This window comes from Cellulomonas sp. RIT-PI-Y, from assembly GCF_025642745.1.
Taxonomy (GTDB): Bacteria; Actinomycetota; Actinomycetes; order Actinomycetales; family Cellulomonadaceae; genus Cellulomonas.
This window is the reverse complement of record NZ_JANZKP010000001.1, coordinates 56256-168978: the sequence shown is the minus strand read 5'-3', so window position 1 is coordinate 168978 and position 112723 is coordinate 56256. Positions and strand designations below refer to the sequence as shown.

The 112723-nt window shown below is 72.9% G+C and carries 104 protein-coding genes, 3 tRNA genes, 1 pseudogene and 1 riboswitch (2 of these 109 only partly in view); of the genes and pseudogenes, 69 read left to right on the top strand and 39 right to left on the bottom strand.

The window, feature by feature from the left end:
- A protein-coding gene (locus tag OGL89_RS00800) for a response regulator transcription factor (RefSeq protein WP_276581769.1) crosses the window boundary here: on the bottom strand, positions 1–533 show its 5' portion. It extends 202 nt beyond the left edge of the window; 533 of the gene's 735 nt are visible here — the first part of the coding sequence; it begins with the start codon at positions 531–533; its stop codon lies beyond the left edge, outside the window.
- 65 nt (positions 534–598) lie between these two features.
- Positions 599–979 carry a VOC family protein gene (locus tag OGL89_RS00795; RefSeq protein WP_263117903.1) on the bottom strand — a complete coding sequence of 127 codons (381 nt, stop codon included), beginning with the start codon at positions 977–979 and terminating at the stop codon, positions 599–601.
- Positions 980–1138: 159 nt separating this feature from the next.
- Here OGL89_RS00795 and OGL89_RS00790 point away from each other — a divergent pair, with 159 nt between their 5' ends.
- The 3 genes from OGL89_RS00790 to OGL89_RS00780 are packed head-to-tail and all read left to right on the top strand — an operon-like array spanning position 1139 to position 5928.
- Positions 1139–2095: a phosphatase PAP2 family protein gene (locus OGL89_RS00790; protein WP_263117902.1), complete on the top strand. Its 957-nt coding sequence runs from the start codon at positions 1139–1141 to the stop codon at positions 2093–2095.
- A 40-nt stretch (positions 2096–2135) separates the two neighbouring features.
- Positions 2136–4865 (top strand): type I DNA topoisomerase, encoded by a 2730-nt coding sequence (topA, locus tag OGL89_RS00785; RefSeq protein WP_263117901.1) that lies wholly within the window; start codon positions 2136–2138, stop codon positions 4863–4865.
- Positions 4866–4905: 40 nt separating this feature from the next.
- Entirely contained in the window at positions 4906–5928 is a 1023-nt protein-coding gene (locus tag OGL89_RS00780; protein ID WP_263117899.1) for a LacI family DNA-binding transcriptional regulator, read from the top strand.
- A 149-nt stretch (positions 5929–6077) separates the two neighbouring features.
- Here OGL89_RS00780 and fucO read toward each other — a convergent pair whose 3' ends face one another.
- Complete coding sequence (gene fucO, locus OGL89_RS00775) at positions 6078–7232, bottom strand: lactaldehyde reductase (protein WP_263117898.1); 1155 nt, start codon at positions 7230–7232, stop codon at positions 6078–6080.
- A 215-nt stretch (positions 7233–7447) separates the two neighbouring features.
- Between fucO and OGL89_RS00770 the strand changes: the two genes are divergently transcribed.
- From OGL89_RS00770 to kduI, 9 genes are all read left to right on the top strand, one after another.
- The gene (locus OGL89_RS00770) at positions 7448–8815 is read left to right on the top strand and encodes an MFS transporter (protein ID WP_263117897.1); all 1368 of its coding nucleotides are present in this window, start codon (positions 7448–7450) and stop codon (positions 8813–8815) included.
- A 71-nt stretch (positions 8816–8886) separates the two neighbouring features.
- Positions 8887–9228 carry an L-rhamnose mutarotase gene (locus tag OGL89_RS00765; RefSeq protein ID WP_263117896.1) on the top strand — a complete coding sequence of 114 codons (342 nt, stop codon included), beginning with the start codon at positions 8887–8889 and terminating at the stop codon, positions 9226–9228.
- 34 nt (positions 9229–9262) lie between these two features.
- Entirely contained in the window at positions 9263–10426 is a 1164-nt protein-coding gene (gene rhaI, locus OGL89_RS00760) for an L-rhamnose isomerase (RefSeq protein ID WP_263117894.1), read from the top strand.
- Between the two features lie 4 nt (positions 10427–10430).
- Positions 10431–11972: a rhamnulokinase family protein gene (locus OGL89_RS00755; protein WP_263117892.1), complete on the top strand. Its 1542-nt coding sequence runs from the start codon at positions 10431–10433 to the stop codon at positions 11970–11972.
- Positions 11972–12802, top strand: a complete 831-nt coding sequence (locus OGL89_RS00750) for a class II aldolase/adducin family protein (RefSeq protein WP_263117891.1) — start codon at positions 11972–11974, stop codon at positions 12800–12802. The genes OGL89_RS00755 and OGL89_RS00750 overlap by 1 nt, the downstream gene beginning before the upstream one ends.
- 11 nt (positions 12803–12813) lie before the next feature.
- Entirely contained in the window at positions 12814–13968 is a 1155-nt protein-coding gene (locus OGL89_RS00745) for a glycoside hydrolase family 88 protein (protein WP_263117888.1), read from the top strand.
- 13 nt (positions 13969–13981) lie between these two features.
- The gene (locus tag OGL89_RS00740; RefSeq protein WP_263117886.1) at positions 13982–14833 is read left to right on the top strand and encodes a fumarylacetoacetate hydrolase family protein; all 852 of its coding nucleotides are present in this window, start codon (positions 13982–13984) and stop codon (positions 14831–14833) included.
- 15 nt (positions 14834–14848) lie between these two features.
- A complete protein-coding gene (gene kduD, locus OGL89_RS00735) occupies positions 14849–15613 on the top strand; it encodes a 2-dehydro-3-deoxy-D-gluconate 5-dehydrogenase KduD (protein ID WP_276581768.1) in 765 nt (254 codons plus the stop codon).
- 32 nt (positions 15614–15645) lie between these two features.
- The gene (gene kduI / locus OGL89_RS00730; protein ID WP_263117885.1) at positions 15646–16464 is read left to right on the top strand and encodes a 5-dehydro-4-deoxy-D-glucuronate isomerase; all 819 of its coding nucleotides are present in this window, start codon (positions 15646–15648) and stop codon (positions 16462–16464) included.
- 110 nt (positions 16465–16574) lie between these two features.
- Here the strand turns inward: kduI and OGL89_RS00725 are convergent, their stop codons facing one another.
- Both OGL89_RS00725 and OGL89_RS00720 read right to left on the bottom strand, forming a co-directional pair.
- Positions 16575–17936 (bottom strand): alpha-amylase family protein, encoded by a 1362-nt coding sequence (locus OGL89_RS00725; RefSeq protein ID WP_263117884.1) that lies wholly within the window; start codon positions 17934–17936, stop codon positions 16575–16577.
- A gap of 54 nt (positions 17937–17990) precedes the next feature.
- Positions 17991–19148, bottom strand: coding sequence for a glycerol dehydrogenase (locus tag OGL89_RS00720; protein WP_263117962.1), 1158 nt, complete (start codon positions 19146–19148; stop codon positions 17991–17993).
- A 189-nt stretch (positions 19149–19337) separates the two neighbouring features.
- Between OGL89_RS00720 and OGL89_RS00715 the strand changes: the two genes are divergently transcribed.
- Together OGL89_RS00715 and OGL89_RS00710 are read left to right on the top strand one after the other, a co-directional pair.
- On the top strand, positions 19338–20342 hold the full coding sequence (locus tag OGL89_RS00715; protein ID WP_263117882.1) for a Gfo/Idh/MocA family oxidoreductase: 1005 nt from the start codon (positions 19338–19340) through the stop codon (positions 20340–20342).
- A 65-nt stretch (positions 20343–20407) separates the two neighbouring features.
- Entirely contained in the window at positions 20408–21586 is a 1179-nt protein-coding gene (locus OGL89_RS00710) for an alanine racemase (RefSeq protein ID WP_263117881.1), read from the top strand.
- Between the two features lie 18 nt (positions 21587–21604).
- Here the strand turns inward: OGL89_RS00710 and OGL89_RS00705 are convergent, their stop codons facing one another.
- Together OGL89_RS00705 and OGL89_RS00700 are read right to left on the bottom strand one after the other, a co-directional pair.
- Complete coding sequence (locus OGL89_RS00705; RefSeq protein WP_263117880.1) at positions 21605–23251, bottom strand: beta-N-acetylhexosaminidase; 1647 nt, start codon at positions 23249–23251, stop codon at positions 21605–21607.
- Position 23252: 1 nt separating this feature from the next.
- Entirely contained in the window at positions 23253–24056 is an 804-nt protein-coding gene (locus OGL89_RS00700; RefSeq protein ID WP_263117878.1) for an IclR family transcriptional regulator, read from the bottom strand.
- 286 nt (positions 24057–24342) lie between these two features.
- On the opposite strand from OGL89_RS00700, the gene tmk reads away from it, so the two are divergent.
- The 5 genes from tmk (at position 24343) to OGL89_RS17070 (ending at position 29256) form a co-directional block, all read left to right on the top strand.
- Positions 24343–25002: a dTMP kinase gene (tmk, locus tag OGL89_RS00695; protein ID WP_263117876.1), complete on the top strand. Its 660-nt coding sequence runs from the start codon at positions 24343–24345 to the stop codon at positions 25000–25002.
- Entirely contained in the window at positions 24999–26138 is a 1140-nt protein-coding gene (locus tag OGL89_RS00690) for a DNA polymerase III subunit delta' (protein ID WP_263117875.1), read from the top strand. The genes tmk and OGL89_RS00690 overlap by 4 nt, the downstream gene beginning before the upstream one ends.
- A gap of 21 nt (positions 26139–26159) precedes the next feature.
- Positions 26160–27695 (top strand): alpha/beta hydrolase, encoded by a 1536-nt coding sequence (locus OGL89_RS00685; RefSeq protein ID WP_263117874.1) that lies wholly within the window; start codon positions 26160–26162, stop codon positions 27693–27695.
- A gap of 59 nt (positions 27696–27754) precedes the next feature.
- Positions 27755–27827, top strand: a tRNA-Thr gene (locus tag OGL89_RS00680).
- Between the two features lie 220 nt (positions 27828–28047).
- Positions 28048–29256 (top strand): NlpC/P60 family protein, encoded by a 1209-nt coding sequence (locus OGL89_RS17070; RefSeq protein WP_263117873.1) that lies wholly within the window; start codon positions 28048–28050, stop codon positions 29254–29256.
- Between the two features lie 295 nt (positions 29257–29551).
- Here OGL89_RS17070 and OGL89_RS00670 read toward each other — a convergent pair whose 3' ends face one another.
- Positions 29552–30238: a M15 family metallopeptidase gene (locus OGL89_RS00670; protein WP_263117872.1), complete on the bottom strand. Its 687-nt coding sequence runs from the start codon at positions 30236–30238 to the stop codon at positions 29552–29554.
- Between the two features lie 341 nt (positions 30239–30579).
- Between OGL89_RS00670 and OGL89_RS17065 the strand changes: the two genes are divergently transcribed.
- The 3 genes from OGL89_RS17065 to OGL89_RS00655 are packed head-to-tail and all read left to right on the top strand — an operon-like array spanning position 30580 to position 32530.
- A complete protein-coding gene (locus OGL89_RS17065) occupies positions 30580–31557 on the top strand; it encodes an Ltp family lipoprotein (protein WP_263117871.1) in 978 nt (325 codons plus the stop codon).
- Positions 31558–31590: 33 nt separating this feature from the next.
- Positions 31591–32127, top strand: coding sequence for a hypothetical protein (locus OGL89_RS00660; protein WP_263117870.1), 537 nt, complete (start codon positions 31591–31593; stop codon positions 32125–32127).
- A 13-nt stretch (positions 32128–32140) separates the two neighbouring features.
- Positions 32141–32530 carry a VOC family protein gene (locus OGL89_RS00655; protein ID WP_263117868.1) on the top strand — a complete coding sequence of 130 codons (390 nt, stop codon included), beginning with the start codon at positions 32141–32143 and terminating at the stop codon, positions 32528–32530.
- 28 nt (positions 32531–32558) lie between these two features.
- Here OGL89_RS00655 and OGL89_RS00650 read toward each other — a convergent pair whose 3' ends face one another.
- The 4 genes from OGL89_RS00650 to OGL89_RS00635 all read right to left on the bottom strand — a co-directional run bounded on the left by OGL89_RS00650 (position 32559) and on the right by OGL89_RS00635 (position 39736).
- The gene (locus OGL89_RS00650; RefSeq protein WP_263117867.1) at positions 32559–34070 is read right to left on the bottom strand and encodes an alpha/beta hydrolase; all 1512 of its coding nucleotides are present in this window, start codon (positions 34068–34070) and stop codon (positions 32559–32561) included.
- Between the two features lie 101 nt (positions 34071–34171).
- Positions 34172–37528, bottom strand: coding sequence for an SbcC/MukB-like Walker B domain-containing protein (locus tag OGL89_RS00645; protein ID WP_263117866.1), 3357 nt, complete (start codon positions 37526–37528; stop codon positions 34172–34174).
- The gene (locus tag OGL89_RS00640) at positions 37525–38259 is read right to left on the bottom strand and encodes a DUF4194 domain-containing protein (protein ID WP_263117865.1); all 735 of its coding nucleotides are present in this window, start codon (positions 38257–38259) and stop codon (positions 37525–37527) included. Before OGL89_RS00640 ends, OGL89_RS00645 begins: the two co-directional genes overlap by 4 nt.
- Entirely contained in the window at positions 38252–39736 is a 1485-nt protein-coding gene (locus tag OGL89_RS00635; RefSeq protein ID WP_263117864.1) for a DUF3375 domain-containing protein, read from the bottom strand. Before OGL89_RS00635 ends, OGL89_RS00640 begins: the two co-directional genes overlap by 8 nt.
- 50 nt (positions 39737–39786) lie before the next feature.
- Between OGL89_RS00635 and OGL89_RS00630 the strand changes: the two genes are divergently transcribed.
- Together OGL89_RS00630 and OGL89_RS00625 are read left to right on the top strand one after the other, a co-directional pair.
- On the top strand, positions 39787–40083 hold the full coding sequence (locus OGL89_RS00630) for a hypothetical protein (RefSeq protein ID WP_263117863.1): 297 nt from the start codon (positions 39787–39789) through the stop codon (positions 40081–40083).
- A gap of 49 nt (positions 40084–40132) precedes the next feature.
- Positions 40133–40966: a sulfurtransferase gene (locus OGL89_RS00625; protein ID WP_263117862.1), complete on the top strand. Its 834-nt coding sequence runs from the start codon at positions 40133–40135 to the stop codon at positions 40964–40966.
- A 75-nt stretch (positions 40967–41041) separates the two neighbouring features.
- Here OGL89_RS00625 and OGL89_RS00620 read toward each other — a convergent pair whose 3' ends face one another.
- The 4 genes from OGL89_RS00620 to OGL89_RS00605 form a co-directional block, all read right to left on the bottom strand.
- Complete coding sequence (locus OGL89_RS00620; RefSeq protein ID WP_263117860.1) at positions 41042–41449, bottom strand: hypothetical protein; 408 nt, start codon at positions 41447–41449, stop codon at positions 41042–41044.
- The gene (locus OGL89_RS00615; RefSeq protein WP_263117859.1) at positions 41446–41826 is read right to left on the bottom strand and encodes a hypothetical protein; all 381 of its coding nucleotides are present in this window, start codon (positions 41824–41826) and stop codon (positions 41446–41448) included. Before OGL89_RS00615 ends, OGL89_RS00620 begins: the two co-directional genes overlap by 4 nt.
- Positions 41827–42368: 542 nt before the next feature.
- Positions 42369–42569: a hypothetical protein gene (locus OGL89_RS00610; protein ID WP_263117858.1), complete on the bottom strand. Its 201-nt coding sequence runs from the start codon at positions 42567–42569 to the stop codon at positions 42369–42371.
- 56 nt (positions 42570–42625) lie between these two features.
- A complete protein-coding gene (locus OGL89_RS00605; RefSeq protein WP_263117856.1) occupies positions 42626–43693 on the bottom strand; it encodes a DNA polymerase domain-containing protein in 1068 nt (355 codons plus the stop codon).
- Between the two features lie 183 nt (positions 43694–43876).
- On the opposite strand from OGL89_RS00605, the gene OGL89_RS00600 reads away from it, so the two are divergent.
- The gene (locus OGL89_RS00600; RefSeq protein ID WP_263117854.1) at positions 43877–44473 is read left to right on the top strand and encodes a lytic polysaccharide monooxygenase; all 597 of its coding nucleotides are present in this window, start codon (positions 43877–43879) and stop codon (positions 44471–44473) included.
- Between the two features lie 4 nt (positions 44474–44477).
- Here OGL89_RS00600 and nrdI read toward each other — a convergent pair whose 3' ends face one another.
- Both nrdI and tkt read right to left on the bottom strand, forming a co-directional pair.
- Complete coding sequence (nrdI, locus tag OGL89_RS00595; protein ID WP_263117853.1) at positions 44478–44912, bottom strand: class Ib ribonucleoside-diphosphate reductase assembly flavoprotein NrdI; 435 nt, start codon at positions 44910–44912, stop codon at positions 44478–44480.
- A gap of 103 nt (positions 44913–45015) precedes the next feature.
- Positions 45016–47181, bottom strand: coding sequence for a transketolase (gene tkt, locus OGL89_RS00590; protein ID WP_263117852.1), 2166 nt, complete (start codon positions 47179–47181; stop codon positions 45016–45018).
- A gap of 213 nt (positions 47182–47394) precedes the next feature.
- Between tkt and OGL89_RS00585 the strand changes: the two genes are divergently transcribed.
- Positions 47395–50070 (top strand): phosphoenolpyruvate carboxylase, encoded by a 2676-nt coding sequence (locus OGL89_RS00585; protein WP_263117851.1) that lies wholly within the window; start codon positions 47395–47397, stop codon positions 50068–50070.
- 88 nt (positions 50071–50158) lie between these two features.
- On the opposite strand, the gene OGL89_RS00580 is transcribed toward OGL89_RS00585, so the two are convergent.
- Positions 50159–51364 carry a cobalamin-independent methionine synthase II family protein gene (locus tag OGL89_RS00580; RefSeq protein ID WP_263117850.1) on the bottom strand — a complete coding sequence of 402 codons (1206 nt, stop codon included), beginning with the start codon at positions 51362–51364 and terminating at the stop codon, positions 50159–50161.
- A 71-nt stretch (positions 51365–51435) separates the two neighbouring features.
- Positions 51436–52095 carry an alpha/beta fold hydrolase gene (locus OGL89_RS00575; protein ID WP_263117849.1) on the bottom strand — a complete coding sequence of 220 codons (660 nt, stop codon included), beginning with the start codon at positions 52093–52095 and terminating at the stop codon, positions 51436–51438.
- A gap of 220 nt (positions 52096–52315) precedes the next feature.
- Here OGL89_RS00575 and OGL89_RS00570 point away from each other — a divergent pair, with 220 nt between their 5' ends.
- Positions 52316–52570, top strand: coding sequence for a PspC domain-containing protein (locus OGL89_RS00570; protein WP_263117848.1), 255 nt, complete (start codon positions 52316–52318; stop codon positions 52568–52570).
- A 7-nt stretch (positions 52571–52577) separates the two neighbouring features.
- On the opposite strand, the gene OGL89_RS00565 is transcribed toward OGL89_RS00570, so the two are convergent.
- Positions 52578–52829 (bottom strand): hypothetical protein, encoded by a 252-nt coding sequence (locus OGL89_RS00565; RefSeq protein WP_263117847.1) that lies wholly within the window; start codon positions 52827–52829, stop codon positions 52578–52580.
- A 121-nt stretch (positions 52830–52950) separates the two neighbouring features.
- Between OGL89_RS00565 and OGL89_RS00560 the strand changes: the two genes are divergently transcribed.
- The gene (locus tag OGL89_RS00560; protein ID WP_263117845.1) at positions 52951–53397 is read left to right on the top strand and encodes an ATP-binding protein; all 447 of its coding nucleotides are present in this window, start codon (positions 52951–52953) and stop codon (positions 53395–53397) included.
- Between the two features lie 10 nt (positions 53398–53407).
- Here the strand turns inward: OGL89_RS00560 and OGL89_RS00555 are convergent, their stop codons facing one another.
- Positions 53408–54172, bottom strand: a complete 765-nt coding sequence (locus OGL89_RS00555; RefSeq protein ID WP_263117844.1) for an endonuclease/exonuclease/phosphatase family protein — start codon at positions 54170–54172, stop codon at positions 53408–53410.
- A 57-nt stretch (positions 54173–54229) separates the two neighbouring features.
- Between OGL89_RS00555 and OGL89_RS00550 the strand changes: the two genes are divergently transcribed.
- From OGL89_RS00550 to OGL89_RS00520, 7 genes are all read left to right on the top strand, one after another.
- Positions 54230–54901, top strand: a complete 672-nt coding sequence (locus tag OGL89_RS00550; RefSeq protein WP_263117842.1) for a nucleotidyltransferase family protein — start codon at positions 54230–54232, stop codon at positions 54899–54901.
- Between the two features lie 97 nt (positions 54902–54998).
- The gene (locus OGL89_RS00545) at positions 54999–55511 is read left to right on the top strand and encodes a sigma-70 family RNA polymerase sigma factor (RefSeq protein ID WP_346770646.1); all 513 of its coding nucleotides are present in this window, start codon (positions 54999–55001) and stop codon (positions 55509–55511) included.
- 84 nt (positions 55512–55595) lie between these two features.
- Complete coding sequence (locus tag OGL89_RS00540) at positions 55596–56915, top strand: hypothetical protein (RefSeq protein ID WP_263117841.1); 1320 nt, start codon at positions 55596–55598, stop codon at positions 56913–56915.
- 58 nt (positions 56916–56973) lie between these two features.
- Positions 56974–57450 carry a hypothetical protein gene (locus OGL89_RS00535; RefSeq protein ID WP_263117840.1) on the top strand — a complete coding sequence of 159 codons (477 nt, stop codon included), beginning with the start codon at positions 56974–56976 and terminating at the stop codon, positions 57448–57450.
- Between the two features lie 108 nt (positions 57451–57558).
- Entirely contained in the window at positions 57559–59151 is a 1593-nt protein-coding gene (locus OGL89_RS00530) for a methyl-accepting chemotaxis protein (protein WP_263117839.1), read from the top strand.
- 153 nt (positions 59152–59304) lie between these two features.
- Positions 59305–60399 carry a multiple monosaccharide ABC transporter substrate-binding protein gene (gene chvE / locus OGL89_RS00525; RefSeq protein WP_263117838.1) on the top strand — a complete coding sequence of 365 codons (1095 nt, stop codon included), beginning with the start codon at positions 59305–59307 and terminating at the stop codon, positions 60397–60399.
- Positions 60399–61994: a methyl-accepting chemotaxis protein gene (locus tag OGL89_RS00520; RefSeq protein WP_263117837.1), complete on the top strand. Its 1596-nt coding sequence runs from the start codon at positions 60399–60401 to the stop codon at positions 61992–61994. Before chvE ends, OGL89_RS00520 begins: the two co-directional genes overlap by 1 nt.
- A gap of 59 nt (positions 61995–62053) precedes the next feature.
- Here the strand turns inward: OGL89_RS00520 and OGL89_RS00515 are convergent, their stop codons facing one another.
- Positions 62054–63238 (bottom strand): C2 family cysteine protease, encoded by a 1185-nt coding sequence (locus OGL89_RS00515; protein ID WP_263117836.1) that lies wholly within the window; start codon positions 63236–63238, stop codon positions 62054–62056.
- Between the two features lie 183 nt (positions 63239–63421).
- On the opposite strand from OGL89_RS00515, the gene OGL89_RS00510 reads away from it, so the two are divergent.
- The 12 genes from OGL89_RS00510 (at position 63422) to OGL89_RS00455 (ending at position 75082) form a co-directional block, all read left to right on the top strand.
- On the top strand, positions 63422–64564 hold the full coding sequence (locus tag OGL89_RS00510; protein WP_276581795.1) for a chemotaxis response regulator protein-glutamate methylesterase: 1143 nt from the start codon (positions 63422–63424) through the stop codon (positions 64562–64564).
- Positions 64561–65487 carry a protein-glutamate O-methyltransferase CheR gene (locus tag OGL89_RS00505; protein WP_263117834.1) on the top strand — a complete coding sequence of 309 codons (927 nt, stop codon included), beginning with the start codon at positions 64561–64563 and terminating at the stop codon, positions 65485–65487. Before OGL89_RS00510 ends, OGL89_RS00505 begins: the two co-directional genes overlap by 4 nt.
- A complete protein-coding gene (locus OGL89_RS00500; protein ID WP_263117833.1) occupies positions 65484–65867 on the top strand; it encodes a response regulator in 384 nt (127 codons plus the stop codon). Before OGL89_RS00505 ends, OGL89_RS00500 begins: the two co-directional genes overlap by 4 nt.
- Positions 65864–66313, top strand: coding sequence for a chemotaxis protein CheX (locus tag OGL89_RS00495; RefSeq protein ID WP_263117832.1), 450 nt, complete (start codon positions 65864–65866; stop codon positions 66311–66313). Before OGL89_RS00500 ends, OGL89_RS00495 begins: the two co-directional genes overlap by 4 nt.
- 48 nt (positions 66314–66361) lie before the next feature.
- Positions 66362–66724 carry a response regulator gene (locus tag OGL89_RS00490; RefSeq protein WP_263117831.1) on the top strand — a complete coding sequence of 121 codons (363 nt, stop codon included), beginning with the start codon at positions 66362–66364 and terminating at the stop codon, positions 66722–66724.
- Positions 66725–66775: 51 nt separating this feature from the next.
- Entirely contained in the window at positions 66776–67264 is a 489-nt protein-coding gene (locus OGL89_RS00485) for a hypothetical protein (RefSeq protein WP_263117830.1), read from the top strand.
- A 338-nt stretch (positions 67265–67602) separates the two neighbouring features.
- The gene (locus OGL89_RS00480; RefSeq protein ID WP_263117829.1) at positions 67603–69081 is read left to right on the top strand and encodes an NCS2 family permease; all 1479 of its coding nucleotides are present in this window, start codon (positions 67603–67605) and stop codon (positions 69079–69081) included.
- Between the two features lie 52 nt (positions 69082–69133).
- Positions 69134–70459 carry a UDP-glucose/GDP-mannose dehydrogenase family protein gene (locus tag OGL89_RS00475; RefSeq protein ID WP_263117828.1) on the top strand — a complete coding sequence of 442 codons (1326 nt, stop codon included), beginning with the start codon at positions 69134–69136 and terminating at the stop codon, positions 70457–70459.
- 102 nt (positions 70460–70561) lie between these two features.
- Positions 70562–71008, top strand: a complete 447-nt coding sequence (locus OGL89_RS00470) for a MarR family transcriptional regulator (protein WP_263117827.1) — start codon at positions 70562–70564, stop codon at positions 71006–71008.
- Positions 71009–71015: 7 nt separating this feature from the next.
- The gene (locus tag OGL89_RS00465) at positions 71016–72326 is read left to right on the top strand and encodes an MFS transporter (protein WP_263117826.1); all 1311 of its coding nucleotides are present in this window, start codon (positions 71016–71018) and stop codon (positions 72324–72326) included.
- A gap of 63 nt (positions 72327–72389) precedes the next feature.
- On the top strand, positions 72390–74138 hold the full coding sequence (locus OGL89_RS00460; protein WP_263117825.1) for a DUF4012 domain-containing protein: 1749 nt from the start codon (positions 72390–72392) through the stop codon (positions 74136–74138).
- Between the two features lie 125 nt (positions 74139–74263).
- Positions 74264–75082, top strand: coding sequence for a peptidase (locus OGL89_RS00455; protein WP_263117823.1), 819 nt, complete (start codon positions 74264–74266; stop codon positions 75080–75082).
- A gap of 3 nt (positions 75083–75085) precedes the next feature.
- Here the strand turns inward: OGL89_RS00455 and serC are convergent, their stop codons facing one another.
- Entirely contained in the window at positions 75086–76222 is a 1137-nt protein-coding gene (gene serC / locus OGL89_RS00450; protein WP_263117822.1) for a phosphoserine transaminase, read from the bottom strand.
- A gap of 96 nt (positions 76223–76318) precedes the next feature.
- Between serC and OGL89_RS00445 the strand changes: the two genes are divergently transcribed.
- The 4 genes from OGL89_RS00445 (at position 76319) to OGL89_RS00430 (ending at position 79919) form a co-directional block, all read left to right on the top strand.
- The gene (locus OGL89_RS00445) at positions 76319–77017 is read left to right on the top strand and encodes a metal-dependent transcriptional regulator (protein ID WP_263117821.1); all 699 of its coding nucleotides are present in this window, start codon (positions 76319–76321) and stop codon (positions 77015–77017) included.
- A gap of 187 nt (positions 77018–77204) precedes the next feature.
- Positions 77205–77397: riboswitch (cyclic di-AMP (ydaO/yuaA leader) on the top strand.
- Positions 77398–77399: 2 nt separating this feature from the next.
- A complete protein-coding gene (locus OGL89_RS00440; protein ID WP_263117820.1) occupies positions 77400–78161 on the top strand; it encodes a C40 family peptidase in 762 nt (253 codons plus the stop codon).
- Positions 78162–78336: 175 nt separating this feature from the next.
- The gene (locus tag OGL89_RS00435; protein ID WP_263117818.1) at positions 78337–78843 is read left to right on the top strand and encodes an HNH endonuclease; all 507 of its coding nucleotides are present in this window, start codon (positions 78337–78339) and stop codon (positions 78841–78843) included.
- A 113-nt stretch (positions 78844–78956) separates the two neighbouring features.
- Positions 78957–79919: a universal stress protein gene (locus OGL89_RS00430; RefSeq protein ID WP_263117817.1), complete on the top strand. Its 963-nt coding sequence runs from the start codon at positions 78957–78959 to the stop codon at positions 79917–79919.
- Between the two features lie 48 nt (positions 79920–79967).
- Here the strand turns inward: OGL89_RS00430 and OGL89_RS00425 are convergent, their stop codons facing one another.
- Positions 79968–80432: an Lrp/AsnC family transcriptional regulator gene (locus OGL89_RS00425; RefSeq protein ID WP_263117816.1), complete on the bottom strand. Its 465-nt coding sequence runs from the start codon at positions 80430–80432 to the stop codon at positions 79968–79970.
- Between the two features lie 145 nt (positions 80433–80577).
- Here OGL89_RS00425 and OGL89_RS00420 point away from each other — a divergent pair, with 145 nt between their 5' ends.
- A complete protein-coding gene (locus OGL89_RS00420) occupies positions 80578–81585 on the top strand; it encodes a hypothetical protein (RefSeq protein ID WP_263117815.1) in 1008 nt (335 codons plus the stop codon).
- Positions 81586–81658: 73 nt separating this feature from the next.
- Here the strand turns inward: OGL89_RS00420 and rocD are convergent, their stop codons facing one another.
- The 3 genes from rocD to OGL89_RS00405 all read right to left on the bottom strand — a co-directional run bounded on the left by rocD (position 81659) and on the right by OGL89_RS00405 (position 84354).
- Positions 81659–82849: an ornithine--oxo-acid transaminase gene (gene rocD / locus OGL89_RS00415; RefSeq protein ID WP_263117814.1), complete on the bottom strand. Its 1191-nt coding sequence runs from the start codon at positions 82847–82849 to the stop codon at positions 81659–81661.
- Positions 82846–83673, bottom strand: a complete 828-nt coding sequence (gene ddaH, locus OGL89_RS00410) for a dimethylargininase (protein WP_263117813.1) — start codon at positions 83671–83673, stop codon at positions 82846–82848. Before ddaH ends, rocD begins: the two co-directional genes overlap by 4 nt.
- Before the next feature lie 132 nt (positions 83674–83805).
- Positions 83806–84354: a hypothetical protein gene (locus tag OGL89_RS00405; protein WP_263117812.1), complete on the bottom strand. Its 549-nt coding sequence runs from the start codon at positions 84352–84354 to the stop codon at positions 83806–83808.
- Between the two features lie 103 nt (positions 84355–84457).
- Between OGL89_RS00405 and OGL89_RS00400 the strand changes: the two genes are divergently transcribed.
- Entirely contained in the window at positions 84458–85444 is a 987-nt protein-coding gene (locus OGL89_RS00400; protein WP_263117811.1) for an aldo/keto reductase, read from the top strand.
- Between the two features lie 3 nt (positions 85445–85447).
- Here the strand turns inward: OGL89_RS00400 and OGL89_RS00395 are convergent, their stop codons facing one another.
- Positions 85448–86152 carry a hypothetical protein gene (locus OGL89_RS00395; RefSeq protein WP_263117810.1) on the bottom strand — a complete coding sequence of 235 codons (705 nt, stop codon included), beginning with the start codon at positions 86150–86152 and terminating at the stop codon, positions 85448–85450.
- A complete protein-coding gene (locus OGL89_RS00390) occupies positions 86149–86595 on the bottom strand; it encodes an OsmC family protein (RefSeq protein WP_263117809.1) in 447 nt (148 codons plus the stop codon). The genes OGL89_RS00395 and OGL89_RS00390 overlap by 4 nt, the downstream gene beginning before the upstream one ends.
- A 100-nt stretch (positions 86596–86695) precedes the next feature.
- On the opposite strand from OGL89_RS00390, the gene OGL89_RS00385 reads away from it, so the two are divergent.
- The 5 genes from OGL89_RS00385 (at position 86696) to OGL89_RS17060 (ending at position 96124) form a co-directional block, all read left to right on the top strand.
- Complete coding sequence (locus OGL89_RS00385; RefSeq protein WP_263117807.1) at positions 86696–87901, top strand: EAL domain-containing protein; 1206 nt, start codon at positions 86696–86698, stop codon at positions 87899–87901.
- 165 nt (positions 87902–88066) lie between these two features.
- Positions 88067–88480, top strand: a complete 414-nt coding sequence (locus OGL89_RS00380; RefSeq protein WP_263117806.1) for an alpha/beta hydrolase — start codon at positions 88067–88069, stop codon at positions 88478–88480.
- Positions 88481–88605: 125 nt separating this feature from the next.
- A tRNA-Arg gene (locus tag OGL89_RS00375) sits at positions 88606–88678 on the top strand.
- A 143-nt stretch (positions 88679–88821) separates the two neighbouring features.
- Positions 88822–90975, top strand: a complete 2154-nt coding sequence (locus tag OGL89_RS00370) for a DEAD/DEAH box helicase (protein ID WP_263117805.1) — start codon at positions 88822–88824, stop codon at positions 90973–90975.
- A gap of 523 nt (positions 90976–91498) precedes the next feature.
- Positions 91499–96124: a hypothetical protein gene (locus OGL89_RS17060; protein ID WP_263117804.1), complete on the top strand. Its 4626-nt coding sequence runs from the start codon at positions 91499–91501 to the stop codon at positions 96122–96124.
- Between the two features lie 18 nt (positions 96125–96142).
- On the opposite strand, the gene OGL89_RS00360 is transcribed toward OGL89_RS17060, so the two are convergent.
- The 3 genes from OGL89_RS00360 to OGL89_RS00350 are packed head-to-tail and all read right to left on the bottom strand — an operon-like array spanning position 96143 to position 97640.
- Positions 96143–96340 (bottom strand): hypothetical protein, encoded by a 198-nt coding sequence (locus tag OGL89_RS00360; RefSeq protein ID WP_263117803.1) that lies wholly within the window; start codon positions 96338–96340, stop codon positions 96143–96145.
- 50 nt (positions 96341–96390) lie between these two features.
- A complete protein-coding gene (mscL, locus tag OGL89_RS00355) occupies positions 96391–96930 on the bottom strand; it encodes a large conductance mechanosensitive channel protein MscL (RefSeq protein ID WP_263117801.1) in 540 nt (179 codons plus the stop codon).
- A 38-nt stretch (positions 96931–96968) separates the two neighbouring features.
- Positions 96969–97640: an SAF domain-containing protein gene (locus OGL89_RS00350; RefSeq protein ID WP_263117800.1), complete on the bottom strand. Its 672-nt coding sequence runs from the start codon at positions 97638–97640 to the stop codon at positions 96969–96971.
- A gap of 81 nt (positions 97641–97721) precedes the next feature.
- Here OGL89_RS00350 and OGL89_RS17055 point away from each other — a divergent pair, with 81 nt between their 5' ends.
- Entirely contained in the window at positions 97722–97979 is a 258-nt protein-coding gene (locus OGL89_RS17055; protein WP_346770648.1) for a hypothetical protein, read from the top strand.
- A gap of 14 nt (positions 97980–97993) precedes the next feature.
- On the opposite strand, the pseudogene OGL89_RS17050 reads toward OGL89_RS17055, so the two are convergent.
- Both OGL89_RS17050 and OGL89_RS00340 read right to left on the bottom strand, forming a co-directional pair.
- Positions 97994–98134: pseudogene (locus tag OGL89_RS17050) on the bottom strand (FmdB family zinc ribbon protein); the annotation flags it as partial.
- 96 nt (positions 98135–98230) lie between these two features.
- Positions 98231–98869, bottom strand: coding sequence for a 5-formyltetrahydrofolate cyclo-ligase (locus tag OGL89_RS00340; protein WP_263117798.1), 639 nt, complete (start codon positions 98867–98869; stop codon positions 98231–98233).
- Between the two features lie 65 nt (positions 98870–98934).
- Between OGL89_RS00340 and galU the strand changes: the two genes are divergently transcribed.
- From galU to OGL89_RS00295, 9 genes are all read left to right on the top strand, one after another.
- The gene (gene galU / locus OGL89_RS00335) at positions 98935–99837 is read left to right on the top strand and encodes a UTP--glucose-1-phosphate uridylyltransferase GalU (protein WP_263117797.1); all 903 of its coding nucleotides are present in this window, start codon (positions 98935–98937) and stop codon (positions 99835–99837) included.
- A 36-nt stretch (positions 99838–99873) separates the two neighbouring features.
- Entirely contained in the window at positions 99874–101097 is a 1224-nt protein-coding gene (glp, locus tag OGL89_RS00330; RefSeq protein ID WP_263117796.1) for a gephyrin-like molybdotransferase Glp, read from the top strand.
- Positions 101097–101705, top strand: a complete 609-nt coding sequence (locus OGL89_RS00325; protein ID WP_263117795.1) for a GNAT family protein — start codon at positions 101097–101099, stop codon at positions 101703–101705. Before glp ends, OGL89_RS00325 begins: the two co-directional genes overlap by 1 nt.
- A 79-nt stretch (positions 101706–101784) precedes the next feature.
- Positions 101785–102936: a hypothetical protein gene (locus OGL89_RS00320; RefSeq protein WP_263117794.1), complete on the top strand. Its 1152-nt coding sequence runs from the start codon at positions 101785–101787 to the stop codon at positions 102934–102936.
- Between the two features lie 56 nt (positions 102937–102992).
- Positions 102993–103065 (top strand) — tRNA-Ala (locus OGL89_RS00315).
- Between the two features lie 75 nt (positions 103066–103140).
- On the top strand, positions 103141–103491 hold the full coding sequence (locus OGL89_RS00310) for an STAS domain-containing protein (RefSeq protein ID WP_263117793.1): 351 nt from the start codon (positions 103141–103143) through the stop codon (positions 103489–103491).
- A 35-nt stretch (positions 103492–103526) separates the two neighbouring features.
- Entirely contained in the window at positions 103527–104078 is a 552-nt protein-coding gene (locus OGL89_RS00305; RefSeq protein ID WP_263117792.1) for a dihydrofolate reductase family protein, read from the top strand.
- A 34-nt stretch (positions 104079–104112) separates the two neighbouring features.
- Entirely contained in the window at positions 104113–105138 is a 1026-nt protein-coding gene (locus OGL89_RS00300; protein ID WP_346770645.1) for a bile acid:sodium symporter family protein, read from the top strand.
- A gap of 435 nt (positions 105139–105573) precedes the next feature.
- Positions 105574–107022, top strand: a complete 1449-nt coding sequence (locus tag OGL89_RS00295) for a beta-N-acetylhexosaminidase (protein ID WP_263117791.1) — start codon at positions 105574–105576, stop codon at positions 107020–107022.
- Position 107023: 1 nt separating this feature from the next.
- On the opposite strand, the gene OGL89_RS00290 is transcribed toward OGL89_RS00295, so the two are convergent.
- Positions 107024–108751, bottom strand: coding sequence for a phospholipid carrier-dependent glycosyltransferase (locus OGL89_RS00290; RefSeq protein ID WP_263117790.1), 1728 nt, complete (start codon positions 108749–108751; stop codon positions 107024–107026).
- Between the two features lie 58 nt (positions 108752–108809).
- Between OGL89_RS00290 and rsmI the strand changes: the two genes are divergently transcribed.
- Positions 108810–109661 (top strand): 16S rRNA (cytidine(1402)-2'-O)-methyltransferase, encoded by an 852-nt coding sequence (rsmI, locus tag OGL89_RS00285; protein ID WP_263117789.1) that lies wholly within the window; start codon positions 108810–108812, stop codon positions 109659–109661.
- Between the two features lie 40 nt (positions 109662–109701).
- Here rsmI and OGL89_RS00280 read toward each other — a convergent pair whose 3' ends face one another.
- The 3 genes in view from OGL89_RS00280 to OGL89_RS00270 are tightly spaced (at most 48 nt apart) and all read right to left on the bottom strand, a layout consistent with a single transcriptional unit that may run on beyond the window.
- Positions 109702–110637 carry a 4-(cytidine 5'-diphospho)-2-C-methyl-D-erythritol kinase gene (locus tag OGL89_RS00280; RefSeq protein WP_263117788.1) on the bottom strand — a complete coding sequence of 312 codons (936 nt, stop codon included), beginning with the start codon at positions 110635–110637 and terminating at the stop codon, positions 109702–109704.
- 48 nt (positions 110638–110685) lie between these two features.
- Positions 110686–111648: a 16S rRNA (adenine(1518)-N(6)/adenine(1519)-N(6))-dimethyltransferase RsmA gene (rsmA, locus tag OGL89_RS00275; RefSeq protein WP_263117787.1), complete on the bottom strand. Its 963-nt coding sequence runs from the start codon at positions 111646–111648 to the stop codon at positions 110686–110688.
- Between the two features lie 22 nt (positions 111649–111670).
- Positions 111671–112723, bottom strand: the 3' portion of a protein-coding gene (locus tag OGL89_RS00270; RefSeq protein ID WP_263117786.1) for a resuscitation-promoting factor. Its footprint extends 183 nt past the window's final position; only the last 1053 of its 1236 coding nucleotides appear in the window; its start codon lies off the right edge, out of view; it ends in the stop codon at positions 111671–111673.

The following is a 112723-nucleotide window of genomic DNA, read 5'->3' as shown; positions in this document are numbered from 1 at the left end:
AGCTCGAACTCGGTGGCGGTCAGCCGGATGTCCTCGCCGCCACGGGTGACCTCGTGCGAGTCCTCGTCCATCACCAGGTCGCCGACGGTCAGGACGGCCTCCTCGCGCTGGTTGACCGCGCCGGTCCGGCGCAGCAGGGCACGCAGCCGGGCCACGACCTCCTCCAGGCTGAACGGCTTGGTGACGTAGTCGTCGCCCCCGGCGGTGAGCCCGGCGATCCGGTCCTCGACCGCGTCCTTGGCGGTGAGGAACAGCACCGGCACCGTCGGGTGGGTGGCGCGGATCCGGCGCAGCACCTCCAGACCGGACAGGTCGGGGAGCATGACGTCGAGCAGGATCACGTCGGGGTCGAGGTGCTTGGCCTGCTTGATCGCGGTCTGGCCGGTGAGCGCGTGCTCCACCTGCCAGCCCTCGTAGCGCAGGGCGGTGGACAGCAGCTCGGCGAGTGTGGCCTCGTCGTCGACGACGAGGGCGCGGACGGGCTGGCCGTCCGGACGGGTCAGGGCTTCGCGGGTGAGTGTGGAGGCGGTCATGAGTTCACTGTGCGTCCGCTGGCTGAACCGGTCCTGACGTGAGCCTGTGAGAACCCTGTGGGTCCTCAGTCGTCGGCCACGATCGACAGCACGTTGCCGGCCGGGTCGGTGAACCAGGCGATCAGCGGACCGCCGCCGCGGAACACCCCGTCCTCGTCGGTCTGGGTCGGCGTGCCCTCGTAGCGCTCGAACTCGACGCCCCGCCCGCGCAGCTCCGCCACCGTGCCGGGGACGTCCGCCACCCGGAAGTTCAGCACGGTGAAGGACGCCGGCACATGGGCGTCGCCCTTGGGATAGAGCAGCACGTCGGCGCCGGTGCCGAGCCGGAGCCAGAGCAGCCCGTTCACCGGGCGCGTCTCCAGACCGAGCGTCTGCCCGTAGAACCGCTGTGCCGCGTCGATGTCGTCCACCGAGTACCCGCTGAACGGGTTGCCGAGATCGGCCATGGCCGGAACCTCCCCGGACGGTGGCCACCACGATGTGGCCGTGTGCTCTCAGAGTGACGCGCGGCGGTCCTGTGCGCACCCCAGGGGTTCCGTGCACGTTCGGTGTGCGGGGCCCCGGTGAATCGGCTGCCGTCCCCGCCGTCGCCTACGGTGAGCGCCATGACCTCCGTCCACGCCCCGCTGCCGCCCGCTCCCGCGCGGGTGCCCGGTGCCCGGCGCTCCGGTGCGGCGGTGGCGTGGACCGTGCTGGTGGTGCTGGTCGCGGCGTCGGGTGTGGTCGGGTGCTGGCGGTTGTTCGTCGGGACCGAGCACGGTCAGTCGGTCGACCAGGCGGCCCTGGAGGGTGCGCACATCGGCCAGACCACGCTGTGGCAGGTCGCCGAGCCGGTGCTGGACGTGGTGTCGGTCGGTTTCATCGTGGCGGCCGTGCTGGCCTGCGGGACGATCGCGCTGATCCGGCGGCGGTGGTCGCTGGCCATCGCGGCCACCGTGGTGCTGGGCGGCGCGAACATCAGCACCCAGGTGCTCAAGAAGCTGGTCTGGGACCGCCCGGACTGGGGACACGGCCCGGACTTCAACACGCTGCCCAGCGGGCACACCACCGCGGCGGCGTCCGTGGCGGTGGCGGTGCTGCTGGTGGTCCCGCCGCGGGCCCGGCCCTGGGTGGCCGTGCTCGGCGCGGGCTATGCCGGGGCGACCGGGATCTCCACCCTGGTCGGCCAGTGGCACCGGCCCTCCGACGTCGTGGCGGCGCTGCTGGTGGTGCTGGTCTGGGGTGCGCTGGCCTGCCTGGTCCCCGCCGTGGGCGTCCGCGAGCACCGGGTGACCCCGACCGCCGCGGTGCCGGTCGTGTCCCGCCATCCCGTGGGCCGCACCGGCGACCGGGTGGCCATCGTGCTGCTCCTGCTCATCTCGCTCGGGGCCGGCATCACCGGCGCCCTCGGTCTGGTGAGCACCTGGCACGCCGCCGACCCGCTCGCCGACCGCGCTTCGCTGCTGACCGCCTACGGTGGTGGCGCACTGGGCATCGTGGCGGTGGCCGCCCTGTCGTTCGCCGTCCTGGTCGCGCTGCGCCGATCCGCGGTGGCCGCCGGGCTGCGGGACGGTCCGTCGTAGAGTTCCCCCGTTGTCGTCTCACCGAGGAAGCAGGAAGTTCATGTCCGCAGGTCGCAAGCTGGTCATCGTGGAGTCGCCCGCCAAGGCGCGCACGATCGCCGGGTACCTCGGCGACGACTACGACGTCGAGGCCAGCGTCGGGCACATCCGTGACCTGCCGCAGCCCTCCGAGCTGCCCGCGGAGATGAAGAAGGGACCCTTCGGCAAGTTCGCCGTCGACGTGGACAACGGGTTCGAGCCGTACTACGTGGTCGACGCGGACAAGAAGAAGAAGGTCGCCGAGCTCAAGCGGAAGCTCAAGGACTCCGACGAGCTCTACCTCGCCACCGATGAGGACCGCGAGGGCGAGGCCATCGCCTGGCACCTGCTGCAGGAGCTCAAGCCCAAGGTGCCGGTCAAGCGGATGGTCTTCCACGAGATCACCCGCGAGGCGATCACCCGGGCGCTGGAGAACACCCGCGAGCTGGACGTGCGCCTGGTCGACGCCCAGGAGACCCGGCGCATCCTGGACCGGCTGTACGGCTACGAGGTCAGCCCGGTGCTGTGGCGCAAGGTCCGCCAGGGACTCTCCGCCGGTCGCGTGCAGTCGGTCGCGACCCGGCTGGTGGTCGAGCGCGAGCGGGAGCGGATGGCCTTCGTCGCCGCCGACTACTGGGACCTCACCGGCACCTTCGCGGTCGAGTCCGCCGACGAGCCTTCCTTCGACGCCCGGCTGACCCGGATCGGCGATCAGCGGGTGGCCACCGGCCGCGATTTCGGCGACGACGGCGTGCTCAAGGGCACCGGCTCGACGATCCACCTGGACGAGGCCGCCGCGACCGCGTGGGTCTCCGCGCTGGACGGTGCGGACTTCGCGGTGCGCTCGCTGGAGTCCAAGCCCAGCACTCGTCGCCCGGCCGCGCCGTTCACCACCTCGACCCTGCAGCAGGAGGCCTCGCGCAAGCTGCGGATGGCGTCCCGGCAGACCATGCGCACCGCGCAGAGCCTGTACGAGAACGGCTACATCACCTACATGCGGACCGACTCGCCGGTGCTGAGCACCCAGGCGATCGACGCCGCCCGTCGGCAGGCCGCGGAGCTGTACGGCGCGGACCACGTCGCGGACAAGCCGCGGATGTACGCGGCCAAGTCCAAGGGCGCCCAGGAGGCGCACGAGGCGATCCGGCCCGCCGGTGACAACTTCCGCACCCCGGCGCAGGTCGCGCGCGAGCTGTCCGGCGACCAGTTCCGGCTGTACGAGCTGATCTGGAAGCGCACCGTCGCCTCCCAGATGGCCGACGCCAAGGTGCAGACCACCACCGTCCGGCTGGGCGCCACCGTGCCCGCGCCGTCGACCGGCGCGGCCACCGAGGCCCAGTTCTCCGCCTCCGGCACCGTGATCACCTTCCGCGGCTTCCTGGCCGCCTACGAGGAGGGTCGCGACGTCGAGCGCTACGAGGGCAAGGACGCCGCGGGCAAGGAGGAGACCCGGCTGCCGCGGATGTCCGAGGGCGACCCGCTGGCCGCCTCGGACCTGACCGCGGACGGCCACCGCACCTCCCCGCCGCCGCGCTTCACCGAGGCCAGCCTGGTCAAGGCGCTGGAGGAGCGCGGGATCGGCCGTCCGTCGACCTACGCCGCCACCATCTCGGTGATCCAGGACCGGGGCTACGTGACCAACCGTGGTCAGGCGCTGGTGCCGACCTGGCTGGCGTTCGCGGTTACCCGGCTGCTGGAGGAGAACTTCGACCGGCTGGTGGACTACGACTTCACCGCCGGGATGGAGCAGGACCTGGACGCCATCGCCGCCGGGACCGAGGACCGGGTGGACTGGCTGACCCGGTTCTACTTCGGGAACGCCGCGGCGGACGGTGTCGACGGTGACGGCCTGCGCGAGCTGGTCGCCAACCTCGGCGAGATCGACGCCCGCGAGGTCAACTCCATCGACCTCGGCGACGGCCTCACCCTGCGGGTCGGTCGCTACGGCCCCTACATCGAGGACAACCAGGGCGAGCCCGGCCCGGACGGGAACCCCAAGCGCGCCTCGGTCCCCGACGACATGGCCCCGGACGAGCTCACCGCCGCCAAGGCCCGGGAGCTGCTGGAGGCCGAGCCGGAGGGCGACCTGGTGCTCGGCACCGACCCGTCGACCGGCACCACCATCGTCGCCAAGAACGGCCGGTTCGGTCCGTACGTCACGGAGCTGCTGCCCGAGCCCGAGCTGGACCCGGGGCTGTCCGCGGCCGCCAGGAAGAAGGCGCTCGCCGCGCAGCCCAAGCCGCGCACCGGCTCGTTGTTCTCGTCGATGTCCCTGAACACGGTGACCCTGGACGACGCGCTCAAGCTGCTCAGCCTGCCGCGCGTGGTCGGCGCCGACCCGGAGACCGGCACCGAGATCACCGCGCAGAACGGCCGCTACGGCCCGTACCTGAAGAAGGGCACCGACTCGCGCACCCTGCCGTCGGAGGACGCCATCTTCAGCACCACGCTGGAGGAGGCGCTGGCGATCTACGCCCAGCCCAAGCGCGGCCGGGGCGCCACCGCCACGCCGCCGCTGCGTGAGCTCGGCGACGACCCGACCTCGGAGAAGCCGATCGTGGTCAAGGACGGGCGGTTCGGCGCGTACGTCACCGACGGCACCACCAACCGCACCCTGCCCCGGGACGTCACCCCGGAGACGATCACCCGCGAGCAGGCGATCGAGCTGCTGGCGGACAAGCGGGCCCAGGCGCCGAAGAAGAAGCCCGCCGCGCGCAAGACCACCACCCGCAAGGCCGCCGCGAAGAAGTAGCACCGTCCCGCACCACACGACCGCAGAACCAGAGGCCCGCGTGTCAGCCGCCACCCGCCGGAGCTCGATCGGTGATGTCGCGCGTCTGGCGGGCGTCTCGGTCGGCACCGTGTCGAACGTGCTGAACCGGCCGGAGCGGGTGGCCCCGGCGACCCGGGAGCGGGTGCAGGAGGCGATCCGGCAGCTGTCCTTCGTGCCGAACGCCTCGGCGCGGCAGCTGCGGGCCGGCACGATCACCACGGTCGGCGCGATCGTGCTGGACATCCGCAACCCGTTCTTCACCGAGGTGGCCCGCGGGATCGAGGACCGGCTGGGCGCGGCGGACCACACGCTCATGCTGGCCAGCTCGGACGACGACCCGGAGCGGGAGGCGCGCTACCTGCGCCTGTTCGTCGAGCACGGGGTGTCCGGTCTGCTGGTGGTGCCCACCGGCGACGACCTCGGCCCGCTGCTGACCCTGGCGTCGCGCGGTATGAACACCGTGCTGCTGGACATGACCTCGCCGACGTCGGCGCTGTCCTCGGTGGCGGTGGATGACGTCGAGGGCGGCCGGCTGGCGGGCGAGCACCTGTTGGAGCTGGGCCACCGGGAGATCGTGATGCTCAACGGGCCGCACACCCTCCGCCCGTGCCGGGACCGGTTGACCGGTCTGCAGCGGGCGGTCGAGCGGCGCGGACTCGACCCGGCCGCGGTGATCCGGGAGGTGCTGATCGACACCCTGGACGCGGGCGGCGGGGCGGACGCGATCGCGCCACTGCTGGCCTCGGACCGGACACCGCGAGCGGTGTTCTGCGTCAACGACCTGGTCGCGATCGGCGTCCAGCGCGAGATCCGGCGTCGCCGACCGGAGCTGATCGGCAGCATCGCGATCGTGGGCTACGACGACATCGAGGTCGCGGCCGAGCTGGCCACCCCGTTGACGTCGGTGCGGCAGCCCGCGCACCGGCTGGGGTTCCGGGCCGCCGACATCCTGCTGGGCCGGACCGAGGCGGGGGAGCCGGTGCGCGAGCGCGAGGTCTTCCGGCCGGAGCTCGTGGTCCGGGCGACCAGCGTCCCGGCCTGAGGTCCGCCCCCGTCCCCGTGACCTGGGGCGCCGACCTCGGCACGGATCACCGGTGGCGGCGGCGTACCGGCGCGCGTGGCTGGCCGGCGGGTACGGCTCACCGACGGCAGCGGCGCACCGATGGCACAGGGGTCGCGGACGGGTGGGGGTCAGAGCAGGGAGCGGAACAGGTCCTCGATGTCGGTGACGGTCGCGGGGCGGGGGTTGCCGCCGGCGCAGACGTCGTCGAAGGCGGCCTTGGCCAGCGCCGGGACGTCCGCCTCGGTGGCCCCGACGGCAGTGATCGAGGTCGGGTTGCCCAGGTCTCGGGTCAGGGCGGCGACCGCATCGACGGCGGCGGCTCGGGCCCGGTCCAGCGGCAGGGTGGCGGCGTCCTCGACCCCGAACGCGGCGGCCACGTCCCGGAGCTTCTCCCCGGTGTGCGCGGCGTTGAACGCCATCACCGGTGCGAGCAGGATGCCGTTGGCCACCCCGTGCGGCGCGGAGTAGAACGCGCCGAGCGGGTGCGCCATGGCGTGCACCAGGCCGAGGCCGACGTTGGAGTAGCCCATCCCCGCGACGTACTGGCCCAGCGCCATCCGCTCCATGGCCGCCGCGTCGCCGTCGGCGGCGTGGCGCAGTGAGGTCGCGATGGTCCGGATCGCCTTGAGGTGGAACAGGTCGGACAGCTCCCACGCGCCGGCGGTGGTGTAGCCCTCGATCGCGTGCGTGAGGGCGTCCAGGCCGGTGGCGACCTTCAGCGATCGGGGCGCGCTCGCCATCATCTCCGGGTCGACCACCGCGAGCACCGGGATGTCGTGCGGGTCGACGCAGACGAACTTCCGCTGCCGTTCGGTGTCGGTGATGACGTAGTTGATCGTGGTCTCCGACGCGGTCCCGGCGGTGGTGGGGACCGCGATGATCGGGATGCTCGGCCGGGTGGTCGGGGCCACGCCCTCCAGGGAGCGCACGTCCTCGAACTCCGGGTTGGCGACGATGATGCCGATCGCCTTGCAGGTGTCCTGCGGTGAGCCGCCGCCCACCCCGATCAGCACGTCGGCACCGGCGGCCCGGAACGCCGCGACCCCGGCCTGCACGTTCTCGATCGGGGGGTTCGGGAGCACGTCGCTGTACACCTGGTAGGCGATGCCCGCGGCGTCCAGCAGGTCGGTGACCCGCCCGGTGACGCCGGTCTCGACCAGCACGGCGTCGGACACCACGAAGGCCGTGGTGAAGCCGCGCCGGGTGAGCTCCTCCGGGATCACCTCCACCGCTCCGGCGCCGAAGTAGGCGGTCTGGTTCCAGATCATCCGCTGCACGGTCATGAGGATCCTCCGGGTCGTCGGGGTTGTGAAACGTTCGATCCAGTCCACCAGCCGACGGGTGGTGCGGACCGGGGCGAAGGTCCTCGTCGCGGGGATCGCGATCCACGACCAAGGTCCTATGGCGCAAAATGAATCGTTCCAATACGGTGCTCCCGGCAGCACATTTCGGAGGGGCCAGTGCCGGCACCTCGTCACCGTTGACGAAAGAGATGAGCATGAGCAGCACCACGACCGCGGACGCGCTGACCGGGAAGCGAGACCCGAAGCGCGCCGCGATGAGCGGCTGGATCGGCAGCGCGCTGGAGTACTACGACTACTCGCTGTACACGCAGGCGGCGGCGCTGGTCTTCCCGACGATCTTCTTCCCCTCGGGGAACGCCACGATCGCCATCATGCTGTCGCTGGCCACGTACGCGATCGGCTACGTGCTGCGCCCGGTGGGTGCGGTCGTGCTCGGCGCCTGGGGCGACCGGCGCGGCCGGAAGAACGTGCTGGTGTTCGCGATGATCCTGATGGGCATCTCGACCTTCGCGATCGGCCTGCTGCCCACCTACGCCCAGGTCGGCATGCTGTCGCCGGTCCTGCTGGTCCTGCTCCGGGTGGTGCAGGGCTTCGCGGTCGCGGGGGAGCTCGGCGGGGCGAGCGCGATGATCGTGGAGCACTCGCCCGACGAGCGCCGTGGCTTCTTCGCCTCGTTCAGCCTGCAGGGCACCCAGGTCGGCTCGATCCTGGCCATCGGCATCATGCTGCCGCTGTCGATCCTGCTGGACGACGACGCCTTCCACAGCTGGGGCTGGCGGGTCCCGTTCCTGCTCAGCGCGTTCGTGATCCTGGCCGGGTACATCATCCGGCGCAAGGTCGAGGAGCCGCCGGCGTTCGCGGCGCAGGACGACGCCGCCAAGCGCCGGTTCCCGTTCGTCGAGCTGATCACGCGCTACCCGTGGCTCACGGTCCGCTGCATCCTGATGACGCTGACCAATGTGATCGGCACCGCCACCCTGGTGTTCGGCGCGTCCTTCGCCACGCAGGAGGGCTACGGCAACGGCTTCTCCACCGGCGAGTTCCTCTGGGTGACCCTGACCGCGAACCTGGTCGCGATCGGCACCATCCCGGTGTTCGGCGCGCTGTCCGACCGGATCGGCCGTCGGACCTTCATGGTCGTCGGCGGCCTGGGCGGCGGCGCCCTGGCGGGTGTCTACCTCTGGACCATCGAGCAGCACCACATGGTGCTGGTGTTCGTCACGGTCGTGATCGTGCAGAGCGTGTTCTTCCAGATGTGGAACGCCACCTTCGCGACGTTCTTCCAGGAGCAGTTCCCGATGCGGATCCGGGTCACCGGCTTCGCGGTCTCGCAGAACATCGGTCTGGCCCTCGCGTCGTTCTTCCCGATGATCATCACCGGGGTGGCCCCGCCGGGAGCGACCAACGTGCCGCTGCTGGTCGGTGCGATCACCTTCGCGGTCTGCCTGGTCGCGGCCGGCGCCGCCCTGCTCAGCCGGGAGACCAAGGGCACCTCGCTGTCCGAGCTGGACGGCACCGCCCCCGTCGCCGCCGCGGAGCAGCGCGACTCCGCCCCTGTCTGATCGCCATCCGGCGGCCGGGGGCAGGGGTCCCGGCCGCCGGGTGGCGGTCGCCGAATGAAGAGATTCAACCGATGACGCGCTACTGCTTCACCTCCCAGGTCGACCCGCGGCACCTCGACCGCTACCGGGAGCGCCACGCCGCGGTGTGGCCCGAGCTGCTGATCGCGCTCCGGGACGCGGGCTGGCGGAACTACTCGCTGTTCCTGCGCGAGGACGGTCTGCTGATCGGCTTCTTCGAGGCGGACGACCGGGAGCTGGCGCAGGCCAGGGTCGCCGCCACGGAGGTCAACGCCCGGTGGCAGTGCGAGATGTCCGCGCTGTTCGACGCGGAGGGTGCGCCGGACGAGGGCTTCGCCTACGTGCCCGAGGTCTTCCACCTGGAGGACCAGCTCGCCGCGGCCGAGGTGCGTTAGAGTGCGAGTGAAACGATTCACCAAGGAGACCACGATGTTCGACGACGCGATGCTCACCACCCTGGCACGGCAGGCGGTCGAGCTCCCGTCCTGGGCGTTCGGCAACGCCGGCACCCGCTTCAAGGTCTACGGCACCCCCGGCACCCCGCGGACGATCCGGGAGAAGCTGGCCGACGCCGCTCAGGTGCACCGGCTGACCGGGCTGGCCCCGACCGTCGCGCTGCACATCCCGTGGGACCTGGTGGACGACTTCGCCGCTCTGGCGGCCGATGCCGAGGACCTGGGAGTGCGGCTCGGCACGGTGAACTCCAACACCTTCCAGGACGACGACTACAAGTTCGGCTCCCTGACCCACGTCGACCCGACCGTCCGGCGCAAGGCGATCGACCACCACCTGGCCTGCATCGACGTCATGGACGCCACCGGGTCGCGGGACCTGAAGATCTGGCTGCCGGACGGCACGAACTATCCCGGGCAGGGCGACATCCGCGGTCGGCAGGACCGGCTGGCCGACTCGCTGCGGGTGATCTACGACCGGCTGGGCCCGGAGCAGCGCCTGGTCCTGGAGTACAAGATCTTCGAGCCGTTCTTCTACACGATGGACGTGCCGGACTGGGGCACGTCCTACGCGCACGTGACCGCACTCGGCGAGCGGGCGATGGTGTGCCTGGACACCGGGCACCACGCGCCGAGCACGAACATCGAGTTCATCGTCGCCCAGCTGCTCCGGCTCGGGCGGCTCGGCTCCTTCGACTTCAACTCGCGGTTCTACGCCGACGACGACCTGATCGTCGGGGCGGCGGACCCGTTCCAGCTGTTCCGCATCCTGGCCGAGGTGGTGCGCGGCGGCGGTCTGGCCACCGACAGCCCGGTCGCGTTCATGTTGGACCAGTGCCACAACATCGAGGACAAGATCCCCGGTCAGATCCGTTCGGTGCTGAACGTGCAGGAGATGACCGCCCGGGCGCTGCTGATCGACCAGGGGGCGCTGCGGGCGGCGCAGGACTCCGGCGACGTGCTCGCCGCCAACGGCCTCTACATGGACGCCTTCTACACCGACGTGCGACCGGCACTGGCCGACTGGCGCGAGTCACGCGGTCTGCCCCGGGACCCGATGGCGGCCTACACCGCCTCCGGCTACGGGGACCGGATCGCCGTCGAGCGGGTCGGCGGCACCCCGTCCGGGTGGGGCGCGTGAGGCGATGAGCTCGCCACTCGGTGCCCTCGTCGCGGTCGACCTCGGCGCGTCCAGCGGGCGGGTGATCGCCGGACGTCTGGACGGCGGTCGGCTGCTCACCCGCGAGACGGGCCGCTTCGCCAACCGGCCGGTCCGGACACCCGTGCGGACGGGCACCCGCCTGCACTGGGACCTGCTCTCGCTGTGGGCCGGGGTCCAGGACGGACTCCGACTGGCCGCCCGCGAGCACGGACCGGTGCGGTCGGTCGGCATCGACACCTGGGCGGTCGACTACGGGCTGCTGGACGCCGACCGCGTGCTGCTGGGCGACCCGGTGCACTACCGGGACACCCGCACCGCCGGCATGCCGGAGGCGTTCGCTCGGACCCTGGACCCCGCGACGCACTACCGGGCCACCGGGACCCAGCATCAGCCGTTCACCACGATGTACCAGCTCCTCGCGGAGGCGGGATCCGCGGCCTGGGCTGCGGCGGACCGGCTGTTGATGGTCCCGGACCTGCTCGGGTTCTGGCTGTCCGGCGCCGAGGTCACCGAGGTCACCAACGCCTCCACCACCGGCATGCTCGACCCGACCACCCGGCGGTGGAGCCCGGTCGTGCTGGACGCCCTGCGCCGGTCCGCGGCCGGGGACGTCCGGGGCCGGTTGGCGCCGCTGGTCGAGCCGGGCACGGTGCTGGGCGAGGTGCGCGCGGAGCTGGCGGCCGACCTGGGCCTGCCCGGTGCGCTGCACGTCGCGGTGGGGTCGCACGACACCGCCTCCGCGGTGGTCGCGGTCCCGATGGACGAGCGACCGGCCGCGTGGATCTCCTCGGGCACCTGGTCCCTGGTCGGGATCGAGCTGGACGCCCCGGTGCTGACCGACCTCGCCCGGGTCGCCAACGTCGGCAACGAGCTCGGTGTCGCCGGGACCGTCCGCCACCTGTGCAACGTCGGCGGGCTGTGGCTGGTGGCGGAGTCGCTGCGCACCTGGGCGCAGGCGGGTCACCCGCAGGACCTGGCCGCGCTGATCCGCGAGGCGGACCAGGTGCCCGGCCTGCGCACCGTGGTCGACGTGGACGATCCCGCGTTCGTGCCGCCCGGGGACATGCCCGCCCGGATCCGTGCCGCCGCCCGCCGCACCGGGCAGCCGGAGCCGATCGAGCCCGCGGAGGTGATCCGGTGCGTCCTGGACTCGCTCGCCCTGGGGTACCGCCGGGCGATCCGGCACCTGTCCGCGCTCGCCGACCACCCGGTCGAGGTGGTGCACGTGGTCGGCGGCGGCTCCCGCAACGACCTGCTGTGCCGCCTGACCGCCGCGGCGACCGGCCTCCCGGTGATCGCCGGCCCGGCCGAGGCCACCGCCATCGGCAATCTGCTCACCCAGGCGCTCGCCGTCGGCGCGCTCGACGGCGGACTGCCCGCCGCGCGCGCCGTGGTCCGCGCCTCCACCGATCCGGTCCGCTGGAACCCCGGCGGACACCAGCACGACGGCACCGAGTCGACCTGGCAGCAGGCCGAGGACCGTCTGCGGGGACTCGTCCCCGTCCACCGCGAAGGAAGCCTCTGATGTCCCAGACCACTCGTCCGTCCCTGGACGACCTGCTGCACGCGATGGGCGAGGCAGGCGCCCGCATCTGCGAGATCGACGCCGCCGAGGCCGGGGCCGGGAACCTCTCGGTCTACGTCGGCTGGGACTGGGACGACGCGGTGCTCACCGCACGATTCCCGGTCACCGAGGAGATCGCCCTGCCGCTGCCCGCCCCCGCCCTGGCCGGCCAGATCGTGCTGTCCACCGGATCGGGTCGCCGGCTGCGGCAGATCGCGGCCGACCCCGAGGCGGCGGTGGGCGCGGTGCGAGTGCACGAGGGCGGCACCACCGCGACCCTGTTCACCTCGGAGCGCCGGGCGTTCGAGCGCCTCACGTCGGAGTTCAACTCCCACCTGGCCGTGCACCAGGACCAGGTCGCCCGTCGTGGCATCGACTTCCAGGCGGTCGTGCACGCGCAGCCGCCGCACCTGACCTACCTGTCGCACATCCCGGCCTACCGGGACACCAAGGCGATGAACGCGGCGATCCTGCGCTGGGAGCCGGAGTCGATCGTGTCCCTGTCCCAGGGCATCGAGGTCCTGGACTTCATGATCCCCGGTTCGGACGGCATGCAGGCCGCGAACGTCGCCGGTCTGCGCCAGGCGGAGATCGTCCTGTGGTCCAAGCACGGCACCATGTCGCGCTCCGACCTGTCGGTGCTCCGCGCGGTCGACCGGATGGAGTACGCCGAGACCGGCGCGAAGTACGAGTACATGGACCTGGTCGCCGGACGGCAGGCCGAGGGGCTGACCCGCGAGGAGATCACCAGCGTCGCCCGCGAGTTCGACATCGACTCGCCGTGGGCCTGAGGGGGAACGCGATGACGGACGTGCACGCCCAGCCGGTCTGGCCGGTGAAGCACAGCGCGCTGCTGCGGGCGCCGGAGCGGTTCATCGACCGGGCCGGGATCCGGGAACTGGTCTGCCGGCTCACCGAGAACCTGGTGAACATCACCGACGAGACGGGGGAGTTCCTGCTCCGGCTGGACGACGGCCGGGTGATCGACACCAAGGGCTGGGCCGGCTGGGAATGGACCCACGGCATCGGGCTGTACGGGATCTGGCAGTACTACGACCAGACCGCCGACCGGCGGATGCGGGACATCGTGGACTCCTGGTTCGCCGCCCGGCTGGCCGAGGGCACCACCAAGAACGTCAACACGATGGCGCCGTTCCTCACCCTGGCCAGCCTGTACGAGAAGGAGGGCGACTGCACCCTGCTGCCCTGGCTGGACTCCTGGGCGGAGTGGGCGATGCGGGAGATGCCGCGCACCCCGCACGGGGGGATGCAGCACCTCACGCTGGCGGAGGAGAACCACCACCAGCTCTGGGACGACACCCTGATGATGACGGTGCTGCCGCTGACCAAGATCGGTCTGCTGCTGGACCGGCCGCAGTACGTGCGGGAGGCGACCTTCCAGTTCCTCACGCACGTGGCCTACCTGATGGACCGGGAGACCGGGCTCTGGTTCCACGGCTGGACCTTCGACGGGCAGCACAACTTCGCCCGGGCGCGCTGGGCCCGCGGCAACTCCTGGCTGACCATGGTGATCCCGGACTTCCTGGAACTGGTCGACCTGCCCGCGGACGACCCGACCCGGCGCTTCCTGCTGGAGGTGCTGGACGCCCAGGTCTCCGCCCTCGCCGAGCTGCAGGACGAGTCCGGGCTCTGGCACACCCTGTTGGACGACCCGGAGTCGTACCTGGAGGCGTCGGCCACGGCGGGGATCGCCTACGGGGTGCTCAAGGCGGTCCGCAAGGGCTACCTGGACCGTCGGTACACCGCCACCGCCGAGCGGGCCGTGCGCGCGATCATCGCGAACATCTCCGCCGACGGGGAGCTGCAGCAGGTCTCCTTCGGCACCGGCATGGGCTCCGACCTGGACTTCTACCGGAACATCCCGTGCACCTCGATGCCGTACGGGCAGGCGATGGCGATCCTCTGCCTCGCCGAGTACCTGCGGACGTACTACTGAGCGGGGGACAGCGATGAGACTCGTGACCCTCCGGCAGCACGGCGGTGACCGGCCCGGTGCGGTCCTCCGGGCGTCGGACGGCACCGACCGGGTGCTCGACCTGGCCGATCGGACCGGCGGCCGCGGGGTGGAGGCCCTGCTGAGCGACGACCGGCTGCTCACCGAGGTCCGGGCCCTGGTGTCGGCCGCCGATCCGGACGGACTGCCCGGTCTGGACTCGGTGCGCCTGGGCCCGCCGGTCCGGCCGGGGAAGATCCTCTGCCTCGGCTACAACTACCGCGGCCACCTGGAGACCTCGGACGACCCCGACCACCCGAACGTCTTCGTCAAGACACCCAATGTGATCTGCGGTCCCGACGACCCGGTCACCCTGTGGCCCACCACGCCGGACGTCGACTACGAGGGCGAGATCGCCGTCGTGATCGGACGGTGGGCGCACCGGGTGTCCGAGGCGGACGCCCTGGGCCACGTCGGCGGCTACACCCTGTTCAACGATGTCTCGGACCGGGACTGGCAGTCCCGCACGAACCAGTGGGCCCTGGGCAAGAGCGTGGACGGCTTCGGCCCGCTGGGACCGTGGCTGGTCACCTCGGACGAGTGCGGCGACCTGCGCGGCCGGTCGGTCGAGGTGGAGCGCAACGGCGAGGTCACCGTCCGGTCGACCACCGACGCGATGGTCTTCGGCGTGGCGTTCCTCGTCCACTACCTGTCCCAGGTGATCACCCTCGAACCGGGCGACGTGATCTCCACCGGCACCCCGGCCCGCACCGGGCCCGCCCAGGCCGCCCACCGGTCCCTGACCTCCGGCGACGTCGTCACCGTCCGGGTCACCGGGCTGGGCGCACTCACCACCACGTTCATCTGAAGAGGAGGAGAACGCATGATTCTCGATTCGTTCCGACTGGACGGCAAGGTCGCCCTGGTGACCGGATCCGGCCGTGGCCTGGGCCAGGGGGCCGCGCTCGCCCTGGCCGAGGCGGGCGCCGACATCGCCCTGCTGGACCGCTCCGAGGCCACCGAGACCGCCGCGCTGATCGAGCAGCTCGGTCGCCGCGTGCACCGGATCGAGCTGGACCTGATCACGGCCGACCCGGGCCGGCTGGACGCGGCGGTCCAGTCCGTGGTGGACCACCTCGGTCGGATCGACATCCTGGTGAACAACGCCGGGATCATCCGCCGGGCCCCGCTGCTGGAGCACCCGGCGGCCGACTGGGACGACGTGCTGGCGATCAACCTGGACGCGGTGTTCCACCTGTCCCAGTCCGCCGCCCGGCGCTATGTCGAGCAGGGCAGCGGCAAGATCATCAACATCTGCTCGATGCTCTCCTTCCAGGGCGGGATCCTGGTGCCGGGCTACGCCGCGTCCAAGCACGCGGTCGCCGGGATCACCAAGTCCTTCGCGAACGAGCTGGCCGCGCGCGGCATCAACGTCAACGCGGTGGCCCCCGGGTACATGGCCACCGACAACACCGCCCCGATCCGCTCGGACGAGTCCCGGTCGACGTCGATCGTGGACCGGATCCCGGCCGGTCGCTGGGGCACCGCCGCCGACCTGCAGGGGCCGTTCGTGTTCCTGGCCTCGGCTGCATCCGACTACCTCAACGGCGCGATCATCCCGGTCGACGGCGGCTGGCTGGTGCGCTGACCCGCGCGCCCCGACACACCTTGGAGAGATCGATGGACCAGCGTTACGCCACCAGCCCGGAGCAGATCCCGTCCGCCGACACCGCGCAGCTGCGCGAGCGGTTCCTGGTCGAGGACCTGTTCGTCGAGGGCCGGGTCACGGCGACCTACACCCACCACGACCGGATCGTGCTCGGCGGTGCCACACCCGCGGGCGGCGACCTGCCGTTGCCGACCTTCGACGAACTGCGCGCCGAGTACTTCCTGGAGAACCGCGAGCTCGGGATCGTCAATGTCGGCGGGACCGGCACGGTCACCGCCGACGGCGAGGCCTATGAGCTGCCGAACGGCGCCTGCCTCTACCTGGGGCGCGGGACCCGGGACGTGGTCTTCGCCGGCGACGGGGCGCAGTTCTACCTGTTCAGCGCCCCGGCCCACACCACGTATCCGAACCAGCTGGTGCTCAAGGGCGAGGGCACGGTGCGTGAGCTCGGCGACCAGCTCACCAGCAACCGGCGGTCGCTGAACCAGTACATCCACGCCGGCGGGATCCGGTCCTGCCAGATCGTGATGGGCGTGACCGAGCTGCACCCCGGGTCGATGTGGAACACGATGCCCGCGCACACCCACGACCGCCGGACCGAGTGCTACCTGTACATCGATCTGCCGGAGGACGGCCGGGTGATCCACCTGCTCGGCGAGCGCACCGAGACCCGGCACCTGGTGGTCGCGGACCGGCAGGCGATCATCTCCCCGTCCTGGTCCATCCACTCCGGGGTCGGCACCGCCGCGTACTCCTTCGTGTGGGCGATGGCGGGGGAGAACCAGTCCTTCGACGACATGGACCCCGCGCCGGTCACCGACCTGCGCTGACCCGGTCCCGGCGCGCGACGACTCCCGCGTCGCGCGCCGGGGCGGCCACCTGGAAGCCGGTCCGGGGTGGGGGACCTCGGGGCACGCCACCGGGTGACCGGCGTGCCCGGTCAGGGGTGCTGCGCGATCAACCACCCACGGGCCGGGACCGTGATCCGCGACCCCTCGGCCCGGGCGGTGTGCGGATCCCCTTGCCCCGCCCGGTCGCCCGCCGCGGAGATCGCCAGCACCTCGATCGCACCGCCACCCAGGTCGGTCTCGGTCGCCTCACCGAGGTTCAGCGCCACCGTCAACGACTCACCCGTCGGGCCGTGCTGGCGGTACACCAGCAGCTCCCCGGTCACGTTCAGCACCTCGGTGCGCGCCGCCGCCAGCCACGGGTGCCGCTGGCGCAGCCCGAACAGGGCCTGGTGCAGCCGACGCAGCTCGGCACCGTCCGGAGCGAGCCCGGAGCCGGGGACGCGGTCGGGCGTCTCGGGGTACTCAGGCCGGACGGCGTCGTCCCCGCCGACCCGTTCCTCCTTGAGACCGGTCAGCGCCTGCTCGTCGCCGTAGTAGACCGCCGGGGTCCCGGCCAGCGTGGCCAGCAGCACCAGCGCGTGGCCGGCGGTGCGGGCGTCCCCGACCCGGGACACGATCCGGGTCACGTCGTGGTTCCCGACGAACGTCCACGGCCGGAAGTGCGTCACGAACTCGTCGTGCCGGCCGAGCGTCCACACCAGCTCGTGCCAGTTGTGGTCGACGATCGAGCTCCAGGTGGCCTTCCACAGCTCGTACTGGGTGACGCTGTCCACCCCCGACTCCGTGACGAACCCGGTGTAGTCGCCGTGGATCACCTCGCCCACCAGGTAGGCCCGCGGGTGCCGGGCCCGGACCCGCTCGACCACCCGCGCCCAGAAGGCCGTCGGCACGGCGTAGGCCGCGTCCAGTCGCCAGCCGTCCGCCCCGGCGTCCAGCCAGTGCGTCATCACGTCGGCGACCCAGTCGACCACCCGCTCGGAGTCGTGGTTCAGGGTGACCAGCTGCCGGTGGCCCTCGAAGCAGTCCCAGGCCGGCTCCGGTCCGGACCAGTCGATCCGGAACAGGTCGTTGTCCGGGTGCTCCGGCCCACCGGCCAGCACGGTCCGGAACGCCGGGTGCTCGACGCCGACGTGGTTGAACACCCCGTCCAGCAGCACGCGGATCCCGCGGTCGTGGGCGGCGGCGATCAGCGCGTCGAAGTCCGCCCGGTCACCGAGCCGGGGGTCGATCCGCAGGTGGTCGACGGTGTCGTAGCCGTGCGTGCCGGAGGCGAAGACCGGGCCCAGGGCGAGCCCGTTCAGCCCGGTGCCGACCAGGTAGTCCAGCCAGGCGGTGATCCGGGGGATTCGGTGCCGCACGGCGGGGGTGGCCGTCGGCTCGGAGCCGGTGAACCCCAGCGGGTACACCTGCCACCACAGGGCGTCGGCGGGTCGGACCAGGTCGCTGCTCACCCGTTCACCGTAGGCCCGCCCTCCCCACCTGACCGGGAGGGCGGGCCGAGGTGCTCAGTGCGCGGTGTGCGGGACGGGCTCCGGGAGACCGGCCTCCGCGCGGACCTGGCGGCTGAGGCCCTCGATCGACCGCAACGCGTCCACCAGCTCCGGCACCCGGACGGTGAACGGCATGGCGTGGATCGTCTCGCCCTCCGCCGTGGCGGCCTCGGCCACCCGGGTGAGGTCGTCCACGTCGTCGGTGGTCAGACCGATCTCGGTCAGCGTGTTGGGCAACCCGACCCGCGTCGTGAACTCGATGAAGTCGCGCACCTCCGGGGTGGGTGCGCCTTCCAGCACCAACTGGGTGACCGAGCCGATGTTGACCTTCTGGCCGTGGGTCAGGCCGTGGGTCTGCGGCGCGGCGGTCAGGCCGTTGTGGATGGCGTGCGCCGCGGCGAGGCCGCCGGACTCGAATCCCAGACCGGACAGCAGGGTGTTCGCCTCGATCACCTTCTCCACCGCGGGCGTCACCAGGTGGTCCCGCACCGCGGCGATCGCGGGCAGCGCGTTCTCCCACAGGACGTCCCAGGACAGCCGGGCCAGCGCGGTGCCGGTCATGGTCGGCAGCCCGCCCGCCATCGTGGTGGCGTCGGTCCTCGCCACCGCCCGGGCCTCGATCCAGGTCGCCAGCGCGTCGCCGACCCCGGCCACCAGGAACCTCACCGGGGCGTTCGCCACCAGCTGGCTGTCCACCAGCACCAGGTCCGGGTTGTGCGGGAAGAACCGGTACTCCTCGAAGGCGCCCTCCTCGGAGTAGATCACCGACAGCGCCGAGCAGGGGGCGTCGGTCGAGGCGACCGTGGGCACGGACACCCAGCGGACCCCGGCGAGGTGACCGGCGGCCTTGACCGCGTCGATCACCGACCCGCCGCCGACGCCGACCACCACGTCGGCGCCGACCTCGGCGATCCGGGCCGCGATCGAGTCGACGGCCTTGGCGGTGGCGTAGACCCCGAAGCCGTCCCGGGTCAGCGGGAGACCGGCCCCGGCGAAGGAGGCGGTGATCTGCTCCCCGACGAATCCCCAGACCACATCGTCGGAGACCACCAGGGGAGTGCGGCCGATCGGCGCGGTCAGCTCGCCGAGCCGGGCCAGGGCGCCGCGGCCCTGGGCGTAGCGGCCGGGCGAGATGACGGTCCGGATCGGGTGGACGGTGGACACGTCGGTCATGGACACAGTGGCCTCCTTCGGTTCGCGCCGACGGTGCCCCGCGCGTCCCGCGGGGACCGTTCACCGCCGACCCCTCCACCCTAGGGAGGACCGCGTCGACGGGGACAGGGACCTGGGCCCCAGGTCAGCCCGCCACCTCGCCCACCACCGGAACGGGAACGGCCTCCCGCGCGGGTCTAGGGTCGGACCATGACGCTGATCGCAGAGCCGCGCACCGCGCCCGCCCTCCGCTGGGGCATCCTCGGTGCCGGGAACATCGCCGGACACTTCACCGACGCCCTGCACGCGGAGACCGAGTCCCGTGCCGTGGCCGTCGGATCCCGCAACCAGGACAAGGCCGCCCGCTGGGCCGCCGCGCACGGGGTCGAGACCGTGCACGGCAGCTACGACGCCCTGGTCGACGACCCCCAGGTGGACGTGGTCTACGTCGCCACCCCGCACTCCGAGCACCGCGAGCACGCCCTGCTGGCCATCGCCGCGGGCAAGCACGTCCTGGTCGAGAAGGCCTTCACCCGCAACGCCGTCGAGGCCCGTGAGGTGCTGGACGCCGCCCGGGCCGCCGGGGTGTTCGTGATGGAGGCGATGTGGACCCGGTTCCTGCCGCACGTCCAGGCGCTGCACCAGGTGATCGACTCGGGCGAGATCGGCGAGGTCGTCTCCGTGTTCGCCGACCACGGCCAGGCGTTCCCGCTCGACCCGAGCAGCCGCCTGTTCGCCCCCGAGCTCGCCGGTGGCGCCCTGCTCGACCTGGGCGTCTACCCGGTCAGCTTCGCCCACGACCTGCTCGGCGCCCCGCGGTCCGTGCACGCGGTCGGCCAGCTCACCGACACCGGCGTCGACGGCCAGATCGGCATCGTCCTCGACTACGGCGACCGCACCCAGGCCACCCTGTCCACCACGCTCTGGGCCAAGACCCCGACCACCGCCGCGATCACCGGCACGGACGGCACCATCACCGTCGAGGGCTCGTTCTACGCTCCCAGCCGGTTCACCGTCACCCGGCGGGACGGCCGGGTCTGGACCTTCGACCGGCCGACCCCGCACGGGCTCCAGTTCGAGGCCGCCGAGGTCGCGCGTCGGATCGCCGAGGGCGCGACCGAGAGCCCCCGGATCACCTGGCAGCAGACGCTGGAGGTCATGACGACGATGGACACGATCCGGGAGCAGATCGGGCTGCGGTACCCCGGGGAGTGAGTGCCCTGCGCGTCCTGGGACGCCGGCCCGGTGCCACACCGGGCCGGCGTGCCTAGGGTCGAGGCATGACGGACACCATCGGCCCCTGGACCAAGGGCTTCTGGCAGCCCGAGCCCGTGTCGACCGCGGACTGGCTCGCCGGTGAGCACCACCTCTTCGACGGCTCTCTGAGCTGGCCGGTGCTCACCGTGGACACCGCCGCCGTCGACCACAACATCGCCACCATGGCGGCGTTCGCCGCCGAGCACGGCCTGCGCCTGGCCCCGCACGGCAAGACGTCGATGGCGCCCGCGCTCTACCGCCGGCAGCTGGACGCGGGAGCGTGGGGGATCACCCTGGCCAGCGCGAACCAGGCGATGGCCGCGCACGCCGCCGGGGTGGACCGGATCCTGATCGCCAACGAGGTGTTGGACCCCAGCGCCCTGCGGTGGATCGCGCGGACCGAGGCCGAGGTGCTGCTCCAGGTCGATTCCGAGGCCGGGATCGCGGCGCTCGCGGCGGCGGATCCCGACCGCCCGGTGCCGGTGCTGATCGAGCTCGGCCACCCCGCCGGTCGCACGGGTGCCCGCGATCTGCCCGCCCTGCTCGACCTCGCCCGCCGGGTGCACACCACCGAGGGCCTGAGGCTGGCCGGGGTCACCGCCTACGAGGGCGGACTGCCGGGGGCCACCGAGGTCCGCGCGTTCCTGGGCCTGCTGCGGGAGGCGGGCACCGCGGTCGGCGAGCTGATCGACGGCGACGTGATCGTCTCGGCGGGCGGGTCGGCGTGGTTCGACCTGGTCGCCGAGGTGCTGGGCGGGATGCCCGGCGCCACCGTGCTGCTGCGCAGCGGCTCGACCGTCACCCACGACCACGGCATCTACGCCGAGCGCACCCCGTTCACCCGGATCCCGGGTGAGCTGCGACCGGCGCTGCGGGTCTGGGCGCAGGTCACCTCGAGGCCGGAGCCGGGGCTGGCCATCCTCGGCGCCGGCAAGCGCGACCTTCCCTACGACGAGGGGCTGCCGATCCCGTTGCGGGTGCACCGGGACGGGGTGCCGGGGGAGTTGGGGGGCTGGACGCTGACCCGGACCAACGACCAGCACGCGTACCTGGAATCCGCCGAGGGTGCGACGGAGCTGGCGGTCGGCGACGTGGTCGAGCTCGGGCTGTCGCATCCGTGCACCAGCTTCGACAAGTGGCGGGCGGTGCCGGTGATCGACGATCGGCAGCGGGTGGTCGAGGTGCTGACCACCCTGTTCTGAGCGCGGGGGCCCCGGTCCTCAGCCCGCCCCGTCCTCGGCGTGCACCAGCCGGCCCAGCTCGTCGAACCGCAGCGGCCATCCCGGCACGTCCGGCCGCCGCTGCCACGGGTGCGGACCGGCCAGCGGCCGGTACTCCACCCCCGCCGCGTCCAGCCGGTCCAGGTGCGCGCCGCGCAGCCGCCGGTCGAACCCGGGCCAGTCGCGGGCCTCCCGCGGGGACCACACGACCTCGGCGAACGCGGCCAGCCGCGGGAACGCGGCGTAGTCCACCCGGCGCGGGGAGTCGAGCTGCTCGCTCCACAGCTGGGCCTGCGCGCCGAGCACCGTGCCCGCGCCGGGCTCGGCGGCGGCCTCCGCCACCTGGTCGGTGACCGGCTCGAACCGGTACACGTCCTCCAGGGTGTGCACGGTGCCGACCGGGGCGGGCTCGTCCAGGCCGGGGGCGGCACGGTGGTCGAGATAGACCTCGTGCTCGGGGCAGACCACCACGTCGTGCCCGTCCCGCAGGGCGTCGATCCCGCCGCGGTAGCCGCGCCAGGAGTTGATCGCCACGTCGGTGGGCAACCGGGACCCGCCGACCTCGTCCCAGGCGGTGGCCCGGCGTCCGCGGGTGCGCAGGTGGTCGGCGAGCCGGCCGATGAACCAGGGCAGCAGCTCCTCGACGCCGGTCATGCCCAGTTCCTCCGCCCGGCGGACGCTGTCCGGGTCGGCGGTCCACTCGTCCACCGGCACCTCGTCGCCGCCCAGGCAGATCAGCGGGGAGTCGAAGAGGTCCAGCACCTCGTCCAGCACCGTCCGGTAGAAGTCGAGCACCCGGTCCGAGGTGCCGAGCACGTGCGGGTTCAGCCCCCAGCGGGTCCAGACCGGCCAGGTCGCCGCCTGCTCGGGCAGTGCGGCGAGTTCGGGATAGGCGACCATCGCCGCCTGGGAGTGACCCGGCATGTCGATCTCCGGCACGACGGTGACGCCCCGGGTGCGGGCGAAGGCCACGATCTCCCGCAGGTCGTCCTGGGTGTAGAAGCCGCCGTGCGGTGTCGCGTCGTAGCGCGACGAGCGGGACGAGCCGATCTGCGACTCGGCGCGCCAGGCGCCGACCTCGGTCAGGCGCGGATACGCCCGGATCTGGATCCGCCAGCCCTGGTCGTCGGTCAGGTGCAGGTGCAGCACGTTCAGCTTGTGCGCGGAGATCAGGTCGATGAACCGCAGCACGCCGTCCTTCGGCATGAAGTGCCGCGCCACGTCCAGCAGCACCCCGCGGTGGCCGAATCGCGGTCCGTCCTCGACCACGACCCCGGGCAGGACCACCGGCGCGTCGCGGATCGGCAGGGCACGGAACGCGGCCGGACCGACGATCTGCTGCAGGGTGCGCAAGGCGTGCCGGGCGCCGTCCGGGCCGCTCGACTCGATCAGCACGGAGCCGTCGACCCGCAGCCGGTAGTGCTCGGGTGCGAGCTCCTCGGTGTGCCGGAGAGCGATGTCGGACGCACCGGCGGCGGCCACCGGGACCAGCTCCCGCCCCAGCCGGACACCGAGCAGGTCGACGAGCAGCGGCCGGGCGGCCGACAGCGCGGGGTCGACGGCGACCGACAACCGCTCGGGCAGCGACCAGCCGCCGTCGGTCCGGGTCAGACGGATCGGGGCGGGGACGAGCTCGGGCACGGTCATCTCAGGCTTCCCGGGTGGTGGGTCGAGGTGCGGGGGACCAGCCCATCGCACCGGACAGGGACCGGGCCACCTCGGCGGTGGCACGGGCGTTCTCTCGGAGCGCGACCGGCGGCATCCGATGGTGGTCGAGCGCGACGCCGACCGCGGCGACCACCATGCCGGTGTGGCTGAGCACCGGGGCGGCGACCGCGCGCAGGTGCGGGTCGTGCTCCCGGTCGTCCAGGGCGAAGCCGCGCTGCCGGGTGCGGTCCAGCTCGCCGCGCAACTCGGTCGGGTCGGTGATGGTGCGGGGGGTCAGCGGCCGCAGCCCGGTGGCGATCGCCCGGTCGATCCAGGCCGCCGGGGCCACCGACAGCACGGCCTTGCCCCAGGCGGTGCAGTAGCTCGGGACCAGCGCGCCCGGGGTCAGCGGCCCGCGACCGCGACCGGTGCTCAGCTCCAGTCTCAGTCCGTCGCGCTCCGGCACGGCCAGCACGCACACCCCGCCGGTCCGCTCGGCCAGGTGGTGCAGCGCGGGCTCGGCGAGCGCGGGGAGGTCGATCGCCCCCAGGTACGACTGACCCAGCCGGAGCGCGCCCAGACCCAGCCGGTACCGGCCCGCGGTGTCCCGGTGCAGCAGCCCCTCGTCGATCAGCGGGGCGAGCAGCCGGGCGGCGGTGGACCGATGCACTCCGATCGCCTCGGCCAGGTCCAGCACCGGGACCCCGCGCTCCGCGGTCGCGTGCCGCCGGACGTGCTCCAACAGGTGCAGGCAGCGGCGGACCGAGAGCGACTCGTTGCGCGCGGGGCCGTCGACTCCGGTCATCGGAGGGGTCGCTCTGGTCGGCGACGCTGCTCGGGGCGCATGGCCCGACCGTAGCCAGCGCGCCTGCCGCGGACCAGGGCCCGGTCGCGTTCTGCGCGCGTCGCACGCCGATCGACCGGTGCGCGAGCCGGAGAGCGGAGCGGTCTCCCGAGTCTGTCGTGCAGTGCACGACCTCACGCGGCGTCTCGCGGTGGGCGGCGAGCGCCTGGCACCCACAGGCGGACGACCGGGTGCGGGACGCCGGGTGCGGGATCCGCTGTCCGACCGGGTCGATACCCTGGGGCCCGTGACCTCGACCTCCACGACCGTGCCCGGCGGCCTGTTCCTCTCGCTCGAGGGCGGGGACGGCGTCGGCAAGTCGACCCAGTCCCGGCTGCTCGGTGACTGGCTGCGCGGTCTGGGCCTGCCGGTGGTGCTGACCCGCGAGCCCGGCGGTACCGACCTGGGCCGGATCCTGCGCGAGGCCGTGCTGCACGGCGATCACATGGACCCGCGGACCGAGGCACTGATCTATGCCGCCGATCGCGCCCACCACGTCGCCTCCCTGGTCCGCCCGGCGCTCGACGCCGGCGGCGTGGTCATCACCGACCGCTACCTGGACTCCTCGGTCGCCTACCAGGGCACCGGCCGGGACCTGGGCGCGCAGGAGGTGGAGGACCTCTCGCTCTGGGCCACCTCCGGTCTGCTGCCCGCGTTGACGGTGCTGCTGGACCTGGACCCCGCGGTGGGGTTGTCCCGGCTCTCCGACCGCGACCGTGGTCCGGACCGGTTGGAGAGCGCGGGCGACGACTTCCACCGCCGGACCCGTGCGGCCTTCCTGTCCCGGGCCTCCGCCGACCCGGACCGCTGGCTGGTGCTCGACGCCGCCCGCGGACCCGAGGAGGTGGCCGCGGACATCCGGACCCGGGTCGCCGCCCTGCTGGCCGCACGCGGGGTGGCGGCATGACCACGGTCTGGGACGACGTCGTCGGGCAGGAACCCGCGGTCGACGTGCTGCGCGCCGCCGCCGAGGACCCGACCCGGATGACGCACGCCTGGCTGCTCACCGGTCCGCCCGGCTCCGGTCGGTCGAACGCGGCCCGTGCCTTCGCCGCCGCCCTGCAGGATCCGAGCGCCGACCCGCGCAGCCCCGGCTGTGCGCAGGTGCTGGCGGGCACCCACCCGGACGTCACCTTCGTGGCGACCGAGGGGGTGGTGATCCGCGCCGACACCGTGCGACCGCTGGTCGAGCTGGCCCAGCGCAGCCCGTCCCAGGGGCGCTGGCGGGTGATCGTGATCGAGGACGCCGACCGGTTGAACGAGACCTCCGGGAACGTCCTGCTCAAGGCGATCGAGGAGCCGCCGCCGCGGACCGTCTGGCTGCTGTGCGCCCCGAGCCCGCAGGACGTGCTGGTCACCATCCGCTCCCGGTCCCGTGCGGTGGCATTGCGGGTGCCCCCGGTGCAGGCGGTCGCCGACCTGCTGGTCCGCCGGGACGGCATCGACCCGGCCGTCGCCCTCACCGCCGCCAAGGCCGCGCAGAGCCACGTCGGCGTCGCCCGTCGGCTGGCCCGCGACCCCGAGGCCCGCGCCCGCCGCGGCCAGGTCCTGCGCCTCGCGTCCCGCGTCCGTGGCGTCGGCGACGCCGTGCTGGCCGCCGCCGATCTGGTCGAGACCGCGCAGGCCGACGCGAAGGCCGCCACCGAGGAGCGGGACGCCGCCGAACGCACCGCCCTGCTCCGCTCGTTGGGCGCCGAGGGACTGACCGCCATCCCGCCCGCGCTGCGCGGGCAGCTCCGGCAGTTGGAGGAGGAGCAGAAGCGCCGGGCCACCCGCGCCCAGCGCGACGTCCTCGACCGCGCGATGGTCGACCTGCTCTCGCTCTACCGGGACGTGCTGGTCGTCCAGCTCGGCGCCCGGGTGGATCTGGTCAACGGCGCGCAGGAGGAGGCGGTCCGCGACCTGGCCCGCAGCAGCACGCCGGAACAGAGCCTGCACCGGATGGACGCGGTCTCCGAGGCCCGCGAACGGCTCGCCGGCAACGTCTCCCCGCTGCTCGCAGTGGAGGCCATGATGATCGGCCTGCGACCCCAGCGGGTCTGATCCACCGGCTACGGTGACCCGGTGACCTCAGTGCGACCCCAGGCCCTCCGGACTCTCGCCCTCGCCTCCGTCGCCGCTCTGGCGCTGGCCGCGTGCGGTGCGGGCTCCGATTCCGACTCCGACCCGACCGCCTCCGCCGTCCTGCCCACCACCGTCCCCGACGGTGCCGAGGCGATCTACGGCCAGGACGTCGACTGGTCCAGCTGCGGCGACCTCGAGTGCGCGATGGTGACCGTCCCGCTCGACTGGTCCGACCCGGGCGGCGACACCATCGACATCGCTGTCAACCGGCACGCCGCCACCGGCGGCCGGCTCGGCTCGCTGCTGATCAACCCCGGCGGCCCGGGCGGATCCGGCATCGACGCGCTGTCCTCGATCGCGCTCGGCCGGTTCGGCGACGACGTGGTCGCGAGCTACGACCTGATCGGCTTCGACCCGCGCGGCGTCGGGCAGTCCACCGCCATCTCCTGCGTCTCCGACAGCGAGATGGACGCCTTGGTCTCCGCCGACTACGACTTCGCCACCGATCAGGGCGTCGCCGACGCCGAGGCCGCCTACACCGCGCTCGGCGAGGGCTGCCTGGACGGCACCGGACCCCTGCTGGAGCACGTCGACACGGTCAGCGCCGCCAAGGACATGGACGTGATCCGGGCCGTGGTCGGCGACGACACCCTGAACTACGTCGGCTACTCCTACGGCACCCAGCTCGGCGCCACCTACGCCGCCCTGTTCCCGCAGCAGGTCGGCCGGCTGGTGCTCGACGGCGCGGTCGACCCCACCCTGACCTCGCAGGAGCTGTCGCTCGGACAGGCCGTCGGGTTCGAAGGGGCGCTGCGCGCCTACGTCACCGACTGCCAGGCCGCCGCGAGCTGCCCGCTCACCGGCACCGCCGACGAGGGCCTCGCCCAGATCCGCGCCCTGCTCGACCAGGTCACCGCCTCCCCGCTGCCCACCCAGGACGCCGATCGTGACCTGACCGGCGCCCTCGCGTTCAGCGGCATCGCGCTCCCGCTCTACGACGAGTCCAGCTGGACCTACCTGACCATGGGCCTGCGGGACGCGATCCAGTCCGGCGACGGCTCCGTGCTGCTCCAGCTCGCCGACCTGTACTACGACCGCGACGCCAGCGGCACGTACACCACCAACTCCACCGTCGCGTTCTGGGCGATCGGCTGCGCCGACGACCGCGGCACCACGGACATCGCCCAGATGCGTGCCGACGCCGCCGAGATCGAGGCCGCCGCCCCCACCGTCGGCAGCTTCTTCGGCTACGGCGGGGTGCTCTGCGCCAACTGGCCGGTCCCCGAGGCCGGTGGCCTGGACTCCTACATCGCCACCGACGCGGCCCCGATCGTCGTCATCGGCACCACCAACGACCCGGCCACCCCCTACGCCTGGGCCGAGTCGCTCACCGCGACGCTCGGCGACTCCGCCACCCTGCTCACCTACGAGGGCGAGGGCCACACCGCCTACGGCCGCTCCAACTCCTGCATCCTGGACGCGGTCGACGCCTACCTGGTGGACGGGACGGTGCCCGCAGCCGGGACGCGCTGCTGACGCTTTGGAGCAGCGCGGTCGCGCCAGGTAGAGTGGGCCCGCTCGTCCTCCGGGACGGTGCCGCCTTAGCTCAGTCGGCAGAGCGTCTCACTCGTAATGAGAAGGTCGCGGGTTCGATTCCCGCAGGCGGCTCACACGGAAGGCCCGGGATCATCGCGATCCCGGGCCTTCGTCGTGGGTGCGCCGCAGCCGAGGCCCTTTGTCCCTGGACAGATCCGAGCGGTGCGGGTCCGCTGTCGTGAACCTCCGCGCGAATCGACTCTGCCGACACAAACCCTCCACGCGGCTGGCGTTCAGCTGCCACATTGATCGAGCCGACGTCGAGCGGGCATCGGCTGACCGAGGAGGATGTGTGTCTGAAATCGTGCAGGGGTCGCCGCGTCACCGAACTCGAGCTCTTCTCGCCTTGCTGCTCGCTGCGGTTCTGTCGGTGGGGATGCTGGTCTCCACGTCGGTGGACGCCGATGCCGCGGCGGGGAGCAACCGGTTGAACGTGGGGGAACGGCTCACGGCGGGCCAGCAGCTGACCTCGACCAGCGGGAAGCTCACCCTGGTGATGCAGAGCGACGGGAACCTGGTGCTGTACGCCCCCGGGAACGAGGCTCGCTGGCACACCAACAGCAACGGCAACCCGGGTGCCTATGCGGTGATGCAGAGTGACGGGAACTTCGTCGTCTACACCGCTGGTGGTGTCGCGCTGTGGGAGTCGCAGACCTACGGAACCGGTGCCGCGTTCGCCCAGCTCCAGGACGATGGCAACTTCGTCCTGTACACGTCCGCGCCGAAGTCGGTCTGGCAGTCGGGGACGAAGTACTACCCCTCACGTCTCGAATCCGGCACAGCGCTCGCAGCCGGGCAGCGCCTGCAATCGCCCAACGGTGTCTTCGAGGCGGTCATGCAGACGGATGGGAACTTCGTTCTCTACGGGCCTTCCGGCTCGATGTGGCAGTCCGGCACGAACGGTTCCGGTGCCAATCGTGCCACCGTCCAGAACGACGGCAATCTCGTCCTCTACACCGCTGCCAACGTCGCGAAGTGGCAGAGCGGCACCAGCGGCCGGGGTGCAGGATCGTTGCGGGTCCAGAACGACGGCAACATGGTGCTGTACACGAGCGCTTCGGAGTGGACCTGGCAGACCTACACCTATCCCGGTTATCAGCCGCCGACGCCGCCGGCGGCTCCCGCCCCGTCGAAGGCGAGCCTGGCGATCAACTTCGCGACCGCGCAGATCGGCAAGCCGTACCTGTGGGGGGGCGTCGGTCCCAACGCGTTCGACTGCTCCGGTCTGACGCAACAGTCCTGGGCCGCAGCGGGGGTGTCCATCAAGCGGGTCTCGCGCGATCAGTACACCAGCTTGCCCAAGGTGCCGTTCTCCCAGGCGCAGCCCGGCGACATCCTCGCCTGGTCGTCGAACACCTCGGACCCGTCCCAGATCTATCACGTGGCTCTCTACATCGGTGACGGCAAGATGATCGAAGCGCCCAGCGCCGGCAACCCGGTCCGTCTCACCACCGTCCGGACCTACGGGCTCATGCCATCGGTGGCCCGACCCGCCAGCTGAACGAGCACGACCACGGCGCCCCGTCCTCCGCGGAGGACGGGGCGCTGTGGTCTGCGGTGGTGCGGAACCGACCGGACGATCCCATGCGCTCCGAGCCTGCCCCCGCCGCGACGGTCGTGGTCGATCGCCATGACACCCGTACCCGCCGTCTCGCCACCGTCTCGCCACCGGCCCACACATCCCCGAGCGCAGCTGTGACTCGATCGGACCGTCACGAACTCGGCTCCGCTTCCGTAGGGCCGCAGGTCGGGCCCCGCTCTCCCGGAGGAGAGCGGGGCCTGTCGGTAGACCGGTGTCAGCTCGACAGGTTCTGCACGGCGATTTCGGTCCGGCGCGCGATCTGGCGGGCGTCACGCACGGTCTGCGCGAGAGTTCCGGTGTCGTCGGAGACCTTGGCAGCCAGGACTCGCGCCGGGATGTCGTTGAGCTGGAACTCGGGTGCGCGCAGGATCTCCAGGACCACGCGGTGGACCTCGCCGGTCATCCAGGACTTGTCGGCGTCGTTCAGGGGCATGTCTTCCTCCGGGTTGGGTGTGTTGGTGGTGAGTGCGGCGGCGGCCGCCGCGACCTGAGCCGCGGTGGCGCCAGGTCGGATCTCGAAGTGCATCTCGTCGGTGATGGGCATGGCGTAGTCGCCACCCCACCGCAGGACGCCGGAGCACTCGGCGAGGATCTGCCGGATGGCACCGACCTGCGGGTCGGTGAAGGTGTCCTTCGAGCCCTGCGGGTGACGGCCCCCGTTCATGTCGAGCGCGGTGCCCGAGGCATGGTTGGAGTAGGTGCTACCCGAGCCGATCGTGGCCTTGGGACGGAACGAGCTGGTCGACGTGATGGGTTCGACCCGGGCTGCGAACTGCCGTGCGACATAGCCGAGGACCTGAGCGACAGGTCCTGCCAGCAGACGGGCGTTGTTCGGCAGCCATGCGAGCGGTTCGAGCTGTGCCTCGACGACCAGCGGCCAGCCGTTCTCCGAGTTGGCCACGCGTACCTCCTTCGTGTTGTGAGGTGGGGCCGGTCGAGCCGGCCTGACGCATCCACTGTGTTCGTACACCTGTTCGAACGACAATTTCCTTTGGGGATGCCCGTCACGACGGCGCGACGAGGCGCGACCCGGCGCGCTGAGAGTTCGAACGGTCAACGCGGCTGCTCCATCACGCGGGGGGCTCGAGCGACGGGTCGCGGCGGGAGAGGCCGTTTCCTCACCACGGGGAGGGACGGGGTGCGGCGGCGTCCGCAGGGTCCGTCGTGTGGCGTTCGGGTGATCGTCGCGTGCTGAGGCCGATCGGGCCACGGGAGCCTCTCGGGTGTGTCTAGCGTGCGCGAGTGAGCACACCCACGCCCGGCTGGTACCCGGATCCGCAGACGCCCGCTCAGCTCCGGTGGTGGGACGGGACGCGCTGGACCGAGCACTCCCGCCCGCTCCCGAACGGTGGCCCGCCTGCGCCGTCCCCGGGTCCGGCTCGCGCCCAGGTCACGCAGGCGGCGCAGGGTTCGACCGCGCCGTCTTCCTCCGTCCCCTCGCAGGGGCCGACTCCGGCCCTGGCGGTGCAGGAGGATCCGGCCGCGAAGAAGCCGTGGTTCCGGCGCACCTGGGTGCTGGTCACCGCCGGTGTCGTCGTGTTCCTGGTCGTGTTCGGCGCGGTGGCGGGGCTGGGTGACTCCGGCGACGAGGCAGCACCGGGGGGCACTCCCGCTGCGAGCACGGTTGCCGAGGAGTCCGCGTCCGACCGGATCGAGGTCCCCGACGTCGGTGGGATGTCCCTGGCCGATGCCGTGGCCGCCCTGGAGGCGGTCGGGCTGACCTCCGACACCATCGGCGACGCGGGCGAGGTCGAATCGCAGTCACCCTCCAGTGGCGTCGAGGTCGAGCCCGGGACGCAGGTGATGCTGACGGTCGTCGACCACGCCGCTCAGGAGGCTGCGGAGGCCGCCGCCCAGGCGGAAGCCGAGGCGGCAGCCGCGGCAGCAGAAGCGGCGAAGGGCACGCTGTCGCAGCAGAACGCCTACCGGGCAGCGCAGTCGTACCTCAGCTACACCGCGTTCTCCCGTGCTGGTCTGATCGACCAGCTGACCAGTGAGTACGGCGAGGGTTACCCGCCCGAGGACGCGGAGTTCGCGGTCGCCCGGCTGGAGGCCGAGGGCGGGGTCGACTGGAACGCCGAGGCGGCCGAGGCGGCGGCGTCCTACCTGGAGTACAGCGCGTTCTCCCGGCAGGGGCTGCTGGAGCAGCTGACCAGCGAGTACGGCGAGCAGTTCACGCCGGAGCAGGCCGAGTACGGGGTCAGCACCACCGGGCTCTGACCGTCGCGGGCGATCGGGCGGGATGATGTCCCCATGCGTTCCGAGCCCTGCCCCCGCTGCGACGCCGCGACGGTCGTGGTCGACTGCCACGACACCCGGACCCGCCGCTTCACCGCCGTCGAGCTCACCGACCCGCACGTTCCCGAGCACGAGCGCTGGTACTTCCACGGCAGCCGGGGTGTGATCCACGGCGGTCTGATCGACGCGCCCGCGGATCAGCCCTACGTGGTGCTGCACGCCTGCGACCGGACCCGGATCGGCTCGGGCCAGGGTGCGGCGGACAAGGCGGGGTACATCGGGGTCGACACCGAGATCGCCCGGCGGGAGGACCTGCCCACCACCGACGACCACGAGCTGACCATCCCCGGGCGGGTGTACAGCTACCGGTTCCCCTCGCACTGGGCGCACATCGTGGCGGGTCTGGACGGGCGAGGGCTGTGCGGTGACCGGGTGCTGGACCCCGAGGAGATGACCCCGCGGGAGCGGGACCGGATCGCCGGGATGCGGGTGTGCCCGAGGTGTCGGGGCCGCAATGCCCGGGATGAGGCGTCGGCGGGCGCTCGGCGGTAGGAAGGTGTCCATGATGGAGCCCCGGATCAGCCTGGTCACCCTCGGCGTCGACGACCTGGATCGCGCGGTCGCGTTCTACCGGGCGCTCGGCTGGCCCGCGCCGGAGCGGCCGGACACGGAGGTGGCGTTCTTCCAGGCGGGCGGGATGGTGTTCGCGCTCTGGACCGGCGTGCAGGGGCGCGGAGCGCCGGGCGTGGAGCTGGCGTACAACGTGCGGGCGCCGGAGGACGTGGCGCCGGTGCTGGAGGCGGCGGTGGCGGCGGGCGGCAGTCTGGTGCGGCCCGCGGAGCGCGCGGAGTGGGGCGGGACGTCGGGGGCGTTCGCGGACCCCGACGGCTACGTGTGGGAGGTCGCGCACAACCCGGACTGGACGATCGGCGGGGACGGTGCCGTCCGGATGTGACGGCACCGTCCCCGCCGGGTGACCGGTCTCAGCAGGTGGTGCCCTCGGCGGGCACGGTGCCGTCGATCAGGTAGGCGTCGACGGCGTCGAGGACGCAGGAGTTCGACGATCCGTAGGCGGTGTGGCCCTCGCCCTGGTAGGTGAGCAGGGTGGCGGACTCCAGGGTGGCGGTCAGCCCCTGCGCCCAGACATACGGGGTGGCGGGGTCGTTGGTGGTGCCGACGACCAGGATCGGGGCGGACCCGGCGGCGCTGTAGTCGTCGAGCGTGCCCTCGGCGGCCACCGGCCAGGACGGGCAGGTCGGTCCGGCGAAGAACGCGGCCATGGTGGGCGCCACGGTCGCGATGTCGGCGACCTGTGCCTGGTACTCGGCGTAGGTCAGCTCGGTGGGGCCGGAGTCGGCGCAGTTGACGGCCACGATCGCCGAGTTCGCGTTGCTGGTGTAGTGACCGTCCTCGCCGCGGTCGAGGTAGTAGTCCGCCCAGTACAGGAGCATGCTGCCGTCGCCCTCGTTGATCGCGGCGTCCAGCGACATGGTCAGGTACGGCCAGACCTCCTGCGCGTACAGCGGCTGGATCAAGCCGAGGAATCCCAGCGCCGCGGTCAGCGGTCGGTCGTCGTCGCCGGTGGGCAGCGGAGCGGCCGCCAGGGAGTCGAGCAGACCGACGATCTGCGCGACTCCGTCGTCGACGGTGCCGGTCAACGGGCAGGTGGAACCGGCGAGGCAGTCCGCCACGTAGGCGCGCATCGCGTTCTCGAACCCGGCCGCCTGCACCTTCGCGTCCTCGATGGCGCTGACGCCCGGGTCGACCGCTCCGTCCAGCACCATCCGGCCGACCCGCTCCGGGAAGAGCGCGGCGTAGGTGGTGCCGAGGAACGTGCCGTAGGAGAACCCGAGGTAGTCCAGGGAGTCCTCGCCCAGCACGGCGCGCAGCACGTCCATGTCCTTCGCGGCCTGGATCGTCCCGACGTGCTGGAGGAACGGACCGGTGGCGTCCAGGCACGCCTGGTTGAACGCGGCGGCCTGGGCGACGGACTCGGCGTAGCCGGCCTCGTCGTCGGTGGTGTCGCTCGCGAAGTAGGCGTCCAGCGCGTCGTCGTCGAGGCAGGTCACCGGTTCGGACTCGCCGACCCCGCGCGGGTCGAAGCCGATGATGTCGTACTGCTCGCCGATCGCCGCCCCGAAGCCGTACAGGCTGAAGTTCTCGACCAGGTCCAGGCCCGAGGCGCCCGGCCCGCCGGGGTTGACCAGCAGCGAACCGATCCGCTCCCCGGTGGCGGCACGCCGGTTGACCGCGATCGCGATCGTGTCGCCGTCGGGCTCGTTCCAGTCCATCGGCACGACGACGTCGGCGCACTCGAGGTCGCCGCAGTCGGTCCAGTCGAGGTCCTGGGCGTAGATCGCGTCGAGCCCGACGACCGGCGTCGGGCTCGGGTCGTCGGCGGTGGTCGAACCGGAGGAGCACGCGGTGAGCAGGAGGGCGGCCGCGCTCGCGGCGACGGCCGTGGTCCGCCCGCGACGGGTGAGGAAGGTCTGCATGACGGTGACGGTAGGAGCGGCTCGCCGCCGCCGACCGGGATCTGGGTGGTGCCCGGTCGGAAATAGGCGCGGGATGTGGGCCGACTGAGTGCTCTGGTGGGTCAGGCCGGGTCGGGCACCCCTACGACCGCCTTGGTCCGCGACCGTCCTGCCGCGTCCTTGATCACCACGTACTCCAGGTCGACGTGCGGCTCCAGCGCGCTGAACTTGTCGTTCGGCGCACCGATCACCAGCTGGAAGCCGAGCCCGCGCCAGGCGCCGATCGCCCGGCCGGTGAACCGGGCGTCCGCCTTGATCAGCGCCTCGTCCAGGAACACCGGGGCGTAGCGCGGACGGTCCGCCCCGGCGTCGCCGAGCTGGTAGCGCAGCGCGGCGCCGACGATGAACGCGACCAGCTCCTGCGACTCACCGCCGGACTTCTCGCCGATGTGGTCGTAGAGCGCGACGTGCTCGCCCGCCAGGTCGACCTTCTCCGCGGAGAGCCGGACGTGGCGCCGGACGTCGACCAGGTCGGCGAAGTCCGGTGCGGTGCGGCGGATACGGTCGATGACGCGGGACATCCGGGTGTACCGGCGCTCCCGCTCGTCGTCGGTGGCCTCCGTGGCGAGCTCGTCGCGCAGGTCGCGCAGCTCCTTGCGGAACCGGGCGACGACGGTGGACTGGGTGTCCCGGGCGTCGATCCGCAGCCGGTGGTCGTCGTCGGCGAACGGCAGGGCGGCGAGGATGTCGTTGACCGGGCGGATCCGCTCCTTGATCTCCCGGACCGAACGGGACAGCGCGTTGTACAGGTCGGTGAGGTCGTTGCCGGACAGCCGGAGCAGGCTCTTGCGCCAGTCCGCCTCCAGCTCGTGCAGCCCGGAGGCCTCCAGCTCGGTGAGGATCCGGTCGAAGTCGGCGAAGGCGCCGTCCGGGTCGGTGCCGAGGTTCGGGTCCGGCCAGCGCTCGACGAAGGTCTCGAAGGTGCGGGCCAGGGTGTCCCGGGCGGTGCCGATCTCCTGCTCGGCGGACTGCCGGTCGGTGCGCAGCAGCTCGGTGGCGCGGGCGGAGCGGGCGTCGAAGGCGTCCAGGGCGGCCCGCGGAGTGGCGGGCGGCTGGTCGTCGGGGCTGCCGAGCAGGGCGTCCAGGTAGTCGCGCTGGTCGTCGGCGACGGTGAGCTCGGCATCCAGGGCGTCGTCCAGGGCGCGCTGGGCCACGTCGACGTCGTCGCTGACCGCGGACCAGACCTCGGCGATCTGTTCGGCGTCACCCTTGGCCCGGCCGAGCTGGTCGCTGAGCGCCCGGATCGACGCCTCCAGCTCGGTGGCGCGGCCCTGGAGCCGGGTCACCTCGGGATTGCCCGCGGTGACGTCCTCGATCACCTGCTGCCAACGGTCCCGGTCCGACTCGGCGGTGCCGGTGTCGATGTCGTCCCAGCTGGTCGCGTCGATCGCGCGGAAGGCCTCCAGCTCGGCGTCCTGCTGATCCAGTCCGGCGTCGGCGGACTCGACACCCTGCTCGGCCAGCAACAGCCGGCGCTGGGCGGACTCGATCTCCCGGTCCAGCTGCGCCAGCCGACGGGTGTTGCTGAAGCCGAGCAGGTTGGCCCGGCCGCCGCCACCGTGGGCACCGCGCGCGCCGTCCGACGTCTGCCCCGCGCGGGTCAGCGCCTTGCGGTGCTGGGAGAGCTCGCCGGTGGTGTCGACGCAGACGTAGACGAACCGGTTGGCCAGCTCGGTGCGCAGCCAGCCGGTGAACGGCCCGGAGCGGAAGTCCAGGCGGCCGGGCAGGGTGCGCGGGTCGAGGGCGACCTCGGTGCGGATGTCGGTCGGCACGCCCTCGAACCGCAGGCGGCGGCCGAGCTGCACGCCGTCAATGGCGTCCCGGAACCGGCGCAGGTCGGCCATGTCCAGCAGCAGCTGGGTCGCGAAGCCGCCGAGAGCGAGGTTGAACGACTCCCGCCACGGCTCGTGCTCGGCGCGGACCTCGATCAGCTCGGCGACGAACGGCAGCTGCTCCGGGGTCATCCCGGCGGCCTCGGCCAGGGCGGCGCGGGCGTGCAGCAGGTCGCTCGGGATCGCGCCCTTGTGCGAGGTGGCGGCGACCCGGTCCGACCGGAGCCGGGCCAGCTCGATCGCGGCGTCCTTCTTCTCGGTCATCGCGTCGCCGAGCGCGCGACGGGCGGCGGCCTTGGCGTCCCCGTCGGCGAGCGCGGCCCGGGCCTGGGCGACCAGCCGGTCGAAGTCGGCCCTGGCCCGCAGGTCGTGGTCCAGTCCGTCGCGGACGATCTGGGCGATCCGGGTGCGGGCGACGGTGACCCGGGCCAGGCGCTCCTCGGCCGTGCGGTGCTCGCGCTGGGCGGTGGCGAGCCGGTCGCCGCCGGAGCTCCACAGCGTCTCCTTGACCCCGTCCAGCTCGGCGCGCGCGGCCTCCACCCGGGCGGTGGTCTCGGTCACCTGGCGCTGGGCGCCGCGGTGCCGCTGCTGCAGGTCGTGCTCGACGTCGCGCAGCAGGCCGAGCCGCTGCTCGTGCCGCCACAGCGCGGCGGGGGAGTTCGGGGCGTCCACGTCGCCGAGCTGCTCGATCACACGCAGCCGGTCGGCGGCGCCCTCGATCCGGCTGCGCAGCTCGCGGATCGGCTCCAGGGCCTTGACCTGCTGGCGGGCGGTGATCATCTGGTCACGGGTGCCGGTCAGCTTGTCGAACTGCTCGACCACGGCATCCGCGGTGGCGAAGGTGCTCGGCTCCTCCAGCACCATCGCCTTGTAGAGGGCGTCGACCGTGGTGATCTGCTGCCCGGCCTGGATCCGGCCGAGCAGCCCCACCGCGCGGCTGCCGTCGCCGGTGGCGCCGATGCCCAGGGTGGACCAGAGCCGGGCGGTGAACTCGCGGTCGGTGTCGTAGGCCGTCAGACCGGTCCCGGTCACCGCGGGCCGGGCCAGTCGTTCGGCGGCGGCGGTCTCCAGGGCGGTCAGGTCGAAGGCGTCGTCCACGGTGGCGCGCACCGCGGTGACCTCCTCCAGGTGCCGGGCGGCGGACGGCACGTACCAGGCGCGCACCGCGGTGAACACCCGGCCGCCCTGATCGGCCCAGGTCATGGCGATCGCCGACCAGGTGTCCTTGCCGTCGCCGCGCAGCACCCGCTCCCGGGTGCCCTCGTCGGTGCGGGACTCGTCCAGCTTGCCGCGGGAGTAGGACAGGATGTTGCGCTGGTCCTTGCCGCGCGGGCGGCCGACGACCCCGCCGTTCGACGCCCCGTTGAACGGGGTGGTGTGCGGCATGAGCAGCGCGATGTAGGCGTCCATCAGGGTGGACTTGCCGGAGCCGGAGCCACCGGACAGCAGGGTGGCGGTCGGCGCCAGCAGCACCCGGTGGTGACCGTCGTAGCCACCCCAGTTGACCAGCTGCAGGTCGCGGGCCACCCACTGCTGGCCGGTCGAGGCCGCGGGGATCAGACCGAAGAGCGTGTCCACCATCGTCATCGGTCCGTCTCCTCGAACAAGTCGTTCTCCTGCGGGAGTTCCGGGGTCTGCGCCACCGGTGCGGGCTCGGGGTCGGGCTCCGGCGCGTCCTCCTCGACGACCACCTCCGCTCCGGGGGTGCGCAGCCACTCGCGCAGCTCGACCAGGCGCTCGTTGCTCAGCACCACCTCGACCAGCGGGGTGATCCGGTAGCGCCCTTCGGACACCTCCTCGATCAGACCGTCCTTCGCCAGCCGGGCCACCGCGGCGCGGATCTCCCGCTGCCGGGTCGCCAGGTTGGTGAGCGTCGGGTCGAAGTAGGTCAGCGCGGTCTGCTCGATCTCCTCCACGTCGACCCGGACCGAGGTCTCCCCGGCGCCGCGCTCACGCTGGAACACGGTGCGCAGGTGCACCAGGACCAGGGTCTCGGCGCGGGTGTACGCCTCGTCGCGGAGCAGCACCGGGACGTCCAGCTCGTCGGAGCGGACCTGGCGCTTGTAGGCGATGCCGCGGTCGTGGTCGACCACCAGGTGCACGAACAAGTCGTGCAGCCGGGACTCGATCACCTGCTGGTTGGCCAGCAGGGTCTTCCACTGCGCGGCGTTCTTCTCCGCGAGCAGGAACCGGCGCTGCAGCAGGCGGACCAGCACCCGGCGCACGTCGGCGTCCAGGGTGCCGGAGTCGCCGGCGAACAGCTCGCCCGGGTCCTCCTCCATGGAGACGGTGTCGATGAAGGCGTCGGTGTCAGTCATGCTCGTCCTCCAGCCGCACGGTCACGCCCTCGAAGGCGAAGCGGCGCGGGGTGCCATCGGGGCGCACGGCCTCGACGTAGGCGATGGTGTCGGTCTCGGTGCTGCGGAACTGCTCGGCGATCTCCAGCAGACCCAGCAGGTCCACCGGTCGGCGCAGGTGCGGCGGAGCGGCGGAGAAGGCGTCCGCGAGCGCGGTGCCTTCCAGGTCCCGGTGCGTGCCCAGCCAGTCGGTCAGGTACGCGCCCAGTTCGGCGTAGTGCGGACCGCCCCAGGCCCGGGCCTCGGCGTGCGAGACCTCCTCGGCCGCGTCGTCGTCCCACTCCGTGAGCGCGTCCGGCGGCTGCGGCGGGCGCAGGTCGCCGGGGGTCTGGCGCAGGTGGTCCACCTCGGCCACCGGCAGGCGGCGCAGCGGGTCGACCGCCTGGCCGCGACGGGAGTCCGGCATCCAGGCCTGCATCCCGGTCATCACGTCCCGCAGCAGGTCGTCGACCTGCCGGTCGCGCAGTGGGTCGTGGTGGCGGACCTGGGTGGTGATCACCGACGAGGCCTCGCGCTGGGTGGCGAACACCTGCTCCAGGCCCTGTTCGATCCGGCGGCCGATCTCGCTCAACTCGGTGCGCTGCTGGGCGGGCAGCAGACGGGTGAACCGGTGCCGCAGCACCACGTCCAGCTGGGCCGACAGCTCGTCCAGCCGCCGCGGGTCGCCGATCAGCCGCAACGCGCCGGCGAACGCCCGCCCCTCGACGGTCGACTCCATCACGTGCTCGCCGCGTTCCAGGTACTCGCGCAGCACGTCGCCGGTGGGCCGCTCGTCCTGGCGCAGGGCGGTGACCACGTCGCGCTGCATGGCCTTGATCGACTCGGCCACCCGCGCGAAGTCACCGGGCAGCTCGCGGACCAGGTGGAGCAGGTTCTCCGCCTCCTCGAGCAGGGTCTCCTCGCCGACCTGCTCGACGGTGCCGGTGCGCTGGATCCGGTCCAGCTCCGCTTTCTTCTCCGCGATCTCCGCGTCCAGCCGGGCCATCGCGACCAGCACGTCCGGGTCCGCGTGCTGTGCCAGCCGGTCGACCGCGTCCAGCAGGGTGCGCACCCGGGACTGCGACACCCGGGCGCGGGTGCCCCCGGCGCGGCCGGCGACCTCCAGTGCTCCCACCGCGTGCGCGGACACCTGGTAGACCTCGACGTCGTCCTCCAGCACCTGGCGCACCAGCCAGCCCGCGTCGGCCCACTGCCGGCACAGGTCGCGGGCGTTGCCGCTGGGCAGGTCGTCGCCGTACCCGGAGGCACGCAGCTGGTCCAGGGCGTCCGCGATCTCGGTGTGCGCGTCATCCACCGGCACCGTCGGCCGCTCCGCGGTGAACACCAGCGACAGCAACGAGACGATGAGCGGGGCATGCCGCTTGTGCAGCAGATCGAGCATCGGGTTCTGGAACGCCCGGACGGCGCCCAGGTAGGCACCTTCGGCACGAGTGATCATCGCGGGCCAGCCTAGTGATCGCGGGCGGGTGCTCATGCCAGGCTGTCCGGATGCCCTCCTACCGCGTCATCCTGGTCGTCGGCCGTCTGCTCCCCGGAGTCCGCCCGGAGCACGTGCTGCCCGCCGCCGCGGACGCCGCCGCGGAGCTGACCCGGGTCGAGGCGCGCGACCTCGCGGTGGTGGCCGGGGAGCCCCGGATCACCGTGCGCTACCTGGCCGACGACGACGCCGGAGCCTTCCAGGTCGCCGGACGGGTGGTCGGCGAGGTCACGGGCTTGGCAGCCGTGCCGCGGTCGGTGGTCACCCGCCGGGAGGGCACGCGCTGGATCCCAGTGCTGCCGGGCTGAGCGCGGTGCAGCCGATGACGGCCGCCCAGGACCGGGCTACCGTGCCGTCATGCCTGAGGTGATCGTCTCCGCCACCGCGCTGGCCGACGAGCTGGCCGCCGACCGTCCGCCCCGACTGCTGGACGTCCGCTGGCAGCTGGGCGGCCCGCCCGGGGTCGACGGCTACCGTGCCGGTCACCTGCCCGGGGCGGTCTACGTCGACCTGGACACCGAGCTGGCCGCGCCGCCCACCCCCGCCGGCGGTCGGCACCCGCTGCCCGATCCGGACGCGTTGCAGCGCGCTGCCCGCACCTGGGGCCTGCGCCAGGACGAGCGGGTCGTGGTCTACGACGACTCCGGGTCGATGTCGGTGGCCCGCGCCTGGTGGCTGCTGCGCTGGGCCGGGGTCGCCGAGGTGCGGATCCTCGACGGCGGGCTCGCCGCCTGGACCGCCGCGGGGGGTGACCTGGATCAGACCGAGGTGCACCCACCGCTCGGTGACGTCGAGCTGACCGGTGGGCAGCTGCCCACCCTGGACGCGGACGGGGTCGCCGCCTGGCCCGCCGACGGCCTGCTGCTGGACGCCCGCGCCGCCGAGCGCTTCCGGGGCGAGGTCGAGCCGGTCGACCCGCGCGCGGGCCACATCCCCGGCGCGGTCAGCGCCCCCACGGCGGAGAACGTCGACGGCACCGGGGCCTTCCTGCCCGCGGACGACCTCACCCGGCGATTCGCCGCGCTCGGAGCGCCCGCGGACGGACGAGTCGCCGTCTACTGCGGGTCGGGCGTCACCGCCGCGCACCAGGCCGCCGCGCTCACGATGGCCGGGTACACGCCGGTGCTCTACCCGGGCAGCTGGTCGCAGTGGTCGAGCGACCCGGAGCGGCCGGTCGCCACCGGGTCCTGAGCCCCGCGGGCCCCGGGCCATGAACCCTGGTGGCCGCGATCGTCACGGGCACTCGTCCGCAGCACCACGCTCGTGTCATGACGGTTCAGCCGAGGAGTGCATGTCGCAGGACGGTTGCTGGTCATGGAAGGTGCCGGACTCGATGGCCCGACGCTCCGCTGGATTGAGACCTGCTGTCGGAACGACGATCAATTCGGCACGACTCGATTCCTCGAGCGTCTCGGCATCCGCGCACACGGCGAGGACGGTCCATGCCGAAGCTCCCCATTGTGCCTCGTCAAATGTGGGCTCAGCCCCCACGAGCACCGAATCGTCCTGCACGGCGTACAAGAATCCTTCGTCGACCACCGCCGCCACGTTGTCCAATGTTTTGCCACGATAGAAGGACAGGGGCTCTCCGACGGTGCGTGCGGCGCACGCTGTGAGCGGACCGGCGATGGCTGTTGCGAGCAGAGCTGCGCCCAGCGGGGGAGAGAAGTTCACCCGCACGTGATGGAGTTCTGGGCGGGGCTGAACGCGTACTGAGTGGTCGACTTCGTCACGGTGACAACACCCGCGGTGTTGGAGTAGGTCTTCCACACCCTGTACGAATACCGGTTTCCCATCGGCCACGCCCGGTACGTCTGGCCCGCCCGAAGTCGAGGGGACGAACATGACACGGACATCGACACCGTGGACGCGTTGGAGATGTTCAGGCCGGCGGTGATCGTCGAACGGCTGGCGCCCAGTGCCAGTCCCACGGTGCGAGTGGCGGCCTTGCTGACGCTGATCGTGCAGGTCGTCCCTGATCGGATCGCTTTGCAGTTCCCGAGTCGTTGGCTGTAGTCGGTGTAGCCGGAGGTGGTCTTCTTGTCCGTCACGGAGTACACGGTCCAGGTCGCAGCTCGAGGTGAGATGCGAGGGGTGACCTGGGGCTCGGCTGTTGGCGGGTCCGAGGGCGCCGAGGGAGCTGGCTCCGCGGGATCGGTCCCCTGCCGCAGGTCGTGAGATGTGCGCTCCAGGTCGCGCATACCAGGATCCTGATCCGGGAGATCGGTACCGATGCCCGCAGCTGACGAGTCGGTCGTGGGTGAATCTGCATCATCAGGCGCGTCCGCTGTCGAACCGGAATCGTGAAGGTCGACCTGGGTCGAGGAGGCGCTCGTCATGGTCACTCCGCCGCCGAGAGTCAAGGCGGTGGCCAGGACGACGGTGGCGACCGAGCGGCAGGCGAAGAGTCTTCTAGCGAACATGTCGTGCCCTTCACGCGCGTTCCACGCGAGCGTGGAACGGTCATCACCCGATGGCGCGGCTGAGGGCTCACGGCTGACACTACGTGCAGCCTGTGAACGACACAAGACTCACCCCTCGGATATCAGAATCCTCATCTTCAGCTGCAAGGGCGTGTGGCGGGTCAGGCGTTTCACGCGGCTCCAGCCGGCGGTGACACGCGCTGCGACCCGGAGCGGCCGGTCGCGACCGGGTCCTGAGCCCCGCGGAGGCGGCGCCCAGCCAGGTGTGCGGGTTCCGGTCCCAGCACCAGCCGAGCTTGCAGGTCGGCGGTCAGCGACTCCTCGGTCCAGCCGAGCGCGGCGGCGGTGCCGAGCGCGACATGGACCCGCACCTGGCGGGCGAGCTCCTCGGCGGCGATGGCGGCCGTCGCCGGACCCCCGGGCCGGGCTACGTCCGGTCCCGGTCCTTGCTCGGCTGCACCCGCTTCGGCTCGCCCGGCATCTTGGGGTACTCCGGCGGGTACGGCAGGTCGCCCAGCCCGTGATCGCGTTCGTCCTGGTCGGCCAGCGCGAGCAGGCCGTCCAGCGATCCCCGCTCCGGAGCGTCGGCGGCGAGCGGCGCGAACAGGTCGCCGACCTCCGCGAACCGGGCGGGGACGGTCCGCAGGTCGAAGTCGTCGGGCCGCACGTCCGCGACCTCGTCCCAGCGCAGCGGGGTGGAGACGGTGGCGCGCGGGTGGGGCCGGATCGAGTAGGCGGAGGCGATGGTGCGGTCCCGTGCCATCTGGTTGTAGTCGACGAAGATGCTCGGGCCGCGTTCCTCCTTCCACCACTTGGTGGTGACCTGCCCGGGCAGCCGGCGTTCCAGTTCACGGCCGACGGCGATCGCGGCCCGGCGGCACTGGGTGAAGGTCCACCGCGGTGCGATCGGCGCGAACACGTGGATGCCTCGGCCGCCGGAGGTCTTGGGATACCCGGTCAGGCCGTGCTCGGCCAGGATCTCCCGCACGTGCGGGGCGACCCGGGCGGCGTCGGAGAAGTCGGTGCCGGGCTGGGGGTCCAGGTCGATCCGCAGCTGGTCCGGGGCCTCGACGTCGTCGGCGGTGACCGGCCAGGGGTGGAAGGTCAGGGTGCCCAGATTGGCGGCCCAGATCACCACTGCCAGCTCGGTGGGGCTGACCTCGTCGGCGGTGCGACCGGAGGGGAAGGCGATCCGGGCGGTCTGCACATAGTCCGGTGCGCCCGGGGGCACGCGCTTCTGGAAGAACGCGTCGCCGCGGTTGTCCGCGCGGGTGGAGAGCATGGCGCCGGGGAAGACCCCCTTGGGCCAGCGCTCGAGGGTGGTCGGGCGGTGCAGCAGCGCGCCCAGGATCCCGTCGCCGACCGCGAGCAGGTACTCGACCACGTCCAGCTTGGTGAAGCCGCGTTCGGCGAAGACCACCTTCTGCGGATTGCTCACCCGGACGGTGCGGCCGCGGACCTCGAGCTCCGTCGCGGGGGAGGCGGTGGGCGTCATGGCGCCACGGTAGGACCGCGCGGCCGTCGCCGCCCGATGTGTGCCAGGCGCGACGAGGGCGGGCGACCCCTCGCCAGGCCGCGGTGGAATGTGACTACGGTCACTCCGCGCGGCCCGCAACGGGGCGGATCGCACAGGGGCCGGGGCCGGAGGTCGCCCGCCCGTCACCATTCAGGGGGAATGATGAATCGACGTCAGAAGCTGTCCCGGATCTCAGGGGCCCTCGCGGTCACCGCGGTGCTCGGTCTGCTCGCGGCACCGGCCGCGCAGTCGCACGGGTACATCGGCGGCAGCAACTCGCAGCTGATCGCCCGGGCGGCCATGCCGGGCAACACCGGGCTGGGGGCGGTGCAGTACGAGCCGCAGAGCATCGAGGGTCCCAAGGGCTTCCCGGCGCAGGGACCGGCGGACGGGACGCTCGCGTCCGGCGGCAACACCCGGTTCTCGGAGCTGGACCAGCAGAGCTCGACCCGCTGGGTGAAGAACCAGGTCACCAACCGGACGGTCTCGGTCGCCTGGAACTACACCGCGCTGCACGCCACGACCAAGTGGGAGTACTACATCACCAAGCAGGGCTGGAACCAGAACGCCCCGCTGAGCCGCTCCTCGCTGGAGCTGATCAAGACCGTCCCGTACGACGGGTCGCTGCCGGTCCAGGGGCAGACCCACACCTTCACGATCCCCGCCGACCGCACCGGATACCACGTGATCTACGCGGTCTGGGTGGTCGACAACACCGCGAACGCGTTCTACAACGTGATCGACGTGAACATCCAGTAGCGGATCAGGACGCCTGGACGCCGTGCTCCGTGGCGAGCGCGGCGTCCAGGTCGGCCAGCAGCCGCCGGCACTCCTCGACGTCCCACCGGGTGCCGGCGATCTCGAACTCGAACAGCACCGGACGGCCGGACCTCGCCGCGATCTGCCGGCAGGCCATCTGGTAGTGCCGACCGAAGTTCCGGTTGCCCGAGCCCATCACGGCGACCATCCGGCGCCGGTTCACCGGGTTGCGCAGGAAGCGGCGCACCGCCTCCGGGATGGTGTCGTTGTTCTCGTTCCCGGTCTTGTACGACGGCGTGAGCAGCACCCACGGGCCGTCGGCCTCGCTGAGCCGGTGCTCCCGCTCGGCCAGGTTGAACACCGGTCGGCCCAGGCGCTCGGCGAAGGTCCGCACCAGGCCGCTGGCGGAGGAGTAGTAGTACACGGGCGTCTGGCGCATCGGTTCAGGGAACCCCGGTCCGCCGCGGCCTGCCGGGGACGTTCGTCCCGGAACAGGCCGATGGCCGGGGCCCGCTCGCGCGCGTCCCGGCCATCGGTTCAGCTCACTGCTGGTCGCCGGTGCCCGACTCGGTCGGGGCGGAAGCCTCGTTCGAGGGGGTGGCGTCGTCGGCCGCGGCGGCCAACGACTCTCTCGCGGCGGAGACCACGGCCTCGGCGGTGATGCCGAACTCGCGGTACAGCGTCTCGTAGTCGGCGGAGGCGCCGTAGTGCTCCAGGGAGACGGCACGACCGGCGTCGCCGAGGATCCGGTACCAGGACAGGGCGATGCCGGCCTCGACCGAGACCCGGGCCCGCACGGACGCCGGCAGCACCGACTCGCGGTAGGCCTCGTCCTGCTCGGCGAACCACTCCAGGCTCGGCGCCGACACCACGCGGGTGGCGATGCCCGCGGCCTCGAGCTGCTCGCGGGCCTCGACGGCCAGCTGCACCTCGGAGCCGGTGCCGATCAGGATCACGTCCGGCGTGCCGGAGGAGGCCTCGATCAGCACGTAGGCCCCCTTGGCCACCCCGTCGGCGGAGGCGAAGCCCTGCTCGCCGCGCGGGAAGGTCGGCACGTTCTGCCGGGTCAGCACCAGGCCGACCGGGCCGTCGTTCCGTTCCAGGGTGGCCTTCCACGCCTGGGCGGTCTCGTTGGCGTCGGCGGGGCGCACGATGGCCAGACCCGGGATCGCCCGCAGCGCGGTCAGGTGCTCCACCGGCTGGTGAGTCGGACCGTCCTCGCCCAGACCGATCGAGTCGTGGGTCCAGACGTAGATCGTCGGGACGCCCATCAGCGACGCCAGGCGGACCGCGCCGCGCATGTAGTCGGAGAAGGTGAAGAAGGTGCCGCCGTAGGGCCGGGTGAGGCCGTGCAGCGCGATGCCGGACAGGATCGCGCCCATACCGTGCTCGCGGATGCCGAAGTGCAGCGTGCGGCCGTACTCGTCGCCCGCGAACTCGTGGGTGGACCGCTCGGCCGGGAGGAAGGACGGCTCGCCCTTCATGGTGGTGTTGTTCGAGCCCGCGAGGTCGGCGGAGCCGCCCCACAGCTCGGGCAGCACCGAGGCCAGCGCGGACAGCACCTCGCCGGAGGCGGCCCGGGTCGCGACCGACTTCCCCGCCTCGAACACCGGCAGCTGGTCGGCCCAGTCGGCGGGGAGCTCGTGCGCGACCAGGCGGTCGAGCAGGGCGGCCCGGTCCGGGTTGGCGGTGCGCCAGGCCTGGTAGGACTTCTCCCACTCGGCCTGGGCCGCGTTGCCCCGGTCGATCGCCTTGCGGGTGTGCGCGATGACCTCGGGGTCGACGTCGAAGGACTTCTCCGCGTCGAAGCCGAGGACCTCCTTCAGGCCGCGGACCTCGTCGGTGCCCAGCTTGGAGCCGTGCGAGCCGTGGGTGTTCTGCTTGGTCGGGGACGGCCAGGCGATGATGGTGCGCAGCCCGATGAAGGACGGCCGGTCGGTGACCTTCTTGGCCTCCTCGATCGCGGCGTACAGCGCGTCCACGTTCTCCGTGTACTCGCCGCCCTCGGTCCAGTCCACGAACTGCACATGCCAGCCGTAGGCCTCGTAGCGCTTGACGACGTCCTCGGTGAACGCGATCTCGGTGTCGCCCTCGATCGAGATGTGGTTGTCGTCCCACAGCGCGATCAGGTTGCCGAGCTTCTGGGTGCCGGCCACGGACGAGGCCTCGGAGCTGACGCCCTCCTGCAGGTCACCGTCGGAGGCGATCACGTAGACGAAGTGGTCGAACGGGCTGGTGCCCGGGGCGGCCTCCGGGTCGAGCAGGCCGCGCTCGCGGCGGGCCGCCATCGCGAAGCCGACGGCGGAGGACAGGCCCTGGCCGAGCGGCCCGGTGGTGATCTCCACGCCGTTCGTGTGCTTGTACTCGGGGTGGCCCGGGGTCTTGGACCCCCAGGTGCGCAGCGCCTCGAGGTCGGACAGCTCCAGGCCGTACCCGGACAGGTAGAGCTGGATGTACTGGGTCAGCGAGGAGTGCCCCGCGGACAGGATGAAGCGGTCACGGCCCAGCCAGTGCGCGTCGGCCGGGTTGTGGCGCATGACGTTCTGGTAGAGCAGGTAGGCCGCGGGAGCCAGGCTGATCGCGGTGCCCGGGTGGCCGTTGCCGACCTTCTCCACCGCGTCGGCGGCCAGGACACGCACGGTGTCGACGGCCTTGCGATCGAGCTCGGACCAACCGACCTGCTGGGCCAGGGGAGCCTTCGCGTTCACCACACCTCATTTCTGCCCGGATGCGGCACCCGGGCTCGGGGACGGGCTCGAACCGGTGGCGACCGGCCTCGGGCACTGGGACCGAGCCTAGACTCCCGTGCCGGACGTGTGTCGCCCGGTGGCGCATCCGTGCATGCCACGGTCGTGGGCCCCGATGACCGCAGAGTGGACTGCGCGGTCCGGCTCACGGGACGTTGACCTACTCTTGACCGTGTGAGCGACCCCCAGATCTCCCGCGAGGCCCGCAGCGGCCTGGCACGGCACGAGGTTCCGGACCCGCTCCGCAACGACGTCCGCATGCTCGGCGAGTTCCTCGGCCGCGTCATCCGGGAGTCCGGCGGGGACGACCTGTTCGACGACGTCGAGCGTGTGCGTGCACTGACCATCCGGGCCCACGACGAGCAGGACCAGGCCGCGCTGGCCGAGGCCGAAGAGCTCGTCGCGTCCTTCAGCATGGAGCGTGCGCAGCAGGTCGCGCGCGCCTTCACCTGCTACTTCCACCTGGCGAACCTGGCCGAGGAGCACCACCGGGTGCGGGTGCTGCGCGACCGCGAGGCCGAGCTGCCCGCCGGTGAGCTGATGCAGGACGACTCGCTGCCCGCGGCCATCGACGCCCTGGCGCAGGAGGTCGGCCGGGAGGAGGCCCTGCACCGGTTGCAGGAACTGGAGTTCCGCCCGGTGCTGACCGCGCACCCCACCGAGGCCCGTCGTCGTTCGGTGTCCCGGTCGATCCGGCGGCTCTCCGACCTGCTCGCCGAGCGGGACGCGCTGGCCGCCGGCGGCACCTCCCGTGCGGAGAACGACCGCCGCGTGCTGGAGGAGATCGACGCCCTGTGGCGGACCTCCCCGCTGCGTGCGCAGAAGCCCACGGTGCTGGACGAGGTCCGCACGGTGATGAACATCTTCGACACCACGCTGTTCGAGACCTACCCGACGGTCTACCGGCGACTGGACGACTGGCTGACCGGTGAGGACGCGGGACGCACCGCGCCGCTGGTCCGGCCGTTCGTCCGCCTGGGCTCGTGGATCGGCGGCGACCGGGACGGCAACCCGAACGTCACCGCCGAGGTGACCCGGGCGGCCGCCGCGCTGGCCAACGAGCACGTGCTCACCGCGCTGGAGGACTCCGCGCGGAAGATCTCGGCCAAGCTGACCCTGGACGACACCGGGACCCCCGCCTCCGCGGACCTGACCGCGCTGTGGCAGAAGCAGCGGGACCTGTCCGAGGACGCCGCCGCCAAGGCCGCCAACGAGGTCCGGCACCAGCCGCACCGCCGTGCGCTGCGGATGATCGCCGAGCGGATCGCCGCCACCCGGCGCCGGGACGCCGACCTGTCCTACGCCGGGCCCGAGGCGTTGCTGGAGGACCTGGACGTGGTGCAGCAGTCGCTGGTCGCCGCCGGGGCCACCCGCGCGGCCTACGGCGACCTGCAGCGACTGATCTGGCAGGTGCAGACCTTCGGCTTCCACCTGGCCGAGCTGGAGGTGCGTCAGCACTCCCAGGTGCACGCGGCCGCCCTGGCGGACATCGCGGAGAACGGCCTGGAGGGCGAGCTGCAGCCCCGGACGCTGGAGGTGCTGGACACCTACCGCGCGCTCGGTGCGGTGCAGCGGCGGTACGGCGTGGCGGCCGCCCGGCGGTACATCGTGTCCTTCACCCAGGCGCCGGAGCACCTGGAGGCCGTGTACCAGCTGGCCGAGATCGTGTTCCCGGACCCGGAGACCCGGCCGGTGATCGACGCCATCCCGCTGTTCGAGACGTTCGCCGACCTGGAGGCGTCGGTGGACATCCTCGAGTCGATGCTGACCCTGCCGCAGGTGCAGGCCCGGCTGGCCGCGAACGGCCGGCACGTGGAGGTCATGCTCGGCTACTCGGACTCCTCCAAGGACGTCGGCCCGGTGGCGGCGACCCTGGCGCTGGACGTCGCGCAGAGCCGGATCGCGCAGTGGGGCCAGAAGCACGATCTGAGCCTGACCCTGTTCCACGGCCGCGGTGGCGCCCTCGGCCGTGGTGGCGGCCCGGCGAACCGCGCGGTGCTGGCCCAGCCCCCGGGCTCGGTCGACGGCCGGTTCAAGCTCACCGAGCAGGGCGAGGTCATCTTCGCCCGGTACGGCAACCCGACGATCGGCGCGCGGCACATCGAGCAGGTCGCCGCGGCGACCCTGCTGGCCAGCGCGCCCTCGACCGAGCAGCGGAACGCGGCCGCCACCGAGCGGTTCGCCGGTCTGGCCGCGGCGATGGACGGCACCTCGCGGACCCGGTTCTACCAGCTGGTGCGCGCCGAGGGCTTCCCGCAGTGGTTCGCCCAGGTGACCCCGCTGGAGGAGATCGGTCTGCTGCCGATCGGTTCCCGCCCGGCCCGTCGCGGCCTGTCGGTGGAGTCGCTGGACGACCTGCGGGCGATCCCGTGGGTGTTCTCCTGGTCGCAGGCGCGCACCAACCTGGCCGGGTGGTTCGGGCTGGGCACCGCGCTGGACCAGGTCGGCGACCTGGACGAGCTGCAGGCCGCGTACGCCGAGTGGCCGCTGTTCACCACGATGGTCGACAACGTCGAGATGTCGCTGGCCAAGACGGACGAGCGGCTGGCCGAGCGCTACCTGGCGCTGGGCGACCGGGAGGACCTGGCCGGTCTGGTGCTGGAGGAGATGGCACTGACCCGGCGCTGGGTGATGGCGATCACCGGCTCGGAGTCCATCCTGTCCCGGCGCCGGATCCTGGGTCGTGCGGTGCAGCTGCGCAGCCCGTACGTCGACGCGCTGTCCCTGCTCCAGATCCGGGCGCTGCGCGCACTGCGCACCGGGGAGTCCGACGACCAGGTCGAGGACAACAAGCGACTGCTGCTGCTGACCGTCAACGGCGTAGCCGCCGGCCTCCAGAACACCGGCTGATCGCCGCTCCCCTCACCGAGAAGCCAATCTCTGTCGCCCATACCGCCCGGCGGCCGACGGAGATTGGCTTCTCGGCGTTGTGAGGGAGTCAGGCCCAGAGGCGCTGGGTGGCGAGTTCGGCGCCCTCGACGAGGGTGCGCAGCTTCGCCCAGGCGATCTGCGGGTGGATCCGGCCGCCCAGACCGCAGTCGGTGGCGGCGATGACGTTCTCCCGGCCGACCAGGGTCGCGAACCGCTCGATCCGGTCCGCGACCAGCTCGGGGTGCTCGACCACGTTGGTCGCGTGCGAGACGACGCCGGGCAGGATCAGCTTGCCCTCGGGCAGCGTGACGTCCTGCCAGACCTTCCACTCGTGCTCGTGCCGGACGTTCCCGGCCTCGAAGGAGTAGGCCCCGGCGTTGACCTCGAGCATCAGCTCGACGATGTCCTTCATCGGCAGGTCGGTGGTGTGCGGGCCGTGCCAGGATCCCCAGCACAGGTGGTAGCGGATCCGGTCCTCCGGCAGGCCGCGCAGGGCGTGGTTCAGCGCCTCCACCCGCAGGCGGCTGAACGCCTGGTAGTCCTCGACCGAGGGCTCGGGAGTGATCTGGTCCCAGTTCTCGGCCAGCGACGGGTCGTCGATCTGCAGGATCAGGCCGGCGTCGATGATCGCCTGGTACTCCTCGCGCATCGCGTCGGCGCAGGCCCAGACGAACTCCTCGTCGGTGCCGTAGAAGTCGTTGTCGATCCGGACCACGCTGCCCGGGGCGATCGAGGTGAGGAAGCCCTCGGAGTAGCCGTTCGCGTCCAGGCCGGCCCGGAAGTTGCGGATGTCCGCGGCGATCGCGTCCTGACCGGTGTAGGTCACCGGGGCGACCGCGGTCGGGTACGGCTTCGGGGCGCCCCCGGTGAAGATGCCCGAGGTCGGGTCGTCGTAGGCCTGCTCGAAGCGACCCCGGTCGCGACGGTGGCCGAAGCCGGTGGTGCGCACGTCGCCTGGGCCGGACTGCACGTCGCGCGTGATCCAGCTGTAGCCCTCGCGCAGCTCCAGACCGCCGAGGCGCTGGAAGCAGTAGGACCACCAGGCCCCGTAGTCGATCGGGGAGCTGGAGGCCTTGCCGAGCTCGCCGTCGCCGGGGACCGCGATGCCGATCTCCTGCTGGATCCGGACCGTCTCGCCCACCGCGTCGGTGAGCACCTGCGCCACCTCGGACTGCTCGCCCGCCTCGGCGGCCGCGTGCGCGGCGGTCAGGTCGTCCAGCCGCGGCAGGCTGCCGGCGTGGCTGGTGAGGATGCGGTCGGTGCTGCGCTTCATCGGGTCTCCCGAGTGACGGAATCGTGGCGTCGTCATCGTGGCACAGCCGACTGCCTGATGTGGCAGGTGTCTCAGGCGCGGGCGAAGGGCGGGGTCAGCTCCCGCAGCACGTGCATCAGGATCCGGTTGAACACGACCGGCGCATGGCTGTTGACGTCGTGCCCGGCCCCGGGGACGACCCACTGACGACTGCCCGGCCGGGCGCTCAGGTAGCGGCGGGCCCCGAAGCGCAGCGGGTCGCGCGCCCCGTTCACCAGCCAGACCGGCAGCCCGAGTCCCCGCAGGTCGGCCAGCGGGGAGTACCCGTGCAGTGCGCCGAGCATGTCGCCCACGACGTGCCAGGTGGTCTCCCGGCGGCTGAACAGGCGCACCGCGCGGGTGGACAGCCGCCGGTAGGTGCGCAGCGGCTTCCCCTTGATCTCGGTGGAGCACCCGGCCAGGACCACCCCGGCGAGCCGGTCCTCGTGCCGTGCGGCGTAGGCCAGGGACATGTAGCCGCCCAGGGACAGCCCGACCAGCAGCGGCGGGGCGTCGCACGACGCGACCGCCGCGTCGATCGCGGCCAGCCCTCCGTCGAAGGTGAAGCGCTCGCCGGAGCGGCTGCCGTGTCCGGGCAGGTCGATCGCCACCGGGGTGTGCCCGCCCTCGGTCAGGGCCCGGACCTGGTCGTCCCAGATCCGTGAGGAGGTGCGGGTGCCGTGCACCAGCACGATCGGGTGGTCGGGGCTCATACGCGTCTTCCGGTCGGGGACTCGCCAGTCTGATCGGCCCGGCTGGGACGGACCTGAGAACGAGTGTGCCCCGTGGGTGTGGAGGTCCGGTGCGGCCCGGGGGGTGATCAGGGACGGATCAGGGTCCGGTCAGGGCTGGTCCCCGATGCCCGGGGCGGATGCGGGCCGCCAGGCTGGACCCGGGCCCGGATCGGGCGACGACACGGAGGAGAACGACGAGATGACCGGCATCTACGAGTCCATGTGGCGCAACGGCCTGGTGCGGCACCAGGGTGGCCGGGTGATCGGCGGGGTGTGCGCCGGTCTGGCGAGCCGGTTCGGGATCGACCCGTGGCCGATGCGCTGGCTGTTCCTGATCGCCCTGATCATCCTGCCGGGGAGCCCGTTCCTGGTCTACCCGATCCTGTGGATCCTGATGCCCGGCGAGGACTGGGTGGCGAGGACCCACGGCTGGGGTGCGCGCTACACCGCCTGACGGTGGCTCAGCCGCCGAGCACCTCGACCTCGACCTCGTGCGGCCAGCCGTCCAGGACCTCCGCGGCGTGCGACCGGGCCACCCGTTCGGCCGTCACCTGGTCGGGTGCCTCACCACGGAGGTCGAAGACCACCACCGCGGGGCCGACGAACCCGGGCGGTGCGTCGTCGCGCAGCGCGCCGAGGGCGTCGGCCATCCCGGCGCGTGTCTCGTCATCAGGGACCTCGGAGACGGTCAGGTGGGCGACGTAGTCCGGCATGTCCGCATCCTGCCGCAGGCCACCGACATCCAGGCGTCCGCGACCCCCGGATCGGCCGGGATGTGGGCCGGACGGGTCGGTTCGCGCGGCGGAGGGGCGCGGGTTCGGGCAGAGTACTCGGGTGGGCGAAGTCAGGGACCTCCGATCGGCACCGGCCGCGCGCCGCGCCGACGCCCGGGCCGAACACGACGACCTGGTGCTCGACGCCCGGCGCACGGCACCGCGTGCGGCGCGGCACTGGGTGATGCACCGGGTCGCGGCCTCGGGTGTGCACGGGGCGGCGAACCAGGTGATCGAGCTGCTCACCGGCGAGGTGGTGGCCAATGCGGTCGTCCACGGCCCGGAGCACGGCCGGATCCGGGTGAGCCTGCGGATCGACGAGCGCGGCATCCTGGTCTCGGTCACCGACGAGAGCCCCGCGACGCCGGTGGTCCGGCACCCCGAGCCCACCGCACTCAGCGGTCGGGGCATGGCCCTGGTGGAGGCGCTCTCGCGCACCTGGGGGGTCGACCACGACGACCACGACGGCAAGACGGTCTGGTTCCTGGTCGACCTCGACGCGGACTGACCGGCCGTCCTCAGCCCACCGTCAGATCCACCACCAGCGCCCGGTGGTCGGACATCCCGGTGTCCACGGCCATCGGATCGCCGGTCGGCCGGACCGCCCCGTCCAGCAGCACGTGATCGATCTGGCGGTCGGGGACCTCCACCGGGAAGGTCAGGGCCCGGCCCGCGCTGCGCCACCGGCTGATCCGCGCCGGTGCCGTGCCCTCCAGGTTCAGGTCCCCGGTCACCGCCAGCGGCCGGGTCAGCGGTCGGCAGACCCGCACCAGGCGTCGCAGCTGCAGCGCGTTCCAGCCCGGGATGAAGGTCAGATGGGTGGCGACCACCGTGAGCGGCCCCTCAGCGGTCTCCACCTCGGCGGCCAGGGCCGCGCGCTGCTCGTCGCGCACCAGGGACGGTCGCCGCGAGCCGCGGTGCACCATCGGCACCCGGGTGGGCAGGGTCGGCAGCGCCAGCACCTTCCAGCTCCGGACCGGAAGCCGGCTGAGCAGGGCGATGCCGTACGCGGCGATCTCGGGCTGGTCGGCGCCGGTCGCGGCGGACCATGTCCCGGGGTGGCCGTGCAGGGTGGCCACGAACCGGTGGTGCTCGGCCCCCATCGCCTCGGCCGCCACCGCGGTCAGATCGGCCTGGTGCGATCGAGGCTGGTCGCGGTCCACCTCCTGCAGGGCCACCACGTCGGCGTCGAGTCCGGCCACCGCCGCCCCGAACCGGTCCAGGTCGACGCGGCCGTCGCTCAGTCCGCGTCCGTGCAGGATGTTGAAGGTCGCGAGTCTCATCCGGGCGATTGTTCCCGCCGGACTGCGACTTCGCGCGGCGTCGTGTAGACCCGGGGGATGGCCGACACGCAGCCGACCCGGTCCCTCGCCGGCGACCTCGACAGCACGGTCCGGGCCGGGGCGCTCGCCGCGCCCGGCGGTCCGGACGTCGACAGCCCGCCGGACGAGCGCACCGCGCTCCAGGACGCGCTCCGTCTGACCGCGGTCGCGCTGAGCGAGGCGGGTATCGCCTTCGCGCTGGTGGGCGGGTACGCCGCATGGGCGCGCGGGGCGCCGGAGCCGAGTCACGACGCGGACTTCGCGGTGGCCGAGGCGGACGCCGACCGGGCCCGCGAGGCGATCGCCGCAGCCGGGTTGGAGATCCGGGAGCCCGCGGAGAACTGGCTGTTCAAGGCGTTCCACCACGGGGCGATGGTCGACGTGCTGTTCCGGATGGTCGGCGAGCCGATCGGACCGAGCCTGCTGGACCGTGCGGACGAGATCGAGGTGCTGGCGGTGCGGATGCCCGTGCTGGAGGCCACCGACATCCTGTCGGCCAAGATGCGGGTCCTGGGCGAGCACTACTGCGACTACACCCGGATGCTCGCCATCGCCCGCGCGCTGCGGGAGCAGATCGACTGGGAGCGGGTGCGGGCCGAGACCGCCGACACCCCGTACGGCCGTGCCTTCCTGCTCCTGGTGCACGAGCTCGGCATCAGTCCGGTGGGTCCGTCGCGCGGATCCGACTGAGGCGTGCAAGATCGGCGGCAGTGCCGACACAGGGAACACAGAGGCGATTCCCTGCCCGGCCGTCGACCGCGACGTGCCGCCGATCCGGAGGTGACCCGTGAGCGACCGTGCCGAGGTGCGGACCATGCCGTCGTCCGAGGCGGAGGACTGGTTCACCGCCCTCTTCCAGGCGCATGCCGATGCGGTGCACCGTTACCTGCTGCGTCGCGGGGCGGGGCCGGAGGCGGAGGACCTGACCGCCGAGGTGCTGACGGTGGCATGGCGTCGCCGGGCCGACGTGCCGAGCGGGGCCGAACTGCCGTGGCTGTACCGGACGGCGGGCTTCGAGCTGGCGAACCACCGGCGCAAGGGCCGGCCGGTGCCGGTGGCCGAGCTCCCCGACCAGCCGGACCCGGACGACCCCGCGCTGCACACGGTGCGGGACGACCAGGTGCGCCGGGCGCTCGCGGTGCTCGCCCCGCGTGACCGGGAGGTGCTCCTGCTCGCCGCGTGGGAGGGACTGGCCGGCGAGGACCTGGCCGCGGTGCTCGGGATCGGGCGCGGGGGCGCGGACGCCGCGCTGTCCCGGGCCCGGTCCCGGCTGCGCGAGGCGTGGGCGGCCCAGGACTGATCGTCGTCCCTGCAAGACCGTGGGCCCTCAGCACATACACGGGGCAGAGGGTGCACGGGCACCCGTTCGACCCAGGAGGCACCGGTGGACCAGGAACACGGACAGGACGAGGCGTTCGCCCGGCTGCGGGCATCGGACCCGGCGGCGGGCGCGGAGCTCGACCGGGACGCACTCCGGCACGAGGTCGACCGCAGGACCGCCGCGCCCGGGGAACCGGGGGAGGACGCGGTGGTCCGGCCCCTGCGCCGCCGCCCGGCTCGCTGGTTGCAGGTCGCGGCGGCGGTGACGGGGGTGGCCGTGGTCGGTGGTGCGGGCTTCTGGGCCGGACGGGGCAGCGACCCGGCCGTCACGGCGGCGGCCCCGGCGATCTCGCTGGAGCAGCGGACCGGGGCGAACGAGTCGCTCGCGGCGGACGCCGCTCCGGGGACGTCGGACCTGCGGATGTGGTCGCCCGGCCGGGTGGTGTTCACCGCCGCCGACACGCTGGGTGACGACGCGGACAGCGCCCGGGCCTGGGGCCTCGACGCGCAGGCGGTCTACAGCGCCGACACAGTGTCCCGGGTGGCGACCGCGCTGGGGGTGGCCGGTGACCCGGTGCAGCAGGACGGCAGCTGGCTGATCGGCGCCCAGGACGGCACCGGCCCGTCGGTGTCGATCTACTCCGACGGCACCGCGTCGGTGAGCTACTACGACCCGAGCCGCGACCCGTGGAACTGCACGGCGACGCCGGCGGCCGAGAGCGGCTCCGCGGACGACGCGGGTGAGATGTCGATCGATCCGGTCGCGCCGTGCGAGCCGCAGGACGGGACCGCGCCCTCCGGCGACGACGCGCTGGCCGCGCTGCGGGACGCGATGACCGCGGTCGGCGTGGACCCGGCGGACTTCCAGTTCGCCGAGCCGGAGAGCTACGACGGGCCGAGCACCTACGTGACCGCCGAGCGGGTGGTCGACGGCCAGGCCACCGGTCTGCAGTGGAGCGCCACCGTGGTCGCGGACGGCCTGCAGAGCCTGAACGGACAGCTGGCGCCGCTGGTCGAGCTCGGCGAGTACGACGTGATCGGTGCGGCCAGCGGGGTGCAGCGGATGGCGGACCCGCGGTTCGGCTCCGGGTACTCCGGCGTGATGCCGCTGGCGACCGCAGACGGTGCGGCGGTGCGCGAGGACGGTGTGTCCAGCAGCGCCGCGCCGGCCGAGGCGTCGACGACCCCGCCGACCGTCCAGCCGGGCAGCCCGATCGACTGGCCGGTGCAGCGGGTGACGATCACCGAGGCCCGGCTCGGCCTGAGCCAGGTCACCCAGTCGGACGGGTCGGTGCTGCTGGCCCCGGCCTACGAGTTCACCGGGGACGACGGGGGGACCTGGGGCGTGATCGCGGTGGCCGACTCCGCGCTGTCCTTCGACTGAGCTCCCGGCGCTCCCGCCAGCGGTTGCCGATCGGCGCCGTCGGCGGGAGCGTCGTCGGATGAGCGCTCCCCGGCACGGCCACGGCTCCCGTCACCGCACCGGCACCGGATCGGTGCTGCTGCGGTCCGCCGCACTCGGGGTGGCGGCGGGCAGCCGGGCCAGTCTGGGCGTCGCCGGACCGGTGCTGAGCTCGGGAGCCGGACGCCTCACCCGCTGGCCGGCGGTGCTCGGCGTGGTGGGCGAGCTCACTGGCGACAAGCTGCCGTCCACCCCCAGCAGGCTGGATCCTCCGGGTCCCTCCGGCCGTGCGGTGTCGGCCGCGACGGGTGCGGTGGTGCTGGCACGCCGGGCCAGGCGGCCGGTGTGGTCGGCGGCCCTGATCGCGGCCGCCGCGTCCACGGTGGGGACCTGGGGCGGCGCCGCCTGGCGCAGCCGGGCGGCACGACGCGGACCGGACTGGCGGGGTGCGCTGGTCGAGGACGCGGTCGCGATCACCCTGGCGACCCTGGCCTGGCGGGAGTCGCCGCGGCGTTGACCTGCCCTCCGCTTCACCCGGAACTCGCTTCCCGGTATCTCTCCGCGGTGCTGGCCCCCGGTCGATAGGGGGATTCGACATTCCGGTTCCATGGAGGGGACACAGCAGATGAGCAGCACGCAGCGACGGATCTGGGCCGACCGGCCGGTTCTGGTCAAGATCCTCACCGCGGTCGCGGTCATGTTCGTCGCGACCGCCGTGCTCGCCGTGGTGGCCCTCGGCGCCCTCGGGACGCTCCGCGCGGACGCCGCCGCGATGTACACCGCGAACGTGCAGCCGCTGCAGACCCTGGCCGAGATCCAGCGCTCCTACCAGGGCGACCGGGCCCGGGTCATCCAGTACGGCATCGCCGACGCCGAGACCCGCCAGACCCTGCGCGACGAGCTCACCGAGCGGCAGGCCGACCTGACCGCGCTGCTGGACGAGTACCGCCCGAACGCGGCGGACCCGGCCGGCGTGGACGCAATCGTGGCCGCGCTCGACGACTACTACGCGGCAGCGGAGGACGAGCTGTTCCCGTTGGCCGACGCGGGCGACGCGGACGGCTTCGCGACCTACTTCAACGACATGGTGCGCCCGCTGACCACCGCGGTGATGGACGCCATGCAGGCGGAGTCGGACGGTCAGGGGGAGCAGGCCGCGGAGCTGGCGTCCTCCACCGACGCGGTCGCCGCGCGGTCCCACTGGATCGTGATCGCGGTGGGCCTGGTCGGTGCGCTCGCGGCCTTCGCCGTGGCCATGGCCGTTGCGCGGTCGCTGGTGCGTCGTCTGCACCGCGTGTCGACCAGTCTGTCCGCCGCGGGTGACGGCGACCTGACGGTGCCGGCGGACGTGACCGGCCAGGACGAGATCGGCCGGCTCGCCGTGGACCTCGCCCGGACCCAGGAGTCGCTGCGCGCGCTGGTCTCCGGGGTGGTGGAGACCGCTCAGACGGTGGCCGCTGCCGCGGAGGAGTTGTCGGCGGCGTCCTCGCAGGTGGTGGCGGGGTCGGACCAGACGTCGGCGCAGGCTGGTGTGGTGGCTGCCGCTGCGGAGCAGGTGTCGCGCAACGTGCAGACGGTGGCTGCGGGTGCGGAGCAGATGGGGGCGAGTATCCGGGAGATCGCGCAGAACGCGTCGCAGGCGGCGAAGGTGGCGGGTCAGGCCACGGATGCGGCGTCGGTGACGAATGATCAGGTCGCGAAGCTGGGGGAGTCCTCGGTGGAGATCGGCAATGTGGTGAAGGTGATCACGTCGATCGCGGAGCAGACGAATCTGTTGGCGTTGAACGCGACGATCGAGGCGGCGCGTGCGGGGGAGGCCGGTAAGGGTTTTGCCGTGGTGGCCGGTGAGGTCAAGGAGCTGGCGCAGGAGACGGCGAAGGCGACCGAGGACATCGCGCGGCGGGTGGAGGCGATCCAGGCGGATACCTCGGGTGCGGTGGTGGCGATCGGGGAGATCTCGACGATCATCGCCTCGATCAATGACTATCAGTTGACGATCGCCTCGGCGGTGGAGGAGCAGACCGCGACGACCACGGAGATGTCCCGGTCGGTGGCGGAGGCCGCGACCGGCTCGGGCGAGATCGCCAACAACATCACCGGCGTCGCGTCGGCCGCCAACTCCTCCAGCCAGACCCTGGGCCAGATGGGCTCGGCCATCGACGAGCTGGCTCGGCTGTCCGAGGACCTGCGCGGACGGGTGTCCCGCTTCAGCTACTGAGCACGGTCGCCGACGGCCCCGCACCCCCCACGGGTGCGGGGCCGTCGGCGCATTCAGGGGAAACAGCGGGTGAACGCTCACAGGCCCGGGTCGCCGTCCGATGGGCGGTGCGAGGGGCGCCAGGGGAGTGCCCGACGACGAGGGAGTCAACGGATGCCGCAGAGATGGCGTCGGTCGGCCGCGGTGGCGGTCGTGGGCCTGATCGGGACCGCCGGTCTGTCCGCGTGCACGGCCGCGGGTGCCGATGACGGCGATCGCCCGCTGGTGGGGGTCGCGATGCCGACCACCGCCTCGGAGCGCTGGATCGCGGACGGGGACAACGTGCAGTCCCAGCTCGAGGCGCTGGCCTACGATGTGGACCTGCGGTACGCCGAGGACGACGTGCCCACCCAGGTCGAGCAGCTGCAGGAGATGATCGCCGAGGGCGCGGACGCACTGGTGGTCGGTTCGATCGACGGCGTCGCGCTGAAGGACGTGCTGGCCGACGCGGCCGCCGCCGACATCCCGGTGATCGCCTACGACCGGCTGATCCGCGAGTCCGGCGACGTGGACTACTACGCCAGCTTCGACAACGCCCGGGTCGGCGTGCAGCAGGCCACCACCCTGTTGCAGGGACTCGGTGTGCTGGACGCCGCCGGTGAGCCGACCGGCGCGAGCGGCCCGTTCACCATCGAGCTGTTCGCCGGGTCCGCGGACGACAACAACGCCACCGTGTTCTACGACGGCGCGATGCAGGTGCTGCAGCCGTACCTGGACTCCGGTGTGCTGGTGGTCGGCTCCGGTGAGACCGCCTTCGACCAGATCGCCACCGAGCGCTGGGACCCGAAGAACGCCACTGCCCGGATGGCCGAGCTGCTGCCGCGCTACACCGCCGGTGCCCGGTTGGACGGCGTGCTCTCGCCCTACGACGGCATCTCGATCGCGATCCTGGAGGCGGTGGACCAGGCCGGGCTGCCGCAGCCGGTGGTGACCGGGCAGGACGCCGAGCTGGCCTCCGCCAAGTCGGTGGCCGCGGGCGAGCAGTACGCGACCATCTTCAAGGACACCCGCCAGCTGGCCGAGGTGACCGTGCAGATGGTGCACGCGCTGCTCAGCGGCACCGAGCCCGAGGTGAACGACACCACCTCCTACGACAACGGCGTGATCGTCGTGCCGTCGTACCTGCTGGCCCCGCAGGTGGTCACCGAGCAGAACTACCGCGCCGTCCTGGTCGACGGCGGCACCTACACCGCACAGGAGCTGAGCTGATGTCCCGTCGCAACGCGTGGTTCTGGGACCGGCCGGTCGCGGTGAAGATCGCGGTGACGCTGCTGGTGCTGGGCGGCACCTTCGCGGCCGTGGGCGGCACCGGGGCGCTGGCGCTGTACCGCGCCGGGCAGAACCTGGAGGAGATGTCCGGGCTGACCGGTGACCTGCAGACCGCGATGGCGGAGCTGCGCACCGGGCAGGCCCGCAGCCATCTGCTGGTGCACCGGGCCGCGGAGGCCACCGACGACAGCCTGCGCGAGCAACTGCTCACCTCCTCGGAGTGGAACGACCAGGACGTCGCCGCCCAGATCGAGCTGATCAGCGGGTACCCCGAGTCGGACACCCAGCAGTGGAGCGACTTCGTCACCCGCTGGGACGCCTGGCTGGCCTACCGGGACGGCACCGTGATGCCGCTGGTCCAGGCCGGGGACATCGACGCGGTCGCGGTCGCGCTGGCCGGGGACGTGTCCGCCGACCCGGAGTGGGCGGGACGGGCGCTGGCGCTGGCGCAGGGCCAGATCGACGCCCAGGTGGAGCAGATCCTGGTCCGGTCCCAGGCCGAGGTGGACCGCACCATCATGATCCTGGCGGTCGCGTTCGTGGTCGGCGCCGGGCTGTCCGGGCTGCTGGCCGTGCTGGTCACCCGGCGGATCACCGGGGCGGTGCGGACCGTGCAGCACTCGCTGGAGGCGATGGCCGACGGCGACCTGACCGTCGAGGCCCCGGTGGTCTGGCGGGACGAGACCGGGGCGATGGCGGACGCGCTGTCCGCCGCGCAGGGATCGTTGCGCACCGCGCTGACCCAGGTGGAGCAGGCCGCGGCCTCCGTGCAGCGCACCGCCGACCACCTGACCTCGGCCAGCGGCGAGGCGGTGGACGGCACCAGCCAGACCAGTCAGCAGGCCGGGGTGGTCGCCAGTGCCGCCGAGCAGGTCTCGCGCAATGTGCAGAGCGTGGCCGCGGGCGCCGAGCAGATGGGCGCGTCGATCCGGGAGATCGCGCAGAACGCCTCGCAGGCGGCCAAGGTCGCCGGTCAGGCCACCGAGGTCGCCGCCGCCACCAACGAGCAGGTCACCCGGCTCGGCGAGTCCAGCCAGGAGATCGGCAACGTGGTGAAGGTGATCACCAGCATCGCGGAGCAGACCAACCTGCTGGCCCTGAACGCGACGATCGAGGCGGCGCGTGCGGGGGAGGCGGGCAAGGGCTTCGCGGTCGTCGCCGGTGAGGTCAAGGAACTGGCCCAGGAGACCGCCAAGGCGACCGAGGACATCGCCCGCCGGGTGGACGCCATCCAGGACGAGACCCGGGCCGCCGTGATCGCGATCGGGGAGATCACCCAGACGATCGCGGGGATCAACGACTACCAGCTGACCATCGCCAGCGCGGTGGAGGAGCAGACCGCGACCACCACGGAGATGTCCCGCTCCGCCACCGAGGCCGCCACCGGCTCGGGGGAGATCGCCGGGGCGATCACCGGGGTCGCGGGTGCCGCGACCCGCTCGGTGGCCGGTCTGGACCAGGTCTCCGAGCAGATCACCGAACTGGCGGGCCTGTCCTCGGAACTGCACGAGCGGGTCGCGCGGTTCCGGTTCTGACCCCACGCCCCACACCTCACGCCCCGGCCGCCGCCGCGGGCGTGGGGCGTGCGGCGTTCTCAGGACCGGGCCCGCCGGCGTCGAAGGCCGCGGCGTCCGGGTCGGCTCCGCCCCGCGCTGGCCCAGGCGAACGTGCGGTCGAACTCGTCCTCGGTGAGGAGCAGCGTCCCGGCCACGTTCGCGTCGGTTCCGGAACCGCCCCTGCCCCACGGGTTCTGCACGACGATCCGGTCGCCCCGGATCCCGGCGACGTAGTAGACGTGCCAGGACGAGATCGAGTCGTCGGTGATCCGCCAGGTCGTCAGGGCCGAGACGGGCTGCCGGTCGTCCAACGCCTGCTGGACGCGTGCGAGGGTCCGGCTCCCGGTGAACGGCAGGGGGCTGGTGGAGAGGAAGTCGGTGGGTCGGCCGGTGACGGCGGAGATACCGGTGGACGGTCGCCCGGCGGTGAGACCGGCGTAGCTCCCGTCACCGAGGACCTGTGCCGCCGCCTTCTCGTAGATCGACAACCAGCTGGGCGCACGCCCACCGCCGGAGCGTCGTCCGGCGTACACCGCACGGCCGTGCTCGTTCCTCGGCACCCACCCGGTGACCGTCACCCGTACCGGCTTCCGGTTCCTGTACACCGTCACCGTGTACGTCCCGTTGGCGTGCACCGTGATGTTCCCGCGCACCGACTCGACGTCCACCGCTGCGGTCGCCCCGATCCCGGCCAGCAGCCAGCAGTCGTCGGCCCGGCCCTGCGCGATCCCCCGCTCGCGCACCTCGGTCAGGGTGAACCGCACCGGGTCGGACGCCGTGTCGATCCGGTCCCCGTCCAGGAACCGGGGTTCGACGAACCGGAACCGGTCGGCCAGAGTCCGCACCTGCGTGCTGTCCGCGGCCCGGAGGAGCAGGGAGGACAGGTCCCGGACCGGGCCGGGGTCCACGGTGCGGTGGGCCTCGAGCAGGGAGTCGATCCGTCGCCGGCCGGCGACGGGCGGTGCCAGGAGCGCGGCGAGCAGTCCGGCGGGGCGCAGGGACCCGGCCGCGACGCCGGTGAGCAGGGCGCCGAGAGGGGTGCGGCTGCGCTCGGCGTCGTCGTCGAGGAGGGCATCGATCGCGTAGGTCTCGGCACGGGTGGGCGTGACCGGGACGGCTCGGATGATCGAGACGTCGAGGGCGGCGGCGTCGAGGCTGTCCCGGCCGTGCACCGCCGTCCCGATCCGCGCCACAGCGGCGGTGTCGATCACCGGGTCCGTCATGATCCTCCGTCCTGCACTGCGCCGGGGAACATCACAGTGCCCTCACGGGCCCCGTCGCGCCATTCGCCTGCATCGCCGGCTCACACCTCACCCGCACCCGCACCCCGCGGTCGCTCAGAACCCCTGCCCCCCGACCGATGGGGAGATGTCGGCCAGGGACGGCCGGTGGTGAGAGAGAAGAGGATGCTCGTGACCCGGATCAGGGTGCTGGTGGTGGACGACTCGGTCGTCGTGCGCCGGCTGGTCACCGACTCGCTCTCCCGCGATCCCGACATCGAGGTGGTCGGGTTCGCCTCGAACGGCAAGATCGCCCTGTCGAAGGTCGACCAGCTCGGTCCCGACCTGGTGACGATGGACATCGAGATGCCGGAGATGAACGGCATCGAGGCGGTGCGCGCGCTGCGTCGCGGTCGGCACACCATGCCGATCATCATGTTCTCCACGCTGACCGAGCGCGGGGCGTCCGCCACCCTGGACGCCCTGGTCGCCGGGGCCACCGACTACGTCACCAAGCCTGCGAACGTGGGCAGTGTGCAGGAGTCGCTGGCCCAGGTCGCCAGTCAGCTGATTCCCAAGATCAAGGCCCTGGTGCCGCACGGCACCGGCACACCGGCCACCGCTCGACCCGAGATCCGCGCGAGCGTGCCCACCCAGGCCGCTCCGCCGCTCCGCCCGGCCGCCCGTGGACCGGTCGCCACCCGGCCGATGCCGCCGGTGCATCCGGTGCAGGCGCTGATCGTCGGGTCGTCGACCGGTGGTCCCGAGGCGCTGTCCAAGGTGCTGAGCAACCTGTCCGCGCCGCCGCCGGTGCCGGTGCTGCTCGTGCAGCACATGCCTCCGGTGTTCACCCGTCAGCTGGCCGCCCGGCTGGACCGGCTCGGTCCGGCCACCGTGGTCGAGGCCGCCGACGGCGACGTGCTCACGCCCGGCACGGTCTACGTCGCCCCCGGCGATCACCACCTGGAGCTGCGCCGCTCGGCGGGCACGCTGCGGGTCGCGATCACCGACGGCCCGCCGGTGAACTTCTGCCGGCCCTCGGTGGACGTGCTCTTCCGGTCCGCGGTCAAGGAGTTCGGCGGGAAGGTGCTCGCGGTGGTCCTGACCGGCATGGGCGCCGACGGCCGGACCGGCTGCGAGGACGTGGTCAGTGCCGGTGGCACCGTCCTGGTCCAGGACGAGCCGACCAGTGTCGTGTGGGGCATGCCGGGAGCGGTCGCCACCGCGGGCCTGGCCCACAGAATCCTGCCGGTCGGCGAGGTCGCGCCGGCCATCGAATCGGTGCTCGCGCGCAGCGGCACCGCCGTCCCGAGCGGAGGCCGGTCATGAGCCTGACCCGCGAGACCTTCGACTTCGTCGCGGACCTGGTCCGACGGCGCAGCGCCATCCAGCTGGAACCGGGCAAGGAGTACCTGGTCGAGAGCCGGCTGCTCCCGCTGGCCCGCGAGGGCGGGCACTCCGGGGTGGACGCCTACGTCACCTCCGTGCGCACCGGCCGCCGTGAGCCGGACCTGGTCGCCGTCGTCGAGGCGCTGACCACCAACGAGACCTCCTGGTTCCGTGACTCCACCCCGTTCAGCGCGCTGCGGACGCACATGCTGCCCGCGCTGCGTGCCGAACGTCCGGTGCTGGACCGGCTGCGGGTGTGGTCCGCGGCCTGCTCCACCGGCCAGGAACCGTACTCGATCGCGATGACGCTGGCCGAGATCCTCGGTCCGTCCACCCGCACCGAGATCGTGGCCACCGACCTGTCCGACCAGGTGCTGAACCAGGCCAAGGAGGGGCGGTACTCGCAGCTCGAGGTCAACCGCGGCCTGCCCGCCCCCATGCTCGTCCGGCACTTCCGCCGCTCGGGTGCGGACTGGCAGATCGCCGAGGAGCTGCGGCGCACCATCACGTTCCAGCGGCACAACCTGCTGGACGCTCCGCCGCTGGGACCCTTCGACCTGGTGTTCCTGCGCAACGTGCTCATCTACTTCGACCTGGCCACCAAGCGGGCGATCCTCGGCCGGGTGCACCGGGTCCTGCGTCCGGGCGGATTCCTCGTGCTCGGCGCGGCGGAGACCACCATCGGGGTGGACGGCGACTGGGAGCGGGTCCCGGTCGCCCGGGGCTCGGTCTACCGACCGGTGCACGGCGGGACCGCCGCCCTGCCCACCCCTCGTACGACGGCGACCGCGCCCACCTTCGGCGTGAGTCGTCCGGCACCGACTTTTCCCCCTGCCACTGTGAACCAAGGAGTGAGCCGATGAGAGCCCTGGTCATCGACGACTCGCGGACCATGCGCCGCATCGTCGCGCACACCCTGGAGGAGCTGGGCTTCAGCACCGTCCAGGCGGGTGACGGGCAGGAGGCTCTGGACGTCCTGGAATCGGGCGACCAGGTCGACCTGGCCTGCATCGACTGGAACATGCCGGTGATGGACGGACTGACGTTCGTCACCCAGGTCCGCTCGCGCCAGGAGTGGCGGTCCATCACGCTGATGATGGTCACCACCGAGAGCGAGCACGGCCAGATCGTCCGGGCCCTGGCCGCGGGCGCGCACGAGTACCTGATCAAGCCCTTCACCCCCGACGCGATCCGGGACAAGCTCGACCTGCTCGGGCTGCTCCCGCTGGAGGAACCGGTATGAGCATCGCCGTCGAGACCGATCAGGTCTACGCCATCACCCATGAGGTCTTCGGCGCCATGATCGACCCGGAGCCCGGCTACCTCCGGCCGTGGGAGGGCGAGCTGCCCGCCCCGGTCGACCCGCTGGCCGCCTGGGTGGACGTGCACGGCGAGCTCGCCGGTCGCGCCGCCGTGATCTGCGAGACCGCCGCCGCCCACGACCTGGCCCGTGCGCTGCTGCGCATGGAGCCCGGCGAGGAGGTGACCCCGGCCGATCTGGTGGACGCCTTCGGCGAGGTCGCCAACGTGGTCGGCGGGAACGTCAAGGCCCTGCTCCCGAGCCAGGGGACCCTGACGCTGCCCCAGGTCGCCGCCGCGGTGCCGCCCGCACCTGCCGGCGCCCCGGTGCACGAGCTCGCCCTGGACTGGCGCGGTCACCCGCTGGCCGTCGTCGTCTGGTTGTTCTGAACCCCTCTCGCACGTCATCCACTCACCAAACGGAAGGATGTGACCGCCATGATCCGCGTGCTCATCGCCGACGACAGCCGCGTCATGCGGCAGATCGTGATCCGCACGCTGCGCCAGGCCGGGTACGACTGGGAGGTCCGTGAGGCCGCCGACGGGGCCGAGGCCCTGCAGGCGGTCCGGGACGACGAGCCCGACGTCGTGCTGTCCGACTGGAACATGCCGGAGATGACCGGCATCGACCTGCTGCGGCGACTGCGGGCGGAGGGCTTCGGCACTCCGTTCGGCTTCGTCACCTCTGAGGGCTCGCCGGAGATGCGCGAGACCGCCGAGGCCGCCGGGGCGCTGTTCCTGATCGCCAAGCCGTTCACGCCGGAGTCGTTCCGCGAGGTCATCGAGCCGGTGCTCGCATGAGGACCCGCACGACCCCGCCGGCTGCGCTCCCGATCCCGAGGGGACCCCGTCATGAGTGACGCCACGCCGCTGCCCGCCGCGCTCGAGGTGCGGGAGCTCTGGGAGGGCCTGGTCGGCCGGGACGTGTCGGTGACCACCGCCGGCCCGATGGTCGACCCGGTGCTGAACGGGGGCGCCCAGGTCGGCGTCTACGTCGACCGTGCCATGCAGCTGTCCGCCCTGGTGCTCTTCGACCTGCCGCTGGCCGCACGGATGGGGGCGGCGATCGCCCTGGTCCCGCAGGCCGCCGCGGAGACCGCGGTGACCGAGGAGCAGCTGCCCGGCTCGCTGTCCGAGAACTCCGCGGAGATCCTCAACGTGATGGCCGCGCTGTTCAACGTCGGTGACGCCCCGCACCTCAAGCTCGACACGGTGTACAACCCGCGGGAACCGCTGCCGGCCGACGTGGCCCGCTGGGTGCTGGCCTACGTCCGCCGGCTCGACCTGGAGGTCGAGGTCGCCGGTTACGGCCGGGGTACCGCCTCCGTCCTGGTCCTCTGACGCTACTCATCGATAGCGTCTCAGCTACTCATCGATAGCGGTCCGACTACCTGCCCCCGGGGTCGGAAACCCCTGAAAACGGTGCTTCCGACCCCGGGGGTTCTTCCGCGCCCCGAGTTCGGCGTCCAGGCTGAGGACATGCCGACAGACCACCGGGCGGGACTCTCCCGCGGATCGCAGTGCCAGACGGTCGGATCCCGTCGGGCCTGATCGGCGATCGGTCGGCCGGGCCCCGCGCGTTGAGAACCCCCTTGCCAGCGCGCGGGTCCGGCCGATCGTTACCCCCAGGGCGCACGACGGAAACCTTCCGCCCGACCGGGCATGCCAGAATTCTTCACATGTCCACCACCACTCCGGGCACCAGCGTGCCCGCGGCGCCGCGCAACGCGCTCGACCGCTTCTTCAAGATCACCGAGCGCGGCTCGTCCATCGGGGCCGAGGTCCGCGGTGGTCTGGTGACCTTCTTCGCGATGAGCTACATCATCGTGCTGAACCCGCTCATCATCGGGACGGCGCAGGACGGCACCGGTCAGTTCCTCGGCGGCGGCGACGGCCCGAACCTGGCGATGGTCGCGGCGACCACGGCGCTGGTGGCCGGTCTGATGTCGATCCTGATGGGTGTGGTGGCGAACTTCCCGCTGGCGCTGGCCGCGGGACTGGGGCTGAACGCCGCGGTGGCGTTCTCGATCGCCGCGCTGCCGGACATGACCTGGGCCGACGCGATGGGCATCGTGGTCCTGGAGGGCATCCTGATCCTGATCCTGGTGCTCACCGGGTTCCGGCAGGCGGTGTTCCAGGCGGTGCCGATGGAGCTCAAGACCGCGATCAGCGTGGGGATCGGCCTGTTCGTCGCGTTCGTCGGTCTGGTGAACGCCGGCCTGGTCCGGATCCCCGCCAGCCAGTCGACCCCGGTGGAGCTCGGCATCGGCGGGTCGCTGGGCGCCTGGCCGCTGCTGGTCTTCCTGGTGGGCGTCTTCCTCGCGGTCATCCTGATGACCCGCCGGGTCAAGGGCGCGATCCTGATCGCGATCGTCAGCTCCACGGTCCTGGCGGTGATCGTCGAGGCGATCACGCACGTGGGAGCGCGGACCGCGGACAACGCCGGTGGCTGGTCGCTGAACGTGCCCGCCCTGCCGGACGCCGTCGTGGCGGCACCGGACTTCGCGTTGCTGGGCCAGTTCTCCCTGTTCGGGTCGATCAGCAAGATCGGCGTCGTCGCCGTGGTCCTGCTGGTGTTCTCCCTGATGGTCGCCGACTTCTTCGACACCATGGGCACGATGGTCGCGGTCGGCGGTGAGGCCGGTCTGCTGGACACGAACGGCAACCCGCCGCGCACCAAGCAGATCCTGATCGTCGACTCGGTGGCCGCGATCGCCGGTGGTGCGGGCTCGGTCTCCTCCAACACCTCCTACGTCGAGTCCTCCGCCGGCGTCGGCGACGGCGCGCGCACCGGTCTGGCCTCGGTGGTCACCGGCGTGGCCTTCCTGCTGGCGACCTTCCTGTCCCCGCTGATCGAGATGGTGCCGTCGGAGGCCGCCACCCCGGCGCTGGTCGTGGTGGGCTTCCTGATGTTCCAGCAGATCACCGGGATCGACTGGAAGAACTTCGAGGTCGCGATCCCGGCGTTCCTGACCGTGATCCTGATGCCGTTCGCCTACTCGATCACCGTGGGCATCGGCGCGGGCGTGGTGTCCTTCGTGGTGCTGAAGATCGCGGTGGGCAAGATCCGGAAGGTGCACCCGATGATGTGGGTCGCCACCGTGCTGTTCGCGATCTACTTCCTCACCGAGCCGATCAAGGGTCTGCTGGGCCTCTGACCGGCCGCGAGGCGGTAGGTTCGTCGGACCCCTCCAGCACGAAGGACTTGTGATGCGCATCTCCGTCATCGGCTGCGGCTACCTGGGCGCCGTGCACGCGGCGAGCATGGCCACACTCGGTCACACCGTCGTCGGCGTCGACGTCGACGCGAAGAAGGTCGAGCGGCTCGCCGCGGGCGCCGCCCCGTTCTACGAGCCGGGCCTGCCGGAGCTGCTGGACGGCCTGCGCGGCAGCGAGCGGCTGACCTTCACGACGGAGCTGTCCCGGGTCGCGGGGGCGGCGGTGCACTTCCTGTGCGTCGGCACCCCGCAGAAGGACGGCGAGTTCCGTGCCGACCTGTCCTACGTGGAGTCGTCCTTCGAGGCGTTGCTCCCGCACCTGAACCCGGGCGACCTGGTGGTCGGCAAGTCGACCGTGCCGGTGGGCACCGCCGAGGAGCTGGCCGCCCGGCTCGAGGGCACCGGCGTCACGCTGGTCTGGAACCCGGAGTTCCTGCGTGAGGGCTTCGCGGTGCAGGACACCCTGCACCCGGACCGGCTGGTCTACGGGCTGCCGACCCATGCCGACGGCAGTCCGACCGAGGAGGGCGAACGTGCCGCGCGCATCCTGGACGAGGTCTACGCCGCGCCGTTGTCCGAGGGCGCCCCGCTGGTGATCACCGACTACCCCACGGCCCAGCTGGTCAAGGTGGCCGCCAACTCCTTCCTGGCCACCAAGATCTCGTTCATCAACGCGATGGCGGAGCTGTGCGAGGCGACCGGTGCGGACGTCACCCGGCTCGCGGACGCGATCGGCCACGACGTGCGGATCGGGCGCAAGTTCCTCAACGCCGGACTGGGCTTCGGCGGCGGCTGCCTGCCCAAGGACATCCGCGCGTTCATGGCCCGGGCCGGTGAGCTCGGTGTGGATCAGGCACTGTCCTTCCTCAAGGAGGTCGACGCGATCAACATGCGGCGGCGGGTCCGGATGGTCGACCTGGCCCGTGAGGTGTGCGGCGGCTCGATCGTCGGGCGGCGGATCGCGGTGCTGGGTGCCGCCTTCAAGCCCAACTCCGACGACATCCGCGACTCGCCGGCGCTGTCCGTGGCCGGGCAGATGCAGCTGCAGGGCGCGCACGTCACGGTGACCGACCCGCAGGCGATCGACAACGCCCGGGCCGCGTGGCCGGGGCTGCACTACGCCGCCACGGTGGCCGAGGCGGTCCGGGACGCGGACGTGGTGCTGCTGGCGACCGAGTGGGATGACTACCGCGAGCTGGACCCGGACTCGATCGCCGATCTGGTCGGGCAGAAGCACATCCTGGACGGCCGCAACGTCCTGGAGCCGACCCGCTGGCGGAACGCCGGCTGGACCTACCGGGCGCTCGGCCGCCCCTGAGCCACCCTCGTGCGCACCCCCGGACCGCTGGACGGTCCGGGGGTGCGTCGCGTGACGGATCTCGCATGTCGTGAGCGAAGGTAATGACCTAAGCTAAGGACCGTGCCTGAACCCACGCCCGCCCAGTGTCGTCCCGGCGCGCTGGCCGGTGAGCTGCGCGGTGCGATCGGCGTCACCCATCGCCGGATCCGCAACCGCCGGGGTGCCGCCGATCTGCCGGACGCGCAGTTCACCGTGCTGGCGGTGCTGCTCCGCGAGGGCCCGATGACCCCCGGCGCCCTGGCCGACCGCGAGCACGTCCAGCCGCCCACCATGACCCGGACGGTCAACGCCCTGGTCGAGCTCGGCTTCGTGACCAAGGAGCCGCACCCGACCGACGGTCGCCTGGTGCTGGTGCGGCCCACCGCCGCCGGGGAGTCCGAGGTGCGCGAGACCCGCCGCCGTCGCGACGACTGGCTGGCACAGCAACTGAAGAACCTCACCGCAGATGAGCGGTCGACGCTGGCCGAGGCAGCCGTGCTGCTCCGCCGGATCGCGGCCGCAGGATGAGCCGCCGATGAACTCCACCTTCGCCTCCCTCCGATTCCCCAACTACCGCCTCTGGTTCGCGGGCGCCCTGGTCGCCAACGTCGGCACCTGGATGCAGCGCGTCGCCCAGGACTGGTTGGTGTTGACCGATCTGTCCGACGACTCCGGACTCGCGGTCGGCATCACCACCGCCCTGCAGTTCGCGCCGACCCTGCTGCTGTCCGCGTGGGCCGGTCTGCTCGCCGACCGGGTCAACCGGCGCAAGCTGCTGATCGCCAGCCAGATCGCCCAGGGCGCGCTGGCGCTCGGCCTCGGCGCCCTGGTGCTGTCCGGCCACGCGCAGCTGTGGCAGGTGTACCTGTTCGCGCTAGCCCTGGGCTGCGTCGCCGCGATCGACCAGCCGGTCCGGCAGACCTTCGTCGCCGAGCTGGTCCCCGCGGGCAAGCTGTCCAACGCGGTCGGCCTGAACAGCGCCTCGTTCAACGCCGCGCGCCTGATCGGTCCCGGCCTGGCCGGGTTGCTGATCGCGGCCTTCGGCTCCGGCTGGGCCTTCGTGATCAACGGTGCGACCTTCGCGGCGACCATCCTGGCGCTGACCCGGATGAAGACCGACCAGCTCTACCCGATGCCCGCCGCCCCCCGGGCCAAGGGGCAGATCCGGGAGGGCGTCCGGTACGTCCGGCACCGCACGGACATCCTGGTGATCATGGTGGTGATCGGCGTGGTGTCGACCTTCGGCCTGAACTTCCAGATGACCAGCGCGATGATGGCGCGATCCGAGTTCGGCAAGGGCGCGGGGGAGTACGGCATCCTCGGTTCGATCATGGCGATCGGGTCGCTGGCCGGGGCATTGCTCGCCGCCCGGCGGGAGCGCCCGCGCGTCCGGCTGGTGATCGGTGCGGCCTTCGGCTTCGGCCTCGCGACCGGGGTGCAGGCGTTGATGCCGACCTACACCTCGTACGCCATCGCCGCGATCCCGGTCGGACTGGCGTCGTTGACGATGCTCACCGCCGCGAACACCACGATCCAGATGTCCACGGATCCGGCGGTCCGGGGCCGGGTGATGTCGCTCTACATGATCGTGATGCTCGGCGCGACGCCGATCGGCGCACCCATCGTCGGGTGGATAGGCGAGCAGTTCGGTGCCCGGTGGTCGATCGGCATCGGGTCGATCACCGCGCTGCTGGTCGCCGCGCTCGCGGGCCTGTGGGCCAAGAAGCGCTGGCAGGTGGAGGTGCACTACCGGGTGCGGAGCCGCCCGCATCTGCAGGTGGTCTATCCGCGCCGGGGTGCGGACCGGGTCGCCGCGCAGGAGATCGCGGACGCCAGCGCGACCTGATCGCGCGGGTGAATCCGTGCGGTGACCCCCCGCGGTTGCTGTCCGGAATGTCAGGATTGTCCGATGACCCTCCGCCGACGCGTGCTGCTGAGCGGGGCGGTGCTGCTCGGCCTCGTCCTGGTGCTCGGGGTGTGGTGGGGCGTCCGGGTGGCCCAGGCGGCGAGCGCCCTGCAACGGCTCTCCGACGTGACGCAGCCGGTGCTGGACGCCCTGCCCGCCGGGGACACCGAGGTATTGACCGAGCAGCTGCCCGCGCTCCGGACCGCCGCCGCCGAGGCCCGGTCCGCGACCGAGGATCCGATCGTGCGGGCCTCGGGGCATCTGCCCTGGCTCGGCGACGACGTGCGAGCGGTGGCCGCGGTGGCGCGGGCCGCCGACGAGCTCGCCGGAGCGCCTGCCCAGGCGCTGATCGATCTGAGTGCCGCGACGGACGGGGACGCGGCCGGGTCCGAGGACTCGGGCCTCGATCTCTCGGCGCTGGTCGCGGCGGCCCCCGCCGTCGCCGAGGCGTCCGACACCCTGCTCGCGCTGCGCTCCGACCTGGAGGGCGTCGATCCGGAGCGGCTGATCGGGCCGGTGCGCACCGGCGTCGACCGGCTGTCCCCGCTGCTGGCCGCCGACCCCACGCAGCTGCGCACGGCCGCGGACCTCGCCGCCCGGCTGCCCGAGCTGCTCGCGTCCGGCGGCGAACGTCGGTATCTGCTGTTGGCGATGAACCCCGCCGAGCTGCGTACCCAGGGCGGCATCGTCGGATCGGTGGTGGTGCTCACGGTCCGGGACGGCGTCCTGACCCTGACCGACCAGCGCGGCACCGCCGACCTGCCCGAACTGGACACTCCCGCGCTGCCGCTCACCGAGCAGGAGACCGCGCTGTACGGCGATCGGCTCGGCCGGTGGATCCAGGACGTGGTGCTCAGCCCCGACTTCCCCCGTGCCGCGCAGCTGGCGGCCGCGTACTGGGAGCAGGTCGTCGGCGACAGGGTCGACGGGGTGCTGGCCACCGACCCGGTCGCCCTCACGGCCGTGCTGGCCGCCGCCGGCGGCTCGGTGACCGTCGACGGCCGGCAGGTGAGTCCGGACGAGTTGATCGGTCTGCTCCTGCGCGAGGCGTACCTGGCCTACGGCGACCCGAGGGACGGTGACGCCTTCTACGCCCGCACCGCTGCGGCGGCCTTCACTGCCCTGACCGGGGTGATGGGCGACCCCGCCGCGCTGACCGCCACCGCCGGGGCACTGGCCGACCAGGTGGACGCCGGCCGGTTCCGGCTGTGGTCCGCGGACCCGGCGGATCAACGCGCGCTGGCCGGGACGCCGCTGGCCGCCGACTTCCTGTCCGGGGCCGACCAGGGCGCGGCGGTCGGCGTGTTCCTGGACGACACCACCGCCGGGAAGCTGGGCGCAGACCTCGAGGTGCGGGTCTCCGCCGAGATCGCCGGGTGCACGGAGCCGGTGCCGACCGCCCGGATCACCGTCCGGCTGGAGTACCGCCCGCCGGCCGACATCGCGGACTATCCGGAGCAGGTGCTCGGTGACGGCGGTGCCGGCGTCCCGGCGGGCTGGATCGCCACCAACCTGTCGGTGTACTCGGCGCGCCACGGGTCGGCGGGGACCATGACCCGCGATGGCAGTCCGATCGGCGGGGAGCGGGCCTCGACCGACGGCCGCACCGTGCACACGGTGACCTCGCGTCTGGCGCCGGACGGGTCGCAGGAATACGTGATCGAGGTCCCCGCCCCCGGGGGGACCCTCGACCTGCACACCACGCCGACCGTGGACGCCCCCGGACGGCTGACCGCGGACTGCGCGCGATAGCACCCATCTCACCCGCTCGACGTCGCGGTGACGGCGTGGGAGAGGCGTACAGTCGGTGAGAGAAATGTCCGATTTGTCTGAATCAGCGAACCCGGCGACGCCGCCGGAGACGAGGAGGGGGCTCCATGTCGCACCGTCGGATCACCTCGATGATCGCCGCACTGCTCACCACGGGGCTGCTGCTGGTCGCCCCCGCTTTCGTCCAGACCGCCTCCGCCGCGCCGGCCGATCCCGTCGCCGTCGACACCACCGCCTGCGCCCAGCCCATCGACGGCTACGCGCCCAGCGGGGCGTGTCAGCTCCTGGTGCAACAGGCGCAGTCCGCCTGCGTCGGTGGTGCGCCGACCCTGCAGTACGCGGTCGAGCCGGAGGGCAGCCCGGACACCTCCGTCACGATCACCTGGCAGAACCCGACCGGCGCGGAGGTGGTCGAGACCGGACTGCCGCTGTCCGGCAGCGTGCTGTGGCCGGGCACCGTGATCGAGGACGGGGCGGTCGTGGACTGGCCGGGCTGGACCCGGCAGCCGGACGGCAGTTTCACCGAGGGTGACGAGTACGACTGGGTGCGGCCCAGCGTGACCCTGTTGTTCGAGGTCAACCCGAGTGCGACCGAGGTCGTGGTGTATCCGCCCGAGTCGGCGAGCTGCTCCAACCCGGAGCTGATCCTGGGCGCCTCCGGCGGGGTCGATGCCACGCTGCCCGCCACCCCGGTGATCGACCAGCCGACCTATCGCAGCGGCGTGCTCGCCGCGGGGGACTCCACCGCGGTCAGGGAGGTCACCCAGGCCGCGCACCGGGCGGCCTTCCGCTCCGGCGTCCTCGCGGCCACCGGCGTGGACCCCTCGCCCGAACTGCGCGCCGCCGGTCTCCTGCTGGGGGCCGGGGTGCTCACGCTGATCGCGGTCCGGCTGCTCGCTCGCCGACGGACGCGGGTCGAGGACTGACGCTCAGACCAGCTGCTCGACCACGTGGTCGATGCAGGCGGTCAGGGCCAGCACGTCCTCGGGGTCGACCGCGGGGAACATCGCCACCCGCAGCTGGTTGCGACCCAGCTTGCGGTAGGGCTCCACGTCCACGATCCCGTGTGCCCGCAGGGTCTTCGCGACCGTGGCGGCCTCGATCTCCGGACGGAAGTCGATGGTGCCCACCACGGGGGAGCGGTGCTCCGGGTCGCGGACGAACGGCGTGGTCCAGTCCCGGGCCTCCGCCCAGCTGTACAGGTGTCCTGCGGAGGTCGCGGTCCGGGCGGCGCACCAGTCGAGGCCCCCGTTCGCGAGCATCCAGTCGATCTGCTCGGCCAGCAGGACCAGGGTCGCCAGCGCCGGGGTGTTCAGGGTCTGGTCGGCGCGGGAGTTGGTCACCGCCGCGGTGAGCGACAGGAACTCCGGCACCCAGTGGTCGGACCGGGACTCGACCCGCGCCGCACGTTCGACCGCGGCGGGGGACAGCGCCGCGAGCCAGAGCCCGCCGTCGCCGCCGAACGACTTCTGCGGCGCGAAGTAGTACGCATCGGTGTGGGCGACGTCCACCGCCATCCCCCCGGCCGCCGAGGTCGCGTCCACCAGCACCAGCGCGTCGTCGTAGTCGTGCGCGCGCCGGACCGGGGCCACGGCTCCGGTCGAGGTCTCGTTCTGCGCCCAGGCATAGACGTCCACGCCCTCGGCGGCGGCCGGCACGCCCGCGGTGCCCACCGGCAGCTCGGTCACCACCGGGTCGGCCAGGAACGGGGCACGCCGCACCGCACCGGCGAACTTCGCCCCGAACTCGCCGAAGGTGGCGTGCGCGGACCGCTGGTCCACCAGGCAGGCCACGGCGACCTCCCAGAACGCCGAGCTGCCCCCGTTGCCCAGGACGACCTCGTACCCGTCCGGCAGGGCGAACAGCTCCGCGAGCCCGGCCCGCACCCGGTGCACCACCGTCCTGACCGGCGCCTGGCGGTGCGACGTGCCCAGCAGGGTCCGCCCGGCGTCCGCCAGCGCCTGCACCTGCGCGTCGCGCACCTTGGCCGGCCCGGAGCCGAACCGGCCGTCCCGGGGCAGCAGCTCGGCGGGGATCTGCGGGAGGGTGTCGCGGCGCACGGTCACACGCCGACCCTACTCACACCGCCGCATCCACTGGACGGACCAACTAGCCTGTGGACGGACGACTGCGCAGCGCGGGCATGACAGGAAGGCACGGGCGTGAGTGACCTGATCGATACCACCGAGATGTACCTCAAGACGATCTACGAGCTGTCCGAGGAGGGCATCACCCCGCTGCGGGCCCGGATCGCCGAGCGTCTCGGCCACAGCGGGCCGACGGTCTCCCAGACCGTGGCCCGGATGGAGCGGGACGGTCTGGTCATCGTGTCCGGGGACCGGCACCTGGAGCTGACCGACGCCGGGGCGCACAAGGCCACCCAGGTGATGCGCAAGCACCGCCTGGCCGAGCGGCTGCTGACCGACGTGGTCAAGCTCGACTGGCAGTTCGTGCACGAGGAGGCCTGCCGCTGGGAGCACGTGATGAGCGAGCGGGTGGAGCAACGGCTCGCCGATCTGCTCGGCCATCCGACCTTCGACCCCTACGGGAACCCGATCCCCGGCCTGCCCGAGATCGGCGAGCCCGCCGCCCCGGTGACCTTCCTGGAGGGCGTGGACTCGGTGGTGCACCTGATCGAGCGCTCGGACGGCACGATCACCGGCACGCTGTCCCGGCTCGGTGAGCCGCTGCAGACCGACGTCGAGCTGCTCGGGCGGATGGCCGACCTCGGCCTGCTGCCCGGACACGAGGTGACCGCCACCCGGGGCCGTGGGGTCATCACCCTGGGGACGCCGGGCGCCGACGCGGTGCTGGACCTGCCCGACGACATCGCCCGGCACGTGTTCCTCGCCACGGCCTGACGTTCACCCGAACGTGTGCCGCACCGCGGTGCGGGTCCCTGACCTGCGCCGCGGTGCTGTCGTGTCAGGGGTGCACCGACGCTCTCCGCGACAGGGGAGGAAACGGACCGTGACCGGAACGTGACAATCGCCGCGGGGGTCGGGTACGGTCAGTCCTGCTCGTCGGAACCCTCCTCTGTACGAGCCCCCGGATGGCCAGCCGAACCCTGCCATCGTCCGGGGTCCACTACATCGCCGGCAGGGGCGGGGGAACCAACTTCGGGCGCCATGGTGCGTCCTTGGGGTGAAGCCGCGAGCAGCGTCCGTCAGGGCGGTTCTCGCGGCCGGACATCTCCAGTCCGAACCCGACAGCTCACCTCGTAGGCACAAGGAGAGGCTGTACGTGACCGCTGTTGCTGCACGCGCCCGGCACCGTTCCGCGCGTCGCCCCGTCACCCCCCTGACCGAGCTGACCGGCACCCTCGCCGGCGCCGGCCGCCGCACCGCCGTCGTCGCGGCGTCGTCCGGCCTGATGGTCTCGATGATCGCCGTGCCGGCCACCGCCGCGCCGTCGAGCAACGACACCGCCCTCGGTTCGGTCGACACCACGAACCTGACCGCCTCGGCGCGGGCCGTGCTCGACACCGCCCCCCAGGTGACCGCCCCGGCCGACGCCGCGTGGACCTTCGAGGCCCCCGCCGTCACCGCCGTGGTGCCGGAGCCGGAGCCCGAGCCGGAGCCCGTGGTCACCTCGACCTCGCGTTCCTCGGTCCGGACCGAGACCGCCACCGCCGAGACCGAGGTCGCCGCCGCCGCGGTGCCGCAGTCGGTCGCCGGCAACGCGGTGCTCGAGGTCGCCGCCCGCTACGTCGGCACGCCGTACGTCTCCGGTGGCACCACCCCGGACGGCTTCGACTGCTCCGGCTTCGTGTCCTACGTCTACGCGCAGCTCGGCATCAGCCTCCCGCGGACCTCCTCCGCGATCAAGGCTGCCGGCACCGTGATCTCCGCCGCCGAGGCCCAGCCCGGCGACCTGATCTGGAGCCCGGGGCACATTGCGATCTACGCCGGTGGCAACCAGCAGATCGACTCCCCGCGTCCGGGCAAGACCGTGCAGTTCCGTGCGATCTGGCAGAGCGACCCGGTCTTCATCCGGATCGGCTGACCCGCCCGACCCGAACGGCCCCCGCACCCCACGGTGCGGGGGCCGTCGTCGTCTCCGCCCCGGCGACACCGGGAAAATGACCGGGTGCGTGCCCACGGCGTGCGCGTACGCTGATCGCGCAGTCTCCCCAGCGGACCCGCCAGCCAGGCGGGCCCTCGCTCGCAAGGAGTTCGCCGTGCTTCAGTCCGCCCCCGCTCGGACCCTGCTGCTCAATGCCAGTCACGAGCCGCTGTGCGTGGTCAGCCTGCCGCGCGCCGTCACCCTCGTGCTGTCCGGCAAGGCCGTGGTCCTGGAGACCACCGGCCTGGTCCTGCACTCCGAGCACGCCGCCGTGCTGCTGCCCGCGGTGCTCTGCCTCACCCGGTACGTGCACGTCCCGCACCGGCGCCCGACACCCCCGACCCGGCGTACGGTCCTGCAGCGCGACGACCACCGCTGCGCCTACTGCGGGCTGCGCGCCGACACCGTCGACCACGTGCAGCCCCGCTCGCGCGGCGGACGGCACGAGTGGGAGAACGTGGTGGCCGCCTGCCGTCGGTGCAACCATCGCAAGGCCGATCACCTGCTGCACGAGATCGGCTGGGAGCTCACCGTCCAGCCCCGGCCGCCGCGTGGGGCTGCCGCTTTCCTGCGGGGCACTCTCGCCCAGGACCCGACCTGGACGGCCTATCTGGCGGCGTGAGCCCGCTCGCGCCACGCCCGGGTCAAGAAATCTCCACGGAACACCCCGAGGAGGGTGCGCCGGAGGCCATCTCGGCGCACACTTGGGTCGTCCCTGCGAGGAGGTCGAGAACCATGAAGCGTGACGCGGAGATCCTGGTCGGCGTGGACGGGTCGGCGGCGAGCATGCACGCCCTGGACTGGGCGGCCGCCGAGGCCACGGTGCGCGGTCGAGGACTGCACGTGGTCTGTTCGTACACCCTGCCGTCCTTCGCGGCCGCCTCGCTGGACGGCGGCTACGCCGCCCTGGACGACACCGCGATCCAGGAGGGTGCGCGTGCCGTGCTGGCGGAGGCGGGTCAGCGGGTCGCGGAGCACGGCCTCCAGGTGACCACCACCGTCGCCACCGGAGACGCCGCCGCGGTTCTGGTCGAGCTGTCCCGGGAGGCCTCGCTGGCCGTCGTCGGCACCCGCGGCAAGGGCGGGTTCGCCGACCGGCTGCTCGGCACCGTCTCCAGCACCCTGCCCGCCCACGCCTACTGCCCGACCGTGGTGGTCCCGCTGCGCGACGCGCGCCGCGGCGGTGCCGTGCCGGTGGACGACTCGGTTCCGGTCGTGCGGCCCGTGCGCCGGATCGTGGTCGGGGTCGACGGGTCGCCGCAGGCCGACCTCGCGCTGCGCCAGGCGATCGAGGAGTCGGTGTCCTGGGGTGCGGAGCTGACCGCGGTCGCCGGGGTGCCGGTGGGTGCCGGCGCCGGCGTGATGGCCTGGCTGCCGGCGGCGGTGGACCAGACCCAGGTGCTCGCGGACGTGACCGAGGGCCTGAACGTGGTCGTCGACCGGGCGCTGGGCGACTACCCGGGGGTGAACGTCCGGCGGCACGTGCTGGACGGCACCGGCGCGGAGCTGCTCACCGAGTTCTCCACCGCGACCGACCTGCTCGTGGTCGGGTCGCGGGGCCGCGGCGGTTTCACCGGACTGCTGCTCGGCTCCACCAGCCAGGCGGTGCTGCACCACGCTGCCTGCCCGGTCATGGTGGTCACCAACCGCTGCCAGGACGCCTCGGCCGCCGGGGAGGGCGCGACCGCCACCGCCTGATCGACCCGTCGTCCGACCAGAATCCCGCCCGACCAGGTCATCGCCTGGTCAGTCGGCGGGCAGGTCCGGGCGGCGCAGCAGTGCGGAGAGCACCACGGTCGACCGGGTGCGCACCACGAAGGGTTCCGCCGCGAACCGCTCCACCACCTGCTCCAGGTGCCGCATGTCCCGGGTGCGGACCTGCACGACCAGATCCACGTCCCCGGTCACCGTGCTCGCGGCCACCACCTCCGGATAGCTCTCCACCGCGGTCCGCATGGTCGCCGGGGACGTCGAGCCCTGGCAGAAGAGCTCGATGAAGGCCTCGGTCTGCCAGCCCAGGGCCACCGGATCCAGCCGCACGGTGAAGCCGCGGATCACCCCCTGGTCCCGCAACCGGTCGACGCGGCGCTTCACCGCCGGAGCGGAGAGCGACACCGTGGCACCCAGGTCGGCGTAGGAGGACCGGGCGTCCGCGGCGAGCGCGCGCAGGATCTCCTGGTCGATGGCGTCCAGGGCGGGCGGGTGCTCCATGGCGGCATCCTGCCACCGTGGGGAGCGGGGCCTACCACCGGCAGCGGCGGGGTCGGTTCCGTGATGCGCGGTGGTCGCGGATCCCTTACGTTCACCCATCCGGGTGCCGATGAGAGGGGCACACCCGTCGGAGGAGGAGAGCCGGATGACCAGCACCGAGCCCCGCGCCCGGCTGCGTACGGACGATCTCCCGGGCAACACGGTGACCACGGGACGGGCCGTGCCCGCCCCGCCCCGCCGTCGCGACCGGCGACCGGCCATCGCGCTCGGCGCCGTCCTGCCGGTGCTGGCACTCGTCGCCGGCATCGCGGTCAAACTGGACCACGACGCCGGTGAGCTCGCGCTCCGGCAGGCCGCGCACGACCGCGCCGTGGCGCTGGCGGCGGACCACGCGACCGATCAGGCCTTCCAGGACCGGACCCGGCTCGCCGCCATGGTGGCGACCGGCGACGACCTGCGCGCCGCGACGCTGGCCGAGGCACAGGCCGCAGCCGATCAGGCGCGCACGCTCGCGGTGGCGGCGGACCACGCCGGTGCGGAGAACCTCGCCGCGTTGCAGGCCGCCGCCCAGACCCTGGACGACTCGCTGGCCAGGCTCGGCTCCGGTGCCAGCCCCGCCACGGTCCGCGCCGACCAGATCGTGGCGGTCCAGGCCGGACGGACCGTCCAGCAGGCCGAGGACGCCTGGCAGCAGGCCGAACAGGACCGGCTGGCCGCCGAACAGGCAGCCCGCGAGGCCGAGGCCGCCCGGCAACGCACCGTGTCCGCCCCGCGCGTCTCGTCCGCCGCGCCCGCCGCTGCCTCCTCCGCCGGGACCTCCTGGGCGGCCGGCGTGCAGTCCTACGGCATCGGTGGCCTGGGCGCCACGCTGAACCAGCGCCGGGCCGACGCCGGGTTGAACACGCTGACCGTGGTCGGCTCGTCCTCCCTGGCCGACCACGCCGCGGCGATGGCCGCCGCGGGCAGCATCTGGCACTCCGGCCACGACCACATCGTCGGATGGGTCGAGCCCGTCAGCGACGGCTACATGATCCAGGCCTACCTGGACTCCCCGCCGCACCGCGCCTGGATCCTCAAGGAGGGGATCAGCCAGGTCGCGATCGGCGCGGTGACGATCAACGGGATCCTCTACACCGCGATGGTCTTCTCCTGAGCACGTGACGTCCGGAGGACGGCGGGCGGGGTCGGCGATGACCGTCCAGCCGATCGGCCCGACCGTCCTGGGCCTAGCGCAGCACCTGGGTCAGCCGGTCCAGCGCCAGGTCCAGGTCCTCGGCCTCGATCACCAGCGGTGGTGCCAGCCGGATCGTCGACCCGTGGGTGTCCTTGGCCAGCACGCCGACGTCCAGGAGCCGTTCGCACAGCCGTCGTCCGGTGCCCCAGGCGGGGTCGACGTCGAGCCCCGCCCACAGCCCGACCCCGCGGCTCGCGGTGAGCAGGCCGCCCTGGACCAGAGTGCGCAGGCGACCGTGCAGGTGTTCGCCGAGCACCTGCGCGCGGCGCTGCGGTTCACCGGTGGCCAGCAGCTCGATCACCGCGAGTCCGACCGCGCAGGCGAGCGGGTTCCCGCCGAAGGTCGAGCCGTGGGTGCCCGCGGTGAGCACGCCCAGCACGTCGGGCCGGCCGACCACGGCGGACACCGGGAGCACGCCACCGCCGAGTGCCTTGCCCAGGGAGACCAGGTCGGCACGCACCCCCCACAGCTCCAGCGCGAAGGTGGTGCCGGTGCGACCGAGCCCGGACTGCACCTCGTCGGCGATCAGCAGGGTGCCGGTGGCGTCGCAGAGCGCGCGGACCTGTGGCCAGTAGTCCTCGGGCGGCATCACCACGCCCTGCTCGCCCTGGATCGGCTCCAGCAGCACCGCGACGGTGGTGTCGTCCACCGCGGCGCGCAGGGCCTCGACGTCGCCGAAGGGCACCACCCGGAAGCCGGGGGTGAACGGGCCGAACCCGTCCCGGGCCTCGGGATCGGTGCTGAAGGACACGATGGTGGTGGTCCGGCCGTGGAAGTTGCCCGCGGCCACCACGATGGTGCCCCGGTCCTCGGGGACGCCGCGCCGGTGTCCCCACTTGCGCGCGGTCTTGATCGCGGTCTCGACCGCCTCCGCCCCCGTGTTCATCGGCAGGACCATCGGGGCGTCGTCGCCGGCGACCGCGGGCCGGGCCAGCTCGGAGAGCGCATCGGCGAACGGACGCAGCAGGTCGTGGTCGAAGGCCCGCGAGGACAGGGTCAGCCGGTCGAGCTGACGGTGTGCCGCGGCGGACAGCGCCGGATGCCGGTGTCCGAAGTTGAGCGCGGAGTACCCGGCGAGCAGGTCCAGGTAGGGCCGTCCGTCGGTGTCCCGTACCCAGGCGCCCTCGCCGCTGGTCAGGGTGACCGGCAGCGGGTGGTAGTTGTGCGCCAGGGTGTCGGTCATGCGGTCCGGATCTCCAGCGTGCAGCACTTCGCGCCGCCGCCGCCCTTGAGCAGCTCGGAGGTGTCGACCGGGATCGGCTCGAACCCGCGCTCGGTGAGCTGGGCCGCCAGGTCGGTGGCGCCCGGTGCGACGACGACGTGCAGGCCGTCGGAGACCGCGTTCAGGCCGAGGCAGACCGCGTCCTGCTCGGAGGCGATCACCGCGTCCGGGAACCGGCGCTCCAGCTCCGCGCGGGAGATGTCGGAGAACGCGGGCGGGTAGTACGCGACCAGCGGCGCGGCCGGGTCGGAGCTGAGCACGGTCAGCGCGGTGTCCAGGTGGTAGTAGTGCGGGTCGACCAGCTCCATGCTGACGACCTCACGGCCGGTGACCCGGGCGATCTCGCCGTGCGAGGACCGGTCGGTGCGGAAGCCGGTGCCGGCCAGCAGCACGTCGCCGACCATCAGGATGTCGCCCTCGCCCTCGTTGACCTCGACGGCGGTGTGGGTGACGAAGCCGTGGTCCGCGAACCACTTCTCGTAGGCGGGGCCCTCGGGCTGGCGCTCCGGGTAGCGGAAGTTGGCGGAGTAGACGATGCCGTCGACCACGGTGGCGCCGTTGGCGGCGTAGACCATGTCCGGCAGGCCGGGGATCGGGTCGATCAGGTCGACGGTGTGTCCCAGCTCGACGTAGAGGTCGCGCAGCACGCGCCACTGCCGCACGGCCAGGTCCGGGTCGGTGTGCCGGGTGGAGTCCATCCACGGGTTGATCTCGTAGGAGACCGTGTAGTGCGTGGGCTCGCACATCAGGTAGCGGCGCTGGCTCGACTGCGGCGTGGTGGCCATGGGACTCCTCGGGAGGTGCGGGTGGACCGGAGCCACGTCGCTGGGGCTGGGATCGAGGGTACGAGGCGATCGGCGCAACATTCGGCAAGCAGTCTTGCGTGCGAGCGGAGAACTGTTGCGTGAGATGAGCGGCTAGCGGCGAATCGTTGCGTCATGCCCAATCCGGCGCAGGGCCCACGTCAGCATCGCGTGCAACCCGATCGCGCCCAGCCACTCGGTGAGCACCGGCGGCAGGCCGCGCAGGTGCACCGCCTCCGACCAGCAGACCCGGGACTCCTCCGGGCCTTCGGTCGTCACCACGATCCGCGCCGTGCCGCCCAGCAGCGGTCCGATCTTCACGAACACCGCCGTGCCCGGCACCGCGTCCAACGGCGGCTCGTAGCGCTCGATCCGCATGCGGTCCACCAGTCCGCGGCCGCCGCGGCGCGCCCCGGGACCGGACACCGCCACGACCAGGTCGCCGGAGCGCGGGGTGTCGTCCGGGTCGCACCAGGACCAGCCGGGCAGCGGGCCAGGCGCGGGCGCCGACGGATCCTCCCGGGCCAGGCCGACCCGGGTCAGGGGCACCCATCGCGCGTGGTGCCGGGCATCGGCGACCAGGTCCCAGGCCTGGCGCGGAGGCAGGGGCAGGGTGCGTTCCACCCAGGCGGTCGGTGCGTGGCGGCGGTTGCGGCTGAACACGGGGACTCCTCGCGGAATCGGTACGGTACACGGATCCGGCTCGATTCTGGCCGGTCAGGATGCGCTCCGCCCCGGCGACCCGCCGAGGGTTAACCTGCCCGTCATGCAGACAACGACGTGGGGCAGGGCCGGGCGCGTGACCAGCGCCGTCGGTCTCGGGTGCTGGCAGCTGGGCGCCGACTGGGGCGAGGTCGACCCGGAGGACGCGCTGGCGGTGCTCGCCGCCGCGGTCGACGCCGGAGTGACGTTCCTGGACACCGCGGACGTCTACGGCGACGGGCGCAGCGAGCGGATGATCGGCCGGTTCCTGGCCGAGCACACCGCGCCGCGTCCGACCATCGCCACCAAGATGGGCCGCCGGGCCGACCCGCACACCGCCGAGGCCTATACGGTGGACGCGTTCCGGCGCTGGACCGACCGCTCCCGGGAGAACCTCGGCCTGGACACCCTCGACCTGGTGCAGCTGCACTGCCCGCCGACCGAGGTCCTCGGCCGGGAGGCCACCTACGACGCACTGGACACCCTGGTGCAGGAGGGCCGTACCGCGGGCTACGGCGTGTCGGTCGAGACCGTGGACGAGGCGCTCACCGCCATCGCCCGCCCCGGGGTCGTGAGCGTCCAGATCATCGTGAACGTGTTCCGCCGCAAGCCGTTGGAGCGGGTGCTGCCCGCCGCGGCCGAGGCCGGGGTCGCGATCATCGCCCGGGTGCCGCTGGCGAGCGGGCTGCTGTCCGGGCGCTACGACGAGCACACCACCTTCGCGGCCACCGATCACCGGACCTTCAACCGGAACGGGGAGGCGTTCGACGTCGGCGAGACCTTCGCCGGGGTGCCCTTCGGCGTCGGGGTCGAGGCGGCCCGCGAGGTCGCCGCGCTCACGCCCGAGGGCGAGACCACCGCGCAGTTCGCGTTGCGGTGGGTGCTCGACCAGCCCGGGGTGTCCACGGTGATCCCCGGCGCCCGTTCACCCGAGCAGGCCCGGGCGAACGCCGCGGTCGGGGAACTGCCGTCGCTCACCGGTGAGCAGCAGGCCGCCCTGGAGCGGATCTACGACCAGCGGATCCGCGCGCACGTGCACGACCGCTGGTAGGCGTCACTCGGTGGCGATCAGCAACGGCTCCTCGCCGGTCTCCACCACCCGGACCGGTGCCGTGAAACTCAGCGGTGCCGGTCCGAACGCCTCCCGTGCGCCGTCGATGACGGTCCGGCCCAGTCCCCGCGCCCCGGCGACCCCGACCACCGCGCCGATGCCGAACGGCACCAGTCGTCCGGCCGCCAGCCCGCTGTGCTTGGCCAGTTGCCGCCGGACCAGGCGCCGGGTCAGCCGGTTGTTCACCCGGGCGATCGTGCCGGTGGGCATCCGGGTCAGCAGGGCCTGCCCCACCCGGACGCCGCGCAGCCCGGTCATCGCCCCGGACTCCACCACGGCCTTCGCCCCGGACTCGCCGAGCATGGTGGCCAGCAGCAGGGCGCGGCGCCGATCGGCGTCCTGGACCTCGATCCCGTGCACGCTGGCGACCGCCAGGCTGAACGCCGCCGAGGCGGCGAAGAAGGTGCCGACGTCCGCCGCGGTCAGGGTGAGCGCGAGCCCGGTCCCGACAGCCGGTGCGGCGGCCGCCGCACCGACCGCGCCGCCGGAGCCCTGCACGACCAGCAGGTACTCCTTCTCCAGCAGAGCGATCAGCTCGGCCGGGGTGACGTGCGGGTTCCGGCGCCGGAGTTGTTCGACGTGTGCGTGCACCGCTGCGGAGGGCAGCGTCACCGCGCGGGCGAGTGCGGCGTCCAGCAGCCGGCTCATGACGGCACGACGTCCAGCGTGATCGAAGCCCCCGCCTTGAGGGTCCGCCCCACCGTGCAGTGCTCGTCGACCGCCCGGTGCACCACCCGCAGCAGGCGTTCCTTGGCCGCGTCGTCCAGTCCGGACAGGTCCACGACCAGTCGCTCGTGCAGGTCGGGGTACCGGTCCTCGGTCGGGTGTCCCGCGCCCTCGACCTCCACGGTCACCGCGACGTCGTCGCCGAGCCGGTGCGCGATCGCGTGATCCGAGCTCATGCCGGAACACCCGGCCAGCGCGATCTTGAGCAGCTCGCCCGGGGTGAACACGGCGCCGGCCTCCACCGGACCGATCGCCACCTCCGCGCCGCGGCTGTTGCGACCGGTGTAGGTGCGGGTGCCCGTGCGCTCGACCCAGAGCCGGGTCCCGGCCGCGTTCGCGGGGGTCACGGACTGTGCGTTCTCCATCCCGGCATCTTCGCACTACTCCGCACGAGCGGCTCGGAGTGCGGTCCACGCGACGCTGATTACTGTGATCCGTCTGACGCGACGCACCAGGGGGCGCTGCATGAACGTCGTGGGTGACACCCATCTCCCGGTCGAGGAGGGCCGGATCGACGAGGCCGCCGAGGTCGTGCGTGTCCTGGACCGGGTGCGCGAACACCTGGGCATGGACATCGCGTTCCTGTCGGCGTTCACCGTCGGCACGCAGCTGGTGGTCGCGACCAGTGAGCGCACCGGCCCGATGGACGTGATCGCCGGGGACAGTCGCGACCTCGCGGACACCTACTGCCTGCGGGTGGCCCACGGCGAACTGCCCGCGGCCATCCCCGCGGCCCGGCGCCACCCGGTCACCCGGGACCTGCCGGTCACCGCCGATCTCGGCATCGGCGCGTACATCGGTGCGCCGCTCCGGGGTCCCGACGGTCGGCCGGTGGGCATGCTCTGCTGCCTCAACCGCGGCGAGAACCCGATGCTCGACGCCGACGCGGTCAACGTGATGAAGCTCGCCGCGGCACTGGTCGAGGACCGGGTCGGCGTGTTCGGCCTCCCGCACCCGGTCGCGGCGGTGGAGCGCGTGCAGCAGATCCGGCGGATCATCGACCGGCAGGACGTCCGGATGGCGCTGCAGCCCATCGTCCGGCTGGGCACCCGTGGGGTCGTCGCGGTCGAGGCGCTGGCCCGGTTCGACCAGCAGTGGTTCCCCAACCCGTCGACCGCCTTCGCCGCGGCGGCCTCGGGCGGGCACGGCGTCGACCTGGAGCTGCTCGCCGCCCGGGCCGCCCTGTCCCGGCTCGACCACATCCCGGAGGACGCCTGGCTCGGCATCAACCTGTCCGCCGACGCCCTGCTCGACCCCCGCGCCGCCGAGCTGCTGCTCCCGCACGGCCCCCGGGTCGGCGTCGAGATCACCGAACACGCCCCGGTCGCCGACTACGAGCCGCTGGTCGCGGTCACCGATCGGCTCAAGCACGCCGGAGTGCACGTCGTGGTCGACGACGCGGGCGCCGGGTTCGCCAGCCTCAAGCACGTCCTGCGGCTGCGGCCCACCGCGATCAAGCTCGACATCGAGCTGATCCGGGACATCGACACCGACCCGGTGCGTCAGGCACTGGTGCGGTCGGTGGAGCAGTTCTCCGGGGCGCTCGCCGCCTGGCTGGTCGCCGAGGGGGTGGAGTCGGAGACCGAGCGGCAGACCCTGCTGGATCTGGGGGTGACCTACGGGCAGGGGTATCTGTTCGGGAAGCCGGCGTGGGAGCTGTCCGGGGTGTGAGGACCGGCGCGTGACCGTCGCCGTGGCAGTCGGGCCTCACCTGGACCGCTCGGCCCGGCGACGCGCGCGATGGCGCTCGACCTTGTCCCGGTTGCCGCAGGTGCCGGGCCGGCAGAAGCGGCGCGGCGCGCCCCGCTTGTCGTCGAGGAACAGCGCGGTGCACCGGTGGCACTCGCGCAGCGTGGCCAGCGCCCCGCTCCCGACTACATGCACGACGCGGTGGTGTCGGCCTTCCTCCAGCACAGCGTGCTGGCCCCGATGTCCGACGAGGTGCTGGACCTGTACCTCGCGCCGTGGCGGGGGCCGGACGGCGCACACCGCTTCTACGAGCAGATCCGCCGGTCGACCAGGGCGCCGCTCGACGCGATCCAGGACCGGCTCGACCGGCTCCCGGTCCGCCCGGACGTCGTGTGGGGTGCGCACGACCGGCACATCCCGCTCGGACAGGGCCGGGAGCTCGCGCGACGGCTCGGGGCGGCGAGCTTCACCCCGATCGACCGGGCCGCGCACCTGGTTCCCGAAGATGCGCCGGAGGACGTGGTCGGCCTGGTCCTCACGCACGCGCGCGCCACCGTCTGATCGGCGATCGTCGGGAGACCGGCTCAGCTTGTATCGTGGGGCCCGCGTTCACGTAGGGTCGGCGGTGTCCGTCATCGGTCTGCCGGCGCTCGCGTAGGGTCGACCGCGCGCGGAGCCGGTCCCACGCGCCTGTAGCTCAGGGGATAGAGCACCGCTCTCCTAAAGCGGGTGTCGGCAGTTCGAATCTGCCCAGGCGCACACGAGGGCGTCACGACCGACGGGTGGTCGTGACGGATGAGGGGGCCGCGTGCGGTCCCGGTCGGGTGGCAGCGGCGACCCGGTCGAGCGCGACGCGCCGTGTGGCGGCCGCACCGTGGTCCGGTGCGGATGAAGGAGGAGATGTGGCCCGAGCAGCCCAGCGCGGATCTGGACGCGCGCGCACCCAGTCGGGTGGCCAGCGACGACGTCCGGCACGTTCCGAGGAGGGGCTGATCCCGGTGCTCGCCGACGTCGCGCGGGATGTCGACCGTGCGGTGCAGCGACCGCCGACCCGGGCGAGCGTCCGGACCAAGTTCCAGGTGGTGGCGCTGCTGGTCCGTGAGGAGCGGGCGCGCGTGATGGCGGACTCCGCGATGTCGGCGGGCAAGCGCACCGAACAGCTCAAGCGGCTGGACGGCGTGGCGACCATGCTGGCCAAGACCGCGGTCCGGGACACCACGCTGCTGCAGCTGCTGGCCGAGGACGCGAAGGTCACCGATGCCGCGCGCGAGCTCAAGGCGACGCTGATGCGCGACGGCGGGCTGGAGGTGCCCGAGGAGCCGGAGCCCGCACAGCCCGAGGACCCGATCGCGCCGATCCAGGTGACGCCGGCCCGTGCGGTGCCGCAGTCGGTGATCGCCCGGCAGCTGGCGAACCCGTTCCTGGCACCCGACTTCGAGGCGGCCGCCGAGCGCGCCGCCGGGAAGGCCCGCCGGCTCGCGGGGTGGGAGCTGCTGGAGCCGCTGTTCCGGTCCTTCGAGCGGGCCGCGACCGGACAGCCGGCCTGCATGGCGCTGCCGCAGCCGGGATGGGTGTCCGCGCCGCTCGGCCGCACGCTGATGCCGCACCAGGCGCAGGTGGTCGAGGCGACCGCCCGAGGGCACCGCACCTTCCTGCTCGCCGACGAGCCGGGGCTCGGCAAGACCGCGCAGGCGCTGCTCGCCGCGCAGGCCGCGAACGCCTATCCGCTGCTGGTCGTGGTGCCGAACGTGGTCAAGACCAACTGGGCGCACGAGGTCGGTCTGTGGACGCCGCAGAAGCGGGTCACGGTCGTGCACGGCGACGGGGACAAGGTCGACGGCTTCGCTGACGTCGTGGTGGTCAACTACGAGATCCTGGACCGGCACGTCGGCTGGCTGGGCAGCTTCGGCTTCCGGGGGATGGTCGTCGACGAGGCGCACTTCATCAAGAACAAGTCCTCGCAGCGCTCGCAGCACGTGCTCGCGCTGTCCGAGCGGATCCGGGACCGTGCGTCCCGACCGCTGCTGATGGCGCTGACCGGCACCCCGCTGATCAACGACATCGAGGACTTCCGCGCGATCTGGCAGTTCCTCGGCTGGATCGACGACGAGAAGCCGTTGGGCCGTCTGATGACCGCCCTGGAGGACTCGGGCCTGAACCCGGCCGACTCGGGGTTCTACTCGGCCGCGCGGACGGCCGTGATCGACATGGGCATCGTCCGGCGGCGCAAGGTCGACGTGGTCGCGGACATCCCGGCCCGCCGGGTCGCGGATCTGCCGGTGGAGCTCGACGGCGCGGCAGCACGCTCGATCCGGGCCGCCGAGGCTGCACTGGCCGAGCGACTGGTCGGCCGGTACCGGGCGGCATCGGAGGCGCGTGGCGACACCAGCGTGGGCGGGGCGGTCGACCACGAGCTGGCACGCCGGGTCGCCGCGGGGGAGCTGAAGGACTCCAGCTCGAAGACCAGCGGCGAGAACGTCTTCACGATGGTGCGCCGGATCGGTCAGGCCAAGGCCGGGCTGGCCGCGGACTACGCCGCACAGCTGGCCCGCAACGTCGGCAAGGTGGTGTTCTTCGCCCGGCACGTGGACGTGATGGATCACGCCGAGCAGGTGTTCGCCGACCGGGGCATCCGGTTCGCGTCGATCCGCGGTGACCAGACCACCCGCACCCGGGACAAGAACGTCAAGGCGTTCGTGGAGGATCCCGAGGTCTCGATCGTGGTGTGCTCGCTGATGGCCGCCGGTGTGGGCCTGAACCTGCAGGTCGCGTCCAACCTGGTGCTGGCCGAGCTGTCCTGGACCGACGCCGAGCAGACCCAGGCGATCGACCGGATCCACCGGATCGGTCAGGACGAGCCGGTCACCGCGTGGCGGATCATCGCGGCGCAGACCATCGACTCCACGATCGCCGAGCTGATCGACAGCAAGTCGGCGCTCGCGGCCCGTGCGCTGGACGGGGCGGACGAGGAGGACGGGGCGTCGTCGACCGACGTGCAGCTGGAGGCGTTGGTCGGCCTGCTGGTGCAGGCGTTGGCGGCGGAGGCGGCGGGCTGAACCACCGAGTGGTGGCCCCCAGGGACCGGCGGTGACTGACCATCGACGGCTCCGGACCACTCATTCCCACCGGTGTCTGCCCTCAGTCGAGGCGTGTGACCACCTAGACGGGCCGATCGGGCCGATCCGGTCGCGTAGAACTGTTCCTGTCGGCGGGGCCCACTGCGGCTGATGGGCTCCGCCGACGCCATCACCCGAGTGGACGTGACCTCGCTCACCCGGCTCGGGGGTCGACCTGGCGAAACGCCGGAGCTCTGTGACCAGGCTGTGTGAACGCTCACCACGCTGGTTGACCCTTCAGCTTCTGTCGCGTCATAGTTCTCGGCAGACGGTGCGCGTCGCCTGCCCCCTGCGCGGCGCGCACTGTCCTCAGACCCCCGCGATCCGACGTCGAGCAGTGACGCTCCGTCCCGCCGGAAACATCCCCTTCGTCCCGGTTCGCACCTGGGAACTTCCGCATGATCACCCGGTGCGGCGGCGTGCCGCCGACTCACGGGCAGCCCCGGCGGTTAGCGTTCGGCGGGTGAATGTCCCCGCGCGCCGCAATCAGCAGCCGGAGGCCGATGACGTGACCCGTCCCGCCCCGGTCGAGGAAGCCCCGCAGCCCTCCGCCGCCGAGCTGGTGGCGCAGTCCCTCGCGGGCTGGAGGTCTGCCCTGGTGGAGGCCGCGGGCGGGTCGACGCTGGCCGACGTCGGTCTGCTCGGCGACGCCGCGCTGGATCTGACCGTGGCGCACCCCTCCGGGATCGCGCAGCTCTTCGCCGGGCGCTCCACCCGGCTGTCGAACCTGGTCCGCGAGGACGCGGCGCTGGGCTCCGCCCGTCGCCGGGCCCGGGCCGTGTCCGCACGCGCCGCGACCTACGCGCAGCAGTACGGCATCGCGCCGACCTACCTGGCGATCGGGCTGGCGAGCTGGACCGAGCGCACCACGCCGGACACCGCCACCGACGACGTCGCCGCGCTGGCCACCGCCACCCGGCCCGGGGTGAACGAGTCGGCGCAGCACGAGGAGCCGCCGGTCGGGCGCACCGTCCGGGCGCCCGTGCTGCTCCGCCCGGTGACCCTGCGCGCCCGCGGCACCGCCGAGAGCGACTACGAGCTCAGCCTGGAGCCCTCGCTGGAGGTCAACCCGGTGCTGGCCCGTGCCCTGCGCGGACGGGGTGCGCTGCTCGACCCGGGTGCGCTGGCCAGGAGTGCGTTCACCGGGTCGGGCTTCGACCCGCAGGACGCGCTGAACCGGCTGGGGTCGCTGGGCGCGGCCGTCCTGGAGGACTTCCAGCTCACCGACCGGATCGTGGTCGGCACCTTCGTGCACCCGGGGCAGGTGCTGGTCGACGACCTGGACCGGCTGTCCGCCGGGCTGGACCGGCACGAGCTGGTCGCCGCCCTGGCGGGTGCCGGGGACGAGGCCCTGCACGTCGACCTGCCCGCACCGGTGGTCGGCGACCGCGATCCCGCCACGGAGCGCGGCGTCGGCGACCTCGATCCCGCGCAGCAGCACGTGCTCGACGTGGTGGCGACCGGCGCGCACGTGTTCGTCGACGCGCCCGCGGACAGCGACGTGACCGGCACGGTGGCCGCGCTGGTGGCCGATGCCGCGGCGGCCGGCCGGACCGTGCTCTACGTGCCGGGCCACCGCCGCGCCGCGATCGCGCTGGCCGAGCGGCTCGACCGGCTCGGGGTCGGCGACGTGCTGCTGGACATCGCGCCGGACGCGGGCTGGCGGTCCGCCGCCGGCCGGCGACTGCTCGGCGCGATGACCCTGGAAGCGGACCCGGGCGACGCCGCCCGCACGGTGAGTCTGCGCTCGTCGCTGGTCGCGCACCGCGAACGCCTGCGCAACTACCTGTCCGGGCTGCACATCGCCCGGGAGCCCTGGGGGGTCTCCGCGTACGACGCCTTCCAGGCGCTGGCCGCCCTGACCGCCGCCCGCCCGACGCCGAGCACCACTGTCCGGCTGGACCCGGCCGTCGCGCGCGAGCTCGGGCCGGAGCGCCGCGCCCAGCTCGCCGACGCCCTGCGCGCCGCCGCGGAGGTGGGCGCCTTCACGCTCCGGCCGGTGGACACCCCCTGGTACGGCGCCGCGCTGGACACCGCGCAGCAGGCCCAGGAGACCTTGGACCGGGTGCGCCGACTGGCCGGTCCGGACGGTCTGGCGCTCCTGCAGCGCCGGATCGCCGAGGTCGCCGAGGCCACTGGTTTCACGCCCGCGACCTCCGCACAGGGCTGGGGTGAGCAGCTCACCGTGCTCGCGGGGGTGCGCGGGACCCTGGACGACTTCCAGCCGATCGTGTTCGAGCGCAGCGTCGCGGACCTGGTCGCCGCCACCGCCACCAAGGCCTGGCGCACCGAGCACGAGCAGCCGATGGGCTACTGGCTCCGGCGGCGGCTGAAGAAGCAGGCCAAGGACCTGCTGCGCCCGGGTCGCCACGTGGACGACCTGCACGCCGCGCTGGCCAACGCCCAGCACCAGCGCGAGGTCTGGCGCCGGCACTGCGCGGCCGGGGGCTGGCCGCAGCTGCCCGCCGGGATGGCGCAGATCGACGCCGAGTACCAGCGGCTGCGCGCCGACCTGGACGCGCTCGCCCCGGTGCTCGCCGGGACGCCCGAGGGCGGGGAACTGGCCTCGACCCCGGTGGCGCAGGTCGCCGAGCGGATGACCCGTCTGCTCGCCGGTGCCGACTCGCTGCCGGCCGTGCCCGAGCGCAGCCGTCTGGTGCGCGATCTGCAGGCCGCGGGCCTGGAGCCGCTGCTCTACGACCTGGCGGATCGCCGGGTCCCCGCCTGGCTGGTCGGACCGGAGCTGCTGCTCGCCTGGTGGAGCACCGTCTTCGAGCAGATCATCACCGCGGATCCCGCGCTCGCCGGGTACGACGGCCGCACGCTCGGCCGGTTGGTCTCCGAGTTCCGGCAGTTGGACCTGGCGCAGATCCAGGCCCTGGCCGGTCCGGTGCGTTCCCGGGCCGCGGGCCATTCCCGCACCGCGATGGAGCAGCACCCGGAGCAGACCGAGGCCCTGTTCGGCGAGCTGGTCGAGGACCGGTTCGGCGGCCTGCTGGAGGCGATGAGCCGGTACGGCGACGTCGCCCGCCGACTGCGTCCGGTGCTGGCCGCCGCGCCCATGCTGGTGCCGCAGGTGCTGCCCGCCACCCGCACCGTGGACCTGGTGGTCCTGGACGCCGCCGACCACCTGCCGGTGGAGGTGCTGCTGCCCGCGCTGGCCCGTGGTCGTCAGGTCGTCGTGATCGGCGATCCGCGCTGCGCCTCCGGCTCGGCCGTGCCCGAGCTGGCCGCCGTGCTGCCCCGGGTGGCTCTGCACGCCGACGGCTCCCGTCGCGACCCGTACCTGACCGCGTTCCTGGCCGGCCACGGGTACGCCGGGGTGCTCAGCCCCACGCCGTTGCCCTCCGAGGCGGCGGCGGTCGGCTTCCACCAGGTCGACGGCACCGGCATGCCCGACGACTCCGGCAGCGTGCAGAGCACCCGCGCCGAGGTCGACCGGGTGGTCGAGCTGGTCACCGAGCACGCCCTCACCCGTGCGGACGAGTCGCTCGCCGTGATCACGGCGTCCCCGCTGCACACCGCGCAGATCCGCGAGGCGGTGCTGTCCCAGGTCCGGGGGAATCCCGCTCTGGCCGCCGCCCTGGACGCCGGTCGGGCCGAGCCGTTCGTGGTCACCGATCTGACCTCGATCGCCGGGCTCCGCCGGGACGCCGTGGTGCTCTCGCCCGGCTTCGGTCGCACCCCGCACGGACGGGTCCTGCACCGGTTCGGGCCGATCAGCGACGAGGGCGGTGACGGGCTGCTGCTCGCCGCACTCGGGGTCACCCGGCACCGGCTCGACGTCGTCAGCTGCCTGACCTCCGACCAGCTCGACCGGGAGCGGCTGCGCGGCGAGGGCCCGAAGCTGTACGCCGACCTCCTGCAGTTCGCCGAGCGGCGAGCGGCCGGCGACGCCGACCTGCTGGTCGACCTCGCCCCGGCCGAGGCCGCCGACGACAGTGCCGCGGACGACGTGGCGCCGGCCGACGAGGCCGGCATCGAGTCCGGCCAGACCTCGATCGTCGAGGACGAGCCGACCGTGACCGACCGCCTGGTGGTCGATCTGGCCGAGCGGCTGTGGCGGCACGGCCTGGTCGTCGAGCTGGACCACGGCCTGCCGGGTGGGCTGCGCCTGCCGATGGCGGTCGGCCACCCGGACCTGCCCGGTCGGCTGCTGGTCGCCGTGCTCACCGACGACGAGGCCTATGTCCGCGAGCCCAGTGTCCGGGTCCGCGACCGGCAGGTGCCCGAGCGGCTGGAACGGCTCGGCTGGAGCGTCGTCCGGGTCTGGTCGGTGGCCGCGTTCATCGACCCCGATGCCGAGGTCGACCGGATCCGCCGTGCCGTGCACGCCGTCGCCGACCGCGAGGTCGACCGTGCCCGGGCCGGCCGGCAGCGCGCCATGCAACTGCTGCCCGACGTGCCCGTGGTGCACGCCACCGACCTGGAGGCTCCGACCGCCACCGGCGCGCTCGCCGTGATCGGCCTGCCCACCGACGCCGGGCTGCCGGTCGGCGGTGGGGCCAGGGACGGCGAACCGCCCGCGATGACCGCGCCGACCTGGACGGTCCCGGGCTTCGAGGCCCCGGGCGAGACCTCCGGAACCGGGGAGCAGTCGGCGGAGGCGTCCGGAGGTCGCCCCGCGACCGGTGCGGTCCCGGTGACCGACGCCCGCCCGGTGACCGGATCGGTGCCGGTCACCGGTTCCGGGTCCCAGGACGATGACTCCGCGAGGCCGCGGACCGGCACCGTCCCGGTGCTCGACGACGATCCGGCGCGACCCCGGACCGGGACCCTGCCGCTGATCGCGGCGGACATCCCCGGTGTGATGGAGGCGTCCGTGCCGATGACCGGCTCGCTGCCGGTCATCCCGAAGCCCGCGGCGACCGACGGCCCGGGCCCGCGTCCGGACGTCCGGCCGGGCCTGCCGATCAGCGCCTACTCCGACGACCAGCTGGACGAGCTGGTCGGCTGGATGCTGGCGGACGGGAACGAGCGGACCGCGTCCCAGCTCGCCGCGGAGCTCCGGCTGGAACTGGGCATCACCCGGCGCGGGTCGCGGGTCGACTCGGTGGTCTCGGCCGCGGTCCGGCGCGCGCTCGGCTGACCGGGGTTGCGGGCTCGGTCAGCCCCAGTGCGGCGGGACGTCCCGGATCAGGCGGTCGTCGTTGGACTCGCTCGGGCGGTCGCCCCAGCCGGTGTCGGAGTCGTCGGCTGAACGCCGGGGGGTGTCCGGGCCGAGGTCCTCGCCGCCGCGCCGGACGACGCGGCGGTGGCGCCTCGGGGCCGGCTGAGGTGGGGTGGGATCGGCTGACGGGCTCACCCGGCCATCATCCCACCGCAGTGCGGACGTGATGCGTCCGCAGCTCTCGGTCAGGCGCGGTGCGCGCCACCCGGGCTGCTGGGCGCCTCGGGGGTTCCGGGCGGCGGGGTCTGGTCGGTGTCGGCGCGCAGGGCAGCGCTGGACTGGGTGGCGAGCAGGTCGCGGATCTCCTGCAGCAGCAGGATGTCCTCCGAGGGACGCGCGGGCTCGGCCTCCTCGCCCTTCTTGCGGCGCTCGGCCAGCTTGTTCAGCGGCAGCACGATGAGGAAGTAGATCGCCGCGGCGGTGATCAGGAACTGCAGCGCGGCGTTCAGGATCACGCCGACATCGATCTTCGCGCCGTTCCGGCCGCTGATCACCCAGAGGCTCGAGATGTCGGGCTTGCCGAAGATCATGGCGATCAACGGCGCGATCAGCCCGTTCTGGATCGCGGTCACCACGCTTCCGAACGCGGCACCGATGACGACGCCGACGGCCAGCTCGATCGCGTTCCCGCGGGAGATGAAGTCCTTGAACCCCTGGAACACGGAGCCCAGGCCCTTCGCCCGGTCCCCGGCGGCCCGCAGGCCCTTGTTCACTGCGTCGCTCATCGCCCCTCGCTCCGATCGTCTCGCGGCTCTCGCCCGCATCATTCCACGAGGATCGCCGACAGGCCGGACGATGCGCTCGCGGCGCTGAGCTGCACGGCCTCGGCCGGATCGACGGCGAGCAGCAGGGGACCCGCCCCGTCGCCCGTCCCGCCGAGCAGGCCGCCGTCCGAGCCGGGGTCGGCTGCGGTGAGCACCAGTGCGCCGGTGGCGACGGTGGTGGGCGCGGCGCCGAGCGGAGCGCTGACCACGTCGATCCGGCGACCGGGGGCGAGCAGGGCGGCGGTGGCGTCGTCGGCGAACCGGACCGGGACGACCACGGTGCCGGGTGGACCGGTGGCGAGCGTGTCGGTGAGCAGGGACGGGACCACGGGCAGCCCGGTCGGCAGCGCGACGGCCGTGCGCGCACCGGTCAGCGCGGTGCGGTCGGCAGAACTCCCGGCGGGCAGCGCGGCGGTCGGCAGGGCGCGCAGGTCCAGATCCTCGGCGGCGAGGGTGGTCCCGGCGGGCAGGTCCCGCGCGGCGACCAGGACGGGGGTGTTCGGCGGGCCGGGGGAGCGCACCGCCTGGACGGTGAGGACGGCGGCCACAGCCGTCAGGACGGCGGCGGTGGGTCGGCGGAGCCGCCAGAGGAGCAGGCGCGCGCGGGGGCTGCGGAGCAGCGACCCGTGCGGGTCGTTCCTCCGGTCTCCGTCGTGCGGGGGACGAGGCATGAGCCGGACGCTAGGGACACGGCCCGGCTCCTGTCCGGACAGCGCACAACCCCTGGGGACCACGGAGGTCCCGCAGGGGTTGTGGACAGGTGGACGCCCCGGGAATCCCGGGGTCGGTCTCAGCCCGCCGCGGGTGCGGAGCTGGCGGACGAGCTGCTCGACCCGCCGCCGGCGGACGTGCCGCTCGACGTCGAGCCGGAGGACGACGAGGAGCCGGAGGACGACGTCGAGCTGGACGAATCCGAGCCGGACGCGCCGGCCCCGGTCGACGCGGTGCCGCTGCCCGACTTCGCGGGGGCACTGCTCGACGTGGAGCCGGACCGCGAGTCGGTGCGGTAGAAGCCCGACCCCTTGAACACCACACCGACGCTGGAGAACAGCTTGCGGAGCTTGCCGCCGCAGTTCGGGCACTCGGTCAGGGCGTCGTCGCTGAACGACTGGTGGATGTCGAAGGAGTGGCCGCACTCGGTGCAGGTATAGGCGTAGGTCGGCACTGCTCGTCTCCCGGGAGATCAACTGGCCGGGGTTGGCACTCCCGGCGTCCGAGTGCCAATGATACGCACCCGGTCCAGTGTCGTTGAGCAGCGCGATCAGTGCGGCAGCGGGCGCCAGCCCTCCGCGGTCGCGACCATGTCGACCGGCCGGTCGTGCTGTTCCCGGGGCAGGGGGCGGGTCGCGGCGTCGTAGACCTCCTCGGGGAAGACCAGCGCGACGACCGGGACACCGGGCCGGGCGTGTTGCAGGGCACGGTCGTACCAGCCGCCGCCCTGGCCGAGCCGGGTTCCGGAGGTGTCGACGGCGAGGGCGGGGGCCAGGATCAGGTCCGCCCGGGACAAGCCCTCGGCGCCGAGCGACGGGGTGCCGGGCTCCGGGGGCCGGCCGGGGGCGCGCTGCACCAGGTCTTCGGGACCGGCGTAGGCCGCCCACTCCCGGGACAGGCCGGCGCCGAGCACCGGGAGCAGGACCTCGATGCCGCGCGCGGACAGCATCTCCAGGACGGCGGTGGTGTCCGGCTCGGACGGGCGGGCGCTGTAGGCGGCGACGCAACGGGCCTGGTCGAGGCCGGGCAGGGTGCTGACGACCTCGGCCAGTGCCGTGGCGGCCCGAGCGCGTTGACGGGGCGAGGTGTCCTGGCGAGCGGCGCGCAGCATCGCGCGGAACTCGTCCTTGGTGTCCGTGACGTCCCCGCCGTCCTGGGCGGGCGGATAGGGCTGAGCAGCGGCGCACATGTGTCCAGTGTCGCAAACAATCGATTGGCCGGGCAGGACCAATGGTGTGCCGTTAGCCTCCCGACATGGCGATCCACAAGGCAGTCATTCCCGCAGCCGGACTCGGCACCCGATTCCTTCCCGCCACCAAGGCCACCCCCAAGGAGATGCTCCCGGTGGTGGACCAGCCGGCGATCCAGTACGTGGTGGAGGAGGCCTCCGCCGCAGGTCTGGACGACGTGCTGATCATCACCGGCCGGAACAAGGGCTCCATCGAGGACCATTTCGACTCCGCGCCGGAGGTCGAGCGCGCGCTGGAGAAGAAGGGCGACCAGGCCCGGCTGGACGCGGTCCGCAGGTCCACCGACCTCGGGCACGTGCACTTCGTCCGCCAGGGTGAGCCGAAAGGCCTGGGGCATGCCGTGCTGCAGGCGGCCGACCACGTGGGCGACGAGCCCTTCGCCGTCCTGCTCGGCGACGACCTGATCGATGCCCGTGACCCGTTGCTGCCCACCATGATCGAGCTGCAGGAGCGCACCGGCGGTTCGGTGATCGCCCTGCTCGAGGTCGATCCCGCGCAGATCTCGCTGTACGGCGTCGCCGAGGTGGAGGCGATCGACGGCGGCGACGACCCCGACCAGGTGCGGGTGACCGCGCTGGTGGAGAAGCCCCCGGTGGACGAGGCGCCGAGCAACCTGGCGATCATCGGCCGGTACGTGCTCAGCCCGGCCGCCTTCGACGTGCTGCGGCGGACCGACCCGGGTCGGGGCGGGGAGATCCAGCTGACCGATGCGCTGGCCGAGCTGGCGAATCTGCCGGCCGAGCAGGGCGGCGGTGTGTACGGCGTGGTGTTCCGGGGCCGGCGCTACGACACCGGCGACCGTCTGGACTACCTGAAGGCGACCGTGCGGCTGGCCGTGGACCGGGAGGATCTGGGCCCGGACTTCCGCGGTTGGCTGGTCGAGTACGTGGACGGCCTGCGCGGCTGACCCGATGACGCCCACCGGGGCGTGCAGAATGCGGACATGAGATCCGTCCAGGACCAGTTGGCCGCCGTGCTCGCCGCGGTGGGACCGGTGGCACCGCTCGACGTGGTGCTGACCGACGCCTCCGGCACGATCCTGGCCGAGGACCTGATCGCCTCGGTGGACGTCCCCGCGACCCCGCTCGCCGCCTGCGACGGGTACGCGGTGTCCACCGCGGACCTGCACGGCGCCGACCCGGACGCCGCGCCGGTGCTGCCCGTGGTGCACGACGTCCCGGCCGGGGCGCCGTCGGTGCTGCGGCTGGCACCGGGGCAGGCGGTACGGATCGCGTCCGGCGGTCCGGTGCCCGCCGGTGCGGACGCGGTGGTCGCCTCCGAGCAGACCGACCGCGGCGACGTGCGGGTGACCCTGACCCGGATCCCCGCGCCGGGGGAGAACATCCGGCCGACCGCGGTGGACGTGGCGGCGGGGCAGGTGGCGCTCGCGGGCGGCATCCGGCTCGGAGCCCGGCAGTTGGCGGTGGCGGCGGCGCTCGGTCGTCGACGCCTGCGGGTGCACCCGGCGCCACGGGTGGTGATCGTGTCCATCGGCTCCGAGCTGGTCGAGCCGGGAGCGCCCGGACGGGACGGCGGGGTCTACGAGTCTGCGGGCCACGCGCTGGAGGTGGCGGTCCGGGACATCGGCGGCACGCCGGTGCGGGTCGGGGCGGTCTCGGACGACCGCGCGCTGCTGCGCGAGGCGCTGGAGGACCAGCTGGTCCGGGCGGACGTGCTGGTGACCACCGGCGGACTCTCCGAGTACGCGCAGGACACCCTGGCCGACGTGCTCGCCCCGCTGGGGACGGTGCGCTTCGACCACGTGGCGATGACGCCGGGCTTCCGCCAGGGCTTCGGCACCGTGGGCGGCGGGTCCGGGGCGGTGCCGTTCTTCGCCCTGCCCGGCCACCCGGTGGCGTCGATGGTGGGCTTCGAGCTGTTCGTGCGACCGGCGCTGCGGGCGATGGCCGGGCACACCGACCTGTTCCGCCCGTCGGTGCGGGCGGTGGCCGACCAGGGCTGGGCCTCTCCGGCCGGGGTCCGGCAGTTCGTGCCGGTGGCCGTCTCCGGATCGCCGACCGAGGGCTACCGGATGACGCCGGTGGGCGACCCGGCGCAGTGGTCGATCGGGGGCCTGGCACGGGCGAACGCACTGGCAGTGGTGGGGGAGCAGGACACCGCGATCGAGCCCGGGCAGTCAGTGCCCTGCCTGGTGCTGGAGGGGTGATGCCGTCCCGGACCTGGCCGGTGGAACTGCGTGAGGGCGAGATCCTGCTCCGGCCGCTCCGGCGCCACGACGAGGTGGCCTGGATGCGGCTGCGTGCGCTGAACGCGAACTGGCTGGTGCGGTGGGACGCGACGTCCCCGGTGCCGGTGGGCGGTCGGCGGCCGACCTTCGGGCAGTTCGTGCGGACACTGGACCGGCAAGCGCGGGAGGGCAGCTCGTTGCCGTTCGCGGTGGAGTTCGCCGGGGAGCTGGTCGGGCAGCTGACCGTCTCCAGCATCACCTACGGTTCGCTGCACTCGGCGTCGATCGGCTACTGGGTGTCCGAGCACGTCGCCGGGCAGGGGATCATCCCGACCGCGGTGGCGATGGCGACCGATCACAGCTTCGGTCCGCTGGGGCTGCACCGGGTGGAGATCAACATCCGGCCGGAGAACGCCCCGTCCCTGCGAGTGGTGCAGAAGCTGGGCTTCCGCGACGAGGGTGTGCGCGAGCGGTACCTGCACATCCAGGGGGCGTGGTGCGACCACCGGACGTTCGCGCTCACCACCGAGGACGTGCCCGCCGGCCTGCTGGCCCGCTGGCGGCGCACGCAGGCGGTCCAGGACTGAACTACACGCGTGTGATTACCCCGTCGACACGCCGCCGGGGCTCCGGCGGAGCGGCGTGTCGTCCACCTACCGTCAGGGGGTGTACGCATTCGCCGGGCCCGCCGTCCTCGCGGTGATCGCCCTGTGGATCGCGTACCTGGTGCCGCACAAGCTGCGGCACCGGCAACAGATGCTCGAGTCGCGGACCGAGGACAGGTACTCGGCGGCGTTGCGGGTGCTGGCCGTCAGCGGCCCGGTCGGGTCGCGACGACGGCTCCGCGCCGACAACGTGGCCCGGGGGATCCGTCCGGACTGCGGGTCGCCACAGAAGAGGACCGCCCTGTTGAACCGGGGCACCGGAGCCCCGATCGGGAACGAGGGACGCGACATGGACCGACCGCACACCACGGCGGAGGGCATGGGGGCCGACGCTGCCCGGAAGGTCGCGCAGCTCAAGGCCGCACACGCCGCCGCCACCGCGCGCCGGGGCGCCGCCGCCCGTCGCCGGGGGGCCCTGGCCGGCTCGCTCACCGTGCTCACCGTCGTCAGCTGGATCGTCGGCGCGGTCACCGCGGTCCCGCTGCTGGTCGCGCTGATCCCCACGGCGCTGCTCGGCTCCGTCCTGGTGCTCGGTCGTCGGGCAGTGGTGCAGGGCGCCGCGGCCGAGGTCGAGTGGCAGCGCCGGATCGTCGAGGCCGCGACCCCCGTGGTGCGGACCCCGCGACCGGGTCGGGTCGGCGCGTCGGGCCACGCGGTGCGGGCCTCGATCGACGCGACCCAGGCGATGCCCCGGGTGGACGACCGGAGCTCCACGAAGAAGGTCACCGACGCCGACGCGACCTGGACGCCGGTGGACGTGCCCCGTCCGACCTACACCACCAAGCCGCGTGCCCCCCGTCGCGAGCCCGCGCCGCTGGGTGAGGTCGAGGGGTCCACCGCCGTGCGCCCGGCCCGGACGACGGAGCGGTCCACCGGCACCGAGTCCGCCGGGTCCGGGGCGCGGGAGGCGACCGAGGCGCCGCCCGCGACCGCGACGCCGGAACCCGCCACCGCCCGGGCCACCGCCGACGTCGCCGCCGCGCAGGCCTCTCCCGACCCGGCCGCCGACCCGGGCGAGCCGACCACCGCGCGTCGGGTGGACGGCGCGGCCGACCCGGCGGCCCCCGCCGTGGCGACCGCACCGGCCGAGGAGCCCAGCGGGTCCATCGACCTCAACGCCGTCCTGGCCCGCCGTCGCGCGGCCGGGGAGTGACGGCGGGCGATGTCGTGGAGCACCCCGTGCGGGTGCTAGGCTGATCACCGCTTCGCGGGGCTATGGCGCAGTTGGTAGCGCGTCTCGTTCGCAATGAGAAGGTCGGGGGTTCGAATCCCCCTAGCTCCACCCGCAGTCGAAGGCCCGGAACCGAGGTTCCGGGCCTTCGTTGTTCCCTCGAGCCGATCGGTGATACTGAATTCCATGACCTCCCTCTCCGCCGGTGACGAGGCCGGCACGATCCGGTCCGACGACGCCCAGTCGCACCGGCTGGTGATGACCGGCGAGGTGGACCTCGCGGTGGTGACCCGGCTGCGCACGCTGCTGGGGGTCGGCGACGACCCGGTGCGGCTCGCGGCGGCGTTGGACGGGGTGCGCGAGATCGACATGACCGAGGTGACCTTCGCGGACTCCTCCGCGCTCGGGGTGATCGGCGCGCTGGTGCTGGCCCGGCAGCGGACGGGTGCGGAGCCGTTGACCGTGATCGGGGCGCGCCCCACGGTGCGTTCGGTGCTGGAGATCAGCGGGATGCTGCCCCTCCTCGACCTGCGCTGAGCCGGTGTGGGCGGCCGGTCGTAGCGTCCCGGTCCATGACCAGCGTCGTCTACTCCACCGCCACCACCCTGACCGGCCAGCTCGCCGACGAGCGGCACTCGCTGTCCTGGCTGTTCGCGGTCGACTCCGAGGGGCCGGACCGCGCTGCCTTCCTGTCCGGGATCGGGGTGCTGGTCAGCGGGTCGAGCACCTACGAGTGGGTGCTGCGCGAGGAGGACCTGCTCGCCCATCCGGAGAAGTGGCCGGAGTACTACGGCGATCGCCCGATGGTGGTCTTCACCACGCGCGACCTGCCGGTGCCCGAGGGCGCGGACGTGCGGTTCGTGCGGGGTGCGGTGACGGACGCCCTGCCGGCGATCCGGGCCGCTGCCGGCGGGCGCGACGTGTGGGTGATCGGCGGGGGTGACCTGGCCGGGCAGTTCGACGACGTCGGGGAACTGGACCGGCTGGAGCTGACCTACGCTCCGGCGACCCTGGCCGGCGGGATGCCGCTGCTGCCGCGCCAGATCGGGCCGGATCGCCTGGTGCTGCGGGACGTGCGGCGTTACGGCCAGTTCGCGCACCTGAGCTACGACCTGAGACGGTGACGGGCCGCCGGTCGCGCGATGGCAGGATGGCGCGGTGACCGCTCCGCACCCGACCGGCCGTTGGCGCCGGACCTGGACCGCCGTCAAGAAGTGGGTCGACCCGCTGGTGATGATGATCATCGCGGTGTTCGTCCTCGGGCTGCTCGCCCCGGCGACCGGGGCGGTGGCGACCGGGGTGGACCGGGTCAGCACGGTCGCCGTGGTGCTGCTGTTCTTCCTCTACGGCGCGCGGATGTCGACCTCCGAGGTCTGGGCCGGACTGCGGAACTGGCGGTTGCAGGGCGGGATGTTCGCCGCCACCTACCTGCTGTTCCCGGTGCTGGGTCTCGCGGTGCAGCTGCTGCCGGAGTCGGTGCTGCCGGGCGACCTGCAGACCGGTCTGCTGTACCTGTCGTTGCTCCCGTCGACCATCCAGTCCTCGGTGGTCTTCACCTCGATCGCGCGCGGCAACATCGCGGGGGCGATCTGCGGGGCGACGGTGTCGAACGTGCTGGGCATCGTGCTGACGCCGCTGCTGGTCGGGCTGATCATGTCCCGGGCCGGAGGGCCGATGGGCGGATCGGCCGGGTCGACGCTCCTGCAACTGCTGCTGCCCTTCGTGATCGGACAGCTGGTGCAGCCGCTGATCGGGGACTGGGTGAGGTCGCACAAGATCGTGACGCTGCTGACCGACCGCGGCACCATCCTGTTGGTCGCCTACTCCTCGGTCTCGGAGGCGGAGCGCTCCGGGGTGTGGGACGGCCTGACGCTCGGCGTGCTGGTCGTGCTGGTGGCGGTGTGCGCGGTGCTGCTGGCCGTGATGCTGACCCTGACCTGGTCGGGCGGGCGCTGGCTCGGACTGGAACGCGCGGACCGGATCGCGTTGCTGATGTGCGGCTCCAAGAAGAGCCTGGCCACCGGGCTGCCGATGGCGAGCGTGCTGTTCGGCCCGGTCGCCGCCGCCGGGGTGGCGCTCCCGGTGATCGTCTTCCACCAGTTGCAGCTGGCGACCTGTGCCGTGATCGCGCGCCGGCTCGCCGCGAGCGCAGACCCCGACCCGGCAGTGCTCGCCCGCGCCTGACCGGCCGTACGGCCCGTGCTCGCACGGCCCGTGCCCGTGCGTCCCGGGCCTGCGCGGCCCGAACCCGTGCGGACCGAGCATGCGGCCCTTGCCCGTGCGTCCCGTGCTCGTGCGTCCCGGGCCTGCGCGGCCCGAACCCGTGCGTCCCGAGCCCGTGCCCGCGCGTCCGGTCGAGTGCGACGAAGTTGTCGCCCATAACGCCCGAAACGTCGACAAGTTCTCCGCACTCGGCGGCAGGGCGGGCGCGGGCTCGGGCTGGGCGGGCGCGGGCTCGGGCTGCGAACGCGGGCTAGGGGCTCAGGGCTAGGGGCTCGGCGAGCCTGCGGTGGTCGCGCGGTGCAGGACGTGTCGGGTCGCGGCGTCGTGGCGGCACGCCGGACCGGCAGACTGGGCCCGCAGGGTCCCGTCACGTCGCCGTGCCCAGGAGGTCCAGTCGTGCCCGCACCGATCGCACTCGTCCCGCTGCCCCGCTCCGCGGAGTGGACCGCCGCCGCCCCGTTCGTGGTCGGCGCGGACACCGTGGTGGTCGTGGGGCCGACCCCGGCCGAGACCGCCCTGGGCGAGCTCGCCACCGAGCTCCTGAGCCGGGTCACCGGGCACCGCCTGCGGGCCGTCCAGGATCCCGGGGCGGGCGCGGCGATCCGGTTCCGGCTGGTCCCCGGCGGCAGGTCCGAGGCGTACACCCTGACGGTGGGCGCCGACGGGGTGCTGGTCGAGGCCGGGGACCCCGACGGTCTTGCGCACGGGCTGAGCACGCTGCGGCAGGTGCTCGCGCAGACCGGCACGGAGCTGCCCGCCGGCCGGATCGAGGACGCACCGCGGTTCGCCTGGCGCGGGCTCAGCGTCGACATCGCCCGGCACTTCTTCGGCCCGGCCGAGCTGCGCCGGGTCGTCGAGCTGATGGCCGACCACAAGCTGAACGTGCTGCACCTGCACCTGTCCGACGACCAGGGGTGGCGGATCGACCTGCCCTCGCATCCCGAACTGGCCGAGCTGTCCGGCGCGAGCGCGGTGGACGGCGACCCGGGCGGTTTCCTCACCGGGGGCGACTACCGGGAGCTGGTCGCGTTCGCCGCGGTGCGCGGCATCCGGGTGGTGCCCGAGGTGGACGTGCCCGGGCACGTGAACGCGGCTCTGCACGCGGTCCCGGAGCTCACCCCGGACGGCACGGCCGCGGACGTCTACACCGGCATCGAGGTCGGTTTCAGCAAGCTGGCCGCGGACCTGCCCGCCACCGAGCCGTTCCTGCGCGACGTGTTCCGGGACCTGGCCGCGCTGACGCCGGGGGAGTACCTGCACATCGGCGGCGACGAGGTGCTGACCATGGAGCCCGCCGAGTACGCGCGGTTGATCGACATGGCCGCCCGGGCGGTGCGGGACACCGGCAAGAAGGTGGTCGGCTGGCAGGAGATCGCCACCACACCCCTGGAGCCGGGCACCGTGGTCCAGTTCTGGGACCCGCGCGAGGACGTCACGCCCTTCGTCGAGGCCGCCCGGGCCGGAGCGCAGCTGCTGATGTCGCCGGGGTCGAAGGCCTACCTGGACATGCAGTACCACGAGGGCTTCCCGCTCGGCCTGCACTGGGCGGGCTACGTCGCGCTGCGCGACTCCTACGACTGGGAGCCGACCACCCTGATCGAGGGGCTGCCGGCCGACGCGGTGATCGGCGTCGAGGCCGCGGTCTGGACCGAGACCCTGCGCACGATGGACGACCTGACCACGATGCTGCTGCCCCGGCTGGCCGCGGTCGCCGAGGTCGCGTGGACGGACGGCGACCGGCGCGACTGGGACGACTTCGCCGGGCGGGTGGCGGCGCAGGCCGGGGACTGGCGCGCCCGGGGGATCGTGTTCCACCCGGCGGAGCCGGTGGAGTGGCCCCGCTGAGTCAGATCCAGGACCGCAACCACATGTGCACGTGCCAGAAGTCGTACGGCACCACCCACGCGGTCCAGATCGGGTAGAAGAAGGCGCTGATCGCCACCACCACCGTCACCACGGCGGCCGTCACGATCAGTCCGCGCCGTCGCTGCTCCGGATGCGGCGACCGGATCAGCAGTCCGAGCACGAACGTCAGGGTCAGCACCACCCACGGGGTGAACGCGATCGAGTAGAACGTGAAGATCGTCCGGTGGGCGTAGGAGAACCAGGGCAGCCACCCGGCGACGATCCCGGACAGCACCGCGGCCGCTCGCCAGTCCCGGCGCCGGACCAGCCAGACCACCGCGACCACGATCGCCACCGCGCCGAGCCACCAGATGACCGGGTTGCCCAGTGAGGTGATCGCCTGTGAGCAGCGTTCCGCTCCGCAGGCGGCCTCGGCCTCCGCGCCGCTCAGGCCGGAGATCGCCTTCGGGTAGTAGAACGACGTCGGGCGCCACTGGACGATCCAGCCCAGCGGGTGGGCGGCGTAGGTGTGCTCGCTGGTCAGGGTGGTGTGGAAGTGCCACATGTCGGTGTGGTACTTCCACAGCGAGCGCAGCGGGTCCGGCAGCCAGGTCGCTCCCTCGCCGGGGTGCTCGGCGGCCCACTGCCGCAGATAGGCGTCGGGATGGGCGAACCAGGAGGCCCAGGTCCCCAGGTAGGTGCCCGCTGCGGTGAGCACCATGATGAAACCGGCCGGGACCGCGTCCTTGACCAGGGCGGCGAGCGCCCAGGACCGGACCCCGACCGTGCGTCGCGCGGAGGCGTCCCAGGCGACGGTGAGCAGCCCGAAGACGGCGAGGAAGTACAGGCCGGACCACTTGGTGCCGATGCACAGACCCAGCAGCACGGCGGCCGCGACCCGCCACCAGCGCGGGCCCAGGCCCGGACCCCACCCCAGGTCGCGGCCGGAGTCGATCAGCGTCGCGGTGCGGTCCGCCAGGCGTCGCCGGGCCTGGTCGCGGTCGAGGAGCAGGGCACCGAACGCGGCGAGCGCGAAGAACATCACCGTGTTGTCCAGCAGCCCGGTGCGCGCGTGCACGATCGCCTCGCCGTCGACCGCCATCAGCAGCCCGGCCAGGGTGCCGAGCAGGGTCGACCCGAACAGCCGTCGGCCGATCCGCGCCACCATCAGCACAGCCAGTGTGCCCAGCACCGCGGAGGACAGGCGCCAGGCGGCCGAGGAGTCGATGCCGCCTCCCAGCTGCAGGCCGAGCGCGATCACCCACTTGCCGACCGGCGGGTGCACCACGTACTCCGCCACAGTGCCCAGCGCGGACCCGTCTCCCGCGGCGAACAGCTCGTCGGCGCCGTCGGCCCACTTGCCCTCGTAGCCGAGCCGGAGCAGGGACCAGCCCTGCTTGACGTAGTAGGTCTCGTCGAAGACCAGCTCGTGCGGGGTGCCGAGCCGCCAGAACCGGAGCACCCCGGCGAGCAGGGTGACGGCGAGCGGCCAGAGCCACCCGGTGAGGCGGGCCCGTCGGGTGGCGTCCAGGGCCAGGGCACGGGCGCCCAGCAGATCGAGGCGCAGGCGGTCGACGGTGGGGAGGTCGTCCTCGGGGCGGGCCGGCGTCGTCAACGGGGTCCACGCCGGGGCGTCGGCCGACGCGGGATCGGCCGCCGGGTCCGCGGCGGACGGCGATGGGGCGGCACCCGGCTCGTCGGGGCGGTGCTGGTCCTCGGTCGGCGACACGCTGGTCATGCTAGGGCCAGTGTCTGGGCACCTCCTGCAGGCGTGGCAGGCTGAACCGGTGGACCCTCAGACGCCCGGCCGACTCATCCTCGCCGCGACCCCGATCGGCAATGCGGAGGACGCCTCGCCCCGGCTGCGACGGCTGCTGGCCGAGGCGGACGTGATCGCCGCGGAGGACACCCGTCGGCTGCGTGCCCTGGCCGGACGGTTGGGGGTCGAGGTCCGCGGCCGGGTGCTCAGCCACCACGAGCACAACGAGCAGGCCACCGTCGGTGAGCTGCTCGCGGCCGTCGCCGCCGGATCGACGGTCCTCGTGGTCAGCGACGCCGGGATGCCCGCCGTCTCCGACCCCGGCTTCCGTGCGGTAGCCGCCGCCGTGCAGGCCGGTCTCCCGGTCACCGCGGCACCCGGCCCCAGCGCGGTGCTGACCGCCCTGGCGCTGTCCGGGCTGCCCACCGACCGGTTCTGCTTCGATGGCTTCGCGCCCCGCAGGCCGGGCGAGCGGGCCCGGGCGTTCGGCCTGCTGGCCCGGGAGCCGCGGACCATGGTGTTCTTCGAGGCGCCGCACCGGCTGGCGGCGATGCTGGCCGACCTGAGCGCCGCGCTCGGTGCGGACCGGCCCGCGGCCGTGGCCCGTGAGCTGACCAAGACCTACGAGGAGGTCCGGCGCGGCACGCTCGGCGAGCTGGTCGCGTGGGCCGGTGACGGCGAGGTCCGTGGGGAGATCGCGGTGGTGGTCGGCGGGGCGTCGGACCCGGTCGAGGTGTCCGAGGCGGAGCTGGTCGCCGAGGTGCTGGCCCGGGTGGACGCCGGGGAGCGGCTCAAGGAGGCGGTGGCGGACGTGGCGCTGGCCGCGGGGGTGCCGAAGCGGGAGCTGTACGCGGCGGCGCTGGCAGCACGCGGGAGGTAGCCCCTCCAGGACGTCCCCGGCAGCACGCGGGAAGTGACCCCTACAGGACGTCCGACCCCGGCAGCACCCGGGCGCCGTGCACCGGCCCCGAGGCGGTCAGCACCGAGTCGACCACCCCGGCCGCGGTCATCGCCGCCGCCAGGGCGAGCGCATGCTGCCGGCTGCGGCCCAGCGCCGCGACCGTGGGGCCGGACCCGGAGACCACGACGCCCAGCGCCCCGGCGTCCTCGGCGACCGACAGGGTCTCCACCAGCTCCGGGCAGAGCTCGACGGCCGCGTCCTGCAGGTCGTTGTGCAGCAGGCCGCCGACCGCGACCGCGTCCCCGGCGCGCAGGGCCTGGAGCAGCGCGACCTCGGAGTCCAGGTCCGGCACCCGGGGGTCCGGGGTCAGGGCGTCGAACTCGTCGAAGACCGCGGGGGTGGACAGGCCCGCCTCGCGGATGCCGAAGGCCCAGTGGTACTCGCCGCGACTGAGCGCGGGCGTGAGCAGGTCGCCACGACCGGTGCCGACCGCGGTCTGGCCGCTCAGCAGGAAGGGCACGTCGGAACCGAGGGTCGCGGCGAGCTCGACCAGTTCCTCGCGGGGGAGCCCGGTGCCCCAGAACGCGTCGCAGGCGAGCAGCGCGGCGGCGGCGTCCGCGGAGCCGCCCGCCATCCCCCCGGCGACCGGGATCGCCTTGGACACCCGGAGGTGCACGCCGTCGCCGACGCCGGTGTGCTCGGCCAGCAGACGGGCGGCGCGCAGCGCCAGGTTGTCCTCGCCGGTGGGCACCCGCTCGGAGGAGGGGCCGACGACGGTGACCCGGATGCTGTCGGCGGCCCGGGCGGCGACGTCCTCGTAGACCGACACCGCCTGGAACACGGTGCCGAGCCGGTGGTAGCCGTCGGGGTCGCGGGGGCCGACCCGCAGCGAGAGGTTGACCTTCCCCGGGGCACGGACCCGCACCTCACGGCGGGCGAGTCGCAGGTCGGTCACGGCCCCCACTGTGCCAGCACTGCGCCGGGTCCGCCCAGGGCGGATCCGTCAGCGACGACGTCGGGCCGGAGCGGGGCCGCGGTGCACCAGGGCCTCCGCGGGGAGCCGCTCGGCGACCCGGGCGAAGGCGGCGATGTCCAGGGCCTCGCCGCGGGCCTGCGGGTCGACCCCGGCGGCCTCGATCGCGGCGGTGGCGCTCGCCGTGTCTCCGGCCAGGGGTGCGAGGGCGGCGCGGAGCATCTTGCGACGCTGGGCGAAGGCGGCGTCGACGACCGCGAACACCTGCTCGCGGGTGGCGGTGGTCGGCGGCGGGGTGCGGCGGTCCATCCGGACCAGGGCGGAGTCGACGTTCGGCACCGGCCAGAACACGCTGCGGCCGACCGTGACCGTGCGGCGGGCTTCGGCGTACCAGGCGGCCTTGGCGGACGGCACGCCGTAGGTGCGGCTGCCGGGCGGCGCGGCCAGCCGGTCGGCGACCTCGGCCTGGACCATCACCAGCACCCGCTCCAGGGTGGGGAAGTGCTCGAGGAAGCTCAGCAGCACCGGCACCGAGACGTTGTACGGCAGGTTGGCGACCAGGGCGGTCGGCGGGCGGCCGGGCAGGGCGCGCACGTCCAGGGCGTCGCCGCGGACCAGGGTGAGGGTGGCCGGTTCCGCGTCGACGTGCGGGAGGTCCACCGTGGAGACCGTGGCATCCGGCACGTGGCGCCGGACGGTCTCCGGCAGCAGACCGGCCAGCACCGGGTCGATCTCGACCGCGATCAGGTCGGCGCCGGCCTCCAGCAGGCCCAGGGTCAGCGAGCCGAGCCCCGGTCCGACCTCGACCACCCGCTCGCCGGGGACGATGTCGGCGCCGCGCACGATCTTGCGGACCGTGCCGCCGTCGAGCACGAAGTTCTGGCCCAGGGTCTTGGTGGGCCGCACCCCCGCACGCCCGGCCAGCTCGCGGATCTCCGCCGGACCGAGCAACGGCCCCGCCGCGGGTGCGACGGGGCCGTTGCTCTCAGTCATGGGGCCTGAGCCTACTGGCTGCTCAGCCGAACAGGCGCGAGCCGCAGACCGGCCACTGGCCGGCACCGGAGCGGTTGTACAGCGCCTGGGCGCGTGCGGTCTGCTCCTCGGCGGAGGCCTGGGACGGCAGGCCTGCGCCACCCACCGATTGCCAGGTGCTCACGGAGAACTGGTACAGGCCGTGGTACTTGCCGTTGGCCGACACGATGGAGGCGTTGCCGCCCGACTCGCAGGCGGCCAGCGCGGCCCAGTTCAGGCCGGCCGCGTCGCCGCCGCCGGCCGCCGGGGTGGCGGTCGCGGTGCTCGGCGTGGCGGTCACGACCGGGCGGGTCTTGGTGCCCACGTTGGTGACCTGGTCGACCGGGGCCTGGGTGACCTCGTCCGAGAGCGACTCCCGGGCGGTCTCCTGACCGTCGACCGTGGTCACGCGCTCGACCAGGGTGCGCACGCCGGGGACGCCGGCGGTGGTCACCTTGGTCGTGCCCGTGTACAGCGACGGGTCCTCCTGCTCGGTCGCGCCGAACGGGACCTCGCTGGTGGTGGTGATGTCCTGCACCACGACCCGGTTCACCACGACGGTGACGGTGCCGTCCGCCGCACGGGCCACGGAGACCGTGTCCAGCGGCTGCAGCTCGACGCCCAGGTGGTCCAGCGCCTCGGCCACGGTGGTGCTGCCGTCGTCGACGGTCTGGGTGCTGCCGTCGACCTGCACCTCGGCCGGACCGTCCAGGGTCAGGTCGAGCGACAGGTCGGGGCGGCCGGAGTTCGACCGGTTCGCGACCAGGCGGACGTCGCCGCCACGGCTGGCCAGCATGGTGAGCGCCTCGTCGGCGGTGAGCGCGGTGGTCCACACCTGCTGCTCGGCGCCGTCGGCGTTGATCACGATCTGGTGCGCGTGCCGGACCTCGACGGCGACCCCGTCCTGCAGGGCGCCGTCCGGGCTCACGGTGTCGCGGGCCCCCAGGTCGAGACCCTGCTCGGCGAGCAGGCCGTCGACGCTGCCGGAGAAGGTCGACACGGTGGTGAGGACCCCGTCGACGTCCAGGGTGACGGTCTTGTGCGCGTCGGCGACGGC

Bases quoted from the DNA above. Each gene is read 5' to 3' on its own strand.
- OGL89_RS00795 (WP_263117903.1), bottom strand. From the start codon at position 979: ATGGCCGATCTCGGCAACCCGTTCAGCGGGTACTCGGTGGACGACATC.
- OGL89_RS00790 (WP_263117902.1), top strand. From the start codon at position 1,139: ATGACCTCCGTCCACGCCCCGCTGCCGCCCGCTCCCGCGCGGGTGCCC.
- topA (WP_263117901.1), top strand. From the start codon at position 2,136: ATGTCCGCAGGTCGCAAGCTGGTCATCGTGGAGTCGCCCGCCAAGGCG.
- fucO (WP_263117898.1), bottom strand. From the start codon at position 7,232: ATGACCGTGCAGCGGATGATCTGGAACCAGACCGCCTACTTCGGCGCC.
- OGL89_RS00770 (WP_263117897.1), top strand. From the start codon at position 7,448: ATGAGCAGCACCACGACCGCGGACGCGCTGACCGGGAAGCGAGACCCG.
- OGL89_RS00765 (WP_263117896.1), top strand. From the start codon at position 8,887: ATGACGCGCTACTGCTTCACCTCCCAGGTCGACCCGCGGCACCTCGAC.
- rhaI (WP_263117894.1), top strand. From the start codon at position 9,263: ATGTTCGACGACGCGATGCTCACCACCCTGGCACGGCAGGCGGTCGAG.
- OGL89_RS00755 (WP_263117892.1), top strand. From the start codon at position 10,431: ATGAGCTCGCCACTCGGTGCCCTCGTCGCGGTCGACCTCGGCGCGTCC.
- OGL89_RS00750 (WP_263117891.1), top strand. From the start codon at position 11,972: ATGTCCCAGACCACTCGTCCGTCCCTGGACGACCTGCTGCACGCGATG.
- OGL89_RS00745 (WP_263117888.1), top strand. From the start codon at position 12,814: ATGACGGACGTGCACGCCCAGCCGGTCTGGCCGGTGAAGCACAGCGCG.
- OGL89_RS00740 (WP_263117886.1), top strand. From the start codon at position 13,982: ATGAGACTCGTGACCCTCCGGCAGCACGGCGGTGACCGGCCCGGTGCG.
- kduD (WP_276581768.1), top strand. From the start codon at position 14,849: ATGATTCTCGATTCGTTCCGACTGGACGGCAAGGTCGCCCTGGTGACC.
- kduI (WP_263117885.1), top strand. From the start codon at position 15,646: ATGGACCAGCGTTACGCCACCAGCCCGGAGCAGATCCCGTCCGCCGAC.
- OGL89_RS00720 (WP_263117962.1), bottom strand. From the start codon at position 19,148: ATGACCGACGTGTCCACCGTCCACCCGATCCGGACCGTCATCTCGCCC.
- OGL89_RS00715 (WP_263117882.1), top strand. From the start codon at position 19,338: ATGACGCTGATCGCAGAGCCGCGCACCGCGCCCGCCCTCCGCTGGGGC.
- OGL89_RS00710 (WP_263117881.1), top strand. From the start codon at position 20,408: ATGACGGACACCATCGGCCCCTGGACCAAGGGCTTCTGGCAGCCCGAG.
- OGL89_RS00705 (WP_263117880.1), bottom strand. From the start codon at position 23,251: ATGACCGTGCCCGAGCTCGTCCCCGCCCCGATCCGTCTGACCCGGACC.
- OGL89_RS00700 (WP_263117878.1), bottom strand. From the start codon at position 24,056: ATGACCGGAGTCGACGGCCCCGCGCGCAACGAGTCGCTCTCGGTCCGC.
- OGL89_RS00690 (WP_263117875.1), top strand. From the start codon at position 24,999: ATGACCACGGTCTGGGACGACGTCGTCGGGCAGGAACCCGCGGTCGAC.
- OGL89_RS00660 (WP_263117870.1), top strand. From the start codon at position 31,591: ATGCGTTCCGAGCCCTGCCCCCGCTGCGACGCCGCGACGGTCGTGGTC.
- OGL89_RS00655 (WP_263117868.1), top strand. From the start codon at position 32,141: ATGGAGCCCCGGATCAGCCTGGTCACCCTCGGCGTCGACGACCTGGAT.
- OGL89_RS00650 (WP_263117867.1), bottom strand. From the start codon at position 34,070: ATGCAGACCTTCCTCACCCGTCGCGGGCGGACCACGGCCGTCGCCGCG.
- OGL89_RS00645 (WP_263117866.1), bottom strand. From the start codon at position 37,528: ATGACGATGGTGGACACGCTCTTCGGTCTGATCCCCGCGGCCTCGACC.
- OGL89_RS00640 (WP_263117865.1), bottom strand. From the start codon at position 38,259: ATGACTGACACCGACGCCTTCATCGACACCGTCTCCATGGAGGAGGAC.
- OGL89_RS00635 (WP_263117864.1), bottom strand. From the start codon at position 39,736: ATGATCACTCGTGCCGAAGGTGCCTACCTGGGCGCCGTCCGGGCGTTC.
- OGL89_RS00630 (WP_263117863.1), top strand. From the start codon at position 39,787: ATGCCCTCCTACCGCGTCATCCTGGTCGTCGGCCGTCTGCTCCCCGGA.
- OGL89_RS00625 (WP_263117862.1), top strand. From the start codon at position 40,133: ATGCCTGAGGTGATCGTCTCCGCCACCGCGCTGGCCGACGAGCTGGCC.
- OGL89_RS00605 (WP_263117856.1), bottom strand. From the start codon at position 43,693: ATGACGCCCACCGCCTCCCCCGCGACGGAGCTCGAGGTCCGCGGCCGC.
- OGL89_RS00600 (WP_263117854.1), top strand. From the start codon at position 43,877: ATGAATCGACGTCAGAAGCTGTCCCGGATCTCAGGGGCCCTCGCGGTC.
- nrdI (WP_263117853.1), bottom strand. From the start codon at position 44,912: ATGCGCCAGACGCCCGTGTACTACTACTCCTCCGCCAGCGGCCTGGTG.
- OGL89_RS00580 (WP_263117850.1), bottom strand. From the start codon at position 51,364: ATGAAGCGCAGCACCGACCGCATCCTCACCAGCCACGCCGGCAGCCTG.
- OGL89_RS00575 (WP_263117849.1), bottom strand. From the start codon at position 52,095: ATGAGCCCCGACCACCCGATCGTGCTGGTGCACGGCACCCGCACCTCC.
- OGL89_RS00570 (WP_263117848.1), top strand. From the start codon at position 52,316: ATGACCGGCATCTACGAGTCCATGTGGCGCAACGGCCTGGTGCGGCAC.
- OGL89_RS00565 (WP_263117847.1), bottom strand. From the start codon at position 52,829: ATGCCGGACTACGTCGCCCACCTGACCGTCTCCGAGGTCCCTGATGAC.
- OGL89_RS00555 (WP_263117844.1), bottom strand. From the start codon at position 54,172: ATGAGACTCGCGACCTTCAACATCCTGCACGGACGCGGACTGAGCGAC.
- OGL89_RS00550 (WP_263117842.1), top strand. From the start codon at position 54,230: ATGGCCGACACGCAGCCGACCCGGTCCCTCGCCGGCGACCTCGACAGC.
- OGL89_RS00535 (WP_263117840.1), top strand. From the start codon at position 56,974: ATGAGCGCTCCCCGGCACGGCCACGGCTCCCGTCACCGCACCGGCACC.
- OGL89_RS00530 (WP_263117839.1), top strand. From the start codon at position 57,559: ATGAGCAGCACGCAGCGACGGATCTGGGCCGACCGGCCGGTTCTGGTC.
- chvE (WP_263117838.1), top strand. From the start codon at position 59,305: ATGCCGCAGAGATGGCGTCGGTCGGCCGCGGTGGCGGTCGTGGGCCTG.
- OGL89_RS00520 (WP_263117837.1), top strand. From the start codon at position 60,399: ATGTCCCGTCGCAACGCGTGGTTCTGGGACCGGCCGGTCGCGGTGAAG.
- OGL89_RS00515 (WP_263117836.1), bottom strand. From the start codon at position 63,238: ATGACGGACCCGGTGATCGACACCGCCGCTGTGGCGCGGATCGGGACG.
- OGL89_RS00510 (WP_276581795.1), top strand. From the start codon at position 63,422: ATGCTCGTGACCCGGATCAGGGTGCTGGTGGTGGACGACTCGGTCGTC.
- OGL89_RS00505 (WP_263117834.1), top strand. From the start codon at position 64,561: ATGAGCCTGACCCGCGAGACCTTCGACTTCGTCGCGGACCTGGTCCGA.
- OGL89_RS00500 (WP_263117833.1), top strand. From the start codon at position 65,484: ATGAGAGCCCTGGTCATCGACGACTCGCGGACCATGCGCCGCATCGTC.
- OGL89_RS00495 (WP_263117832.1), top strand. From the start codon at position 65,864: ATGAGCATCGCCGTCGAGACCGATCAGGTCTACGCCATCACCCATGAG.
- OGL89_RS00490 (WP_263117831.1), top strand. From the start codon at position 66,362: ATGATCCGCGTGCTCATCGCCGACGACAGCCGCGTCATGCGGCAGATC.
- OGL89_RS00485 (WP_263117830.1), top strand. From the start codon at position 66,776: ATGAGTGACGCCACGCCGCTGCCCGCCGCGCTCGAGGTGCGGGAGCTC.
- OGL89_RS00480 (WP_263117829.1), top strand. From the start codon at position 67,603: ATGTCCACCACCACTCCGGGCACCAGCGTGCCCGCGGCGCCGCGCAAC.
- OGL89_RS00475 (WP_263117828.1), top strand. From the start codon at position 69,134: ATGCGCATCTCCGTCATCGGCTGCGGCTACCTGGGCGCCGTGCACGCG.
- OGL89_RS00465 (WP_263117826.1), top strand. From the start codon at position 71,016: ATGAACTCCACCTTCGCCTCCCTCCGATTCCCCAACTACCGCCTCTGG.
- OGL89_RS00460 (WP_263117825.1), top strand. From the start codon at position 72,390: ATGACCCTCCGCCGACGCGTGCTGCTGAGCGGGGCGGTGCTGCTCGGC.
- OGL89_RS00455 (WP_263117823.1), top strand. From the start codon at position 74,264: ATGTCGCACCGTCGGATCACCTCGATGATCGCCGCACTGCTCACCACG.
- OGL89_RS00430 (WP_263117817.1), top strand. From the start codon at position 78,957: ATGAAGCGTGACGCGGAGATCCTGGTCGGCGTGGACGGGTCGGCGGCG.
- OGL89_RS00425 (WP_263117816.1), bottom strand. From the start codon at position 80,432: ATGGAGCACCCGCCCGCCCTGGACGCCATCGACCAGGAGATCCTGCGC.
- OGL89_RS00420 (WP_263117815.1), top strand. From the start codon at position 80,578: ATGACCAGCACCGAGCCCCGCGCCCGGCTGCGTACGGACGATCTCCCG.
- rocD (WP_263117814.1), bottom strand. From the start codon at position 82,849: ATGACCGACACCCTGGCGCACAACTACCACCCGCTGCCGGTCACCCTG.
- ddaH (WP_263117813.1), bottom strand. From the start codon at position 83,673: ATGGCCACCACGCCGCAGTCGAGCCAGCGCCGCTACCTGATGTGCGAG.
- OGL89_RS00400 (WP_263117811.1), top strand. From the start codon at position 84,458: ATGCAGACAACGACGTGGGGCAGGGCCGGGCGCGTGACCAGCGCCGTC.
- OGL89_RS00395 (WP_263117810.1), bottom strand. From the start codon at position 86,152: ATGAGCCGGCTGCTGGACGCCGCACTCGCCCGCGCGGTGACGCTGCCC.
- OGL89_RS00390 (WP_263117809.1), bottom strand. From the start codon at position 86,595: ATGGAGAACGCACAGTCCGTGACCCCCGCGAACGCGGCCGGGACCCGG.
- OGL89_RS00385 (WP_263117807.1), top strand. From the start codon at position 86,696: ATGAACGTCGTGGGTGACACCCATCTCCCGGTCGAGGAGGGCCGGATC.
- mscL (WP_263117801.1), bottom strand. From the start codon at position 96,930: ATGAGCGACGCAGTGAACAAGGGCCTGCGGGCCGCCGGGGACCGGGCG.
- OGL89_RS00350 (WP_263117800.1), bottom strand. From the start codon at position 97,640: ATGCCTCGTCCCCCGCACGACGGAGACCGGAGGAACGACCCGCACGGG.
- OGL89_RS00340 (WP_263117798.1), bottom strand. From the start codon at position 98,869: ATGTGCGCCGCTGCTCAGCCCTATCCGCCCGCCCAGGACGGCGGGGAC.
- galU (WP_263117797.1), top strand. From the start codon at position 98,935: ATGGCGATCCACAAGGCAGTCATTCCCGCAGCCGGACTCGGCACCCGA.
- glp (WP_263117796.1), top strand. From the start codon at position 99,874: ATGAGATCCGTCCAGGACCAGTTGGCCGCCGTGCTCGCCGCGGTGGGA.
- OGL89_RS00325 (WP_263117795.1), top strand. From the start codon at position 101,097: ATGCCGTCCCGGACCTGGCCGGTGGAACTGCGTGAGGGCGAGATCCTG.
- OGL89_RS00310 (WP_263117793.1), top strand. From the start codon at position 103,141: ATGACCTCCCTCTCCGCCGGTGACGAGGCCGGCACGATCCGGTCCGAC.
- OGL89_RS00305 (WP_263117792.1), top strand. From the start codon at position 103,527: ATGACCAGCGTCGTCTACTCCACCGCCACCACCCTGACCGGCCAGCTC.
- rsmA (WP_263117787.1), bottom strand. From the start codon at position 111,648: ATGACTGAGAGCAACGGCCCCGTCGCACCCGCGGCGGGGCCGTTGCTC.